Consider the following 113,792-nt stretch of genomic DNA (forward strand, 5'->3'; position numbering starts at 1 on the left):
GCGAACGCGCAAGACCCAGGACGAAGAGTCCGGGGGAGAGCGCGGGAAGACTGAAGACAACACCCATGCGCGGGTGGCGGAATAGGCAGACGCGCTGGATTCAGGTTCCAGTGCCCGAAAGGGCGTGGGGGTTCAACTCCCCCCTCGCGCACCATGAGGTACGAGACGGACCCCTCCGAGTGACATCAGTCACTGGGAGGGGTCCGTCTCGCTTTTGTGTGTGTTTTTCGGCCGGAGTGCGGTCGATCGACGGCTGATGCGCGAGAGCTTGGCCGGAACGTTGCACGCGGTAGTGGCCGTGGTGGGAACATCGTTCCGTAGTCGCGCTGGGGCGCTGTGTGAAGAGCGTCGTGTCCGGTGTCGTGGGGGAGCCTCGTCTGCAACCGGAATGGGGGACGCTGTGGCGTGGGATCAGTCGTCCGTACTGACGCAGTGGGTGCTGCCCGCGGCCGTCTGCGCGCCTGTGACGTGGGTGTGCCTGGTCTGGCGCTTCCGTGAGGACGGACGGCTGCTGGGCACGGTCCGGGCGGCGGCGTCGGCGGTCGCGGTGGTGCTGTGGACCTCCGGCATGGCGGCCCTGGCCAGCGGACTCCTCTTACCCCACGCGTCGAGCGTGCCGCCGGCCGCCGTGGGCGCGGTGGCGGGGCTCGGGCTCGTCCCCAAGCGGAAGCTGGAGCAGTCCGGTGAGCATCCCCTCATGGCGATCGTCACCCTGGGCGATTCCCTGCTGCTGAACAGCCTGGCGCTGCGTCTGCAGACCGATCGCGCCGAGTGGTCCCATCGCATGGCCAGTGGCTTTCAGGACTGCTGGGACCTCGACGCCTTCGCCGACCGGCTCCGCGCGCATCTGCTGGCGCGCGTCGACGCCCCGGGGCGTACGGGCCGGAGCCGCGGCATCCTCAAGCGGGAGATCCTGGAGCGGCACCGGGACGTGCGGACCGCGGCGCAAAAGTGGATCACCATCGAGACGAAGATCGAGAAGGCTTGCCAGCAGCAGGTCCGGGAACGGACGCGTGAGGAGCTGCGGCAGGCCCGCAGGGCGTTCGCCGAGGCGGAGCACTACTGCACGTATCTGCTCGACCTGGCGCACGCCCACGGCAAGCGCAGCGACGACAAGAGGATCCTGGAGCTGCGACGGCAGCCCGCCTGGGAGACGGTCGCGGCACCGGGGGTGGGCTGAGGGCCCTGCGCGTAGGTGGTCCGCGCGGGCGTCAGCGGTGGGAGCGCGCCAAGGGGCGTACGCACTCGGGCTGTGCGGACTCCATGGGCTCGCGGATCTCGGACGGCGTCGGTTCGCGGAAGGAGATCTCCACCTTGAGGTCGAGGGCGTCCGCCACGGCCGCGAGGGAACGCATGGTCAAATTCTCGTCCCCGGACAGGATTTGGCTGACCCTGCCGGGCGAGACGCCGATGCAGTCCGCCAATTCCTTGCGGGACATGCCCCGTTCGGCGAGAAGTCCGGCCAGGGAGGCCGTCGCATGGCGCGCCAGGCGGGCGCCGGTCAAGTCAGCCGAGCGACTGCGCTCCGTACCGTTGCGCCAAGCCATGCTTACCCCCAGAGTCGTGATGCCGCAGGACGGCTCTTGTAGAGAGGATGCCACCTTTAGGCTTAACTAAAAGCCCGCATTCGGCTAAAGATTGCGCCACTGCCGCTGTTGGTGACTCTTGACCACCTGATGACCAGGGATGACACGGCAAACGGTCGATTTCGGCCAGACTGCGGCTGAACCGGGGTTCGGTCCCCGGTTCCACCGTGCGGGGCCGGCCGTGTGACGAGCCCTGGGGGTACGGGCGTTCAGCCGGCGAGGCGTGCGGCGAGGGCCTTGCCCTTGGCGGCGGCGTCCTCGTGCGCCTGGGCGCGGGAGGCGTCCGACTTCTCGACCAGGGCGGCCATCGCGGGCACCGTACGGGCCAGCGTCAGCTCGGGGATGACGAAGTCGACCTCCAGGCCGAGCATGTCGCCGAGGGCCTTCTCCAGGTAGGTGGTCACGAAGTCGAAGCCCTCGCGGGGGGTGCCGGCCGCGTACGAACCGCCGCGGCTGGCGACGACGGTGACGGGCGTACCGGCGGCGGGGGGATTCTCGACGCCGGCCGTGCGGCCCATGATGATCACGTGGTCCAGCCACGCCTTGAGGGTGGAGGGGATCGTGAAGTTGTACATGGGGGTGCCGATCAGCACCGCGTCCGCGCTCTCGAGCTCCTCGGCCAGCCGCGTGCGCAGGGCGATGCCCGCCTTCTGGGCCTCCGTGCGGTCGGCCGGGTCGGTGAACGAGGCGGTGATGGTCGCCGCGTCGATGTGCGGCAGCGGGTCGGCGGCGAGGTCGCGGTAGACGACCGTGCCCTCCGGGTGCTGCTCCTCCCACGCCTTGCGGAAGGCGGCGGTGACGTCGCGCGAGGCGGAGCCCTGCGGCAGGGCGGAGGAGTCGAGGTGCAGAAGCGTGGCCATGGGGATCTCCAAGGGGGTGGGCGCGTCACCGCGAGAGCGGGTGCGGTGCCCTGAGGGGGGCGTACGGAATGTAGTTCTGTACGCAACTATTAATAGCATAGTAGCTTACTTTTTTGCAGCGACTGAAGGCGGCGCAGTACGCTGGAGCCATGGCGGACCACAGCGAGCGGGCGTGCAAGAGCGTCGACGTAGGCATGACGCGTGTCTTCGAGCTGTTCGGGAAGCGCTGGACGGGCCTGATCGTGGCCACCCTGTTGCCGGGCCGGGTCTACTTCTCCGAGCTGCGGCGGGCCATTCCGGGGATCAGCGAACGCATGCTGTCGGACCGGCTCACCGAGCTGGCCGCGGCCGGTCTGCTCGTACGCGAGGTGGACGCCGGACCTCCGCTGCGCGTCGCCTACCGGCTGACCGAGGCGGGCGAGGCGATGGAGCCCGCGCTGAAGGAGTTGGGGCGGTGGGCGTCGAAGTACCTGGCGAACGACCCCACGTGTCCGCGCGAGTTCAGCTGAACCGCGCCTGCGCGGCGTTGTAGCGCAGCAGATAGCCGGCGAAGCGGGAGAGGTCGGCCTCGTCCCAGTCGCCCAGGCGCTCCCGGAAGGCCGCCTTGCGGCTGGTGGTCGCCTGCGCGAGCGTCTCGGCCCCGCGGGTCGTGAGGCGCAACACCTGGACGCGGTGGTCCTCGGGGTCCGGGTGGCGCTCGACCAGGGTGAGCCGTTCCAGGGCGGCGACCTGCCGGCTGACGGTGGACTTGTCCAGCAGGTAGTGGGCCGCGAGATCGGTCGCACGGCAGCCGCGCCGGTCCTCCAGGTGTGCCAGGAGCGTGAAGGCGACCAGCGAGAGCTCGGGATGCGTCCGCGCGGCGGCGGCGCGCGCCCGGCGCGCGAAGGCGGTCATCTCGCGCTGGATGATCTCCACTGACGCGTCCTGGTGCGGCTCGGCCGACTCGTCCTGTTCCGGCACGGCCGACCCGTCCTGTTCTGACGCGGCCGACCCGTCCTGTTCCGGCACGGTGGCTCCCTTCGGCTAATGGTTGTACAGTACACCTAGAAGAGAAAGTTGTATAAGCCAAGTAGTTTCTGTGAGGTCACCCATGAGTTCCGCCCCCGCCCACGCGGCGCACGCCCCCGGCCATGGGGCCGCGCTGCGCCACGTACTGACCCATCTGCTCACCCCCTTGCTGATGTGCGTCGGCATGGGGCTGGCCTATCTGGGCGCCTTCGTCGAACCGTCGCCGCACGAGATGCCGGTCGCGATCGTGGGCACGGAGGCGAGCGCCCACACGCTGGCGCGGACGCTCGACGACAAGGCCGGAGGCGACCTCGCCGTCCGTACCGTCGCCGACCGGGACGAGGCGGTGTGGCAGCTCAAGGCGCAGGACGTCTTCGGCGCGTACGTGCCGTCGACCGGCCGGGGACACGCGCCGGAACTGCTGGTCGCCTCCGCCGGATCGGACACCAGCGCCGCGGCCGTGCAGAAGGTCTTCACCCAGGTCGCGGCCCACGACGGGGCTCCGCTGAAGGTGAGCGACGTCGTGCCGACGGCCGAGGGCGACCCGACCGGGCAGGGGCTCTTCTTCCTGCTCGTCGCGCTCAGCATCGGGTCGTACGCCTCGGTCGCGGTGATCGGCGGCGCGGGAGCGGTGCTGCCGATGCGGCTGCGCGCGCTGCTGGCGGCCGGGATGTCGCTGGTGGTGAGCCTGATCGGGGCGGCCTTCGCCGGGCCCGTCTTCCACCTGGTCGACCACGGGCTGTGGGGGCTGTGGGGCCTGGCCTGGATCTACTCCGCGGGCATCCTGCTCATCGGCACCGGCCTGCACACCTTCCTCAAGCGGTGGACGACGCTGGGCGTGATGGTGCTGTTCGTGATGCTCAACTTCACCAGCTCCGGCGGGATCTTCCGGCCCGAACTCCAGAACGGCTTCTTCGCCGGGCTGCACGGATTCTGGAACGGTGCCGGGTTCATGGAGGGGACCAGGAGCCTCGTCTACTTCGACGGTGCCGGGCTGGGCGGCTACGTGGGCAGGCTCGTGTTGTGGCTGGTGGCCGGCGCGGCGGTCGTCGGGGTCGCCTGGGCCGTGGAGGCGGGCCGGTCCCGCCGCTCCGGTTCCGCCGGAGCCGGGGAGGGCGAAGGGGAGACGGAGGAGGAGATGGAGGAAGCGGTCGGGGTCTGACCGTTGTCGGTGGCGGGCGGTAGGTTCGGAGCGGTTGGCGTGGCGTGGGCGTGATGGGGGAGGGGGCGCGCGATGGCGCGACTGCCGTACGTACCGGGGTTCGCGGGATCGGCGGAGGGCTCCGCGGTCGGCGGGGCCGGAGCCGGTGCCGGGTCGCCGAAGGCGGTGGGCAAGGCGCTGCGGACGCGGATTCCGCGTGCCGCGCACGCCGAGTGGAATGCCGACGCGGGTCGCCCGGACGCGGTCTCCGTGGTCGAGGCGTCGAACGCGGGCCGGCTGCCCGAGCTGACGCCGATACGGGCCGGCCGGATGGCCGCCTCCCCCTTCGCCTTCCTGCGCGGCTCGGCCGGGCTGATGGGGTACGACCTGGTGGGGACGGCCGTGACGGGGGTGGGCGCGCAGATCTGCGGTGACGCCCACGCTGCCAACTTCGGGCTCTATGGGGACGCCCGCGGCGGGATCGTCATGGACCTCAACGACTTCGACGAGACCCTGCGCGGGCCGTGGGAATGGGACGTGAAGCGGCTCGCCGTGTCACTGGTGCTGGCCGGCCGGGAGGCGGGCGCGGACGAGGACACCTGCCGGGCGGCGGCGCGGGACGCGGTGGGCTCGTACCGGCGCACGATGCGGCTGCTGGCCAGGATGCCGGTCGCGGACGCCTGGAACGCCATCGCCGACGAGCGGCTCGTCTCGCACGCGGACGCCCGGGAGCTGCTGGGCACCCTGGAGAAGGTGGAGGCGAAGGCCCGCCGGAACACCAGCGCCCGCTTCGCGGCGAAGGCGACGGAGGAGGTCGACGGCGGTCTGCGGTTCCTGGACGCCCCGCCGGTGCTGCGGCGGGTGCCGGACGCGGAGGCCGCGGCGGTCGCCCTGGCCCTGGGCGGCTATCTGGGGACGCTGCCGGAGGAGCTGGCGCCGCTGCTGGCCCGGTACGAGGTGCAGGACGTGGCGTTCCGGGTGGTGGGCACCGGGAGCGTGGGGCTGCGTTCGTATGTGGCGCTGCTCCTGGACCACCGGAGGGAGCCGCTGGTGCTCCAGGTGAAGGAGGCCCGTCCCTCCGTGCTGCTGGCGCACGCGGAGAGGGCCGGCTTCCCGGCGCCGGAGGCCGGTCACGAGGGACGGCGCGTGGTGCAGGGGCAGAAGCGGATGCAGGTGGTCAGCGATGTGCTGCTCGGGTGGGCGACGGTCGAGGGGCGGCCGTATCAGGTGCGCCAGTTCCGCAACCGCAAGGGGAGCGTCGACCCGGCGGCCCTGGCCCCCGACGAGCTCGACGACTACGGCCGCATGACGGGCGCCCTCCTCGCCCGAGCCCACGCCCACAGCGCGGACCCGCGGCTGGTGGCCGGGTACTGCGGGAAGTCGGAGGAGCTGGACGAGGCGATCGCGGCCTTCGCGACGATCTACGCCGACCGGGCGGAGGCGGACCACGCGGAGCTGGTGACCGCGGTGCGGGGCGGGCGGGTGGCGGCGGAGATGGGGGTTTAGGGGACGGGGGATCGGGGTTCGTAGGGTTTCGGGCGGTCCTGGCGCGCGGGGTTTTTCGGGGGGCTCGGCGGTTTCAGCGGTTTCCGCCGTCTCGTGGTGGTGGGTCCGGCGTGGCTTTGTGTGGGTTCCCTGGGGCCCATGGGGGCGGGCGGACCCGGCGGTCCCCGGGGGCGCGTGGGAGCTCGTACGCTGGGCGGGTGATGAAACCGGAAGCCGAGCACAGCCAGCACGCCGAGGAACCGGGCACCCACCGCCTTGAGCAGGCCGTACGGACGGCCGAACAGGCGTTGATCGAGTTCGAGATCGCGGTGGAGACCTTCCGGGTGGAGGTGGAGAACTTCTCCCGCCTCCACCACCAGCGTCTCGGCCCGGTGTACGCGCGGCTGGACGAGCTGGACGCGCTGATCGCGGAGGCCGTCGCGGCCCGGACCGGTGACGCCGAGGACCTGAAGCGGGCCCGGGAGGCGCGGGCGCTGGCCCAGCCGCTGCCGGGTGTGGAAGAGCTGCTCGGCGGCTGGATGGACTCGGAGGGCCTGTCGCCCGAGGCGCAGGCGATGCTCACCGACCAGCCAGTGCGCCCGCCGCAGCGGGTGCGGCCCAGCGCCGAGGCCCGCCGGGCCTTCCGCGAGCTGGTCCGCAAGGCGCATCCGGACCTGGCGCGCGACGAGGCGGAGCGGATGCGGCGCGAGGAGTTCATCGTGCGGGTCAACGCCGCGTACGCGAGCGGTGACGAGAAGCTGCTGGCGGAGCTGGCCGAGGAATGGGCCGCGGGGCCGGCGCCCGAGGAGCGGTGGCCGAGCCGGGCCGAGGAGCTGTACGCGCGGCTGGAGTGGCTGGCCCAGCGCAAGGAGCTGCTGGCGGCGCTCGCCGCCGAGCTGGAGGGCTCCGCGATCGGCGCGATGATCAAAATGGCGCCGGACGACCCGGACGGGCTGCTGGAGGAGATCGCCGAGGGGCTGCGCGTCCAGGTCGCCGAGCGCGAGGCCCATCTGGCGACGCTGACCGGATAGCGGGTCGGGTAGCGTCGTGGGTATGCACTTTGGTTCTGGGGTTCCCACGGTCGGCGTCGATGCCCTCTCGTCCGACGACTTCCTGCTCGACGTCCGTGAGGAGGACGAGTGGGCGGCCGGGCACGCCGAGGGCGCGCTCCACATCCCGATGAGCGACTTCGTCGCCCGCTTCGGCACGCTCACGGAGCAGGCGCCCGAGGGCGCCCGGATCAATGTCATCTGCCGCTCCGGTGGCCGCTCCGCGCAGGTCACCGCCTACCTCGTCCAGCAGGGGCTGGACGCGGTGAACGTCGACGGCGGGATGCAGGTGTGGGAGGCCGCCGGCCGCCCGGTCGTGGACGGCGGCGGCGCTCCCGGGACGGTCATCTAGCGAAGCGCTGAGTCAGCCGAGGGGGTGGGCGGCCAGCAGGTCGCCCAGCGCCTCCTCGTGCGCCGCCGCCGGGCCCAGGGACAGTTCGAGCTGCTTGGCCCAGGCGTGATAGCGGTGCAGGGCATAGCTGGTGTCCGCGCCGAAGCCGCCGTGCAGGTGCTGTGCGGTCTGTGCGATGCGGCGGACCCCCTCCGAGGCCCAGATCTTGGCGACGGCGATGTCGGCGGCGGCCGGGAGCGGCCCGGCGGCACCGGACTCCAGCCGCCAGGCGGCCTGCCAGAGCGTGGCCTCCATCGCGCGCAGGTCGATATAGCGGTCCGCGGCCTGGACGGCGACCGCCTGGAAGGTGGCGATCGGGAAGCCGAACTGCTCGCGCTTCCCGGTGTATTCGCTGGTCATCCGGCATACCGCCGTGCCCACGCCGAGCGCGAGCGCGCAGGTGCCCACGGCGAGGAGCCCACGGAGCCGCTCCCATGCGCCCTCGGTGGTGATCATGTCCTCGGCGCCGAGGCGTACGGAGTCGAGGCGCACCTCCGCGTACCGCTCACCGCTGGTGGAGACCTGGTCGGCCAGGGTGACGCCGGGGTGGTCCCGGGGGACGAGGGCGAGGACGGCGTGCCCTTCGGCGGTGTGGGCGGGGAGCAGTACCAGATCTGAGGTGGGCGCCCAGGGCACCGCGGTCTGCGTGCCGTCGAGGACCCATGAGCCCGGCTCGCCCGCCACCGGACGGGCGCTGACGGCGAGTTCGGCCGCGTCGTGGCCGCTGCGGCCGTTGGAGGCCACGGTGACGATCAGCTCGCCCCGGCCGATCCGGGGCAGCAGCCGGGCCGCGACGGGGCTGCTGTGAGCGCTCAGGGCGAGGGTGGCCGCACCGGATTCCAGCAGCGGCACCCGGGCCAGGACCTGCCCGGCCTCGCGCAGCACCAGGCACAGGGCGAGGGGCCCGAGGCCGGCGCCGCCGTGTTCGGGCGCGCTGAGCAGGCTCAGCAGGCCGGCGTCGGCGAGCTTGCGCCACAGTGCCCGGTCGAGGTCCTCGGCGACCGCGCCGCGCGTGAGGGCCGGGCTGGGTACGCCGTCGGGGGAGACCCCGGCGAGGACCGCCCGTGCCGCTTCGGCCGCCGCCTGCTGCTCCTCGGTGAAGGTGAAGTCCACTGCCGTCCTCCCGCATACCGCTGTCGGCCGCCCTGGAACTGACGGTGCGTCAATCTAGAACGGGTTGCAGGAATTGGGAACAGGGATGGCGGGCGGGTGAGTGGGTGAGGGTATGCAGGTGTGGGTGGGCGAGGGGGAGCGAGCGTGGATAGCCGACAGCTGTGAGCAGGTGGGCGGGCGCCCGGCGTCGTAGCGGGTGCCGGTCAGCGGTCGAAGTCCAGCTCGACCTCCTCCGTCTTCGGGTGCGACTGGCAGGCCAGCACATATCCCGCGTCCACTTCCTCCGGCTCCAGGGCGAAGTTGCGGTCCATCCGGACCTCGCCCGACACCAGATACGCCCGGCACGTCCCGCACACGCCGCCCTTGCAGGCGTACGGCGCGTCGGAGCGGTTGCGCAGCACCGCCTCCAGCAGCGACTCCCCTTCCCGCACCGGCCAGCTGCCACCGCGTCCGTCCAGCTTCGCGGTCACCGTGCTGTGGGCGGGGGCGCCCGCCGTCGCCGTGGGCTGGACGGCCGTCGAGGCGTCCTCGACATGGAAGATCTCCTGATGGACGCGGTCCCGGGCGACGCCCAGGCCGCTCAGTGCCCGCTCGGCCCCGACCACCAGGCCATGGGGGCCGCACAGATACCAGCCGTCGATCGCCTCCACCGGCAGCAGGGCCGGCAGCAGGGTGCTCAGCCGTTCCTCGTCCAGTCGCCCGGACGGCAGCCCCGCCTGCTGCTCCTCCCGGGAGAGCGCGTGCACGAGCTGGAAGCGGTCGGGGTAGCGGTCCTTGAGGTCGGCGACCTCCTCCAGGAACATCGTCGAGGCGGTGGTGCGGTCGCTGCGTATCAGGCAGAAGCGGGCGTCGGGCGTCCGTGCCAGCAGGGTGGAGACGATGGACAGCACGGGGGTGATCCCGCTTCCGCCGACGATGGCCGCGAAGTGTCCGGAGCGCGGCTGGAGGACGAACCGCCCGACCGGGGCCATCACCTCCACCGTGTCCCCCGCCACGAGCTCCTTGAGGGCGTAGGTGGAGAACACACCGCCGTCGACGAGCCGCACCCCCACCCGCAGCTCGCTCACCCCGGCGGAGCCCGGGGCCGGGGCAGGTCCGCAGAGGGAGTACGTGCGGCGTATCTCGCCGTCCTCCGTGTTCCGGCGGACGGAGATGTGCTGGCCCGGGGCGTAGCGGTAGACCTCGCGCAGCTCGGGGGGCACGGCGAACGTCAGGGCGACGGCGTCGTCGGTGAGCGGGTCGACGGCTGTCACCCGCAGCGGGTGGAAGGCGCCGTGGCGGGCCGCTGCCATCTACAACTCCTTGAAGTGGTCGAACGGTTCGCGGCACGCCTCGCACCGGCGCAGGGCCTTGCAGGCGGTGGAGGAGAACCGGCTCAGCAGCGTGGTGTCGGTGGATCCGCAGTGCGGGCAGCGGATGCCGAGCGACACGGGGACCGGGCCGCCGGGACCGCTGGGCCGGGGTGGCGCCACCCCGAACTCCGCGAGCTTGCGGCGGCCTTCGGCCGTGATGTCGTCCGTGGACCACGCCGGTGTGAGGACCGTGCGCACCTCGACCTCGGGGATGCCGTGCTCGTGCAGGATCCGCTCGATGTCCGCGGCCATGGCCTCGATGGCCGGGCAGCCGGTGTAGGTGGGGGTCAGTTCCACCTCGACCCGGCCGGGGCCGGAGAGGTGCAGGCCGCGCAGCACGCCCAGCTCGGCCAGGGTGATCACGGGGAGCTCCGGGTCGGGGACGGCTCCGGCCAGCTCGCGGAGGCGCTCCTCCAAGGGCGTCGGGGCGGCGGTCACCATGACGCCCCCGGGTGGCTGCGGTGCAGGTGCTGCATTTCCGCGAGCATCCGACCGAACGGTTCGGTGTGGAGCCCCTGGCGACCGGCGCCGGCCGTCCAGGCGCCGGCCTGCGGCCCCGTCGGAAGGGTCAGGGTGGCCTGCTGGACGGTCTTGGTGATCAGGGTCAGCCAGCCGTCGCGCAGCGCCGCCGTGTCGACGTCCAGTCCCTCCACCGGTGCGAAGAGCTCTCCCGTGTAGCGCCACAGGGTGTCCAGGGCCGTCTGCATGCGCCGGTGGCTCTCCTCGGTGCCGTCGCCGAGCCGCAGCGTCCAGTGCTCGGCGTGGTCGCGGTGGTAGGCCACTTCCTTGACGGCCTTCGCGGCGAGGGGGGCGAAGGGGCTGTCGCCGGTGGCCAACTGGCCGTAGAGCAGCTCCTGGTAGGTGGAGAAATACAGCTGCCGGGCGATGGTGTGGGCGAAGTCGCCGTTGGGCCGCTCGACCAGCTGGACGTTGCGGAAGGCGCGCTCCTCGCGGAGATAGGCCAGCTCGTCCTCGTCGCCGACGAGCTGGAGGAGGAACCGGGCCTGGCCGAGCAGGTCCAGGGCGATATTGGCGAGCGCGACCTCTTCCTCCAGGACGGGCGCGTGCCCGGCCCACTCCCCGAGCCGGTGGGAGAGCACGAGGGCGTCGTCGCCCAGCGCCAGCGCCGCACCGGCGGGGACGAGGGGCGCGGCGGCCGGAGAGGTGCTCGTGGGGGTCTGGCTCACAGGTGACGCACCCCCTCCGGGATGTCGTAGAAGGTCGGGTGGCGATAGGGTTTGTCGGCGGCGGGGTCGAAGAAGGGGTCCTTCTCGTCCGGCGAGGAGGCGGTGATCCCGGCGGAGGGCACCACCCAGATCGAGACGCCTTCGGAGCGCCGGGTGTAGAGATCCCGGGCGTTGCGCAGCGCCATTTCGGCGTCCGGTGCGTGCAGGCTGCCGGCGTGGGTGTGCGACAGTCCGCGCCGACTGCGCACGAACACCTCCCACAGCGGCCAATCAGCGCTGGTCATACCCCTGCCTCCCCCTGTGTGTCGCGGTGCTTCCCGGCATACGCGGCGGCGGCCTCGCGCACCCAGGCGCCTTCCTCATGGGCCTGCCGCCGCTGGTTGATGCGCTGTTCGTTGCACGGGCCGTTGCCGCGCAGCACCTGATGGAACTCGTCCCAGTCGATGGCGCCGAAGTCGTGGTGCCCGCGCTCCTCGTTCCACCGGAGATCCGGGTCGGGGAGGGTCAGGCCGAGCGACGCGGCCTGTGGCACACAGATGTCCACGAAGCGCTGGCGCAGCTCGTCGTTGGAGTGGCGTTTGATCTTCCAGGCCATGGACTGGGCCGAATGGGCGGACTCGTCGTCCGGTGGGCCGAACATCATCAGGGACGGCCACCACCAGCGGTCCACGGCGTCCTGCGCCATCGCGTGCTGCTCGGCGGTGCCCCGGCTCAGGCTGAGCAGCAGCTCGTAACCCTGGCGCTGGTGGAAGGACTCCTCCTTGCAGATGCGGACCATGGCGCGGGCGTAGGGCCCGTAGGAGCAGCGGCACAGCGGGACCTGGTTGGTGATCGCGGCGCCGTCCACGAGCCAGCCGATGGCTCCCACGTCCGCCCAGGTGAGCGTGGGGTAGTTGAAGATCGAGGAGTACTTCTGGCGGCCCGTGTGGAGCTTGTCGAGCAGCTCGTCCCGCCCGGTGCCCAGCGTCTCGGCGGCGCTGTAGAGATACAGGCCGTGGCCCGCCTCGTCCTGCACCTTGGCCATCAGGATGGCCTTGCGCCGGAGGGAGGGGGCCCGGGTGATCCAGTTGGCCTCGGGCTGCATGCCGATGATCTCGCTGTGGGCGTGCTGCGCTATCTGCCGGACGAGCGAGGCCCGATAGGCGTCGGGCATCCAGTCGCGCGGCTCGATGCGCTCGTCGGCGGCCACGGCGGCGTCGAACACCGCCTCATACGACCCCGCGTCCGGCGCCATCATCGTCATGGCATGCCCCCTGCCTCTCAGTTGAACTCCCGACCGACCGATCGTTCGGTTCAATGGTGTGCTGTGGGCTCGGGAGGTGTCAAGCCTGTGGATAACCTCCGCGCGCTGGGCCCTGTGGGGCGGCCTGGGTACGGTTCGGGGTGCACGACGACAGGTGGGACGACAGGTGACACGCGGGAACGGGGCGGGATATGGAGCCGGATGACGAGCACGGCGAGCGGCGGGACGACGAGGGGCCGGGCACTGTGGCCGGCCTGTCCCTTCCGGCGCGCGTCGCCATCGCCGCCGGTGTCGCGGTGGTGACCGTGGCGACGGCTGTGCACCTGACCATGGTGTTCCTGCACGTGGCGCCCTCGAACACGGTCAGTAAGCAGCACGCCGAGGCGATTGGTGACTACATCTACCCCGAGTTCGAGCAGAACTGGAAGTTCTTCGCCCCCAATCCCCTCCAGCAGAACGTCGCCGTCCAGGCACGCGCCGAACTGAGCGGCACCGGCGGCCGCTCCACGTTCACGCCCTGGAGCGACCTCTCCGCGCAGGACGGTGCCGCCATCCACCACAACCTCCTCCCCAGCCACACCCAGCAGAACGAGATACGACGGGCCTGGGACTTCTACGCCACGACGCACGACGCGCGGGAACAGCCCAGCGGCCTGCGCGGCGGGCTCTCCGAGGAGTACATACGACGCATCGCCGCGCTCCGGCTGAGTGCCGAGTACGGCGAGCGGAGAGTCCAGCGCGTCCAGGTGCGGTCCGTGACCAGCGTCGTCGCGCCACCGCCGTGGAGCGATGAGAAGGGCGGGGCCAAGCCGGCCTACCGCGTGCTGCCCTGGTGGCCGGTCACCACCGCCGACCTCCCGGAGGCGAAGAACCGGTGAGCACCTCCACGACTCCCCCGGCCCTCCTCTCCTGGCTCGCGCGCGGCGTCGCCCGCGCGACCGGCTCCTCCCTCGGCCGCTACCAGACGGCCGTGATCCGGATCGGCCTCTCCTTCACCTGGCTGTGCTTCCTGCTCCGCGAATGGCCCAACCGCCATGAGATGTACGGGCCCGACGGCCCCTGGAGCTGGGACATGGCCCGTCGGCTGATCGCCGACAACCACTCCTTCACCGCCCTGCTGTGGTCCGACAGCGACCTCTGGTTCGAGAGCGTCTACGCCTTCGCCATCGTCACGAGCGCGCTGTTGATGCTTGGCTGGCGGACCCGGACCATGTCCGTGCTGTCCATGATCGGGGTGCTGTCGCTCCAGAACCGCAGCGTCTTCCTCGGCGACGGCGGCGACAACGTCATCCACCTGATGGCCCTCTACACCGTCCTCACCCGCTGCGGCCTGGTCTGGTCCCTCGACGCCCGGCGCGCCAGGCGCCGGAAGCAGGGAGGCGCCGCCGAGTGGGACGTCACCGGCATCGTGCTGTGGACGCTCTGCGGCATCGCCCTGGTCCTGGTTACTTTCCCCGGCCGGACGGGCGTGTCCTGGACGGCCGACGGCCCGCTGCCCGGCCTCGGCTGGGCCACCGCGCTCTGGGCGCTGTGGCTCGTGCAGGGCCTGTGGTGGCTGGTCCGGCGCCACGCGCCCGGAGAGCCCCGGGCGGTCCTGGACGCGTTCGCCCATCTGCTGCACAACGCCGCGCTGTTGGTGATCATGGTGGAGGTCTGCCTGATCTACGCCACGGCGGGCTGGTACAAGATCCAGGGCTCCCGCTGGCAGGACGGCACCGCGCTGTACTACCCGCTGCACCTCGACTACTTCTCGCCCTGGCCCGAGCTCTCCCACGCCCTCGCCGGCAACGGGCTCATGGTGCTGCTGCTGAGCTACGGCACGGTCGCCGTGCAGGTGGCCTTCCCCTTCACGCTCCTGAACCGCCGGGTCAAGAACGTCCTGCTCGCGCTGATGATGGCCGAGCACCTCGGCATCGCCGTCACCCTGGGCCTGCCGTTCTTCTCGCTCGCGATGATCGTGGCGGACGCGGTCTTCCTGCCCACCGGCTTCCTGCGCCGCCTGGGCGCCCTCGCCGGCCGGGCCGGCGGCAGACTGCTCCCGACCCGTATGGACGCGGTCCCGGCCCAGCGCGAGGACGAGGTCACCTCGCGCACTCTCGTAGGCTGAGGACATGATCGAGGACGAAGCCGGGGCCGCGGTGCGGCAGTGGGGCGACATCGCCCCTGACGCCGTACTGCTCGACGGCTTCCACGCCCTGAAGCACGCCCTGCGCTTCGGCGCGGACGTGCGGCTGGCGGTCGCCGGGGACAAGGGCGCGACGCTGGAGCTCGCGGAACGGCTCGCCGACGACCTGACCGAGGTGCTCGCCGAGCGTCTCGTCGAGATCCCGGAGCGGACGCTGCGCGAACTCGTGCCCCGAATCCACACCACGGGCGTGGCCGCCCTGGCGGCCAGGCGCGACCGCCGGGCGAACCTCGACGCGCTGTCCCGCGCGCCCCGGAAGGCCCCGGTCGTCGTCCTGGACAACCCGCGCAACCTCGGCAACGTCGGCGCCGTCATCCGGCTCGCCGCCGGATTCGGTGCCACGGGCGTGGTCACCACCGGTGACATCGACCCCTGGCACCCGAACGCCGTACGCGCCGGGGCGGGCCTGCACTACGCGACGGCCGTCGAGCGGCTCCCGCTGCCCGAGCTGCCGCCCGGCCCGCTCTACGCGCTGGATCCGGAGGGCGACGACATCAGGTCCGTCACCCTCCCCGACGACGCGCTGATCGCCTTCGGCTCCGAGCGCCACGGCCTCTCGCCCGAGCTGCGGGAGAGGGCGACCCGGCTGGTCGCCCTTCCCATGCGGCCCCAGGTGTCCAGCTACAACCTGGCCACCAGCGTCGCCATGGCGCTCTTCCACTGGGGCGGCCCGGCCCCGGTCTAGCTACGCCGGGCGGCGCACCTCGACCGTACGGAAGCGGGTGGCGACGAACGCGCTGTCGCACAGGGCCGCATTGGCCGCGGGGTTGCCGCCCGAGCCGTGGAAGTCCGAGAACGCGGCCGTCTGATTGACGTACACCCCGCCGGTGAGGTTCAGGGAGAGCTGGGCGCACTCCTCCAGGCACGCCTCCTCGACCAGCCGCTCGACCTCCGGCGACGTGGTGTACGCGCCGACGGTCATCGCGCCCTTCTCGCGCACGGTGCGGCGCAGCAGCTCGACGGCGTCCGCCGAGGAGTCGACGGCCACGGCGAACGACACCGGCCCGAAGCACTCGGAGAAATAGGCCGCTTCGCTGTCCGGCTTGGCGCCGTCGAGCTTCACGATCACCGGGGTGCGCACCGTGGCGCCGGGGAAGTCGGGGTTGGCGATCGTCCGGGAGGGGAGGGCGACCTCGCCGAGCTGCGCGGCGGCGTCGAGGCGCTCCTTGACCTGGTCGTTGACGATCGCGCCCAGCAGGGCGTTGGCGCGGGCGTCGTCACCCAGCAGACCGTCGACGGCCTTGGCCAGATCGGCGACCACTTCGTCGTACGACTTGTGCCCGGCGTCGGTGGCGATGCCCTCGCGCGGGATGAGGAAGTTCTGCGGGGTGGTGCACATCTGGCCGCTGTAGAGGGACAGCGAGAAGGCGAGGTTGCTCAGCAGGCCCTTGTAGTCGTCGGTGGAGTCGATGAGGACGGTGTTGACGCCGGCCTTCTCCGTGAACACCTGCGCCTGGCGGGCGTTGGCCTCCAGCCAGTCACCGAACGCCGTGGAGCCGGTGTAGTCGATGATGCGGATCTCCGGGCGCACGGCCAGGGACTTGGCGATGCCCTCGCCGTCCCGCTCGGCGGCGAGCGCGACCAGGTCGGGGGAGAACCCCGCCTCCGCCAGCACCTCGCGCGCGATCCGCACGGTCAGCGCCAGCGGCAGCACCGCGCGCGGGTGCGGCTTGACCAGGACGGCGTTCCCGGTGGCCAGCGAGGCGAACAGGCCGGGGAAGCCGTTCCACGTGGGGAAGGTGTTGCAGCCGATCAGCAGCGAGATGCCGCGCGGCACGGGCGTGAACTCCTTGCGGAGCTCCAGCGGCTCACGCTTGCCCTGCGGCTTGGACCAGTCCGCCGCGTCCGGGGTGCGGATCTGCTCGGCGTAGGCGTAGGCGACGGCTTCGAGGCCGCGGTCCTGGGCGTGCGGCCCGCCGGCCTGGAACGCCATCATGAACGCCTGGCCACTGGTGTGCATGACCGCGTGCGCGAACTCGTGCGTACGGGCGTTGACGCGGGTCAGGATCTCCACACAGACCGCCGCCCGCGCCTCGGGACCCGCCTCGCGCCACTGCGGCATCGCGGCGCGCAGGGCGGGCAGGAGGGCGTCGATGCCGGGGTGCGGATACTCGATCCCCAGCTCCGGCCCGTACGGGGAGACCTCCGAGCCCGCCCAGCCGTCCGTGCCCGGCTGGTCCAGCTCGAAGCGCTTGCCGCGCAGCGCCTCGAAGGCGGCCTGCCCCTCGGCCGCGCCCAGGCTCCCGGAGCCCTCCGCGCCGTACGCCTTGGGGTGCTCGGGGAAGGGGGACCAGTAGGCACGCGTGCGGATGGCGTCCAGGGCCTGGTCGAGGGTCGGGCGGTGCTTCTCGATCAACTGGGCGGTGGTGAGTCCGGCGGTCACGGCTGACCAACTCCTTGTCGAGCTGGGCTCGGATGAGGCGGCAGGCTTCGGGAAACGGGGTCGGGCGACAGACTTCGGGGCCCAGGAGCACCCCCGGTAGATACAGTAACCGAACGATCGGTCGGGACAAGAGGGCCCGGCGAACCTGTGGACAACTCATCGGGGAGGATCACCGACATGACCGCAATCGAGCCGGGCCGCACCGTCTCCGTCGTCGGCACCGGCACCATGGGCCAGGGAATCGCGCAGGTCGCCCTGGTCGCCGGGCATCGCGTCCGGCTGTACGACGCCGAGGCGGGCCGCGCCGCCGAGGCCGCCCGGACGATCACCGCACGCCTCGACCGCCTCGTGGAGAAGGGCAGGCTCACCGCCGCCGACCGCGACGCGGCCCGCGCCCGGCTGCTCCCCGCCGCGCGGCAGGCCGAACTCGCCGACTCCGCCCTCGTCATCGAGGCGATTGTCGAACAACTCGGCGCCAAACAGAACCTCTTCAGCGAGCTGGAATCGGTCGTCCCCGACGACTGCCTGCTCGCCACCAACACCTCGTCCCTGTCGGTGACCGCCGTCGCGGGGGCCCTGCGCCTGCCGGGCCGCTTCGTCGGCCTGCACTTCTTCAACCCCGCACCGCTGCTGCCGCTCGTGGAGGTCGTCCGGGGCCACGCCACCGACGAGGCGGCGGCCGACCGCGCGTACGCCACCGTCGCCGCCTGGGGCAGGTCACCGGTGCGCTGCGCCGACACCCCGGGCTTCATCGTCAATCGCGTCGCCCGGCCCTTCTACGCCGAGGCGTTCCTCCTCCACGAGGAGCGGGCCGCCGACCCGGCCACCATCGACGCCGTTCTGCGCGAGTGCGGCGGCTTCGCCATGGGCCCCTTCGAGCTCACCGACCTCATCGGTCAGGATGTGAACGAAGCCGTCACCCATTCGGTCTACGAGTCGTTCTTCCATGACCCGAAGTTCCGTCCCTCACTGGCCCAGCGGCGGCTGGTGGAGTCGGGCCTGCTGGGCCGCAAGGCGGGCAGGGGCTGGTTCGACCACCGGGACGGCGCGCGGAAGCCGCGGGCGCGCACCGCGGAGCCGTGCCAGGCGCCCAAGGCCGTCGGCCTTGACGCCGAGCTGCCCGCCCCCGCCGCCGTCCTGCGGGAAATGATCGAGGACGCCGGCATCACCGTCGCACCGGAGCCCACGGCGGCCGCGCGGGACGGCTTCATCCGGCTGCCCGGGGGTGCCCGTCTCACCCTGACCGACGGCGCTCCCGCCACGGGCGCGGTGCCCGGCGAGCGCGTCATCCGCTTCGACCTGTCACTCGACTACCGGGCGGCGACCCGTATCGCCATAGCGCCGTCCGACACCGCCTCCCCTGACGACGTACGGGAGGCGGCCGGTCTGTTCCAGGCGCTCGGCAAGCAGGTCAGCGTGATCGACGACGTGCCCGGCATGGTCGTCGCGCGGACCGTCGCCATGATCGTGGACTTCGCGGTCGCCGCGGCCGCCCGCGGCGTGGCCGGGCCCGAGGACATCGACACCGCCATGCGGCTGGGCGTGAACTACCCCGGCGGCCCGCTGGAGTGGGCCGACCGGCTCGGTGCCCCGTGGCTGGCGCGCCTGCTGGAGACCTTGGACCGTCAGCTGCCCGGCGGGCGGTACGCGCCGTCCTGGGCACTGAGGCGCCGTGCGGACCGCGATCGTCAGGTGCTGTAATCATGACCATGGCCAAGCGCGACACCTACACGCCCGAATCGCTGCTCGCGGTCGCCGTCGAGGTGTTCAACGAGCGGGGCTACGACGGCACCTCCATGGAGCACCTCTCCAAGGCGGCCGGGATCTCCAAGTCCTCCATCTATCACCATGTGAAGGGCAAGGAGGAGCTCCTCCGGCTCGCGATAAGCCGTGCCCTCGACGAGCTCTTCGCCGTCCTGGACGAGCCGCGCGCCATGGAGGGACGCGCCATCGACCGCCTGGAGCACGTCACCCGGCGCACCGTCGAGGTCCTCATGGCCGAGCTGCCCTACGTGACGCTGCTGCTGCGCGTACGGGGCAACACCGACACCGAGCGCTGGGCGATGGAGCGGCGCCGGGAGTTCGACCACCAGGTCGTCGAGCTGCTCAAGCAGGCCGCCGCCGATGGTGATCTCCGTGCGGACGTGGACGCGCGACTGGCCACCCGGCTGCTCTTCGGCATGATCAATTCCGTGGTCGAGTGGTACCACCCGGGGCGCGGCGGCGCGACGAGCGACGAGGTCGCCGACGCGGTCGTCCGCACCGCCTTCGCGGGGCTGCGCACGTACAGCTAGGCGCCGAGGACCGCGCTCAGCGGTCCCCGACCGGTCCGGCGGCGCCCGGCCCCCCTTCCTGGAGGTCCGTCTCCTCGAAGACCAGCAGCGTGCGGGTGCTGAGCACCTCGTCCATGGCCTGGATGCGGGTCAGCACCAGCTCGCGCAGGGCGCGGTTGTCCTTGGTGTGCACCAGCAGCAGCACATCGAAGTCGCCGCTCACGAGCGCGATGTGGGCGGCGCCGGGCAGCGCCTGGAGCTTTTCTCGGACCGTGCGCCAGGAATTCTGGACGATCTTCAGCGTGATGTACGCCGACGCGCTCTGGCCTGCCCGCTCCTGGTCGACGCGGGCCCCGAAGCCCCGTATGACGCCGTCGTCGATGAGGCGGTTGATGCGCGCGTAGGCGTTGGCGCGCGAGACGTGTACGCGCTCGGCGACGGACCGTATCGAGGCGCGGCCGTCGCACCTGAGCATGCGCAGGATCGCGCGGTCGATCTCGTCGAGCGGTCGTGCGGGCGGTTTGCCGCCCGGAAAGGCCATCTGTTCCTCCGGCATGCCGCCCCGCCTCCCCCTCATGGACGCCCTGTCCATATCTCAGGCTGTGGAGAACCGTTTGTCCACAGGCTGAGGCCGCCTGTAGCCAAAATGTGCCGGCGACCGAACAATCGGTAGGGAGGACGCGCGACGCCATGAGCCGCGCGGCCGGTCAAGCCCGTCCCAAAAGGAGGTGCTCGTCATGACGGTTCTGGAGCAGCCCGGTTCGTACCGGCCCGCCCCGCCCCCTGCCTGGCAGCCCCGCACCGATCCTGCGCCCCTGCTGCCCGACGCGGAGCCGTACCGCCTGCTGGGCACCGACGCGGCGGCCGGCCTCGACCCGGGGCTGCTGAGGCGGATGTACGGGCAGCTCGTCCGCGGCCGGCGGTACAACACCCAGGCCACCGCGCTCACCCGGCAGGGACGGCTGGCCGTCTATCCCTCGTCCACCGGGCAGGAGGCGTGCGAGGTCGCCGCCGCGCTGGTCCTGGAGGACCGCGACTGGCTCTTCCCCAGCTACCGCGACACGCTCGCGGCCGTCGCCCGCGGGCTTGACCCGGTGCAGGCCCTGACGCTGCTGCGCGGCGACTGGCACACCGGCTACGACCCGCACGAGCACCGCGTCGCGCCTCTGTGCACCCCGCTGGCGACCCAGCTCCCGCACGCCGTCGGGCTGGCGCACGCCGCCCGGCTCAAGGGCGACGACGTCGTCGCGCTCGCCATGGTCGGCGATGGCGGCACCAGCGAGGGCGACTTCCACGAGGCCCTCAACTTCGCCGCTGTCTGGCAGGCCCCCGTCGTCTTCTTCGTGCAGAACAACGGCTTCGCCATCTCCGTCCCGCTGGCCAAGCAGACCGCCGCCCCCTCCCTCGCCCACAAGGCGGTCGGGTACGGCATGCCCGGCAGGCTGGTGGACGGCAATGACGTGGCCGCCGTCCACCACGTGCTGTCCGAGGCCGTGCGGCGGGCCCGCGGCGGTGGCGGTCCCACGCTCGTCGAGGCCGTCACCTACCGGATCGACGCCCACACCAACGCGGACGACGCCACCCGCTACCGCAGTGACGCCGAGGTCGAGACCTGGCGCGCACACGACCCGATCGACCTGCTGGAACGGGAATTGACCGGCCGCGGGCTGCTCGACGACCAGGCCGTACAGGACGAGCGGGACGCCGCCGAGCGGATGGCCGCCGATCTGCGCGAGCGCATGAACCAGGACCCCGAGCTCGACCCCATGGACCTCTTCACCCACGTCTACGCCGAACAGACCGCCCAACTGCGCGAGCAGGCGGACCGGTTGCGCGCCGAGCTCCACGCCGCCGGGGACACCGTCCCGGGCCCACAGGAAGGGACGCTGCGATGACCACCGCGGCTGTCAGGTCCGGCCCCAAGCCCGCCACGATGGCGCAGGCGCTGGGCCGGGCGCTGCGCGACGAGATGGCCGATGATCCGTCCGTCCACGTCCTCGGCGAGGACGTCGGCACGCTGGGCGGGGTCTTCCGCGTCACGGACGGGCTGGCCAAGGAGTTCGGCGAGGACCGCTGTACGGACACGCCGCTGGCCGAGGCGGGCATCCTCGGGGCGGCGGTCGGCATGGCCATGTACGGTCTGCGGCCCGTGGTCGAGATGCAGTTCGACGCCTTCGCCTATCCCGCGTTCGAGCAGCTCATCAGCCATGTGTCCCGGATGCGCAACCGCACGCGCGGGGCGATGCCCATGCCGATCACGGTGCGGGTGCCCTACGGCGGCGGGATCGGTGGCGTCGAGCACCACAGCGACTCCTCCGAGGCGTACTACATGGCCACGCCGGGTCTCCATGTCGTCGCCCCCGCGACCGTCGCCGACGCCTACGGGCTGCTGCGGGCCGCGATCGCCTCCGACGACCCGGTCATCTTCCTGGAGCCCAAGAGGCTCTACTGGTCCAAGGCCGGCTGGGACCCCGAGCGGCCGGAGGCGGTGCCCGGTATCGGCCGCGCCGTCGTCCGCCGCCGCGGCACGTCCGCGACGCTGATCACCTACGGGCCGTCGCTGCCGGTCTGCATGGAGGCCGCCGAGGCCGCCACGGCCGAGGGCTGGGACCTCGAAGTGGTCGACCTGCGCTCGCTGGTGCCGTTCGACGAGGAGACCGTCTGCGCGTCCGTACGGCGCACCGGCCGCGCCGTCGTCGTCCATGAGTCGACCGGGTTCGGCGGGCCGGGCGGGGAGATCGCGGCACGGATCACGGAGCGCTGCTTCCACCACCTGGAGGCACCGGTGCTGCGGGTCGCCGGGTTCGACATCCCGTATCCGCCGCCGATGCTGGAGCAGCACCATCTGCCCGGCGTGGACCGGGTGTTGGACGCGGTCGCCCGCTTGCAGTGGGAGTCGGAGTGGACGTCCCCGGCGGTGGCGTCGGGCATCGGCCCGGAGGGTGGGGTGCTCTGATGGCGGTGGTGCGGGAATTCACGCTGCCGGACCTGGGCGAAGGGCTCACCGAGGCGGAGGTCGTCCGCTGGCTGGTCGAGGTCGGTGACGTCGTCGTGGTCGACCAGCCCGTCGTCGAGGTCGAGACGGCCAAGGCGATGGTGGAGGTGCCGTGCCCCTATGGCGGCGTGGTGACCGCCCGCTTCGGGGAGGAGGGCGCGGAGCTGCCGGTGGGGGCCCCACTGCTGACGGTGGCGGTGGGGGAGCAGGGAGTTTCGGAGAACACCGGGGCCGCCGGGTCCGCCGGGGCGGCCGTGAGTGCGGGGAGCTCCGGGAGCGCGAGTGGCTCGACGGGCTCTGGGAGTTCGCCGGGTGCCGGGAGTCCGACGGGTTCCGGGAGTCCGACAGGCTCCGGAGGTGAGGGGTCCGGCAACGTCCTGGTCGGTTACGGCACGCAGGCGCCCGCCGCGCGGCGCCGCCGGGTCCGTACACCGGACGGCGTGTCCCGGCAGCCCGTACCGGCGTCGCCGCCGCCCGCGCCTGCGGTGGCCTCCGTCGCCGAGCCGACGACCAGGGCGGTGATATCGCCGCTCGTACGGCGGCTCGCGCGGGAGCGCGGCCTGGACCTCGCGCAGGTGCCCGGCAGCGGCCCGGACGGGCTGATCACGCGGGTGGACGTCGAGCGCGCCACCGCCTCGCGGCCGGCACCGCGGGAGGCGGAGTCCGCGCCTGCCGCGGTCCGCTCGGGGGCCGAGGCACAGCGCGTCCCGCTGCGCGGGGTGCGGGGCGTGGTCGCGGAGAAGCTCAGCAGGAGCCGGCGGGAGATCCCGGACGCGACCTGCTGGGTGGACGCCGACGCGACCGAGCTGCTGGCCGCGCGCCGGGCGATGAACGCCGCCGACGGCCCCAAGGTGTCGCTGCTCGCCGTCCTGGCACGGATCTGCACGGCGGCGCTGGCGAAGTATCCGGAGCTCAACGCCACCGTGGACACCGAGGCACGGGAGATCGTGCGGCTGCCGGGCGTCCACCTGGGGTTCGCCGCGCAGACCGACCGGGGGCTGGTCGTCCCCGTCGTACGGGACGCGCACACGCTCGACACGGTCCGCATATCGGAGGAGATCGCCCGTCTCACGGAGGCCGCGCGGGCGGGAGCGCTCAGCCCGGCGGAGCTGACCGGCGGCACGTTCACCCTCAACAACTACGGGGTGTTCGGAGTCGACGGTTCCACGCCGATCATCAACCACCCGGAAGCGGCGATGATCGGGGTCGGACGAATAGTGCCGAAGCCGTGGGTGCACGAGGGGGAGTTGGCGGTACGGCATGTCGTACAGCTGTCCTTCACCTTCGACCACCGGGTCTGCGACGGAGGCACGGCCGGAGGATTCCTGCGGTACGTGGCCGACTGCGTCGAGCAGCCCGCGGTGCTTCTGCGGTCCGTGTGACTGTAGGCGCGGGGTGCGCCTGAGTGGTCGGTGAGGTTCGCGCCGGGAGGCCTCGCCCGCCGTACGCGGGCGCGGCCATACTCGACGGGTGACTGACTATGACGCCGTAGTGCTCGCCGGAGGCGCGGCGCGCAGGCTGGGCGGGGCCGACAAGCCCGGCCTGCGCGTGGGCGGGCGCACGTTGCTGGACCGGGTGCTCGACGCGTGCGCGGACGCCGGGTCCACCGTCGTGGTGGGGCCGCGCCGCCCGACCGTACGGGCCGTGCGCTGGGCCCGTGAGCGGCCGCCCGGCGGCGGCCCGCTCGCCGGGCTCGCGGCCGGGCTGACGCACACGGCCGCGGCCACCACGCTCGTCCTCTCCGCCGACCTGCCCTTCCTGCGGGCCGACACGGTACGGGCGCTGCGCGCCGCTGCCGCCGGTGCCGGGGACGGCGTGGACGGGGTGCTGCTCGCCGACCCCGACGGGCGCGACCAGCCGCTGGTCGCCGCCTACCGCACCGAGTCCCTGCGCCGTGAGCTCGCGCTGCTCGCGACCGAGCACGGTTCCCTCGCCGGGCTCCCCCTCCGCCTCCTCACGGCCGAGCTGTCGCTCGGCCGGCTCACCCACGCCACGGCGTCCTTCGACTGTGACACCTGGGAGGACGTCGCCACGGCCCGCGCGCGCATCAGGGACGATGGGAGCGTGCTCGATGAATGGATCTCCGCTGCCAAGGCCGAACTCGGCATCGACCTCGATGTCGACACGATGGCCCTCCTCGACCTCGCACGCGACGCGGCGCACGGCGTGGCCCGCCCGGCCGCGCCCCTGACGACGTTCCTCGTGGGCTACGCGGCCGCCCAGCGCGGCGGTGGCCCGGAAGCGGTCGCGGAGGCGACCCGCAAGGCGGTGGCGCTCGCCCAGCGCTGGGCGGAGGAGTCGGCCGCCTCCGCCGCCGACGGCATCAAGGACGACCGGCTGGGCCAGCCCGGCCCGTCCGGCCCGTCCGACCGGCCCGGAGCCCCCGGAGAGCCGCGGTGACCGATCCGGAAGCGCCGTCCGCGCTCGACCGCGCCGCCGACGAGGCACTGGCGCTCCTCGCCGACGACCGGCGGGACAAGGGCCGCGGTGGCTCTGGCGGCCCGCATGGGCTCGGTGACAGCCGCGACGGGCTCGGCGGCGGTCACGGTCGCGGCGGCATCGATGGCCGCGATGGCGGTGCCGGCCACCCCACCGGCCCCGGCGACACGGAGGCCACCTGCGGGACATGCGCCTGCGGTGCCCCCACCTGCGGGACCTCCGCACGCGACGCGGCCCGCGACACATCCGCCGGCGGTCCCGGTGACCTCGGTGACCCCGGCGACTCCCCCTCCCCCCGCGATTACGAGTTCCTGTTCGTCGACGAACGACCCGCCGACAAGCCCCCTACCCCCGAACCCCCCTCCCGCTCCCCCCGAGCGACCGCTCCCGAAGCGACCACCCCCATGCCCCCTCCCGCCACCCCCTGGCCCGACGCGCGTGCCGTCGCCGCGCGTGCCGTCGCGGCCCTGCCGCCCGCTGACCGGGCCCTCGACGACGCCCTCGGTCAGGTTCTCGCCGCGTCGCTCGTCGCACTCACCGATCTGCCGTCGTTCGACTCCTCCGCCATGGACGGCTGGGCGGTCTCCGGGCCCGGGCCCTGGCGGCTCCCTCAGGACGGCCCGGCGGGCTCCGCCGGCATCCTCGCCGGCGACGGTCACACCCTCTCGGCGCCCCTGCGCGACGGGCTCGCGGTCCGCATCGCCACGGGTGCGCGCATACCGCCCGGGGCCACCGCCGTCCTGCGCAGCGAGCACGGCGAGGTGACCGAGCAGGACGAGCTCTACGCCACCCGCCACGTCACCCACGGGCAGGACATCCGCCCCCGCGGCCAGGAGTGCCGGCGTGGCGATCAACTCCTGCCCCAGGGCACCCTCGTGACCCCCGCCGTCCTCGGCCTGGCCGCCGCCGCGGGCTACGACCAGCTGTACGTCACCCGCCGCCCCCGCGCCGAAGTGCTCGTACTCGGCGACGAACTGCTGCACGAGGGCCTCCCGCGCGGCGGGCGCATCCGGGACGCGCTCGGCCCCATGCTCGGCCCCTGGCTGCGCGCCCTCGGCGTCGAGGTGACCTCGACCCGGCGCCTCGGCGACGACGCCGAAGCGCTGTACGACGCGCTCGCCGCGTCCACCGCCGACCTCGTGATCACCACCGGTGGCACCGCCTCCGGCCCCGTCGACCACGTCCACCCCACCCTGCGCCGCCTCGACGCGGAGCTGCTGGTCGACGGTGTCGCCGTCCGCCCGGGGCACCCGATGCTGCTCGCCCGCCTCGCGCCCGGGCGCCACCTGGTGGGGCTGCCCGGCAACCCCCTCGCCGCCGTCTCCGGCCTGCTGACGCTCGCCGAGCCGCTGCTCCGTACGCTCTCCGCGCGCCCCGCGCCCGCCCCTTACCGGGCCGGGCTGACGGAGTCCGTGCAGGGACACCCCGCCGACACCCGCCTCGTACCGGTGGTCCACGAGCGCCATGACCGCGTGCGGCCGCTGCGTTTCCACGGCCCCGCCATGCTGCGCGGCCTCGCGTCCGCCGACGCGCTCGCCGTCGTCCCGCCGGGCGGAGCGGCTCAGGGCGCCGGCGTCGGCATCCTCGACCTCCCCTGGAGCGCCGCCGTCGCGGGCTGACGGACAGCCGCGAGCGGCGTCAGCCCCCTGCCCCCTGCCCGGCCCCCGCCTGCTTGATCGTGATCACCCGGTCCGCGAGGTGCAGCGTCGCCGCCTCCGGATCCGTGAAGTGCAGCAGCCGGTGGCCCCGGACGACCGCGACGACGAGGTCCTCGCAGTCGCGCGGCGAGCTCCCCGCCTCCCGCTTGGTGACGGGCCGTTCGACGACGTCCAGCCCGTTCCCGTACGTCAGCAGGTCCTCCAGCACCGAGCCGACGTTCGGGCTCATCATCGACATGCCCAGCAGCCGGCCGGCCGAGCTGGAGCTCGTCACGACCGTGTTGGCACCGCTCTGCCGCAGCAGCGGCACGTTCTCGTCCTCCCGCACGGCGACGACGATCGTGGCGTGCTTGTTGAGCTGCCGCGCGGTGAGGGTGACCAGGGCGGCGGTGTCGTCCCGCTCGGTGCAGACCACGACCTGCGCGGCCCGTTGCAGCTCCGCACGCAGCAGCGTGTCGGAGCGCGTCCCGTCGCCCAGGACGCCCACCAGGCCGTCGCCCGCCGCGGCGTCCACCGCCTTCTTCTGCGGGTCGACCACGACGATCTTCTCCTTGGGCTTGCCCTGCCCGAGCAGGGTCTCGATCGCGTGCCGGCCCTTGGTGCCGTATCCGACGACGACGGTGTGCTCTCGCATCCGGGACCTCCAGCGGTGGACGCGCACTTGCTGGCGGGTCCGTTCGGTCAGCACCTCCAGGGTGGTGCCGACCAGAATGATCAGGAACAGCACGCGCAAAGGCGTGATCACGAAGATGTTCGTCAGCCGCGCCGCGTCGCTCACGGGCGTGATGTCGCCGTAGCCGGTGGTCGACAGGGTGACGGTCGCGTAGTAGGCCGAGTCGAGGAAGTCCACGGCGCCGTCGGAGTTGTCGTGGTAGCCGCCGCTGTCGAAGTGGACGAGCAGGGTCGTGGCGGCCAGGACGGACAGCGCCATGACGAGCCGGCGCAGCACCTGCCGCAGGGGGGCCGCCACCTGTTGGACGGGCATCACGATGGCGCGCCCGGCCTCCGCGTCGTCCTCGCTCTCGCTCCGGGTGCGGTGCCAGAGCGACCGGAGCAGGGAGCGTCCGGTCGCCTTGCCGGTGGGGGGCGCGGTAACCATGCGCTCCATGTTCCGCGATGTGTTCCCCGATCCGCCGCAGGACCCGGGGGTAGCCTCGCGGACATGTATGCGATCACCATTACCGAACCCGGCGGCCCCGAGGCCCTGGTGTGGACCGAGGTGCCCGACCCCGTACCCGGCGAGGGCGAGGTGCTGGTCGACATCGTCGCCAGCGCCGTCAACCGCGCCGATGTGGTGCAGCGTCAGGGCTTCTACGACCCGCCGCCCGGCGCCTCCCCGTACCCCGGCCTGGAGTGCTCCGGCCGGATCGCCGCGCTCGGCCCCGGGGTGAGCGGCTGGGCGGTCGGCGACGAGGTGTGCGCCCTGCTGGCGGGTGGCGGTTACGCGGAGAAGGTCTGTGTGCCGGCGGGGCAGTTGCTGCCCGTACCGGACGGCATGGACCTCGTCACGGCGGCCTGCCTGCCCGAGGTCACCGCGACCGTATGGTCCAACGTCTTCATGGTCGCCCACCTGAGCCCCGGCGAGACGTTCCTGGTCCACGGTGGCGGCAGCGGCATCGGCACGATGGCCGTCCAGCTGGCGAAGGCGGTCGGCGCGCGCGTGGCCGTCACGGCCGGCAGCCAGGACAAGCTGGAGCGCTGCCGCGAGCTGGGCGCGGACATCCTCATCGACTACCGCGAGCAGGACTTCGTCGAGGAGCTGCGCAAGGTGACGGGCGGCGTCGGCGCCGATGTCGTCCTCGACATCGTCGGCGCGAAGTACCTCGCCCGGAACGTCGACGCCCTCGCCGTCAGCGGCCGTCTGGTCATCATCGGCCTCCAGGGCGGCCGGACGGCCGAACTGGACCTGGGCGCGCTGCTCACCAAGCGGGCCGCGGTGCTGGGCACGTCCCTGCGGAGCCGGCCGCTCCAGGAGAAGGCGGCGATCGTGGCGGCGGTGCGGGAGCACGTCTGGCCGCTGATCGCCGGCGGGCGGGTACGGGCAGTGGTCGACCGGACGATGCCGATGCGGGACGCGGCCGAGGCGCACCGCGTCGTGGAGCAGAGCTCGCACGTGGGCAAGGTCATCCTCACCAACGGCTGACCTGAGCCCTCGAGACCGCCGAAGCCCCCGAGACCCCCGAGGCGTACGCGCCGTCGCCCCGCACGCCCCCGTCACCCTCGCACGCGCCGTCACCCGCACGGCCGCTCAGCGCGCCGCGTGGCGGGCGGCGTGTGAGGGTGAGGACGTGGTCGGAGGAGCGCGCGCGATATCCCTGGCCCGGCGGGCCGTTTCGCCGGCCGGGCCGGTCCTGGCGGCCGTCGTCCTGGTCGTCCTGGCCGCCTCCGCCACGCAGGGCGCGCAGCGCCCCGACCCGCCCGCCGCCCTTCCCTCGGCCGACACGTCGCCGCCCGCCGCCCGCGTCGCGCCCACCTCGCTCCCGGCGCCGCCGCCCCCGCCCCTGCCGCCCCCGTCGCCGGGCGCCGCCACGGACGACACGCTCGCCGGCAACACCGCGGGAGAGGGCCGTACGCACCCCGGCCGGGCCACCGAACCGGCGTCCGCGCCGGAGAGCCCACCCGCCGCGGACGGCGCGGGCACCTCCTCCGACCGGCCGTCCGACACGCCGTCCACCCCGGGCCGCCCGGCCACCGGCCCGGCCCGGCCCGAGCCCGGCCCGCACCCCCACGACCAGGCCGAAGCCGGCCGGCCGCACCCTCAGGGGCCACCTCCGAAGGCGTACGAAGCGGAGCCCGCGCCCCCCGGAGCCGGGACCCGGCGCGGAAAGCCCATGGCCGACGCGGACCACGTCATGCGCGTCCTGCCGCTGGGCACCGGGATGGCCCTCACCGGCCTGGGACTCGGCTTCTTCGCCCTGCGGCTACGGCGCGCGAGGTGAACAGGGGGCGCGCGCCGGGACGGGACGCACGGTGGATCAGGCGTGTGCGGGGGCATCACCTGGGGGAAATCACATGTGCGAGAGAATGGCGGCATGGATATGCCGAGGAATGAACGGTCGCAGGAGAGCCCGCAAGTCCTGGTCGTAGGCCCGGACGGCATGGCTCTCGGCAGCACCAACCCCGGCAACGGGGAAGGTGACGACGAGTCGCGCGAGGTCCCCGTGACGGAGATGGTCGAACAGCCCGCGAAGGTCATGCGCATCGGCAGCATGATCAAGCAGCTTCTGGAGGAAGTACGGGCAGCGCCTCTGGACGAGGCGAGCCGGGTCCGGCTCAAGGAGATCCACCACAGCTCCGTCCGTGAGCTGGAGGACGGGCTGGCGCCCGAGCTCGTCGACGAGCTGGAGCGCCTCTCCCTGCCCTTCACCGATGACACGATCCCCACCGAGGCGGAACTGCGCATCGCGCAGGCACAGTTGGTCGGCTGGCTGGAAGGGCTCTTCCACGGCATCCAGACCACGCTGTTCGCCCAGCAGATGGCGGCCCGCGCCCAGTTGGAGCAGATGCGCAGGGCCCTGCCGCCCGGCGTCCTCGGCGACGACGACGGCGAGGGCCCCCAGCACGGCGGAGCACGCTCCGGCCCGTATCTGTAAGAGCCCCCTGTAAAAGCTCTCTGTAAAGCCTCTGCGAAGGCCGTCCCCGCAAGCCCGAGGGCCGGCTTGCGCGTGTGCCCGGTACGTCCGCTCAGGACGTACCGGGCACACGCGTAAGAGCTCCCGCGGTTACGACGCCGGGTCACCCGTCGACACGGTCAGCACGAACATGTCGCTCGGCGACTTCGGGTCGAACGGGTCGCCTTCCTTGGGCGTCTGGCCGAGCACCGTGCCCTTGCCCCAAGTGTTCTCGTTCTGCTGGTCGATGCGGTACTTCCAGCCGGCCGCCTGCAGGCACTCCTTGACCGAGTCGACGTAGAAGTAGCTGAAGTCGGGCGCCGACTTCTTCGACTTGTCGTTGTAGTACTCGTAGGCCTTCGTGCACTTTTCCTTGTTGATGGCCTTGGACCGGTCGCCCTCTTTGTGCTTGCTCTGCGTGCCGCCGGTGGCGCCCGTCGTCCCGCCCGTGGAGCCGCCGGTCGTGCCGCCCGCCGGGGCGCCGGTCACCGGTGCCTGGGACGCCTTGCCGTTGTTCGCCTCGTTGCCCTTGTCGCCGTTGCCGTTGAGGGCGATCGCCGCGATCACGCCGATCACCGCGAGGACGGCGACGACGCCCGAGCCGATGATGACCGGCTTGTTGCTCTTGCCGCCGCCGGACGGCGCGGGCGCCGGAACGTACGGAGGCGGGGTGGCCGGACCGCTCTGGAAGCCCTGGGCGGGCGTCTGGTAGCCCTGCGGCCCCGGGGGCGGGGTCGAGGGCCCGTAGCCGCCGTACGGGCCCGCTGCGGGCGGCTGGTACGGCGTCTGGACGCCCTGCGGGCCGGGCGCGGCGGTCTGCTGGTCGACGGGCGGGAAGACGGCCGAGCCGACGCCCGCGCCGCTGCGCGCCGGCGGACCGCCCGCGATGATGATCGGCGAGGCCGCGGACTGCGCCGTGCCCGCCACCCGCGCGCACTCGTCCCGCATCGACTCGGCGCTGGGGAAGCGCTCGTTCGGGTTCTTCTTCAGGGCCCGGGCCACGAGCGCGTCGACGGCCGGCGGGATCGAGCGGTTGATCGAGGAGGGCGCGACCGGCTCCTCCTGGACGTGCGCGTACGCGATGGCCAGCGGCGAATCGGCGTCGAACGGCAGCCGCCCGGTCAGCAGCTCGAAGAGCATGATGCCGACCGAATACAGGTCCGAACGTGCGTCGACGCCGCGCCCCAGCGCCTGCTCCGGCGAGAGGTACTGCGGGGTGCCGACGACCATGCCGGTCTGGGTCATCGAGGTGACGCCCGACTGCATGGCGCGGGCGATGCCGAAGTCCATGACCTTGACCACGCCGCGCTTGGTCATCATCACGTTGCCGGGCTTGATGTCCCGGTGGACCAGGCCCATCTCATGGCTGACCTCGAGCGCGGCCAGCACATCGGCGGTGATCTTCAGCGCCTTCTCGGTGGGCATGGCGCCGTACTGCCGGACGTCGGTGTCGAGCACGGAGCGCAGCGGCTGGCCCTCGACGTACTCCATGACGATGTACGGCATGGTCGAGCCGTCGAGGTCGTCCTCGCCCGTATCGAATACCGAGACGATGTTGGTGTGTGTGAGCTTGGCGACGGCCTGCGCCTCGCGCCGGAACCGCTCGCGGAAGGACGCCTCGCGCCCCAGCTCGGTGTGCAGTGTCTTGATGGCGACCTGGCGGTCCAGGACGCTGTCGTACGCCAGGTGGACCGAGGCCATGCCGCCTTCGCCCAGCAGGTCGCGCAGCTGGTAGCGGCCGCCATTGACAGACCGGCCCGCGTAGCGGCCTTGTGCGCCGTCCTGGCTCATCGTTCTACTTCCCCCTTGGGCGCACTGCCTGACGTACTGGGACCGGATTGGTTCCGGCTCCGTGCGATATATCTCGGCCAAGTCTGCCCGAGGCCACGGGCACGTCAAGCCGCGTGCCCGTTCCGTGACGGGATGCGCGACAAGCCGTCACGAGATTTGCCTTGCTCAGGCCCATCCAGGTTTGATAGCGCGTCCATCCCGGACCGGCGCGCGGCCTGGAGCCTGTAGCGTGCCTTAACGGAAGACCGTTTTCCCCGCAGCGCCTCCCGCGCGAAGCGGCCAGACACGACGGCGAGGACTGATGGCACAGACGCAGAGCGCCCAGGGTCCGATGGACCCTGACGCCAACGGGGGCGGTATGCCCGATGTGCCTGAAATGTGGGGTAATGGCGGACTGGTCGGCGACGGCCGCTACCGCCTCACCCACCGCCTCGGCCGCGGCGGCATGGCAGAGGTGTTCGCCGCCGAGGACGTACGCCTCGGCCGCACGGTCGCGGTGAAGCTGCTCCGCTCCGACCTCGCCGAGGACCCGGTCTCCAAGGCGCGCTTCACGCGCGAGGCGCAGTCGGTCGCAGGCCTCAACCACCACGCGGTGGTGGCCGTCTACGACTCGGGCGAGGACACCGTCGGCCGCAACGTCGTGCCGTACATCGTCATGGAGTTGGTTGAAGGCCGCACCATCCGCGACCTGTTGCTCGATGCCGAGGCACCGCCGCCCGAGCAGGCCCTCATCATCGTCTCGGGTGTGCTGGAAGCGCTGGCCTACAGCCACCAGCACGGCATCGTCCACCGCGACATCAAGCCCGCCAACGTCATCATCACCAACGCCGGCGCCGTCAAGGTCATGGACTTCGGCATCGCCCGCGCCCTGCACGGCGCGGCGTCCACCATGACCCAGACCGGCATGGTCATGGGCACCCCGCAGTACCTGTCGCCCGAGCAGGCCCTGGGCAAGACCGTCGACGCGCGCTCGGACCTCTACGCCACCGGCTGCCTGCTCTACGAACTGCTCGCGCTGCGCCCGCCGTTCACCGGCGAGACCCCGCTTTCGGTCGTCTACCAGCACGTTCAGGACACTCCCGTACCGCCGTCGCAGGTCCTCGGCAGCCTGCCGCCCGAGCTCGACGGGCTGGTCATGCGCTCCCTCGCCAAGGACCCGGACGACCGGTTCCAGAGCGCGGAGGAGATGCGCGGGCTGGTCCAGTACGCGCTGCAGATGCTCAACGAGGGCGGCGCCCACACCGGCAGCTGGGACACCGGCCCGGTCGCGCACGCCACCGCCGCCACCCAGGCCCTCGGCATGGGCGGCATGGCCGGCACCACCGCCATGCCGCACCCGGTGCACGGCAACACCTCGCAGCAGCCGCTCATCCCGTCCCGCGGCGGTGACGACGGCGGCTACGGCGGCAACGGCGGCCGGGGTCGTGGCAACGGCGGCAGCAAGGGCAGGATGCTGCTGGTCGCGGTGCTCGCCGTGCTCGCGATCGCGGCGGGCGTGGTCTACGCCATAAATATGAGCAAGACGGGTGGCGGCGCCCAGCACGAGAAGAAGAAGCCCTCTGTCTCCTCGTCCCCTTCCAACCCCAGTCCCTCCCACAGCCCCCGCAAGGAGAGCCCCGCCCCGCAGACCGGCGGTGGCACCACGGGCAACGGCGGCGTCACCGAGCCCTCGACCGGCGACGAGGACGTGACCGACGAGCCGACCAGGCGTCACTCGAACGAGCCGACGAACGGCGCTTCGAGCGAGCCCTCGGGCCACTCCTCGGCATCCAGCGACACCACGACCGGCGGCACGACCGGCGGCGACAACAAGCCGTCGGCGAGCGCCGACCCCGGCGGGGCGACCGGCAGCACCAACGGCAATACGACCACCAGTGGCAACACCAACCAGGGCGGCGCCAACGCCGGCACCGTCCAGGGTGCCACCGGCGTCACGGGCTGACCGCCCGCCGCCGTTCAGTCGGTGAACGCGTCGCGTACGTCCTCGTACGCGTGCGTCCACCACACCGACAGCGCCGCCGACGCCGGGAAACCGGGGTCGGCGCGGTGGTCGCCCAGCTGGTAGCGCCAGCGCAGCATCCAGAAGTCGTTGAGCCGCTCCCACCACACCCGGTGCACCGCCGCCGCCAGTTCCGCCGTTCCCGCGCCGCACGCGCGCCGGTACGCGCGCGCGTAGGGGCGTATCTTCGCGAGGTCCAGCGTGCCGTCGGGGCGCAGGAAGAAGATCACGGCGGCCCGTACGGCCTCTTCGGCGCGGGGCTGGACGCCCAGGCGGTCCCAGTCGACGATCGCGGCGGGCTCGCCGCCCCGGTAGAGCAGGTTGAGCGGGTGGAAGTCGCCGTGCACCCAGCCGCGGGCGGGGGCGGCGGCAGGCCGGCGGTGGGCGTGGCGCTCCAGGAGGGCGCGGCGTTCGACGAGCCGGTGCTCGGCGAGTTCGTCGAAGGAGTCGCGGGGGCCGCGGCGAACGAGCGCGAGAAGGTCCTCGATGAGGGCGTACGTGTCCTGGGGATCCGCGGAGGCGTCATCGTCCTGTCCCACCCCTGAGAGGCCCACAGGCGGCCTCTCAGGGCGTTGCAGGGCCTCGTCGTCCCCCTCGGCCTCCAGGCAGACCTTCTCCAGGCACATGTGCACATGGCCCAGCAGCGCGCCCAGCCGGCGGGACTGGGCGTGGGTCAGCTCGCCGCCGGCGCGGTGGCGGCCCTCGATCCAGGGGTGGAGGGCGTAGCAGCGGCCGTCGAGGACGGTGACGGTGGAGCCCTCGCGGTCGGCGACGGGCGGCGCCACGGGCAGGCCGAGGGCGGCCAGGCGCAGGGTGACGTCGTGCTGGCGGGCGATGGCAGCGTGGTCGCCGTCGAGGTGGTGCTTGAGGAAGAAGTGGCCGCGGGTGGTGACGAGGCGGTAGCCGCGGTTGAGGAGGCCCTCGGTCAGCGGCACGCAGGAGACCGGCTCGCCGGCCTGTCCGTAGCGGCGCAGGAGTGCGTGCAGGGTGTCGTCGCCGGGCCCCGGGAGGCCGCCGTCCCCCTGAAGTCCCCCGGGGGGAGAGGCGAGAGAGGGGACAAGTGAGCGCGGCACGCTCCAAATGTTAGATCAGGCTGAGTGCGCGACCTGTCGTGCCGGGACGCCTTCCAGGCGGTGGAGGGTGATGAACTGCGGTTCGATGCACAGGTATTCGGGCTCGAAGGGCGCGGCGTCCGCGGTGCGCGGGGGACGGCCGAAGCGGTCGAGCTCGGCGGGGCCGGGGGTGAAGAGCCGTGCGGTGCCGACGAATTGCACGGTCCAGACGTCCTCGTCGCCCTCGGGGCGGTCGCTGAGGTTGTCGGCGCCGTACGCGACGACGTTGCCGTCGCACGCCTGGGCGTAGCCGAAACCGCCGTGGAGGCGCAGCAGGACCTGGCGGCCGGCCACGATGTGGCGGGCGACGGTGACGAAGGGCAGCGCGCGCATGCTGACCGACACCCTGCCGTAGGGGGTGCGGCCGAGCAGTTCGAGCGCGCGGTACTGGTCGCGGTCGCCGTGACCGGCGTCGTGACCGTCTGAGGGCCCGGTGGGCGCGGAGAACATGGTCACCACTGTGCCCTCTCGCCCCACGGCCCTATAGGGGCACCCGCCCCTTTACTTCAGGACGTTGGTCCCGAATCACCCTTTTAGGGGTGTCCAGGGGTGCGCTCGGGGCAGAAGTCGCAGGTCAGCGTTTTTCCGCCTGGAGGCGGGCGACGTACGCGGCCGCCTGCGAGCGCCTCTCCATGCCCAGCTTGGAGAGCAGGCTGGAGACATAGTTCTTGATCGTCTTCTCGGCGAGGTGCAGCCGCTCGCCGATGGCCCGGTTGGTCATGCCCTCGCCGATCAGGTCCAGGATCCGCCGCTCCTGGTCGGTCAGCGTCGCGAGCCGGCCGTCGCCCTTGCGGTCCTTGCCGTCGCGCAGCCGCTCCAGCACGCGGGCGGTCGCCACGGGATCCAGCAGGGATTTCCCGGCCGCGACATCCCGTACGGCCGAGAGCAGCTCATTGCCACGGATCGCTTTCAGTACGTAACCGGACGCGCCCGCCATGATCGCGTCGAACAACGCTTCGTCATCCGCGAAGGAGGTGAGCATCAGGCATTTGATGTTCTCGTCCTGGGAGCGGATTTCCCGACAGACTTCCACCCCGCTGCCATCCGGGAGACGTACGTCCAGAACAGCGACGTCCGGCCGCGTCGCCGGAATGCGCACCAAGGCGTCGGCGGCCGTTCCGGCCTCGCCGACGACCTCGATGTCGGCCTCCACGGAGAGCATCTCGTGCACGCCACGCCTGACGACTTCATGGTCGTCGAGCAGAAATACCGTGATTTTTCGTTGTTCGGGCACAGTGCCAGTCTCACACACCAAGTCTTCCCCTGCTCTTGTCCTCCGGGATAACGTGCGGTCGTTCCGGCAGCTCGCACGGGCTGTGCTCACAAGGACGTGACCAGGAGCGTTGCCCCGCTTTCTCGATTTACTTGGAAATCCAAGCAAAATTGCAGGTCAGGCGGGGTTTCGCAGGAATGCGGCCTTCTGGGTAACGTGCTTATTGCAGGCCTTTAGCCGGGGCACCTGTCACGCCCGGTTCCGGCCTCGGCACACCCACCCCGTGTGCCGTCGGGGATCGAGCGAGCCTTCCCCTGTCTCACGGCGGGGGGACCCCCTCTGGCCGCCGGCGACCCCGGGGGCCGGACAGACGGAGGAGCACACGTGACTGTGGACAGCACTGCCGCGCGCAAGCCGCGCCGTGGCAGCAGCAAGCGGGCCGGGGCCAAGACGGCCGCCGGTGCGGGCGAGCCCGAGCTCGTACAGCTGCTGACCCCGGAGGGCGAGCGGGTCGAGCACCCCGACTACTCCATCGACCTGACGCCCGAAGAACTGCGCGGCCTGTACCGGGACATGGTGCTGACCCGCCGCTTCGACGCCGAGGCGACGACGCTCCAGCGCCAGGGCGAGCTGGGCCTGTGGGCCTCGCTGCTCGGCCAGGAGGCCGCGCAGATCGGCTCCGGCCGGGCCACCCGCCCCGACGACTACGTCTTCCCCACCTACCGCGAGCACGGCGTCGCCTGGTGCCGCGGGGTCGACCCGACCAACCTGCTCGGCATGTTCCGTGGCGTGAACCACGGCGGCTGGGACCCCAACGAGAACAACTTCCACCTCTACACGATCGTCATCGGCTCGCAGGCGCTGCACGCGACCGGTTACGCCATGGGGGTGGCCAAGGACGGTGCCGACTCCGCCGTGATCGCCTACTTCGGCGACGGCGCCTCCAGCCAGGGCGACGTGGCCGAGGCGTTCACCTTCTCGGCCGTCTACAACGCCCCCGTGGTGTTCTTCTGCCAGAACAACCAGTGGGCCATCTCCGAGCCCACCGAGCGGCAGACCCGCGTCCCGCTCTACCAGCGCGCCCAGGGCTACGGCTTCCCCGGCGTGCGCGTCGACGGCAACGACGTCCTCGCCGTCCTGGCGGTCACCCGCGCCGCGCTGGAGCGCGCCCGCACCGGCCAGGGCCCGATGCTCATCGAGGCGTTCACGTACCGCATGGGCGCCCACACCACCTCCGACGACCCGACGAAGTACCGCCGGGACGAGGAGCGCGAGCTGTGGGAGGCCAAGGACCCGATCCTGCGGCTGCGCACCCACCTGGAGCGCGAGGGCCACGCCGACGAGGCGTTCTTCGCCGCGCTGGAGACCGAGTCCGACGCGCTCGCCAAGCGGGTGCGCGACGCCGTCCGCACCATGCCGGACCCCGACAACATGGCGATCTTCGAGAACATCTACGCCGACGGCCACGCCCTCGTCGACGAGGAGCGCGCACAATTCGCCGCGTACCAGGCGTCCTTCGCAGAGGAGAGCAACTGATGGCCGCCGAGAAGCTCTCCATCGTCAAGGCGATCAACGCCTCGCTGCGCACCGCGCTGGAGAACGACCCCAAGGTCCTGATCATGGGTGAGGACGTCGGCAAGCTCGGCGGCGTCTTCCGCGTCACCGACGGCCTGCAGAAGGACTTCGGCGAGGACCGGGTCATCGACACCCCGCTCGCCGAGTCCGGCATCGTCGGCACCGCGATCGGCCTGGCCCTGCGCGGCTACCGGCCGGTGGTGGAGATCCAGTTCGACGGGTTCGTCTTCCCGGCGTACGACCAGATCGTCACCCAGCTCGCCAAGATGCACGCCCGCGCGCTCGGCAAGATCAAGCTGCCGGTCGTCATCCGCATCCCCTACGGCGGCGCGATCGGCGCCGTCGAGCACCACAGCGAGTCCCCCGAGGCGCTGTTCGCGCACGTGCCGGGCCTGAAGGTGATCTCCCCGTCGAACGCCTCGGACGCCTACTGGATGCTCCAGCAGGCCATCCAGAGCGACGACCCGGTCATCTACTTCGAGCCCAAGCGCCGCTACCACGACAAGTCCGAGCTCGACCGGGACGCGATCCCCGCGCCGCTGCACGCCGCGGCCGTCGTCCGCCCCGGCACGGACCTGACCCTGGCCGCGTACGGGCCGATGGTGAAGACCTGCCTGGAGGCCGCCGCCGCGGCCGAGGAGGAGGGCAAGTCCCTGGAGGTGCTGGACCTGCGTTCGATGTCGCCCGTCGACTTCGACGCGATCCAGGCGTCGGTGGAGCGCACCCGCCGGCTGGTCGTCGTCCACGAGGCGCCGGTCTTCCTGGGCACGGGCGCGGAGATCGCCGCCCGGATCACCGAGCGCTGCTTCTACCACCTGGAGGCCCCGGTGCTGCGGGTCGGCGGTTACCACGCGCCGTATCCGCCGTCCCGGCTGGAGGACGAGTACCTGCCGGGTCTGGACCGGGTGCTCGACGCCGTCGACCGCGCGCTGGCGTACTGAGGGGGACAGGAGAGCCGTGACGATGACTGCAAGCACTGCCAACGACCAGCGCTTCCGCGAGTTCAAGATGCCCGACGTGGGCGAGGGGCTCACCGAGGCCGAGATCCTCAAGTGGTACGTGGCCGTCGGGGACACCGTCTCCGACGGGCAGGTGGTCTGCGAGGTGGAGACCGCCAAGGCGGCCGTGGAGCTGCCGATCCCGTTCGACGGCGTGGTGCACGAGCTGCGCTTCGCCGAGGGCACGACCGTGGACGTGGGCACGGCGATCATCTCCGTGGACACGAACCCGGGGGCCGGGCCCGCCGAGGCCGCCGCGCCGGCGGCGCCCGCCGCCGAGCCCGAGCCCGAGACGCAGGGCCGGCAGGCCGTGCTCGTCGGGTACGGGGCCGCGCCCTCGTCGACGAAGCGCCGGGCGCGCAAGGAACGGCCCGGGGCGGAGTCCTCGGTGGCGGCCGCGGTGCAGGCGGAGCTGAACGGGCACACGGTGCCGGCCCCTGCCGCGCCCGCCGCCCCGGCCGCTCCCGTCCCGCCCGCCGCCGGTGGCGACCGGCCGCTGGCCAAGCCGCCGGTCCGCAAGCTCGCCAAGGACCTCGGCATCGACCTCGCCACCGTCACCCCGACGGGCGCGGACGGCGTGGTGACCCGGGAGGACGTGCACGCCGCGGCCACCGCCGCCGTGGAGCGGACGGCACCCGCGCAGGCGGTCGCCGCCCCCGGTGTCGTGGCGGAGGCGGCACCGGCGGCCCAGGCGGCCCCCGGGGACCTCGCCGCCCGGGAGACCCGGATCCCCGTCAAGGGCGTCCGCAAGGCCACCGCACAGGCGATGGTGGCCAGCGCCTTCACCGCGCCGCACGTCACGGAGTTCATCACCGTCGACGTGACCCGCACGATGAAGCTCGTACAGAAGCTGAAGACCGACCCGGACATGGCCGGGCTGCGGGTCAATCCGCTGCTGCTGGTCGCCAAGGCGCTGCTCGTCGCGATCAAGCGGAATCCGGACGTCAACGCCGCCTGGGACGAGGCCAACCAGGAGATCGTCCGCAAGGACTACGTCAACCTCGGCATCGCGGCCGCCACGCCGCGCGGCCTGATCGTGCCGAACATCAAGGACGCGGGGGCGAAGACCCTCCCTGAGCTGTCGGCGGCGCTGGGCGAGCTGATCGCCACCGCGCGCGAGGGGAAGACCAGCCCGGCGCAGATGTCCGGCGGCACGGTCACGATCACCAACGTCGGCGTCTTCGGCGTCGACACCGGCACGCCCATCCTCAACCCGGGCGAGTCCGCGATCCTGGCCTTCGGCGCGGTCAAGCTCCAGCCATGGGTCCACAAGGGCAAGGTCAAGCCCCGCCAGGTGACGACCCTGGCGCTCTCCTTCGACCACCGCCTGGTCGACGGCGAGCTCGGCTCGAAGGTCCTCGCGGACATCGCGGCGGTCCTGGAGAACCCGCAGCGCCTGATCACCTGGGGCTGACGGCCGGACGGCGTTGATCACCACGGTCGGTTGAATTCAAAACGATTCTGCCGGCCGGGGTAATCGCCAAAAGGCGAACCCATGGACAAAGGGCCCGGACGCTCCCTCCTCACCCCCCTCCAGTGAGGAGAGAGCGGCGTCCGGGCCCTTCGTCGTCAAACGGAGCGGCCTCGGGAAAAACCACCCTGGCAGAAGGTGGAATGGCCCGTGCTCGGCAATTTACTTAGGATTGACCAACACTTGCAGTGTCGGATTGGGAGGACGCGTGGACGGCGTCGACCGCGTGGATGGCGAATCCATCAGCCGCCTCCTCCGCGCGTGGCGCGCCCGGGTCGACGCCCGGACCGTCCCCGAGCTGCGCGGCACGGTCCCCCGCCCCGGCAGGCGGCTCTCCCAGGCGCATGTGGCACGGCTGACGGGGGTCAGCGAGGGCTGGTACCGCGCCCTGGAGGCGGGGCGTCGCCAGGACTTCTCCGAAAGCTTTCTGCTGAGGGTCGCGGCAGCCCTCCGGCTGAGCGAGGCGGAAACCCTCACGCTCTTTCTCGCGGTCTGCGGCCGCCGCCCGCCCGAACTCGTCCGGGACCGAAAGGACCTGCCGCACGGCGTCAAGTCGCTGCTGGAACAGCAGGTTTCGTATCCCGCTTATCTCTCCGACGTGGCCTGGAATATCGTCGCGGCGAATTCCCTGATGGCCGAGTGGTTTCCGTGGACCCGGCGACCCGGCGCGAACCTCATGCGCTGGGCCCTGCTCGACCCCGAGGCCCGCGAGCAGATGCTCGACTGGGAGAACAGCTGCGCCCGCGTCTACCTCGCCATGCTCCGCGTCGCCGCCAACAGCGACCCGTCCGACGCCGAACTGCGCACCCTGGTCCGCGACATCCTCGACGCGGACGCCGACTGCCGCCGCATCTGGTCCGAGGAGCACGACGTGGTGGAGCACCGCGACGGCCATGTCTTCGGTCTCCGGCTGCCGTACCACGGCAACGCGGAGATCCATGTGACCACGCACGTCCTCCTGCCCATACAGCGCCCGGACCTGCGCTTCGTCTTCATCACGCCGATGGACGGCTGGGCGGGACAGCCCGGATAGCCGCGGCTCCGGGTCGACGCCGCGGACGGTCCGACCACCCCGAGCGGTCCGGATGGCTGACGCTCACTCGTCACGCATACATGATGTATCTAAGCTGTACGCATGCCGACCGCCCACCTCGCCGACCCCGTCCCCGGCACCAAGCAGCCCCCCGCCGCCGACCGCGTCTACGCCCACGTCAAGGACGCCGTACTCCACCGTCACTACGAAGGCGGAACGCTGCTCACCGAGGGCGACCTGGCCGAGGCGGTCGGGGTTTCCCGGACGCCGGTGCGGGAGGCGCTGCTGCGGCTGGAGGCCGAAGGGCTGATCAAGCTCTACCCCAAGAAGGGCGCGCTCGTCCTCGCCGTCTCCGCGCAGGAGATCGCGGACGTGGTCGAGACCCGCCTGCTGGTCGAGAAGTACGCCGCCGCCAAGGCCGTGCCCGCGTCCGCGCGGCTGCTCACACGGCTGGAGGAGCTGCTCGACGACATGCGCCGACAGGCCGCCGCCGGAGACCTCGCCGCGGTCTCCGTCAGCGACCGCGCCTTCCACGCCGAGATCGTCCGCAGCGCCGGCAACGAGATCCTCTCCCGCCTCTACGACCAGCTGCGCGACCGGCAGCTGCGGATGGGCGTCGCCGTCATGCACGCCCACCCCGACCGCGTCGCCAAGAACCACGCCGAGCACACCGAGATCCTCGAAGCCCTCCGCGCCGGCGATGCCCAGGCCGCCGTCGACGTCATCGACCAGCACGTCAGCTGGGTGCGCAACCTCGCCCGGGGAGAGATCCGATGACCCAGGGCGCCGCGCTGCCCGGCGACCCACCCGGCGGCCGGCGCGCGATGGCCGTGTGGGGGCTGGGCGTCGGCGTCTACTTCGTCGCGATCATCTTCCGTACGAGCCTGGGCGTGGCCGGCATCGACGCCGCCGAACGCTTCCACATCAACGCCTCCGCGCTGTCCACCTTCTCCATACTCCAGCTGCTCGTCTACGCCGGTATGCAGATACCCGTCGGCCTGATGGTCGACCGGCTCGGCACCAAGAAGGTGCTGACGCTCGGCGTCGTGCTCTTCACGGCAGGCCAGTTCGCGTTCGCCTTCTCCCACTCCTACGGCACGGCCCTGGCCAGCCGCGCCCTGCTCGGCTGCGGCGACGCCATGACGTTCATCAGCGTGCTGCGGCTCGGCGCCCGCTGGTTCCCCGCCCGCCGCGGGCCGATGATCGCGCAGGTCGCGGCGCTGTTCGGGATGGCGGGCAACCTCATCTCCACGATCGTCCTCGCCCGCCTGCTGCACAGCGCGGGCTGGACCCGGACCTTCGCCGGCAGCGCGGCCGCCGGAGTCGTCGTCCTCGTCCTGATGCTGCTCTTCCTCAAGGACCACCCCGAGGGCCACGAGCCCGCCCCGCACCCCCACACCGGCGGCGGATTCGTCCGCCGGCAGATCGTCCGGGCCTGGCAGGAGCCCGGCACCCGGCTCGGCATGTGGGTGCACTTCACGACCCAGTTCCCCGCGATGGTCTTCCTGCTGCTGTGGGGCATGCCGTTCCTCGTCGAGGCGGAGGGCCTGTCCCGGGGCACCGCCGGGATGCTGCTCACCCTCGTCGTCCTGTCCAACATGGCCATAGGGCTCGTCTACGGGCAGGTCATCGGCCGCCACCACGCCGCCCGTCTGCCGCTCGCCCTCGGCACGGTCGCCGCCACCGCGCTGCTGTGGGCCGCCACCATCTTCTGGCCCGGCGCCCACGCGCCGATGTGGCTGCTGGTCACCGAGTGCGTCGTCCTCGGCGCCTGCGGACCCGCCTCCATGATCGGCTTCGACTTCGCCCGCCCCGCGAACCCGCCCGAACGACAGGGCACGGCCTCCGGAATCGTCAACATGGGCGGCTTCGTCGCCTCGATGACCACGCTGCTGGCCGTCGGCCTCCTCCTGGACGCGACCGGCGACGACTACCGCGTCGCCTTCGCCTCCGTCTTCGTCCTGGAGGCCCTCGGCCTGTCCCAGATCCTCCGCCTGCGCACCCGGGCGCAACGCCGCGAAGAGGAACGGATCGTCGCGTCGAGAGTGGCGACGGTGCACGTACCCGTGTGATCGGGGCCGACCGGAAGGCCGACGGCGGTGCCGGACGCACGCCCGGTGACCGCCGTACGCCCCGCCCGCTCACGCCTGCTCACGGCGTGATCGAGAACTCCCGCAGGATCGCCTTCGCCAGCCCCGGCTCGCCCTCCACCTTGATCCGGTCCGCCACCGACTCCGGGTGCACCCGCCCGCACGCCAGCCGCGCGTACGTCTCCCAGCCCATGGCCAGCGTCACCGTCGGCCCCAGCGACACACTGCTGTCGATCTTCCCGCGCCCCTGCTCGTTGACCCGCACCGTCCGCAGGAACTCCTGCTCACCGTGCACGTCGAAGACCACCGCCGAACCGGGCGGCGCCCCGGCGTCCTTCGCGACGACCTTCGGCAGCGCGTCGAGCAGGAAGTCCCGGCTGATGACGGCGGCGGGGGAGTCGAGATTGCCCGGCACGCCCAGCGCCCGCCGCAGATCCTGTTCGTGCGTCCATACGTCGAACGTCCGCCGGATCAGCGTCCGTTCGAGAGACTGCTCATTGCTCGTGCCCAGCGGCCAGCGGATCGGCGTCTGCGGGCCGCGCGTCTCGTTGCGCAGCTGCCTACAGCGCCTGATGATCGTGAGGTCCAGCTCGGAGGTCATCTCCAGCGCGGTGTGGCAGCGCCGCACATCGACCTGCACCTCGATGTAGCGCGTGAACTCGTCGGTGACGTGGTAGAGATCGCGCGGCAGCGAGTGGATCGGCCGCGGCTCGCCCATCATCTCGTTCTCGACGCCGATGACATGGGAGACCACATCGCGCACGGACCAGCCAGGGCACTCGGTGGCCCGGTTCCAGTCGCTCTCGGCGAGCGGTTTCACCAACTCGTGGATCGCTTCGATGGAGTGGGTCCAGGCGTCGATGCTGGGCTGAAGGCTGGGGTGGACGGTCACGGAATCCCTCGGGCGGTGCGTGCGGTGCGCGGACAGGCGGCTCGGGTGTCGGCTGCGGGTGCGGCGGCTGCGGGGCAAGACTGTCTGGGTGCTCAGCAGTTAAGTTACGCTGCGCACGGGCAACCCGGCAGTCGTTTCGGACGCTGAGAGTGGTGGTACTGTGCGCGCCTCCTTGATCCAGGCAGCGGTCGACCCGGCCGAGACGGTCGTCGACCGCCGGGCGCGCGTGGCACGGCTCGTACGCGAACAACAGGGCAGTGACCTGGTCGTCCTGCCCGAACTGTGGCACGTCGGCGCCTTCGCCTACGAGTCCTTCGGCACCGATGCCGAGCCCCTGCACGGACCCACGGCCGAGGCGATGTCCGCCGCCGCGCGCGACGCGGGTGTCTGGCTGCACGCGGGATCCATCGTCGAACGCGACCCGGACGGGCCCCTCTTCAACACCTCCCTCGTCTTCTCCCCCTCCGGCGACCTCGTCCGCACGTACCGCAAGATCCACCGCTTCGGCTTCGACCGCGGCGAGGCCGTCCTGATGAGCGCCGGCACCGAGGTCGTCACCGTCCCGCTCCCGGACACCACGCTGGGCCTGGCCACCTGCTACGACCTGCGCTTCCCCGAGCTGTTCCGGGCCCTGACCGACGCGGGCGCGCAGCTCCTCGTCGTCCCGGCGGGCTGGCCCGAGCGCCGCCGCGACCACTGGACGCTGCTGGCCCGTGCCCGCGCGGTCGAGAACCAGTCGTACGTCCTGGCGTGCGGCACCGCGGGCACCCACGCGGGCGTCCAGCAGGCCGGCCACAGCATCGTCGTCGACCCCTGGGGCACGGTCCTCGCGGAGGCGGGCCCGGACGAGGAGATCCTCACGGTCGACCTGGACCTGGCCCGGGTGAAGAAGACGAGAGAGGAATTCCCGGCCCTGAAGGACCGGGTCCTGAAGTCCAGCCCGAGCATGTGAAATCCAGCCTGTCCGGCGCTTGAGGACACCGCCCAGGTACGCGAACCCCAGCCTGTCCGGCGCTTGAGGACAGCCCGGGCACGCGAATCCAGCCCGTCCGGCGTTTGAGGACACCGCGGCCGAAGGCCGTCCCCGGCGCCGGCCGGAATACCCGCACCGACGGTGAATGTTTGAATGGGACATGGCCCAAACCACACGCGTCCGCGCCCCCGAACTCATCGGAAAGGGCGGCTGGCTGAACACCGGCGACACCGCCCTCACCCTCGCTGAACTGCGAGGACGCATCGTGATCTTGGACTTTTGGACGTTCTGCTGCGTGAACTGTCTGCACGTCCTGGACGAGCTGCGGGAGCTGGAGGAGAAGCACCGCGACACCGTCGTGATCATCGGTGTCCACTCCCCGAAGTTCGTGCACGAGGCCGATCACCAGGCCGTCGTCGATGCCGTCGAGCGGTACGAGGTCCACCACCCCGTCCTGGACGACCCCGAGCTCGCCACCTGGAAGCAGTACGCGGTACGGGCCTGGCCGACGCTCGTCGTCATCGACCCCGAGGGCTATGTCGTCGCCCAGCACTCCGGCGAGGGCCACGCCCACGCCCTGTCGAAGCTGATCGAGGAGCTGGAGGCCACCCACGCCGCGAAGGGCACCCTCCGCCGCGGCGACGGCCCGTACGTCGCCCCCGAGCCGGTGGCCACCGACCTGCGCTTCCCCGGCAAGGCTGTCCTGCTGCCCACCGGCAACTTCCTCGTCTCCGACTCCACCCGCCACCAGCTCGTGGAACTGGAGGCCGACGGCGAGACGGTCGTACGACGCGTCGGCAGCGGCGAGCGCGGCTTCGGCGCCGACAGCTTCAGCGAGCCGCAGGGCCTGGCGCTGATGCCCGACGGGAAGGTCGTCGTCGCCGACACCGTCAACCACGCGCTGCGCGCGTACGACCCCGCCACCGGCGCCGTCACCGTCCTGGCCGGCACCGGCCGGCAGTGGATGCGGGGCGGGCGCACCTCCGGCCCCGCCCGCGAGGTCGACCTCTCCTCGCCCTGGGACGTCGCCTGGTTCGCCGGCCGGCTGTGGATCGCCATGGCCGGCGTCCACCAGCTGTGGACGTACGACCCGGAGACCGACACCGTCGAGGTGGCGGCCGGTACGACGAACGAGGGCCTGGTCGACGGGCCCGCCGAGCAGGCGTGGTTCGCGCAGTCGTCCGGACTGGCCGCGACCGGGGACCGGCTGTGGGTCGCCGACTCGGAGACCAGCGCCCTGCGCTGGGTCGAGCGCGACGGCGACGGCTTCGTCGTCCGCACGGCCGTCGGCACCGGGCTCTTCGACTTCGGGCACCGCGACGGCGACGCCGCGCAGGCCCTCTTCCAGCACCCGCTCGGGGTGACCGCCCTGCCCGACGGCTCGGTGGCCGTCTCCGACACGTACAACCACGCCCTGCGCCGCTACGACCCGGCGACGGGCGAGGTGACGACGCTGGCCACGGACCTGCGGGAGCCCTCCGGCGCGGTGCTCGCCGGCGACGACATCGTCGTCGTGGAGTCCGCCCGGCACCGGCTGACGCGGCTGCGGCTGCCCGAGGAGGCCGTACGGGTCGAGTCCGTCGCGCACCGCACGCAGCGGGCCGCGACCGACATCGCGCCCGGCCGACTGCGGCTGGACGTCGTCTTCGAGGCCCCGGCGGGCCAGAAGCTCGACACCCGCTACGGCCCCTCGACCCGTCTCCTGGTCAGCTCCACCCCGCCGGAGCTCCTCGCGGAGGGCTCGGGCGCGGGCTCGGACCTCGCCCGCGAACTGGTCCTGGCGGACGGCGTCACGGAGGGCGTCCTGCACGTCTCCGCGATGGCCGCGTCCTGCGACGACGACCCGGCGAACGAATACCCCGCCTGCCACGTCCACCAGCAGGACTGGGGTGTCCCGGTACGGGTGGTGACGGGCGGGGCCGAGCGGCTTCCGCTCGTGCTGGCGGGGCTCGACGGCTAGCGCCGCCGGGTATGCGGCCGCCGGCTTCTCATCGGATGTACCGGTGGTCCTCCTCGACCACCGGTGCGGCCGGGGGCGGCGGCTGCATCCGGCGCCGCTTGAAGATGCTGACGTACGCGCAGGTGCCGATGATGCCGACCGCCATCAGGATCAGGCCCACCAAGTGGACGTTCATGCCTTCGAGGTGCCAGTCGACCGCGAACGTGAGAATCGCGCCGACACCGATCAGACCGATGCACCAACCCATGCCCATGGGTACCGCCTCCGAACTCGATAGACCGCTCCGGTTGGCATAGACGTCCGGGTACCCCGGACCGGGGCGGCCAATCGTGGCGGCGAACCGTCCGACGGCGGGCACCACGTGCGCGACGGCGGCTACCACTTGAGGGCGGCGGCCGAATCCCCCTGCCAGTACGTCACCTTGGCCGAGTCGTCGACGGCGACACCACCACCGGGCGGTGCCACCTCCACCCGGCCGCCCACCGCGGCGTCGCCGCCCGGGCCCTGGAAGGAGACGGAGAGCTTCTTCGCGGTGCGGACCGTGCCGCCCGAACCGTCGGCGGCGGACGTCACCACGCCCGCGTAGGCCGACTTGCCCGGCGCGAGGGTCACGACGGCCCGCGGACGGCTCTCCTCGACGGCGATCGCCGTGGCCTGGTCGGCGTCGAAGCGCAGGTAGGGGAAGCCATAGGCGTCGCAGGCGGCCTTCGAGGTGTTGGTGGCCACCAGGAGCAGGTGGTTGACGGGCGTGGCGACGGCCTTCGCCTCCACCTTGACGTTCGCGGAGGAACAGACGGTCTTGCCGTTCTTGCCGGTCTGCGCCTTGTCCTGCGCCTTCCCCTGCACGCCGCCCTTGCCGGCGGTGTCCGCCGGCTTGCCGTCGCTGTCCGTGGTCCGCGAGTCGCCGGCCGGCTGGTCCTGTTCCTGGGTGTCCTGCTCCGCCCCGGACGTGTCGGCCTTGCCGCTGGTCTTGGCGCCCGTACCGTCGCTCCCACCACAGGCCGTCAGGGTGAGGGCGGCAGCGGCGGCGAGCGCGGCGGCGGCGAGCCGCAGGCTGCGGGTACGAGTCATGGTGGTTCCCCCGATGGGACGTCGACCGGTTGGTACGGCAGGGATCATTCCGCAGCCTGCTGCCGATCGGCTAACGCTCCGCTAACGTTCGTCGCTCTTTCTCTGCGCGAAGAGTTTCACCAGGTCGCTCATCACATAACGGCCGGTGGCCTCCTCGTCCACCAGATGCATCTCCGCCAGCCGATCCAGCCCGTACAGCGTCTGGTCCGGGTCCGCGCCCGCCAGCGCGGCCACGGCCGTCGCGTCCACCACGCGCGTGAACCCCGCGCCCAGCGCGCGCAGCAGCCGCGCGTCGTCCTCCGACAGCCGCGCCACCGAGGCCCGCAGCGCCGCCGCGACCCCGGTGTCCTCGGCGGACAACAGCGCCAGCCGCTGCCGCTCGTCGCGCAGGGCGGCCGCCAGCCGGGCGAGTCGCCACCGCGGCCGGGCCGTGAGCTGGGCGGCGGCCGCGCGCAGCGCGAGCGGCAGGCCGTCGCAGAGCGTGACGAGTTCGGCCGCGGCGTCCGGCTCCTCCAGCACCCGCTCGGGCCCGAGCGCCGCCCCGAGCAGGGCGACGCCGTCCTCGGTGCCCAGGGCGCGCAGCCGTACGGGCCGGGCCGAGTCGGTGGCGACGAGGCCGTCGAGGCGGCTGCGGCTGGTGACGAGCGTCGCGCACTCCGCACCGGCCGGCAGCAGCGGTCGCACCTGCGCCGAGCTGCGGGCGTTGTCGAGGACGACGAGCAGCCTGCGGCCCGCCGTGAGCGACCGGTAGAGCGCGGAGGCGGCCCGGGGCGAGTCCGGTATTCGATCGGCGGGCGTGCCCAGCGCGAGCAGGAACTCCCGCAGCACCTCACCGGGCGCCGCCTCCTCGCCCCCGCTGAATCCCCGCAGATCGGCGAACAGCCGCCCGCCGGGGAACGCCTCGCCCCGGCCGTGCCCCCAGTGCACGGCGAACGCGGTCTTCCCGACCCCGGCGGGCCCGGTGACCACCACGACACCGCCCGCGGCGGGCCCGTCCACCAGCCGGGTCAGCTCGGCCAGCTCCCGGTCCCGGCCGAGGAAACCGGCGGGCCGCCGCGGCAACAGCTCGGGCGCGTGCCACACCGGGCTCTTGGCGCGCCCCGGGGGCCGGTCCGGCGCCCCCGAGCGCAGGATCCGGTCGTACGCCGACCGCAGCCCCTCGCCCGGCTCCACGCCCAACTCGTCCGCCAGCAGCCGCCGCGTGCGGTGGAACCACTCGAACGCCTCGGACTGCCGCCCCGCCCGGTACAACGCCGGCATCAGCGCCGCCACGAGCGACTCCCGCAGCGGATGTCGGACCGCCTCCGCGTGCAGGATCGCCGCCGCGCGGTCGTGGCCGCCGAGCGCGCCGTGCGCCCGGGCCAGCGACTCCACGGCGGTCAGCCGCCGCTCCTCCAGGGCGTGCGCGGCCGCGGCGAACGGCGGCGTGGACACTGTGCCCGTCAGCGCCGGGCCGTGCCACAGCCCCAGCGCCTCCCGCAGCAGCTCCACCGCCTCGGCCGGCGCCTCCCCGGGCCGGGCCCGGGCGACCAGCTCACCGAAGCGGAACGTATCGATCAGCGCCTCCGGCAGCCGCAGCAGATACGCCGACCCGTGCGTGGCCAGCGACACCCCGTGCGCCTCCGCGCCCGCCTCCGCAAGCACCGCGCGCAGCCGTGAGACATGGCCCTGCACGACCGTACGGGCGTGGGCGGGCGGTTCGTCCTCCCAGACCGAGCCGATCAACTGTTCCAGGGACACCGTCGTGTTGGGCTGCAACAGCAGCATGGCGAGCACGCTGCGCCGTTTGGCGGGGCCCAGCGGAAGCTCACCGGCGGTGGTGGCGGCAGTGACCGGGCCCAGCAGGGAGAACCGCAAATCACCCCTCCAGGAAGGCGGTCAGCGCCGCCGCCAGCAGGTACGGGTCGTCGGCGCCGCACAGCTCGCGCGCCGAGTGCATCGACAGGCAGGCGAGGCCGATGTCGATGGTGGTGATGCCGTGCCGGGCGGCGGTGATGGGCCCGATGGTGGTGCCGCAGGGCATCGCGTTGTGCGAGACGAAGTGCTGCCAGGGCACGCCCGCCCGCTCGCACGCCTCGGCGAAGATCGCGCGGCCGTGGCCGTCCGTGGCGTAGCGCTGATTGACGTTCAGCTTGAGGATCGGACCGCCGTTGGGCATCGGGTGGTGCCCCGGCTCGTGGTGCTCGGAGTAGTTGGGGTGCACCGCGTGACCCATGTCGGAGGAGAGGCAGACGGTCCCGGCGAAGGCGCGGGCCCGCTCCTCGTACGAACCGCCGCGGGCGAAGACGGACCGCTCCAGCACATTGCCGAGCATCGGGCCCTCGGCACCGGTGTCGGACTGGCTGCCGTTCTCCTCGTGATCGAACGCGGCGAGCACCGGGATGTACGACAGCTCCCCGCCGACGGCCGCCGTCAGCGCGGCCACACCCGCGTGCACGGACATCAGGTTGTCCAGGCGCGGCGCGGCCAGCAGCTCGTTGTCACGGCCGAGGTAGGCGGGCGCCTCGACGCTGTGGACCATCAGGTCCCAGCCCCGGACGTCCTCGGCAGCCACACCCGCCTCCTGCGCCACGAAGCTGATCAGGTCGCCCTCGCGCGGCTGCCCGATACCCCAAATCGGGGTCATGTGCCGCTGCTTGTCGAGCTTGAGGCCCTCGTTGACACCGCGGTCGAGGTGGATGGCCAGCTGCGGTACGCGCAGCAGCGGGCGGTCCACGTTGACCAGCCGGTGACCGCCGTCGCGCATCGAGAGCCGGCCGGAGAGGCCGAGGTCCCGGTCGAGCCAGGTGTTGAGCAGCGTCCCGCCGTAGAGCTCGACGGCCACCTGCCGCCAGCCGTGCGCCCCGGTGTCGGGCAGCGGCTTGACGCGCAGGTTGGGGGAGTCGGTGTGCGCGCCGATGATGCGGAACGGGGTGGCGGCGGTCGCGCCCTCCGGCACGTACCAGGCGATGATCGCGCCACCGCGCGTCACGAACTGTCCGCCGGTCGACGCGTCCCACGCGTCCGTCTCCGCGATCTGCCGGAAGCCCGCTTTCTCCAGCCGCGCCGCGGTGTTGGCCACCGCGTGGTACGGGGAGGGGCTGGCGGCGAGGAAGGTCATCAGGTCGTCGGTGTGGCCGCGGTCGAAGCGGTGCGCAGGGCTCATGGCCTCAGGATAAGGACAACGGGCCCGCCGCTCCCGGGAGGGAGAAGCGGGCCCGCGTCGCAGGTGTGGCGGGACGGTCCTAGAAGACCGACTCGTCCAGCTCCATCAGGGAGTTGTCGACGGTCTCGGCGAGGCCGCGCTCGACGGAGACGCCCGGCAGGATGTTGTGGGCGAAGAACTTCGCCGCGGCGATCTTGCCCTCGTAGAAGGACTTGTCCTTGGAGGAGGCGCCGGCCAGCTTCTCGGCGGCCACCGCGGCGCCCTTGAGGAGCAGGTAGCCGACGACGACGTCGCCGGAGACCATCAGCAGGCGGGTGGTGTTCAGGCCGACCTTGTAGATGTTCTTGACGTCCTCGCCGGTGGCGGTGAGGTCCGTGATCATCTTGCCGACGATCGCCTCCAGGTCCACGGCGGCCTTGGCGAGCGCGCCGCGGGCGGCGGCCAGGTCCTCGCCGCCGGCCTCGGAGGCGAGGAACTTCTTGATCTCCTCGGCCAGGGTGTTCAGCGACTGGCCCTGGTCACGGACGATCTTCCGGAAGAAGAAGTCCTGGCCCTGGATGGCCGTCGTGCCCTCGTACAGCGTGTCGATCTTGGCGTCACGGATGTACTGCTCGATCGGGTACTCCTGGAGGTACCCGGAGCCGCCGAAGGTCTGGAGCGACTGGGCCAGCTGCTCGTAGGACTTCTCGGAGCCGTAGCCCTTGACGATCGGCAGCAGCAGGTCGTTGAGGCCGTGCAGTGCCTTGGCGTCCTCGCCCGCGTGCTCCTTGACCAGGATGTCGTCCTGGACGGCGGCGGTGTGCAGGACCAGGGCGCGCATGCCCTCGGCGTACGCCTTCTGCGTCATCAGCGAGCGGCGGACGTCGGGGTGGTGCGTGATGGTGACCTTGGGCGCGGTCTTGTCCATGAAGTTCGCCAGGTCCGGGCCCTGCACGCGCTCCTTGGCGTACTCCAGCGCGTTGAGGTAGCCGGTGGAGAGGGTGGCGATGGCCTTCGTGCCGACCATCATCCGCGCGAACTCGATGATCATGAACATCTGGCGGATGCCGTCGTGCTTCTCGCCGATGAGCCAGCCCTTGGCGGGGTGCTTGTCGCCGAAGGTCATCTCGCAGGTGTTGGAGGCCTTGAGGCCCATCTTGTGCTCGACGTTGGTGGCGTAGACGCCGTTGCGCTCGCCCAGCTCGCCGGTCTCGAAGTCGAACTCGTACTTCGGCACGAGGAAGAGCGACAGGCCCTTGGTGCCCGGGCCGTGGCCCTCGGGGCGGGCGAGCACGTAGTGAAGGATGTTGTCCGACATGTCGTGCTCACCGGAGGTGATGAAGCGCTTCACACCCTCGATGTGCCAGGAGCCGTCCTCCTGCTTGATCGCCTTGGTGCGGCCGGCGCCGACGTCCGAGCCGGCGTCCGGCTCGGTCAGCACCATGGTGGAGCCCCACTGCTTCTCCACCGCGATCTTCGCGATGTGCTTCTGCTGCTCGGTGCCCTCCTCGAACAGCACACCCGCGAAGGCGGGGCCGGAGGAGTACATCCACACCGCCGGGTTGGCACCCAGGATCGTCTCCGCGAAGCCCCAGAGGAGGGAGCGCGGGGCGGTGGTGCCGCCGATCTCCTCCGGGATGCCCAGCCGCCACCACTCGGCGTCCATGAACGCCTGGTAGCTCTTCTTGAAGGTGTCCGGCACCGGAGCCGTGTTGGTCTCGGGGTCGAAGACCGGCGGGTTGCGGTCGGCGTCGGCGTAGGACTCCGCCAGCTCGTTCTCCGAGAGGCGCGTGATCTCCGTCAGGATGTCCTTGGCGGTCTCGATGTCCATCTCCGCGAACGGGCCGGTGCCGTACAGCTTGTCGCGGCCGAGAACCTCGAAGAGGTTGAACTCGATGTCGCGGAGATTCGACTTGTAGTGGCCCATGACAACGGCTCCGTAAGGCTGGGAGGTAGACCCTCAAAATACGTACCGGGCAGTAATTTCCATGATGCTACCCACGAGTAATAAGACGCAACCCCTGATCGCCCGAGTGTGACCAGTGTCAATTCGACGGCAGTGCGGGCGCGTGGTCGCGGGCCCGGCGCGGTGTGCGGGGGCTGGGTCGGGTGCTGAGCGCAGGGGGTGAGCTGATGGCCCGCAGGTCGAGGCGGAGGGGGTCGGGCCACGGCGAGGGTGGGTGTCCTGTACGTAGGGCCCCTCCCGGTGCCTTCGGGCATCGCGAGCCGCCGCGTCCCGCCGGGCAGCCAGGGGCTTGCCCGGCTCGATTGCACTTCGGCGTTGACGTTCCGAGCGAGGGAGTGACCTCCCCGCCGACGACCGAAGGCTCGTGCGAACTTGCGAATCCACTTTCAGGGAGAGCCCGTTGACCGGCCTCCTTCCAAGGCGGTGCAATGCGTTTCACGTACTCATGTACGTGGGTGCGTATGTGCTGCCCGACGGGAGGGCTGGGGTGGGATCGCGTGTGCTGACGGCGGTGGTGCCCGTCTGGTTGAACCGGGCCGGTCACATGCGGGCTCATGCGACCTGCCATGCGTCGGCGATGTTGTGGAACCGGACCATGGCCCGGGAACCGGGCCGCCCCGCTGACCTGCCCGTCGGCGCGGGTGTTGCTGTCGTTCTCCGTCCGGAGAACACCACCGACCATGACAGCGGTGCCGCCACCCCGAGCGGGGTGCCGGCCGGACGTTCGTCCGTACCGCTGTAGGGCGCCTGTGAAGGCAGAAGCTCCGACCTTCAGGTCGGGGAGGTTCACTGAGTAGGCTTTGGGCCATGTACGGCTACGACCAGAACGCGGGCACTCAGGGCTACGCGCCGCCGCAGCAGCCCGGTGGCTATGGCGAGCAGCCGCTCTACCCCGAGCCCTCCCCGCCGTCGCTCGCCGACGCGGTACGGGCCTTCACGACGGGCTCCATGTCCGCCGAGGACTTCCAGGTGATCTTCTCGACCTCGAAGGTCTACTGCCCACGCGGCGACAACCCCGGCTTCCTCGCGCTCCACAACACCCAGCACCCGGTCATCCCGATGTTCACGTCGCTGAAGGAGCTGCGGCGGTACGCGGGCAAGGAGTCCAAGTACTTCGTGATCACGGGCGCGGAGGTCATAGACCTCCTGCCGACGGGCTACGGCTTCGTCCTGGACATGGAGGGCGACCACCGGATGGTCTTCGACGCCAAGGCGGTGGAGCAGATGGTGGACTTCGCGATGCGGCGTATGTATGGCTAGACGCCATCGCCGTGCAGATGGCTAGACGCCATCGCCGCGCGGACGGCTGGACGCCCTCCGCGTGGACGGCTCAGGCGGTGGCGCGGCGGTAGAGCGCCTCCGCCGACCTGCCGAGGTACGCGCTGTACGACGTCTCGTCGTCGCCGCCCTCGTCGTGGCCGCCCAGGACGCCGTCGATCGTGCCGAGGCCGGTCGCGGGGTCGACGTCGGTGAGGAAGGGCGCGCCGCTCGTGCCGTTGGGCAGGCCGTGGCAGGTGAAGCCGATCTGGGTCGGGCTGAAGGTGTCGGTCGCGTTCTGGCAGGCGACCGGCCGTTCGCTGCCGACGGGGTAGCCGATCACGCGCGTCGGCCGGCCGGGGGCGGGGGAGAAGCGGATCCGCTCCGCGCCGGTCAGGCGCTCGACGGGCGTGCCGTCGCCCACTCTCCGTACCCGCAGGAACGCCACGTCGTGGTCCGGATCCCGGCCGTCCGCCCACTCCGGGTCGACGTCCACGGTCGTCGGCACCCACACCCCGTACGGCGCGACGCCGTCCCGGTAGCCCGGCGCGAACGCGATGTCCGTGCGGAAGCCGTCCTGGTGGACGCAGTGCGCGGCCGTGACGACCAGGTCGCCCTTCGGGCTGTGCACGACGGCGGCGGTGCAGCCGTGGCCCGGGGTGCCCTGGCCCGTGTAGAACAGCGGCCCGACCGCGGACGAGGGCTCGGCGGCGGTCGCCTCCAGCGGGTCCGAGGGCGGCAGGTCGGCGGTCGTCGCCGACCGGGTCACGGGGGCCTCGGGTGCCCGGGCCGTAGCCGTGCGCACCACGTCCTCCATCGCCTTCGCGGCCGCGTCGCCCAGCGCCTTCGGCTGCGCGTAGTGCCCCGCGGTGTCGCCGTCCACGATGGGCGCGTCCGTCGCCACGCCCCGGTTGGCCACGACGAGGCCCACGCCGGCCAGGGCGAGGACCGTCGCTATCAGGGCGGCGAGCGCGGCCGGAGTGGGGCCGCCGACTTTCGGGCGCATTGATCCAGTGTCCATGGTCGGGCGCCGGGGGAATGCGGCGGACCTTGCAGGTTGTTCACTCTTCAACTAACTTGAGGGCAGACAACACCCAGGAGGTCGTCATGCCGGCTGTCACCGTAGAAAACCCTCTGAGCCTGCCGCGCGTCCTGGCCCCCTCCGGGGCCGTGCCCCGCCCCGTGCGGGCGGTGTCCACCGCCCCCAGCGGCTTCGAGGGGGAGGGATTCCCGGTGCGCCGGGCCTTCGCGGGAATCGACCACCGCCACCTCGATCCGTTCATCATGATGGACCAGATGGGTGAGGTGGACTACGCGGCCGGGGAACCGCGCGGCACGCCGTGGCACCCTCACCGCGGCTTCGAGACGGTGACGTACATCATCGACGGCACCTTCGTGCACCAGGACTCGCACGGAGGCGGCGGCGTCATCACGGACGGCGACACCCAGTGGATGACCGCGGGCTCCGGCCTGCTGCACATCGAGACGCCGCCCGAGGACCTGGTGACCAGCGGCGGGCTCTTCCACGGCCTCCAGCTGTGGGTGAACCTGCCCGCCCAGGACAAGATGATCGCCCCGAAGTACCAGGACATCCGTGGCAGCAACGTCAAGCTGCTCGCGTCGGAGGACGGCGGCGCCCTGATCCGGCTGATCGCCGGTGACGTCGCGGGCCACGCCGGACCGGGCGCGACCCACACCCCGATCACGATGATCCACGCGTCCGTGAGCCCGGGCGCGGAAGTGACGCTGCCCTGGCGGCCGGAGTTCAACGCCCTGGCGTACGGGCTCGCCGGACATGGTGTCGCGGGGGCCGAGGGGCGGCCCTTCCGGATGGGTCAGACGGTCGTCTTCGGACACGGCGATTCCGTGGTGATCCGCGCCGCCGAAAGCCAGGAGTCCCGCACCGAGAACTTCGAGGTCGTGCTCCTCGGCGGGCTGCCGATCCGGGAACCGGTGATGCACTACGGGCCCTTCGTCATGAACACCCGGGCCGAGTTGGCCCAGGCGCTCGACGACTTCAAGGCGGGGCGGTTGGGCACGATCCCGGCGGCGGGGGCCTGATCGGAGAGCCTCTGGCGCAGGGGAACCCAGGAGGAGACGACAGCGAGGACCGTCAGCCCTGCTCCGCGACCGGCAGCGGCGCGGCGCCGTCGGCCTCGTACAGCTCGAACCAGATGTTCTTCCCCTCCCCCCGCGGGTCCACCCCCCACGTGCTCGCGAGGAGTTCCATCAGGACCAGGCCGCGGCCGGAGGACGCCATCTCCCCCGGATGCCGGCGGTGCGGCAGCTCGTCGCTGCTGTCGGCCACGTCGACGCGGACGCGGCGCTCGCCCGCCGCGCCCGATATCTCGGCGGTCAGCAGCGCGTCCCCGTCCGTGTGCACGAGCACGTTCGTGACCATCTCGGAGACCATCAGCACCGCCGAGTCCAGCTGGTCCTCGTCCGGCCAGTCGTACATGAGGTCGCGCAGCTGCTGGCGGGCCTCGGCGATGCGTTCCGGTTCGGCCTGGGCGATGGTCAGGGCCGTGCGGCGGGTGGGGCGCAGGGGCTTCAGGGCGCCCACGGCGGTCGCGGCGGAGACCTGGCGGCACAGCAGCAGCAGGGCGATGTCGTCCTCGCGCCGGTCGACGAGCGGGCCGGTCGTGTAGTGCGAGGGCGGGCCGTGCACGGCCTGGACCAGCGCGTCGGCGAGCTTCTCCAGGTTTCCGCCGTCCGTGTCCAGCGGATAGCCCTCGACGACCTCGCGCAGCCGGGTCCAGCCGGTCTCCAGGTCGTGGCCGCCCGTCTCGATCAGCCCGTCCGTGCAAACCAGCATCGTCTCGCCGGGCTCCAGGACCAGCCGGGTGGTGGGGTAGTCCGTGTCCGGGTCGATGCCCAGCGGCAGGCCGCCCGCCGTCGCCCGTACGAGCAGCGTGCCGTCGCTCAGCCGGATCGCCGGTTCGGGGTGGCCGGCGCGGGCGATGACCAGGACGCCGCTGGAGGGGCAGACCTCGATGTAGAGGCAGGTGGCGAAGCGCGGGTCGGCGTCGCCCTCGCCGGTGTCGTTGACGCCGGCCAGGAACCGCGAGGCCCGCGAGAGGACCGCGTCCGGGTGGTGCCCCTCGGAGGCGTACGCGCGCAGCGCGATCCGCAGCTGGCCCATCAGCCCGGCCGCCCGTACGTCGTGACCCTGGACGTCCCCGATGACCAGGGCGGTCTTCCCGGACGGCAGCGGGATCATGTCGTACCAGTCGCCGCCGACCTGGAGGCCGCCGCCGGTCGGTACGTACCGTGCCGCCACCGACATCCCGACGATGTCCGGCTGCACCGTCGGCATCATCGAGCGCTGCAACCCCACGGAAAGCTCGCGCTCCGACTCGTGGACGCTGGCCCGGCTCAGCGCCTGGGCGAGCATCCGGGCCACGGTGGTCAGGACCGAGCGCTCGTCGGGTGTGAAGGAGACGGGCACGCTGAAGCCGGCCATCCACGCGCCGATGGTCTGGCCGGCGTTGATCAGCGGCAGGAACGCCCAGGACTTGCGGCCGAAGTGCTCGACGACGCGGAAGGCGTCGCGGAAGCGGCGCCGGTAGTCGTCGGGGTCCGGGAGGTAGATCGCGCGGCCGGTGCGGATGACCTCGGCCGCCGGGTACGCGGCGTTCAGGGGCAGGTCGAGGAAGGGGTCGGCCTCGCCGGGCCCGTAGCCGTGGTGGCCGATGACCTTGACCCGGTTGCCGTCGCTGCTGAAGACCGCCAGCCCCGAGGGTTCGAAGCCGGGCATCGACAGGCCGGCCGCCACCCGCAGCACCTCGGCGGTCGAGCGCGCCTCCGCGAGGGCGCGGCCCGCGTCGAGGAGGAACGCCTCTCTGTTGCGCCGCCAGTCGCCGGTGACCTGCGCGCGGACGGCGGACGTGCCGGGCTGTGCCTCCGGGACCTCCTGGACGGTGCCCACCAGCAGATAGTCGGTCGCGCCCCGGACCGGCCTGGAGCGGCTGCGTACGGTCCGCAGCACCCGGCCCTCGTCGTCGATGACGCGCAGCCGGGCCTCGGCGAGGGTGTCCTCGGCGACGGCCAGGTTGATGATGCCCATGATCTCGACCCAGTCCACGGCGTGGAACCGGGCGCGGGCCGCCGACTCGGTCAGCTCCACGCGCTCCGCCGGCAGGCCCAGGAGCCGGGCGGCCTCGGCGTCGAAGGTGGCGATGCGCGAGGCGTTGTCCCAGTGCCACAGGCCGGTCGCTACGGCCGTCAGTACGTCCTCGGTGCGCATTGCCCCACTTTATGCGGGTACGTCGGGTAGATACCACCGATGCCCTCCGTGGCAGTAGGTAGGCTTGCATACGCGCTGCTGCGACGCTGACCCAGCGCCCCCGCCTCGATCACCGGGTCCGGACACGGCCTCGGTGATCACCTCGACCACGACTTGGATGAACGATGCATCGGTACCGGTCCCACACCTGCGGCGAGCTCCGTGCGGCTGACGTCGACACCGACGTGCGACTGAGTGGCTGGCTGCACAATCGGCGCGACCTGGGCGGCATCCTCTTCATCGATCTGCGCGACCACCACGGCCTGGTCCAGCTCGTCGCCCGCCCCGGCACCCCCGCCAACGAGGCGCTGAGCCACCTCACCAAGGAGACCGTCGTCCGCGTGGACGGCAAGGTCATGAGCCGCGGCGCGGAGAACGTCAACCCCGAGCTGGCCACCGGCGAGATCGAGGTCGAGGTCACCGCGGTCGAGGTGCTGGGCACCGCCGAGCCGCTGCCCTTCACGATCAACACCGAGGACGGGGTCAACGAGGAGCGGCGCCTGGAGTACCGCTTCCTCGACCTGCGCCGCGAGCGCATGCACCGCAACATCATGCTGCGGTCCGCCGTCATCGCCTCGATGCGCCAGAAGATGACCGCGCTCGGTTTCAACGAGATGGCCACCCCGATCCTGTCCGCCACCTCCCCCGAGGGCGCGCGTGACTTCCTGGTGCCGTCCCGTCTGCACGCCGGCAAGTTCTACGCCCTGCCGCAGGCGCCGCAGCAGTTCAAGCAGCTGCTGATGATCGCGGGCTTCGACCGCTACTTCCAGATCGCCCCCTGCTTCCGTGACGAGGACGCCCGCGCGGACCGCTCGCCGGGCGAGTTCTACCAGCTCGACGTCGAGATGTCCTTCGTCGAGCAGGAGGACGTCTTCCAGGTCATCGAGAAGGTCATGACCGACCTTTTCGAGGAGTTCGGCAACGGCCGTCACGTCACCTCCCCCTTCCCGCGGATCCCGTTCCGCGAGGCCATGCTCAAGTACGGCTCCGACAAGCCGGACCTGCGCGCCAAGCTGGAGCTGGTCGACGTCTCGGCGGTCTTCGCCGACAGCGGCTTCAAGGCGTTCGCCGGCAAGCACGTCCGCGCGCTGGCCGTGCCGGACACCGCCGGTCAGTCCCGCAAGTTCTTCGACGGCCTCGGTGAGTACGCGGTCGAGCAGGGCGCCAAGGGCCTGGCCTGGATCCGGGTGAACGAGGGCGGCGAGCTCGCCGGCCCGATCGCGAAGTTCCTCTCGGAAGAGGACGTCAAGGCCCTCACCGAGGCCCTCGGCCTGGTCCCCGGCCACGCCGTCTTCTTCGGTGCCGGCGACTTCGACGAGGTCTCCAAGATCATGGGCGCGGTCCGCGTCGAGGCCGCCAAGCGCGCCGGCCACTTCGAGGAGAACGTCTTCCGCTTCTGCTGGATCGTCGACTTCCCGATGTTCGAGAAGGACGAGGAGACCGGCAAGATCGAGTTCTCGCACAACCCCTTCTCCATGCCCCAGGGCGGTCTCGAGGCCCTGGAGACGATGGACCCGCTGGACATCCTCGCCTGGCAGTACGACATCGTCTGCAACGGCACCGAGCTGTCCTCCGGCGCCATCCGCAACCACGAGCCCGACGTCATGTACAAGGCGTTCGAGATCGCCGGTTACAGCAAGGACGAGGTCGAGCGCGAGTTCGGCGGCATGCTCCGCGCGTTCAAGTTCGGCGCCCCGCCGCACGGCGGCATCGCCCCGGGCGTCGACCGCATCGTGATGCTGCTCGCCGACGAGCCGAACATCCGCGAGACGATCGCCTTCCCGCTCAACGGCAACGCCCAGGACCTCCTGATGGGCGCCCCGAGCGAGGTCGACGAGTCCCGCCTGAAGGAGCTCCACCTGTCGCTGCGCAAGCCGCCGCAGGTCAAGCCCGCCCAGTAGGACGGGCGGCACGACGCACGCGAGGGCCCGGAACCGCCGATGTGGTTCCGGGCCCTCGCGTTTCCGCTACCGGCATGGGAGCTCATGGGATGGTTCAAGAGCAACCCAATTACGCGGGGAGGCGGTCCGGGCTCCCCGGCAGGGGCACGAAACCAAGCCCGTCCGGCCTTCGAGGACAGCGCCGCGGGCGCTCAGCCGCACTCACATCAGCGCCGTCACCAAGGGCAGGCGGGGGCAGCAGCCGGCCGCCGCGTGAACAGCCCGTGAGAGCCGGCCGGGCGTGAGCCGCCGCCGCCACAGCACGGACCGCACCCCGTACTCCGCCACCGCCATCAGCTCCGTCTCGCCCAGCTCGTCCGCGACCAGCACCACCGGGCCCCCGCCGTCTCTGGTCAGCCGGCGCAGCTCGCCCGCCGCCACGGTGTCGTCCGCCCCCATGAGCAGGCAGTCGACGTCACTGTTCCCCCGGACGACCCGTACCTCGGGCATGGCCGCCCGCAGCTGGCGTACGAACCGGGCGCGGTTGAGGTCGTCGGTGGCATGGACACTTACGGTGATGCGCTTCTGGAACACTGCGGCTTCCTCGTCTTTCCCCGTCTTTCCCCCGTGAATCAACGAGCACCAGCATGCGCGGGCGGCTTCAACGAACGATTGCCGATCGATCAACGGACATAAATGAGGGCCCGGAACCTTCGCGGGTTCCGGGCCCTTCGAGCTTCGCGCGCGGCCTTACGCCTCGCTGTCGCCCGCCCCGAAGCGCTCACGGAACGACTCCAGGTCGTCCTCCGTGATCTTCGCGAAGAGCACCGGCGGCACGGTGAAGGGCGTGCCCGCCGGCACGAAGGACAGCGACTTGGCCTCGTCGGAGGTGATCCACGTGGCGGTGTCGTTCTCCAGCGCGAACGCGCCCCGCATCGCGGCGGCGGACGCCGGGATGAACGGCTCGGAGACGACCGCGTACAGGTGGATCAGGTTCATCGCCGTGCGCAGCGTCAGCGCGGCGGCGTCCGGGTCGGTCTTGATCTCCAGCCAGGGGGCCTTGGTCTCCAGGTAGGCGTTGCCCGCGCTCCACAGCGCGCGCAGGGCCTGCGCGGCCTTGCGGAACTGCAGGGCCTCCATCTGGGTCTCGTACTCCCCGAGCAGCTCCGCGATCTCGCGGCCCAGGTTGGCCTCGGCCTCGCCCGCCTCGCTGCCGCCCGGGACGTCGTCGCCGAAACGCTTCCGCGAGAACGACAGCACGCGGTTGACGAAGTTGCCGAGGACGTCGGCGAGGTCCTTGTTGACCGTGGCGGAGAACAGCTCCCAGGTGAAGGACGTGTCGTCCGACTCGGGGGCGTTCGCCATCATGAAGTAACGCCAGTAGTCGGCCGGCAGGATCTCCAGGGCGTCGCCCGTGAAGACGCCGCGCTTCTGGGAGGTGGAGAACTTGCCGCCGTAGTAGTTCAGCCAGTTGAAGGCCTTGACGTAGTCGACCTTCTTCCACGGCTCGCGGGTGCCCAGCTGGGTGGCCGGGAACATCACCGTGTGGAAGGGGACGTTGTCCTTGCCCATGAACTGGGTGTAGCGGACGTCCTCGGCCTCGTACCACCACGACTTCCAGTCGCGGTTCTCCGGGTCCTGGTCGGCCCACTCCTTCGTCGCGCCGAGGTACTCGACCGGCGCGTCGAACCATACGTAGAAGACCTTGCCCTCGGCCGCCAGCTCCGGCCAGGTGTCGGCCGGGACCGGCACGCCCCAGTCCAGGTCGCGCGTGATCGCGCGGTCGTGCAGGCCCTCGGTCAGCCACTTGCGGGCGATCGAGGAGGCCAGCACGGGCCAGTCCTCGCCGTGCTCGTCGACCCACGCCTCGACCTCGTGCGCCAGCTTCGACTGGAGGAGGAAGAGGTGCTTGGTCTCGCGGACCTCCAGGTCGCTGCTCCCGCTGATGGCCGAGCGGGCGTCGATCAGGTCCGTCGGGTCCAGCACGCGGGTGCAGTTCTCGCACTGGTCGCCACGCGCCTTGTCGTAGCCGCAGTGCGGGCACGTACCCACGATGTACCGGTCGGGCAGGAAGCGGTCGTCGGCGATCGAGAAGACCTGGCGGATCGCCCGCTCCTCGATGAAGCCGTTCTCCTGGAGCTTCCGCGCGAAGTGCTGCGTGATCTCGATGTTCTCCGGCGAGGAACTCCGGCCGAAGTGGTCGAAGGCGAGGCCGAAGCCCTCGTAGACGGCCTTCTGCGCGTCGTGCTGCTTCGCGCAGAACTCCGCCACCGGCAGGCCGGCCTCCTTGGCCCCCAGCTCGGCGGGCGTGCCGTGCTCGTCGGTGGCACAGATGTAGATCGTCTCGCGGCCGGTCTGGCGGAGGTACCTGGCGTACACGTCCGCCGGGAGCATGGACCCCACCATGTTGCCCAGGTGCTTGATCCCGTTGATGTACGGAAGGGCGCTGGTGATGAGGTGTCGAGCCATTTCCGGCTGCTCCCTGGTCGCGGTTTACAGAGGTCTTTAGCGTATCCGAGGGGTAGGGGGTGCCCGCGCGGCGATTTCGGCGTTCGCCGCGCGGACGCTGGCCCGCCTGTGGATCCGGATGCGGAGGCGCTCGCGCGCCGGTCAGGTGGCGGCGGTGGGGGGTGGCTGGGCCATCCACGCCCGCCAGGGCCTGGTGATCACCTCCCGGTAGGTGTGGTGGGACGGATTCCGTCCGGCGTGCCGGAACGTCCAGCCCTGGGCGACCGCGAAGTCCTCCACGGCCTCCGAGCTCTCCTCGCAGACCGCGCACTGCATCGCGTACGTGACCGGCTCCGCGTCCGGCTCCTCGTCCGGTTGCAGGGTCCAGGTGCCGAACAGGAACACGGTGCGCGCGGTCAAAGCCCCCACCTGCTCTCGGCGTTCAGCCGTGCCACACGGGCGCGCAGCGCCTCCGCCTCCGACGCGGGCCGGGCGTACTCGGGTGGGCAGTCCCACTCGACCCCGCCTTGGGGAGGACGTAGTTGCAGATGTCCCGCATGGCTGTCCATGACCTGACCGAGCCGGTCGGTCCGGGTGTCGACGGCGTAACTGACGTGGCCGGGTGCCGGCGGTGCGGGGAGCGCGGGGGGATTTTCTTTGCTCACACGAGGAGGATGCCCACTGAGACGCTCTCTGATCAGTTATCGGGTGGGTACGCAGGGTGACGTACGGCTCCGGGGTCGCTCGGGGGGTGGGCTCGGGGCGCTCCGGGGTGTGGGTCCTGCGCACCCGGGTGACGGGAGGTGCCCTCCCGCCACTCCCGCCACCCGGGCTCCCCTCCCCCTCCGATGGTCTGCGCTCGGAGGAAGTCCGCGAGAAGAGAGCGCGAGGCCCTCGACTTCGAAGCGTGTTCTTATGACTACCTAGCGTAGTCACTCCGTCGGGTAACCGTCACCACCGCACAGGGGCGCGCGGAGGCGTCCGGAGGGCGCTGGGGGCAAGGCCCGGGCGGTTGCGGCGCCGCTCGTCCGCCCGGTCAACCCCCGTGCGCCGCAGCGGAGATGGGCGGCGTAAAGAAGAAGAGGCCGCCCCGATCGCCGGGGCGGCCTCTTCGTACGACGACGGCTGCTAGCCGCCCACGATGCCCTTGGACCGTGCCTCGGCCAGCCATTCCGGGAACTCCACCATCAGCTCTTCATACAGGCGGGCGTCCGTCAGCGCCTTCGGTTCGCGGCCCGCGTGGAAGAAGCCCGCGTTGTCGATGACGCGCTTCTCCGGGACCGCCAGGTCGTCCAGCTTGCGCAGGAAGTCGAAGCCCTTGCCGTCCGGGTCGCCGAAGCCCACGAACTGCCAGAAGATCGGCAGCTCGGCCGCCTCGCACAGGGCGCGCTCGGCGGCGGGCTTGCTGGTGGGGGCGCCGTCGGTCTGGAAGATGACGAACGCGGGGTCGGTGGCCCCGGAGTTCTTGTAGTGCTCGACGACGGCCGCGATGGCCCAGTGGTAGTTCGTGCGGCCCATGTGGCCGAGGCCGTCGTGCAACTCCTGCACACGGCCCGCGTAGTTGGTGATGTCCAGGTCGGCGGTGCCGTCCACGTCCGTGGAGAAGAAGACGACCGGGACGGTGCCGTCGTCGTCGAGGTTCGCCGACAGTCCCAGGGCCTGCTCGGCGAGGCGCTGGACCGTGCCGTCCTTGTAGTACGGCCGCATGGAGCCGGAGCGGTCGAGCACCAGATAGACGGCCGCCCGCTGGCCGACGAGGCCCTGCTTGGCCAGCGAGACACCGGCCGCCTTGTAGAGGCTGACCAGCGCGGGCGCGGCGGCCTCCACCTTCTCCAGGCTCACGGCCGCGCCGCGCGGCGGCATCGCGGGCGCGGGCTCCGGGTTCGGCCCCGGCGCGGGCTCGGGCATGGGCACGGGCCGGGGGGTCGGCTCGGGCTCGGGCGCCGGTCCGGGCCGGGGCGTGGGCACCGGGTCCGGCTCGGGGATGGGCTTCGGCCCGGGCATCGGCGTCGGCTCGGGCTCCGGCTGCGGCTGCGGATCCGGCTGGGGAGTGGGCCCGGGGGTGGGCCCGAGCGGCCCCGGATCGGGCACCCGGTCCCCAGCGGTCTGCGCGGGGACGACCGGCGCCGCGGAATCCGGGAGGGTCTCCTCGGCGGGGGTCTGCGCGGGAACCGCCGTCACTGCGGATTCCGGACGGGTCTCCTCGGCGGGGGCTTCGGCCGGGGTCTGCGCGGGAACCGCCCGCACCGCGGATTCCGGACGAGCCTCCCCGGCGGGGGCCTCCGCGGACACCCGCGGCCCGGCGATCACGGCCTGTTCGGCCTCGGGCGAAGGCGCACCCTCCGGCGCGGCCGCGGGTCCCGGCACCGAGGCGGTGACCTGCTCGGCGTCGCCGGCCGGGGAACCTCCGCCGGACGGCGAACCCGTGGCGTCCGGCGCGACCGCCGGCCCCGGCACCGAAGCCGTGACCCGCGCGGCGCCGGACGGGGAACCCCCGCCGGACGGCGAGCCCTCCTTCTCGGGGGCGGCGACGGAACCGGGCCCCGGTTCCGTGCCGTCGACGCCCGCCGGTCCCGCGTTCTGCTGGGGAAGGCTGGGTTCGTCGCGCTCGGCTGTCGCTGTCCTGGACCGGCCGAACGCGTTCCGCAGCAGACTCCGAATGCCCATGTGGAGAAGTCCTTCACGTGTCTCGGGGAGCTATGAAATGTCCGTAGTGCGGGGAAAAGTCCCGGGTCCGGACGGCTACGTAAGGCTAGCCGTCGCAACACGCCCGGCGCGCTCAGACCCCGCACGGCGCTCCCCGCCGCCACCGTCCGGGGGACGGACCCCACACCCACTTGCACTCATGTGCCCCCGGCAAGCGGTTTCTCACACCGCGTCAGGGACCCAGTTGCCGTGGAATCCCAGTGGCACCCGCACCGGCAGACGCACCCGCGCCACCGGCCCCGCCGCGAAGTCCTGGGCGGCCAGCACCACCAGGTCACTGGCCTCGCGCTCGGGGTCGTAGGCGTAGGCCAGCACCCAGCCGTCGTCCTCCGCCGCGTCCGGCGCCGAGGGGACGAAGACGCCCTCGCCGACGTCGCCCGCCGGGTGGACCAGGAACTCCTCGCTCGTACCGCGCTCCAGGTCGTACTTGACCAGCCCCGCCCCCAGCCGGTCGACACCGGTGTCCGCCGGCTCGGTCTCCAGCATCGCGTAGCCGTAGCGGTGCCGCCCGGTCAGCCGGCGCGGGTCGGCGCGGGGGAACTCCACCGCGCGGTCGTCGAGCGGCTGCCGCCGTACGGAGCCGGCGGCCAGGTCGACCGTCCAGCGCTCCATCAGGGACCGGGAGGCGACCGCGCCCGGTCGGTGGTCGAAGAGACGGTCGTAGCGGACGAGGTGGACGGTGATGACGCCGTCGTGCTCGTAGGCGTTCATGGGGTGGAAGACGAAGCAGGGGTCGATGTCCAGCCAGCGCACATCGGCGGCGTCGCCGTCGCGCGGGAGGATCCCGAGCCGGGCGGGCCGGTCGTCGTCCCAGTAAGCGAACGGCTCCGCCTCCTGCCCTGGGGCGGAGGAGACGACGGGCAGGTCGTAGAGGAGGACGTGCCGCTCGGTGAGGGAGAAGTCGTGCATGACCGGCCGGCCCCGGACCGGGACGTCCACCCGGCGGCGTACGCAGCCGTCGGTCCCCGCGACGAGGTACTGCACATACGGCCAGGCCGGGCAGTACGCGACCGCGTGCAGTTCACCGCTGCACGGGTCGATGACCGTGTGCGCGGCCAGCCCGCCGGGCAGCGTGCCGTGGAAGTCGAACGGGCCGATCGTGTACAGCTCCTCGTCCAGCTCGTACGGCAGCGAGCCACCCTCGACCAGCGCGAGGAGGTGCCCGGCGAAGGACTGGACGTGGGTGTTCGGCGCGAAGTCCAGGTCCAGGTGGCGCGGCCCGTGCAGCAGCTTCTCGCCGAGCCGCCCGGCGACGGAGTCGGAACGCACCCAGCGGTTGCGGTACCACTCGGCGTGGCCGTCGCGCAGCCGCACACCGTGCACCATGCCCTCGCCGGCGAACCAGTGGTGCGCGGCCGGGTCCTCCACGCCCAGCGGGTTGGGGCCGTTGCGCAGATAGCGGCCGCGCAGGGAATCCGGCAGGCGGCCGGTCACCGGCAGGTCGACGGCCGTGATCTCGTCGTGTACGGGCGCGTAGAGACCGCTCAGGAAGCGGTTCCCGGCGGATCCGGCCGTCGGGCGGTCCTCGCTCATGCTGCCTCCCCTCACCGCGGCCCGCCGGCCGCGGAGCCGTTCCCCCACCATCCATCGGAAGGCGGCGTTCGGCCAGAGCGCGGGGGGTCACCTGCGCAGGGGGCGGGTGAAGACCTCCGCGCCGGAGCTCACCGCGGCGCCCGAGCCCGCCGGTCCGGCGGGCCGCAGCGCCCCCGCCGCCGTCCAGCCCCAGGAGCCCAGCGCGGCGCGGGCCGCCTCACCGTGCGCGTCGTCCGGGGCGAGGACCATGGCCGCGAGCGCGGCGCCGCTGCCCGCCAGCAGCCGGTCGTGCAGCCGCCGGCCGAGGCCCTGACGGCGGTGGCGGGGCAGCACCGTCAATTCGGCGACGGTGAAGACCCGCCCGGCGGCCGTCAGCTCCTCCAGCTCCGCGGGGACCGGCCCGGTGAAGGCGTGCCACACGCCGCTGTCCCGGGCCAGCGGGAAGCCGTACGCGCAGCCCACCGGCCCGCCGCCGTCGGCGAGCACCAGGTCGAAGCCGGGCCGTGAGGAGTCCTCGGCGAGCCGTTCCAGGAAGGCGGCGCGGTCGTGGGGCGGCCCCGGCGGGCTCCCGTACGCCGCCACGTGCAGATCCGCGAGCTGGTCGCGGTACTGCTCGGCCTGCCAGCGGCTCAACCTGCGCAAGAAGACGTCACCCATGCGCCCTTACTTGCCCAGTGCGGCTCGCGCCCACCCCCGGCCGGGGCGGGTAACCGGCCCGGTGACGGTTTCGTTGCCGGTTCCGGTGCGGCGCGCTCCGCTCACGGTCTCCCGCGGGCCCGGTTTCGCGGCCGGAAACGGCGGGCGGCGAACAGGACACCGGCAGGCCAAGAGCAGGGTAAGAAATCGGTGCAGGGCAACCCTGTCCACCCATTCCGGCCTCTTCATCGGTGAGCAGGGTCTACCGAACATGAGTACCCACCACGGGGGCAGGGAGTTGAGAGGCGCATGGGCCTGACCAGCAGGTCGCTCTTGTACACGGTGGTATTCGTCGCCGTGCTGTGTGTGGGGCTCACCATTTGGCTTTGGCCGCGGCTTTCCGGGCGCGGCACGCTTCCCGTACTCGGCCGGCTCGGCGCGATCCTGACCACTCAGCTGACGATCATGTCCGCCATCCTGCTGGCCGTGAATTCCGCCAATAGCTTCTACGGCACCTGGGGCGAGCTGATCGGGAGGTACGACCGCTCTCCGGGCCAGGTCACGCAGGGGACCGACGTCGGCGCGAACGCCGCCATCGCCGCCGGCAAGGGCGGCCTGGTGCGGCCCTCGTCGGAGAACGTGGGCAAGACCGGGCTGCCGGCCGGGCCCCGGGACAAGGTCGGCGCGGTGGATTCGGTGCGCCTGGTCGCCCGCCACGCCAATGTCGTCGAGCCGGCGCTCGTCTATCTGCCGCCGCAGTACTTCCAGAAGCAGTACGAGCGTCACCGCTTCCCCGTGATCGTGGCGATCAGTGGATACCCGGGCGGCTTCACCAACCTCTCCCAGTACCTCCAGGTGCCGAAGACGGCGAGCGAGCTGATCTCCGACCGCCGGATGCAGCCGACCGTGATCGTGATGGTCCGGCCCACCATCGCGCCGCCGCGCGACACCGAATGCGTGGACGTCCCCGACGGGCCGCAGGCCGAGAGCTACTTCACCAAGGACCTGCCGGAGGCGCTCAAGAGCGCCTACCGGGTCGGCCACGACCCCAGCGCCTGGGCGGCCATGGGCTACTCCTCGGGCGGCACCTGCGCCCTCGAACTCGCGATGCGCCAGCCCAAGACCTATCCGGTGGCCGCCGCGCTCTCCGCCGACTACAAGATCGGCAATGACCTCACCACCGGGAACCTCTTCGGCGGCGGCGAGGAGGCCAAGCAGCGCAAGCGCGAGCACGATCTGATCTGGCGCCTGAACAATCTGCCCACGCCGCAGGCCACGGTGCTCGTCACCAGCAGCAAGAAGGGCGAGAAGAACTACAAGGAGACGGAGAAATTCCTCAAGGCCGTCAAGGAGCCGATGCGCGCGGACAAAATGATCCTGCCCGAGGGAAGCCACAACTTCACCACCTGGCGGCGCGAGATCGCCCCCACGCTGGAATGGATGAGCAAGCAGATGACCTTCCCGCAGGACGTCAACAGCTGAGCAGTAGGGGCTGAGCGACCGATCGGGGCGGGGCGCCCGATACGCGGGCCGGACACGATGGCTGGTTCGCCGTCCTCCCCTGACGCGTGGTGCTGCATACGCTCGACGCCGGTGCGATGGCCACCCATCGATTCGGAGGCGGGACCGTGGCGAAGCAGGACCGGGCGATCAGGACTCGGCGGGCGATCCTGGAAGCGGCCGCGGTGGTGTTCGACGAACGGGGCTATGACGCCGCGACCATCAACGAGATCCTCGCCCGCGCCGAAGTGACCAAGGGCGCGCTGTACTTCCACTTCCCCTCCAAGGAGGAGCTGGCCCACGCCGTGGTCGACGCCCAGGTGTCGGCCGCGCCCGCCCGCCCCCGCCCGGCCGGTTCCTCCAGGATGCAGGAGCTGGTGGACATGGGGATGATCTTCACGCACCGGTTGCTGACGGACCCGGTGCTGCGCGGCAGCGTCCGGCTGACCATGGAGCACAACTCCACGGTCCGGGGCCGCAGCGGCCCGTTCACCGGCTGGGCCGAGCTGCACACCCGGATCCTGGTCGAGGGCAAGGAGCGCGGGGAGGTACTGCCGCACGTCGTCCCCGAGGAGGTCGCCGAGCTGATCGTCGCGGCGTACGGCGGGATCAACGCCCTGTCGCAGACGGTCTCCAGCCGGGCCGACCTGGAGCGCCGGGCGATCGTGCTGTACGAGCACCTCATGCCCAGCGTGGCACTGCCCGCCGTGCTGGCCCGACTCGACATCGCCCCCGGCCGCGGGGCCAGGGCGCTGGCCGAGCTGGAGCGGCAGCGCTGCCCGGCCCCCGGGCCGGAGCGGCGGGCGGCCGCTCCGGCGGGGGTGGTGTGAACCGGGCTGTCCGAACGGACCGTCGCATCAGGCGGTGCGGATCGGGCCGTGCGAACCAGGCCGTGCGGATCGGGCCGTGGGCGCCCGGCGTTGAATGTCGGCTTTGAACGCCGGGCGCCCCGGGCCCGCCCCCGGGTCGGGGGCCGGTTCGTCAGCCGGTCCCGGCCGTCTCGGCCTCGCGCTCCGTGGAATCGAGGGTCTCCAGGGCGACTTTGAGGAGGCCCTGGCGCTTCTGCTCGGCGGTGCCGCTGAGCGCGTCGAGCGTGAACGCCCCGAAGTGGACGGTCAAAAGGGCGCTGGCGACGCGGATGTGGGTGTCGAAGTCGACGTCACCGGAGTGCATCAGCCGGGAGATGACGTCCACCCGCTCCCGGAGGGTCTGGCCGATGGCCAGGTCGCGCAGGGTCGCCTGGTTCTCCTGGAGGATGTGGTAGATCGGCATGGCCGGCTTCAGCGCCGCGCTGTAGCGGCTCAGCAGCTCGCGCCGGGTCTCCAGGCCGGGTGGCTGTTCCTTGGCCCAGTCGATGAGTTCGTCGACCGGGCGCCCCAGGTCCTCGGAGATCGCGCTGAGGATGTCCTCCTTCGTCTTGAAGTGGTAGTACAGCGCGGCCTTGGTGACGCCGAGCTCCTCGGCGATCTCCCGCAGCGACGTTTTCTCGTAACCACGTGAGACGAAGAGGTCCAGGGCCGTTTTCTGGATGCGCTCACGGGTGTCGCTCCTGCGCGCCTGAGGGGTGCTGCTGCCCATGGTCTCTCCCGCTGTTGTCGTGAACCTGCCGCCCCGGCCGCCCGGCCCGTCGGCACGTACAAGTCGCCAACTCGGGCCGCCGCCGCACACGTTAGGGGGAGTGGAGATCATGCCGCAGGAAACGTCCGTGGTGGGGACCGTAAGGACGACCGCGACACCACCGGCACGCAATACGTACATTGTCGTGGGCGGGGCGGGCGTGACCCGAGTGACCGGAGCTCGGATGCCCGCCTCGCCGGGGCCGCCTCGGGGGTTCCGGCCGCCGCGGTGGGCGGGTGAGTGCCGCCATGGGCGCGTCAACGCCTCCCGGATTTCTTCGGTTCGTATTTCTTTCGGATGCGGCCGGTAATAAATGTGCCAGTCGTACGTGTTCCGTCGAGTTCCTTCGCGCAGCGCACCGCAATGGCTCGAATGAGTGAAAGTCCGGAACCTCTTTATGGGCCCGGAGTTGTTCAGAACGCTTTCCTCCCAGTGGGGGCGCTACACGATCGAAAGGCATAGACGTGCTCAAGAAGGCAATCGCCACGGCCGCCCTGACGGCTTCCGCGGTCGGCACTCTCGCCGGCCCCGCCCTGGCCATCGGCGACGAGGAAGCCGTCGCCAACGGCAACGCCGCCAAGACCGGTTACGGCAACACCAAGACCGGGGGCAAGGAAAGCCCGCAGATGAGCCTGGTCCAGGGCACGCTGAACAAGCCGTGCCTGGGCATCGGCAAGCTCGGTATCCAGTCCCTCATCGGCCTGATCAACATCGGCGTCCAGGACGTGCCGATCCTCACGTCGCAGCAGCAGCAGCAGTGCGTCGACAACTCGACGATCCAGGACGGCGACGACCCCCTGTCGCACATCCTGTCCGAGATCCCGATCCTGTCGGCCAACGGCTCCGGCAACAGGGGCTGACGGCGAACGTCGGAGGTCCGGTAGGCCCCCGGCCGCGGGTGTGCGGGTCCCGCGGCCGGGGCCTTCCGTTTCCTGTCGGCGGATTTTCGTCCGCTTCCAGGCGGCGGATTTTCGTCTGCCGACCGCAATCCCCATATTTATTCTGATCGGGCCGCGATGGTGGGCTGAAGGAGTGAAGGCCGATAACCTTCGCACCACTTGTGAGTTATCCATGGCGCCCCGTATTTCGTCGACCAGAGCGAAGGAATAGCGTGATCAAGAAAGTAGTGGCCACCACGGCACTCGTGGCTTCCGCGGCCGGCGTCTCGACCCCGGCCATGGCGGTCGGCGACGGGCAGGGCGTGGCCAATGGGAACGGCTCCAGCCAGTCGTACGGCAACACCTGGACCGGCGGCTATATGAGCCCCCAAATGGGCCTGATCAACGGCTCGTTGAACAAGCCGTGCATCGGCATCGGCAAGCTGGGCGCCCAGTCGCTCATCGGCCTGCTGAACATCGGTCTCCAGGACATCCCGATCCTGTCCTCGCAGCAGCAGCAGTCCTGCACCGAGAACTCCACGATCCAGGACGGCGACGACCCGCTGTCGCACATCCTCGACCGGATCCCGATCCTCTCGGAGAACGGCTCCGGGAACAGCACGCACCACCACCACGGACGCCACCGCGGCCGCCACGACGACGGCCCCCGCCACCACGACGGCGGCCACCGCGGCCACCACGAAGGCGGCCACCACGACGGCGGGCATCACGACGGCGGGCATCACGACGGCCACCGCGGCCACTGATCCGCGCGGTACGTACCGAAGCCGCCCCCGGCATCGCCGGGGGCGGCTTCGCCCGTCTCCGGGTCGGCGGCGTAAGAGAATTGACCCATGATTTCGCACCGGGAATGACCCCTGACGGGGGGTCATCGCACACCGTAGATTTATGGCGACGGATCAAGGGCCGACACGGCCCGCCAGGTCCATGAACGGACGGAGTGCCCCATGAACACCACGGACAACACCAACACCACCGCGTACGACCACGACGCCGTCCTCGTCCGTTCCGCCGAGGCGACCGTCCTCAGCGACGCCCCCGGCAGCCTCATCACGCTCCTCGCCGACTCCGACCGCACCGGCGGCGCCCTCACCACCAACCGCGCCACGATGGCCGAGGGCACGGCGGGCGCCCCGGCGCACTTCCACACCCGGGCGACCGAGTTCTTCTTCGTCCTCGACGGTGTGCTGGAGGTCCTCGTGAACGACAAGGTCCTCACCCTGGAGAAGAACGACTTCCTGGCCGTTCCCCCGCGCATGCCGCACGCCTTCGCCCCCGCCGCCGGCCACTCCGCCGACGCCCTGGTCGTCTTCACGCCCGGTATGGGCCGCTTCGACTACTACCGCCTGCTGGACCGGGTCAACCGCGGCGAGGCGACCGTGGAGGAGATCAAGGAGTCCTCGGAGCGCTTCGACAACCACTACGTCGACAGCCCCGTCTGGCGCGCGGCCCGCGCCGCCGCGTGACCCGTCACGCCGCCGCGGGGCCCGCTGCCGCGTAACCCGCCGCACCGCTGTCGGGACGGTCGTACCGCCGTCCGGGCCGTCCCCACGTAACACCTTCGCCGCATAGTCCCCCGCCCCAAGCCTCGAACTCATGTCTTGTCGTACAGAGGTGTTACCGTCGCAGCGATCTGAAGAGATCACATCAAGCAAGGGACGGGGGTCCACGGCGTGGCAGGCGCGCGCGAAGTGGGACGCAAGCACGAGAGCGGCGGACCCAAGGGCGAGATCGCCCTCGCCAAGGGCGCGGCGGTACTCATCGCCGTCGCCGCCAGTTGGCACCTGGCGGTGTGGGCCACGGCCGACCACATGGCCTTGTCGAACGTCCTGGCCACGGGTGCCGCCCTCGCGAAGCACAAGCCCCTGGCCGGTCTCGACGACGGCATCGAGCCGGCGTCCGCCTCCGTCACCGTCACGGTCTGGCTCGCCATCCTCCTCGGCCCGATCGCGGCCGTCGTGCTGGGCGTACGGGCCCGGCACCGCCGCACCCGCGGCGCGGGCGGCGAGGGCCTGGCCTCCGCGACCGAGGCCCGCCACATGCTCGGCGAGAAGCGCGCCCGCGCGGCCGCCAAGATGACGCGCGCCACGTCGTTCACCGACGCCGACGGCCGCTACGACGCCAAGGCCGCCGCCCGCGCGGAACTGCGCGAGGTCGGCTGGCTGCTGGGCCGGCAGCTCGGCAGCGGACAGCCGCTGGTGGCCACGCCGGAGGACTCGGTCGCGGTCATCGCCCCGTCCGGCGGCGGCAAGTCCCGCAACGTCGTCATCCCCGCCTGCCTGGACGCGCCCGGCCCGCTCGTCGTCACCTCCACCCGCGCCGACGTCCTCGACGTCATCGCCGAACCGCGCTCCCGGCTGGGCCGGGTATGGGTCTTCGACCCGCTCGACACCGTGGGCTGGCCGCACAAGATGGTGTGGGACCCGGTCGCCGGCTGCCAGGAGGGCGAGACCGCGACGTCGCGCGCCCTGTCGTTCTCCGTCGGCATGGGCGCCGACGACAGTTCGTCCTCCAACGGCAGCTTCTTCCAGCAGACCGCGTCGTCCGCGCTGACCCGGCTGCTCCACGCGGCGGCCCTCGAAGGCAAGACCATCGAGCACGTCATGCGCTGGGCCACCAACCTGGAGAAGGCCAGCGAACCGCGCGCCATCCTCACCGACCACCCCAACGCCGAACCCGGCTGGGACGTCCTGCTCCGGTCCGTGTCGACGGGCGCCGACGAGACCGTCGCCTCGACCCGGCAGACCCTCGCCGCCCAGATCGAACCCCTCGCCCTGCGCAAGGTGCTGCGCTGCGTCACCCCGCAGCCGGGCGTGCCGACCTTCGACCCGGACGTGTTCGTCGCCTCCCGCGACACCCTGGTCCTCATCAGCGACTCCAACGCGTCGACGAACGTCTCGCCGTTGACGACGATGCTGCTGGGCGAGGTCGTCGACGCGGCGAAGCGCCGGGCGCCCCGACTGCCGTCGGGCCGGCTGGACCCCTTCCTGCGCCTCGTCCTGGACGAGGTCGCGAACGTCGCACCGCTGCCGAAGCTGCCGTCGCTCGCCTCCGACGCCCGCGGCTACGGCATCCACATGGTCTACGCGCTCCAGTCCCTGGCCCAGGCCGTGCTCCGGTGGGGCCAGCACGAGGCCGACACGCTGCTCGACAACGCGGCGGCGACGCTCGTCATGGGCGGCCTGAAGGACGTCGAGGCGCTGCGCCGCTTCTCCGAGCTCGTCGGCGAGGCCGAGATCGTGGAGATCTCCACCTCGCGCGACAGCCAGCGCCTCTTCGGCCACGGCACCTCCGAGGTCGAGCGCGAACGCCGCATCCTGCGCCCCGAGGAGATCCGCCAGCTGCCGCACGGCCAGGCGCTCCTCCTCTTCCGCGGTGCGCCGGGCGTCATCGCCGAGCTGCTCCCGTGGGACCAGCGGCGCGACGGGCAGGCGCTGCGCGCGGGCGAGCACGCGACGCGGGCGGCACGGATCGGGCCGCCGCCGGTGGAGATCACGGGCGCGTAGAAGGACGGTAGGGAAGCGTGGAAGAACAACTGCGGGACGAGCTGAAGGCCCTCCGGGAGGAGGTCGAGTCCCTCCGGACGTGGCGCACCCAGTTCGAAGCGTCGGTCAAGGACTTCGCGTCGAGCATCAAGGCGAACCAGACCGAGGTCACGGAGGTCGTGGCGGAGGTCATCGACCGGCTGCACGCGGTGGAGGCGGCGACGGCCCCCGGCGCCGGCCAGGCGGCCGGCGACGGCCACCGGCCGTGGTCGGCGCGCGCCACGGAGGAGGACTGGCGGAACCTCGCCGACTGGGTCGACTGGCTCGGCAGGCACTACGCCCCGCAGCTGCACCTGCGCATCTGGCCGTGCTGGCCGCTGCACGGCGGTGTGACCGAGGAGCTCGCGGCCCTGCACGCGGCCTGGCGCGCGGCCACGGAAGCGGACGCGGACCCGGCGCGCGAGGGCAGCGACCTGGCGTACTGGCACCAGATGTGGCTGTGGCCGACGATCGAGCGCATCCGTCAGCACTACATGTTCAGCGAGTGCGAGGACGACCACTCCAAGGACCGCCCGGGCCGGCCGACGGACACGGACGCGCTGGAATCCCGCATCGCGGAGGCGGCGGCGGAGCGGCTGCGGGAGGAGAACGACCGGTACGCGTTCTTCGCGGAGGCGCCGTCGGGCGACGCGGCCGACCGGCCGGACGGGCTGTGGCGGCGCGAAGGGCAGGAATGGGAATTCCTGTCGATCCTGGACTGGGAATGGCACGCTTCCGAGGAATCCCCGACGCCTGATCTCCTGCACCCGATCACGGCCGACCGCGCCGGCGAACTCGCCGCCGACCGGCAGGGCTGGGTGACGTACTGGGCGCGCTACGCGGACGAGGAGGACTGGCGTGCGGGCGAGGGCCCCACGACGGTCGTCCGGCGCCGAAAGAGTCGTGAACGCATCTACGACGAGGCGTTCAAGCGGGACAACACCTGGGGCCCGACCGCCTCCGTCTACGAATTCTTCGACGCCCGGCCCTCCAACCCCCCGCACCTGGTCGAGATCGATGTCCAAGAGGCGGAGCGGCTTCTGCACAGCCTCCGTGGAGTGACGGGAGCCACCGAGCTGTGAGCATCACCGATACGAAGGCGTGGCAGGACGACGCCGAGCCCCACCTCTCCCTGACCGGGCAGGAGAACCGCATCGTCACCGCCCGCTGGGAACAGGCCCGGGCGGCGCACAAGCAACTCGACGAGGTCATGGACGGCCTCTACCGCGAATTGGCCGCGGCCAACGGCGCCAAACTCGAAGGAAAGCAGCACCGCATCAAGGGCCTGCTCGCCTTCCGCCGCAAGGCCGCGGCGGAACTGGACGAGGGCGTCCCCGTGGAAAAGGTCGTACAGAAGGTCAACGACCTCAATCGCTACACGCTGACCTTCGACCCCGAGCACTACACGGAGGGCGTGCGGCGCACGTACGCGCTGCTGCACGAGCAGGGCTTCGTGATTGTCCCGGGCTTCGAGCGCAACAGCTGGGAGGACCCCGTCTACAAGGGCTTCCACGCGACATGGCAACGGTCCGACGGCACCCAGAAGTTCGAGATCCAGTTCCACACGCCCGCCAGTTATTCGGCCAAGACGGAAAACCACCTGCTTTACGATCTGTACCGCTCGGCGCACCTCCGCCGCTCGCTCGACGGCGACAAGAAAACCGCGCGTCGATTCGAAGAGGCGGCAAAGGTCGTACAGAGCGAGCGGTACGGCCGGGCACCGGAGAGGGAGAGCAAGCGATGAGTGACGGGTACGAGTACTTCGTGAAGGCTGCTCCGCCTTATACCGAGGAGCGGCCGTCCAGCCTCTGGCGCCGGCTGGGCGAGGAGTGGGAGTACCTCTCGCTGCTCGACTGGGCGTGGCACGACGTCAAGGGCACCGGTGTCAAGCACCCGCCGACGCAGGAAGACCTGTATCCGGTGACGCCCGAGAAGGCCGCCGAACTGGAGGCGGACCGGCAGGGCTGGGTGCGGTACTGGGCGTACTACTTCGACGAGCGCGACTGGCGCGACGGCGAAGGACCCACGACCGTGGTCCGGCGCCGACAGAGTCCGGAGCGCGTCTACGACGAGACGTTCATGCGGTCCGACGAATGGCAGCCCGACAGCGCGATCTACGAGTACTTCCACCCCCGCGGGTCGAATGCGCCGCATTTGATCGAGATCGGCGTCGACGAGGCCGAGCGACTTCTTCAGGAACTCCGTGGCGTGACGGGGGCCACCGACCTGTGAGCGACGTGGAACCCGGTGGCTGGCAGGGCGACGCCGCCAAGTCCGAGGAACACCTGAGGCTGTCCGCCGCCGAGAACCGTCTGGTCCAGTCCCAGTGGGAGGCGGCCAAAGAGGCGCGTGGCCGGCTCGACGGCGTCATGGGCGATGTCCAGCAGCGCACGGCCGCCGCGCACGGCGGAAAGCTGGAGGGTCTCGAATACTCCCTCAAGGGCATCGACTCCTTCCGGCGCAAGGTCGCGGTCGCGGTCGGCCGTGGCAAGAAGGCGGAGCAGGTCTGCGAGAAGGTCGACGACCTCAATCGCTACACCCTGACCTTCGAGGCCGACAGCTACGCGGAGGGGGTGAACCAGACCTACGCGCAGCTCCGTGAGCAGAAGTACGAGCCGATCTGGGAAGCCAATACGTGGGAAGACCCCGTCTACAAGGGCATCAACACGTCGTGGCAGCACCGGGAGACCGGGGAGAAGTTCGAGCTCCAGTTCCATACGCCGGAGAGCTTCAAGGCCAAGTCGGACAATCACGAACTGTACGAGCTCGCCCGGTCCGGAACCTTCGAGAAGTACGACTCCGAGGAGAACCCGCGGCAGAGCGAGGCGTATCTCGAAGCGTCCGACCTGCTCCAGAACGAGCGGTACAAGAACGTCCGGATCCCCCGTGACGTGGAGGGCATGGCCAATCCGACGGTCCGGGTCACGCTCAACCCGAACGTGGACCCTGAGATCGTCGCGGAGGTCCGCCGACAGGAGGCCGACCTCAAGGCCAAACACGCCGCGGAAGCCGCCGCGCGTGAACGGGCGCAGGCGCAGGAGCGGGCGAATCAGCTGGACGCCCCCGCACGGGCCGAAGGCCCCGACCTTCGCGGCAGATTGGCCGCACAGCCCGCCCGGCAGGAGCCCGCGAAAGAGCCTGAGGCCCTCGGCGTCGAACCCGTGCCGGCGCAGTCCCGGGGCCGTGGCCCCGCGCTGAACTGAGCCATCTCAAGAATTGTGGGAGGACCATCCATGAGTGAGCAGTACGAATACTTCGTCGAAGCGGTTCCGTCGGTGGACGACCTGTACACGGCGGAGCGCCCGTCGAGCCTTTGGCGGCGTGCGGGGGAGCGGTGGGAATACCTGTCGCTGATCGACTGGACGTGGCACGACGTCAAGGACACGAACGTCAAGTTCCCGCCGCGGGTGGAGGGCCTGATCCCGGTGTCGGCGGAGCGAGCGGCCGCGCTGGAGGCCGATCGTCAGGGATGGGTGCGGTACTGGGCGCGGTACACGAGCGAGCAGCGCTACGACGAGGGCCAGCCGCCGACGACCGTGGTCAGGCGCCGACGGAGCCCGGAACACGTCCGTGACGAGGTGTTCCGGCGGAATGACACCTGGGGCCCGACCGAGGCGATCTTCGAATTCTTCGATCCTCGCCCGTCGAATCCGCCGCACCTGGTCGAAATCACCCCGGATGAAGCCGAACAGCTCCTCCAGGAGCTGCGTGGTGTGACGGGAGCCACCGAGCTGTGAGCGAACGTACGGGGGGCTGGGAGGGCGAGGGCTACGACCTCAGCCCGGAGGAAAACCGCGTCATCACCGAGCGGTGGGAGCGTGCCGCGGCGGCACGTGACCGAATGGACGACATGATGAAGGGAATCCAGCAGGAAACGGCGCAGTCGCACGGTGGAAAGCTGGAGGGTCTCGACTACTCCCTCAAGGGGCTGGACTCCTTTCGACGCAAGGCCGCCGTCGCAATCGACGCAGGCGACAGCGCCGAGATAGCGGCCGGTGAGGTCAAGGACCTCAACCGCTACACCCTGACTTTCGAGCCGGACACGTACACCTCGGGCGTGGAGCGCACGTACGCGCGGCTAGACAAAGCGGGTTACGAGCCGATACCCAAGTCGGAGAAGAACACCTGGGAAGACCCGGTGTACAAGGGGGTCAACACCTCCTGGCAGCACAGGGAGACGGGGGAGAAGTTCGAGCTCCAGTTCCACACTCCGGACAGCTTCAAGGCCAAGATGGAGAACCACGAGCTGTACGAGCTTTCCCGTGGAAAGGCTCTCAAAGCGCTCAGCAACGACGACGAGACGCTGGCTGCCTCCTATAAGGATGCCGCGAACCTTCTGCAGAACGAGCGATACCGGAACGTCAAGGTGCCGCCGGGGCAGGAGAAGATCGGTAAGCGGATGATCCGGGACAAGCTCAATCCCGATGTGGACCCGGAGCACGTGGAGCTGCTCCGGCAGGCGGAAGCGAAGCTGCGGGCCGAGAACCTCGCCAAGGCCGCGCCCAAGGTGCCGGAGCAGGAGCAGGCCACCCTTCAGACCGATGGCCTCACTCGGTTCGAAACTCCCGACCTGCGACATAAATTGACCACGAGGCCGGCCACGGAAGCGGCCAAGCGGGACGCCGAGGCCCCGAGCCTCGACCCGTTGCCGAGGCAGTCGCGCGGCCGTGGTCCGTCGCTGAGTTGATCAATTTCTCCGTACCCTCCGCGGAAGAGAGACATTGATGACTGGTCAGTACGAATACTTCGTGCAAGTGGTCCCGTGCGTGGTCGCCGAGTACACGAAGGAGCGTCCTTCCGGGCTCTGGCGCCGGCTGCGGGTGGAATGGGAGTACCTGTCGCTGATCGATTGGTCGTGGCGCACGGTGGAGGCCGCAGACACGTGGTTCCTGCCTCAGGCGGAGAGCTTGCATCCGATATCGGAGCGGCGCGCCGCCGAATTGGAGGCCGACCGGCAGGTCTGGGTGCGTTACTGGGCGCTTTACGTGGACGAGGAGGACTGGAGGGAGGGCGAGTCGCCGACCACGGTCGTCCGGCGCCGGCGCAGTCCGGAGCACGTTCTCGACGAGTCCTTCTGGTCGAACGACGTCTGGGGCCCCACGGATGCGATCGTCGACACCTACGAGGGTCGGACCTCGGACTGGCCGCATCTGTTGGAGCTGAGCGCGCATGAGGCCGATTCGCTCCTCCAGGAGCTCTTCGGGCTGAGGGACGTTACGGCGTTGTGAGTCCCTCCGCCTATCGAGCAGGTGTGGCAGGCGGCGCACATCGGTACAGGGCCGTAGGGCCGGCGGCTCGGACCATTTCGATGGCTTCAACGCGGAGGTCGGGGCATCTCCGCAACAGGTTGGCTACAAATATTCCTTTCGCGGGGCCCGGCCAATGGCCGTCGAAGGCCGAATCGGCGTCGTCCGGCCCGCGTTCCGGGGCCGTGCTGTCGTTCAGTCGTGACCTGGGGCATGGAGGTGTTGCCCGGGCACGCCGAACCGTCCGCATTGTCGTGAATTCGGGGCTTGGTCAATGGTCCGCAGCCGTTCGGGTCTGAACAGTTGCGCTCAAATGAAGTTGTTTGACGATCAGAAATAGGCCAAGTACTGTCCTGCCACTCAGGCCTAGCACGGGGGAAGGGTCACCAGGGTTGAGCACGTTCAAGACGGTCATGCGGCGGATTCTGAATCTGCCGGAACCGCGGAGCGACAAGAGCGCGGCCACCCCGCCCGCCGACAACGCACCGGCACAGCAGTCCTCGGCGGCCGCGGTTCAGCCGCATCCCAAGTCCGGACCGGTGATCCCGCCGCCCGCCGCTCTCCAGCAGTGGGCCGACGCCGCCGCCCGTCTCCAGGCGCAGACACCCGCGCCGCCTCAGGCGCAGCAGATCGCGCCCGATGCCCGGGACAAGCGGGACCGCGACGTCCCCTGGCAGATCGAGGACGAGAAGAGCGGCACCCAGTTCCTGGTCAAGGTCGGCCGCGGAGCACTGTGGGCGGTCGTCGCGCTGGCCGCGATCACGGGCATCCGCTCCTGGTTCTGGGCTCCGGCGCCCCCCAAGGACGACCCGGTTCACGTCAACAACGGGCCCACCTACCCCGTGCAGGAGGCCCAGGCCGTCGCCGCCCGTTTCGCGCGGGCCTACCTGACCTGGGACGAGGGCGCCCCCGAGGCACGCACCGATGCTCTGGCACGTGACATGGCCAAGGGGCTGGACGCCACAGCGGGCTGGAACACCAAGGGGCACCAGGAAGTCCTCGTTGCCCAGCCCGGTCCGGTCGCCGAGGAGAAGGACAAACGGGCCCGGGTACGGGTCGATGTCCTGGTGAAGGGGCCTGCTTCCACCGACGGTGAGAAGTCGGGGGACAAGGACAAGCAGGCTGACAAGTCCAAGGACGACAAGTCCAAGGACAAGAAGGACGAAGCGAAGAAGGACGACAAGGACAAGGATCCCAAGTCGGCCACCGGGCCCAAGTGGGTCGGCCTGGAGATCCCCGTCGTCTACACGTCCGGCCGCGTCGTCGTCACGGGCCAGCCCGGCTTGGTGGGCGTCCCGCAGAACGCCCCGTCCGTACCCGCGCTCGCCGGGAAGACCGGTGACAACGAGTTCAGCGGCAAGACCCGTGGCGTGGTCGAGGAGTTCTTCGGCAAGTACGCCTCGGGTGAGGCCGAGTCCGTCGCCGCGCCCGGTGCCTCCATCTCGGCCCTGCCGCCGGGAGTGACCCTCGGCTCACTCCGCAACTGGTCGGTCGAGGAGGGAAGCGGCAGCGACCGGACCGGCGTCGCCACCGTCACCTGGCTGATCTCCGGAGCCGAGCTCGAGCAGACGTACCGGGTCAAGCTGACCCGGGTCGCTTCGGCCAAGGCCGAACGTTGGCAGGTCGTCGAGATCCACGGCGGAATGTCCTCCTGACCGGTGCCGGAATCCGGGCCTGTCCGCTCTTATCTCAAGTAAAGGGAAAACGATGGAATTCGCGCTGTCCGATGGTAATGAGCTCAAGTCCTGGGTGATTGCCGTAGCCGGGAACATCTTCCTGATCGTGCTGGCGGTCAGGGCGATCGGCCACTACGCGAAGCGTGAGTGGGGTGAGCTGCTCGCCCACTTCATAGCGGGCGTCGTCGTCGCCGGTTTCGTCTACTCCTCGGACAGCGCCAAGGGCATGCTCACCGCGATCTGGACCAAAGTGGCGGGCGCATGAGGGTAGGACATACCTTCACCCGCCACTTCGACCTGGAGACACGGCAGCATGAGCTGCTCGGCATGGACCTCGGCGAGGGCCCGTCACGACGGGTCCTCGTCACGGGCGCGGTTGTCTACGCGGTCTGGATGGGCGGGCTCTTCCTGATCTTCGGCTGGCCCTCGCAGATCTTCTTCACCCTCTACTTCGCGCCGCCGGCCCTCGTCACCTTCTACGGATCGCAGCGGTCGCGGCGCAATGAGCGGCGCTGGAACCTCACCCAGTGGGCCCTTGCGATCCGCTATCTCACGGTCGGGCACCGCCCGGTCATCAACGGCGGACGGCGCGCGGCGGACCGCAGTGAGTGGCTGCCGCTGCGCGCCCGCCTGGGCGACCGGACCGAAGAATTCATGAACATGCCCGGAATGGGTGTCTTCGAGGGCGTACTCGGTGGCGAGGCGCCCCGGTCCACGGCCGGCCGGCCGGTGAAGCTGGACTCCCGGCCGCGCCTGTACGGGCCGGACCACGTCTACCGCGCCCGGATGCGCAGCCTGCCCCCCAAGGAACGCAAGGCGGCCGAGCGGCAGGCGGCGCAGCAGCGGGCCGCCCGGCGTGCTCAGCCGGTTCAGCAGGTATGGACGGGCGGCCGCACGGCGCCCATGCCCGCGCCGACGGCCGCCCAGCGGGCCAGGGTCGGCCAGGAAGGTACGTGATACGCCATGAAGTTCACCAAGGGCATCGCCCGATTCCTCGGGGTCGACGGCGACCGCTCCGCTCCGCCGCCCCGCTATGTCGCGCTGGCGGACGGCCTGATCGTCACGGAGACGCACGCCGAGGCGTGGTTCGTGCTGAGCAGCTCCAACACCGACCTGATGTCGGAGTCGGCGCGCGACGGTGAGCACGACCAGGCCAGCAGCGCGCTGGCGCGTACGCTCGCGGGCTACGACTGTCACTTGAAGGTCCTGTGGGCGCCGCTGAACGCGGAGGAGTACCGTACCGAGGCGGAGAGCCTGTTCTCGGCGGGCAACTTCGCGGACTGGGCCGACATGCGGGTCGAGCGGCTGGATCAGCTCGAACTTCCCACGCGTCTGCTGTTGCTCGGTGTGCGCATCTCCGAGCGCTCCACCCAGGCCAAGGCCCGCGGCAGCAGAGGCATGCAGGAAGCACTGGGCATCGGCTCGACGTCGGTGTCCCAGAAGGAGATGGCCCGACTGGACGCGCTCACCCGCCGCCTGGGCCGCCAACTGGAGACGACCCCGTGGAAGGCGCAGCCGGCCACCGTCGAGATGCTGGCCTGGACGATCGCGCGCGAGCTGCGCCGCGACACCGTCCTGCCCAACCCGGACGCCGACGGAATGATCACCGGCGCCAAGCTCGCCCAGCTCACGCGCGGCCGCGTGCTGCCGTACCCCGACCACCTGCGCCTGGTCGACCAGCGCGGCGAAACCACCTCCTGGACCGCCGTGCTCACCATGGACGGCTTCCCCGAGGAGATGGAGTCGCCCGGAGCGGGCGAATGGCTGCGGGCCGTCGCCGAGATCACCTACGTGCCCGAGTACCGGGACGAGGACGAGTACACACCGGAAATCCAGGTCAAGCCGGTCAACCCCGAGCCGTCCGTCCGCTTCAAGGTGCTGCACAAGCGGGACGCCCTGAAGCAGATCGACGAGGTCCGCCGACTCGCCAAGGAGCAGCGGCAGAGCGCCGCCAAGCACTCCGCCGGCGAGACCGCGCAGGAGATCGAGGAGACCGAGGAGACGATGACGGCCCTCTCGCGCGACATGAAGCGCGAGGACGTCACGCTGATGGAGGACCATCCGCGCCTGATCGTCACCAGCGACGTCTCCCTCGACGACCTGCGGGCCCGCTGCGACGCCGTCATCGGCTTCTACGGCGGTATCGGCATCGAGGTCAGCGTCGCCGCCGAGGAACAGCGCGAGCTGTGGCTGGAGGCCCAGCCCGGCGACATGCTGCGCGTGCCGGACCTGTTGCACACGCGCACGGTCGGCGCGTTCGCCGGCTCATGGTTCTGGGGCGGCGCGTCGGTCGGTGACGACACCGGCCCGATCATCGGCTACCTGACGGGCTCGACGCCGGGCGTCGTCCGCAACGACCTGACCGGCGGCTCCGAGCGCGGTGACGCGACAACCACCGCGTTCATCGGCCGAAGCGGCCGCGGCAAGACGACGGCGATGATGCTGTCGCTGATGGACTCCGCCTTCCGCGGCTCGTTCGTGCTCGCCCTGGACTTCAAGGGCGACATGGGCGGGCTGGTCTCGGCCGGCCAGCGGTACGGGCTCAACGCCCACCTCATCGAGACGGGCGCCCAGTACGCGGGCGTGGCCGACCTGTTCTCGCTGCTGTCCGGCGAGAGTGCCGAGCGCGCGCAGACCGAGGTGCCGGCCCAGCTGGGCATCGCGCTGCCGCAGCACCTGCGGATGCGCGGCGCGGAGACCCCGATCCAGAGCGCGGTCAACGAGGTCATCGCCGACGGCGACCCGGCGACGTGGAAGGTCATCGAGCGGCTGCGGCGGTCCGAGGACGAACTGGCCCGGGAGGCCGGCGACGCCCTCTTCGAGCTGTCGCTCACCGGCCTCGGCGCGCCGTTCATGGGCAAGCCCTCCGGCAGCACACTGCTCACTCCGTCGTCCGGCATGTGGGTGGTCCAGGTCCCCGGCATCAGCCTGCCGTCCCCCGACGACGGCCGTGACGACTGGTCGGTGCACCAGCGCCTGTCCGTGGCGCTCGTCCACTCGCTGCTCGCCTACGGCATCAGCATGGCCGGCCGTAAGGACCTGCGCGGCCTGCGCAAGGTCGTCGCGGTGCCGGAGGTGCACGTCCTCACGGCCACGCGTGAGGGCAGTTCGTTCCTCCAGTACATCGCCCGAGTGGGACGAGCGCTGCACACCGCCCTGGTCGTGGACACCCAGGACCCGGAGTCGCTGGCGAGCCTGACGGGTCTGGTGGAGCAGATGACGACGGTCTTCGGCTTCCAGCTGACGACGCCCGAGCAGCAGGACGCGATGGCGGCCCTGCTGGACCTGCCGAAGGACCCGCACACGCGGCAGCTCATCCAGGCCATCGGTGTGGACGTCACGCAGGAGATCCGGCACGGCCACTGCATCATGCGCGACCGCCGCTTCAGCAGCGCGACCGTGCAGTTCGACGTGCCCTCGCTGGAGATGCTGCAGCTTCTGAACACGACACCGAAGACGACCGGCGCCATAGCGGATCCGGCCTCGGCGGTCATGAGCAAGGCCGAGCCCCAGGAGGCAATCGCATGAGGCGGGTCGCGGCAGTGGCCGTGGCGGCGGCATCGGTCCTGGCGGTCGCCGGGTGCTCGTCGTCGCACGACGGCAAGGGCAAGGGCGGGGAGAGCCGCGGCAACCCGGGCGTCAGCAAGGAGGAACGCTCCCGGGCGGACGCGGAGGCACGGGAGCGGGCGAAGGACGAGGCGGCGATGAAGGATGCCGCCGTCCGGCAGGTGAAGGCGTACCTCGCCAACGACGTACGGACGATGTGTGCCCTGGAGACCCCGAACAAACAGGGCGACGGCGGACTCGACGGATGTGTGGAGCGCTACCGGGACCAGCCCGGTGAGACACCGGAGCCCAACACCACCGTGATCACCGAGGGCGCGCCCGTGACCGTACCGCCGATCGGGAACCATCCCGAGGGGGCCGGCTTGATGGTCACGAAGAAGACCACCGACGGTGCGCGGGCTTCCTCCTACCGGTGGGCCGTGCGCATGGTCAAGATCGACGGCAAGTGGTTGGTCGATCAGAAGACGCACATCCGGGACGACGCGATGTCGGACTCCAGCCCCGTCCGCAGCTCCCTGATGGGGTCTCAGGGATGAAACTTCCCCGCTTCCGGAACCTCCTGATACCGCTCCTCGGTGCGGTCACCACGTTGATGGTGACCGCAGGGGCCGCCGCGGCCGATGACAAGAAGTTCGACAAGTACGCGCCCGCGGGCGTCGGCGATCTCCTGCGCACCCCCCGCGTCGGTAAGGGCGGTGGCTCCACCCTCTACGAGCAGTACGGCGCCTCCCTCTACTACCGGCTCGACAACGAGCTGGGGTGGAAGGACATCGGCTGGAGCATGCTCAACGGCATCGCCGACCTCTTCATGGGACTGACCGTCTGGGTCACTCAGTCGGCCGTGGTCGCCGTCCAGTGGACGCTGAGTTTCACCGACGTCCAGGACATCCACGACTCGATCACCCGGGCCATCTCCAGCGCCGGCGGCACGGTCTCCGAGACCCTGCTGCCCTCGGCGCTGGCCGTGGGAGCCCTGGTGGCCTGGGGCAATCACCGGAAGGCTAGCGGCAGCGGCCTCGGCCAAATCGGCTGGGTGGTCGCCTCGGGCGTGCTGGCGGTATCACTGATCAACACCCCCGGCGTATGGGTCGACGGCATCGACAGTGTGCGCAAGGTCGGTTCCAGCATCGCCATGCAGGCCACGAGCGCCGGCATGAACAGCGAGGTGCAGGAACCCTTCGCCGTCAGCGGGAGCCCGGACCTCGACCAGAAGGACAAGAAGGAAAGCGAAGATTCGAAGAAGAACAAGCTGGTTCGCAAGTCCAGCGACGCGATCTGGCGGTCGTACGTCGTCACCCCTTGGTGCATCGCCGAATTCGGCAACATCGACACCTGCAAGGAATTCGGCGAGAACACCCTCAAGGGAACGGGCGAGCCGACCGACAACGACGACTTCGATGACAAGCGTGAGCAGTACCTGAGCGAAACGCTCAGCGACGAGAAGATCGGCAAATCGGCCATGAAGTGGCGGCAGGGCAAGAACGCCGGCCGTGTCACGGTCGCGATCGCCGCCTTCATCTGCGCCGTGCTGTTCGCCATCCTCGCCATCGCCCTGGCCTTCGCCTCCCTCGCCTCGCTGATCGGCGCGCTGATGCTGCTCCTCGCGGGAGTGGTGTTCGCCTGTCTATGGGTGATCCCGGGCAGGCCGCGGCAGTGGGGCCTGCGCTGGTTCGACGCTCTGCTGGGCTTCGCCCTGCAGTCGTTCGTGAGCACGATGGTGCTGGGCGTCGTCCTGGTGCTGAACACCGTGAGCATCTCGATGATGGGCAAGTACGGCTATTTCGCCGCCATCGGTGTCAGCATCACCAGTGCGATCGTGGCGTTCAAGTTCCGTGCCGTGATGGACAGCATCGTCGGCGTCACGGGCGCGTTGTCCCCGGGAGCCTCGGCGGCCGGCATGGCGCTGGGGCGCAGGGCGAGCAGGCTCGCCGGCAAGGCCACCGGCTGGTCGGCCAAGCAGGCGTCCCGACCGGCCAGGTGGGCCGGCAGGAAGGCCGGTGCGGCCGCGGTGAACGGCGCCAAGGCCGGTGGAAGGGCCCTCGGCGCGGGGGTCTCGAACATGGGCAGCGCCGTGGCCGCCCGTGCCGCGACCGTGGGGTCGTTGGCCACCTTGAATGCCCAGCGTCCGGCTCAGGGCGGCGGAGCGGGAGCCGGAGCGGCAGCCGGCGCCGGGTCAGGTCGGTCGGGCGGTGGCCGTGGCGGTGGCCGGGACGGCGCGCCGAACGTGGGCGCCGGTGCCGGAGGTTCTCGCGGCGCGGCGGCCGGCAGGACGGTCGCGACCCTGCCGGAGCGGCGTTCTACCGGCGTGGGCAACGTCCGGCCGCGGGGCGCGCTCCGCTCCGAGCAGGCGAATGCCGAACGTACCCAGAACAGCGCCGCTCAGGCAGGGCGCACGGGAGCCGCGGCGGCGCAGAACGGCGCCGCGCGGCGCCGCCAGGCGCCACAGACCCGCAACGCCCAGGAGGCCCCCCGTTTCCGCTCGGCCCCGCGGCCGCGCAGCGTGCCGCGTCAGCAGCGCATCGGTGAGGCCCGCAGGGCGGCCGCCACCACCAGCCGGCGCGGTGGTCCGGCACAGGCGAATCGTTCCGTCGGCGCTCCGGCTCCCACCGCCGGTCGCCGCCGCAGGAGGAACACGTGAGCAAGGAGCAGGGGCCGCAGAATCCGGCCGAGTGGCGTGAGCTGCTGAAGACCCCGTACGAGTACCCCGAGGAGATCGAGACGGCTCCGAAGCGGTCCCTGCGTCGCCGGGCCCGCAAGATCTACCGTCAGGACCAGAAGGCGGAGCTCAAGCGGCGCCTCGCGGAGGAGCGCCGCCGGGAGCCGGTCACCGCGGGTGGTGCCATCGTGGTGATCGTCGTGTTCCTCGCCCTGGGAGCGGCCGCCACCCACTGGTGGCCGGACGACAAGGGCTCGGCGAAGGTCGTCCGGGCGGGCGACAGGGCGGACACGCGGACCGAGGCGACGCCGGACCAGGGGTCCCGCACACCAGCGGCTCCGGCCACCCCGTCACCATCCTTGAAGGTCGACCTCAGCAAGCCGGAGAAGACGGCGGAGGGGTGGGCGCGCGCCTACTGGGCTCGTAATCCCCCGGTGGACCAGACCCACAAGGCGGCGGTGCGGCGCGCGGCGCCGTGGATGACCTCTGCCCTGAGCGAGAACCTGCAACAGTTCGACGACCCGTCGTGGAACGAGCTGGTCTCCAACGGCGGCGTGGCCACCGTGAACCGAGTCACCGTCGGCCCCGCCGACGACGACCGGGTGCGCACTCAGGCCGACACCCCCACGCGGGTCTGGCGCAAGGTGACGGTGGAGACGACCGTCGCGGGCTACCGCAAGTACAACGAGAACAAGGTCCTCCTCACCGAGATCATGCGCAACGGCGACACGTGGCGCGTGGGCCGGGTCCTGGGGGTCTGAGCCGGTGGACGGACGTCAGGCCCTCGCTCTCGCGGCGGGGGGAGCCCGGCGTGCCCTGATGGTCAAGGTCGGGCTCCCCCTCATGGCCGCCTTCCTGGCTGCGCTCATCGTGCTCGGCGCGGTGTCCGGCCTCGGCGGCGGCGGCTCGGCCGCCGCCGCCGGCTGCGGCGAGCGGGGACAGCCCGCCGACGACGGGCCACAGGGCAACGGACAGCAGGGCGACGCCACGGGCGGGGCCGACAAGGAGCTGCGTGCCAGGCAGGTCGCCAACGCCAAAATCATCGACCAGGTCGCGAAGGACGGGAAACTGCCCGGGCGAGCCACGCTCATCGCGCTGATGACCGCTCTCGCCGAGTCGCAGCTGGACAACATCCGCAGGGGTGACCGCGACTCGGTGGGCCTGTTCCAGCAGCGCACGTCGACCGGTTGGGGGACCGTGGACCAGATCATGGACCCCAAGTACGCGACCCATATGTTCCTCTTCGGCGGCGACAGCGGCGACCCGCCCGGGCTGACCGACGTCCCGTGGGAAAGCCTGTCGCTCAACGACGCCGCCCAGAAGGTGCAGCGGTCCGGCTTTCCCCACGCCTACGGCCCGAAGGAGACGCAGGCCCGCAGTATCGCGAAGGAGGCCGGGATCGACCTGGACCGGTCCGGCGAGGAACACCCGGCCCAGCCGGGGCAGAAGAATTCCGGGGGGACCAGCGGCGGGGACAAGGACGCGAACAAGGGCAAGGACAAGGACCCCGACGAGCCCCCGGCGGACTGCAACACCTCGGGTGGCCAGCCGGGCAAGCCCGGCGAGCCGTTCCACGACAGCAAGGCTGACTGGCCCGCCTCCGTGAAGAACCCTTACTCCACCGAGCAAGCGATCAAGTGGGCAAAGGACGAGGCCGCGAGTGGCCGCAAGAACTGGTTCGCGATGTGCCTCGCCTTCACGGCCAGAGCGTACGGGCGGCCGTCGTCCGGCACGAACTTCGCGATCGACCACTACCAGATCGAGATGCCGAAGGACATGCGGCACGACGGTGACCGCAATCCGCCTCCCGGCGCCCTGATGTTCTGGGACACCGGGCACCGGGCGGGGCACGTCGCCGTCTATGTGGGTGACGGAAAGATCGCCTCCAACGACATCGTGACCCCCGGCGCCATATCCATCGTTCCCGCCACCGACATCGAGACCAAGTGGAACGCCAAGTATCTGGGCTGGTCACCCCCCTATTACCCCAACGGGGGGTGATCCGGGTCATCATTACCGTGAGGTCCGTGGCGTCGTGCGTGCCTTGGACCTCTCGGCCTGCTGGCAGCGGCAGTAAGTAAGGATTGACCATGCCTGTTGTGACGGACCTCGACTCGGTCCCTCTGACGCCCGTCTACACCATCGTCATCAACGCAACGGGCGAAGCGACGATCGAGGGGGAGCCGGTCGAGTACCTGCCGGGTGAGGACGCCCGGACGTCGGCCCTCGCCGAGATCAGTGTCCGGGCGGCCCGGCGCGGCCATCCCATACGCATCAACGCCAAGGAGCCGGACGGGTCCGTCTGGCCGTTGATCGTCGACCACGACGGGGCGGTGACGCCGCTGTCGGCACCGCATCCGATTCCGGTCCCGGCTCCGGTCCAGGCTCCGGCTCCTGCTTCGGTCCCGGCTCCGGTCCCCGCTCCGGCGGTGGTCGAGCCCGTGCTGCGGCCGCCCGCGCAGTCGCCCGTACGAGAGCCCGTGCCGCCGCACGTACCCTCGCCGCCCGCGCCGCAGCCCGCGTTTCCGGTCGCCTCCCCGGCGGAACCCCCCGCCGGCTGGCAGTCCGCGCTTCCCGCGCATCACGCGCCCCGCTTCGCCCGCATCGTCGCCGCCGAGCTGAGTGGCGACCTCGCCGCCGCCGCGGTCGCCGCGAAGGAGCTGGAGGCGGCTGTCGACCGGGAGTACGGGCCGCTGCACCCGCACACCATCGGCGCCCTCGGCACCCGCGCCTGGCTGTCGCTGCTGCTTCAGGACGACTGGGCCGCCGCCACCCGTCTCCACCTGCGGACGGCCGAACGCCGCGACACCGCGCGGGCGCCGCTGGCGGAGACCCGGCGGACGCTGCGCAACGCCCACGCCGCGTGGCGCCGCCTCGCCGCGACCGACGCGGCGGAGGCCGAGGACATCCGGCCGGAGCTGCTGCGGGTCACCGAGCTCATCGAGGGCGAGCCGCAGGAGTAGGGGCGGGCCACCTTCCCTCGCCCTGCAACGGTGGCCTTCCGCGAGAAGGCCCCGCCTTCCGCGATAATCGCGATCATGCTGCCCGACATGCCCGCCTCCGTCACGGACGGGCCGCATCGACGGCTGCTGCCCGACGTGCTCGCCATCGGTGCGCCGTACCCGCTCCTCCTCGCCGGCACCTACGCCGTACGCGCGCACGGTCTGACCGACGAGCGTCCGGCCGACGAGGGGCCGGCCGGCGACCCCACGACCGGCGACCGCCCAACCGGCGCCCTCCCGGTCCACGACCCCGAATCCGCCGTCGCGGCCGCCGCCTATCCCGACGCCCCCCGCCCGGAAGCCACCCACCCAAGCCCCGCCGCCCCACCCCTCGCCGACCTGGACCTCGTCACCGACACCCCCACCCCCATGGCGGACCTCGCCACCGCCCTCCGCGCCGGTCTGGAAGAGCGCGGCTGGCAGGTCGAGCCCGTGGAACCCGTGGCCGCCGACCCCCTCGCCGCGCGGCTCACCGTGACCGACCCCGGGTCGGGGGAGAGCCACGCGGTCGACCTCCGCAAGGAGACGCTGTGGCGGCCGCCGGTGGAGAGCGCGTACGGGCTCGTACCCGCCGTCGAGGACGTCGTCGGCCTCGAAGTGCGCGCCCTCGCGGATCTCGGGCTCGCCCGGCACCTCGTACACGTCCGGGCCGCGGCCGCGCGCTGGTCGCACACCGAACTGGAGGAGTTGGGCCGACGGCACGCCCGCGACGGCGTCCTCGACCTCACCGACCTCCAGGCCCGCCTCGCGGGGACCGAGTGGCTCGACGACAGGGAGCTCGCCGCGTACGGGCTCGACCGCGCCCAGCGGGCCGAGCTGCACCGCTGGGCCCAGAACTGGGCCGACGACATCGCCGAACACCTCATGGAGGAGGCCCCGTTCGAGGACGGGACCTTCGACGACGCTCCCGACGCCCCACCCTTCGAGCAGCCACCGGAATAACGCATCCGTCACCTCCACCCCGCACCGATGGCCGGAAAGATCCGCTGCCGCGTCCCCGGCCGAGGACGCGGCCTTGCCCCTGGCCTCGCGGCTGCTGGAGGCTTCACCACGGCGGACGGTTGATCGCGCCCGCCGTGGACCTCCGTACGGGCAGCCCTCGACAGCCCCTCCCGCTGACAGGCGGGAGGGGCTGTTGGATCGGGCAGCCGATCCCTGGAAGGAGCACAGCGTGCCGCAGGAATCCGCCCCGGAATTACAGGTCACCGCCGAGGAAGTGGGCGATTGGTACGACCGGTTCGGCGACATCTACCACGAGACCCTCGGCGAGAGCGTCCACTGCGGCCTGTGGTTCCCGCCGGACGAGCCCCACCCCACGAGCATGGACCTGGTCGACCTGTCGTCGCGCGCCCAGGACCGCTACACCGACTACCTCATCGAAACCCTGGACCCCCACGCCGACCACCACGTCCTCGACATCGGCTGCGGCACCGGCCGCTCCGCCCTCCGGCTGACCCAGCAGCGCGGCGCCAAGGTCACCGGCGTCGCCGTCAGCAAGGACCAGATCGCCCGCGCCAACCGGCTCGCCGCCACCCACGGGCTGACCGACCGGCTCACCTTCGAGTACGCCGACGCGATGCGCCTGCCGTACGAGGACGCGTCGTTCGACCGCGCCTGGGCGGTGGAGAGCCTCTGTCACATGGACCGTGCGAAGGCCCTCCAGGAGGCGTGGCGGGTGCTGCGCCCCGGCGGGGACCTCCTGGTCCTGGAGTCGGTCCTCACCGGTGACCTGACGGAGGCCGAGACCGCCGTCTTCCAGGGGATGCTGGCCTCCAACCTTCCGCCCCGCTTACCGGAGTTCTTCGAGATGGTCGGCCGGGCCGGCTTCGAGACGCTGGAGATGAAGGACCTCTCGGCGAACCTCGCCATGACGATGAACGTCATGGCGCTGGTCTGCCACGACCGGCGGGAGGAGTTCACGGAGCGCTTCGGCGCCGAGTTCACCGACAGTGTGATCACGGGCCTCCCGGCGGCCCGCGACGTCACCGCCCGCAAGACCCGTTTCTTCCTGCTCCTCCTGCGCAAGCCGCTCGCGTAACCCCTGGGGCACGGCTGGGGCGTGGGCCGCGACCGTCGCCCCCAGCCGTTCCCTCCAGCCACCGCTGCTCCCAGCCGTTCCCTCGACGCCCGCCCGCCCATGAGGACGCGCCGCCGAGGACGCGCCGCCCCCGAACGAGAGAAATCCGCACCATGCCCCCTCTCCACCCCCGCCCCCGCCGCCCCCGCACCGTCCTGATCGTCGGCGGAGGCGTCACCGGCACCGCGCTCGCGGTCCTGCTGCGCGGAGCCGGTGTCGCCGTCGACCTCGTCGAGGCCAAGGCCGACTGGAACGCCACGACCGGCTCCGGCATCACCCTCCAGGGCAACGCCCTGCGCGTGCTGCGCGAGGTCGGCGTCTGGCGGCAGGTGCGCGAGCAGGGCCATGTCACCGACGGCGTCACCCTCATCACGCCCGGTGGCGCCGAGCTCTCCACCCAGCGGGACCTGCGCACCGGCGGCGACGACCTCCCGGCCGCCGTCGGGATCGGCCGGCCCGTGCTGCAGAAGATCCTCATCGAGGCCGTACGGGCGTCGGGCGCCCATGTCCGCCTCGGCCACACCGTCGACCGGTTGGCGCAGGACGCCACCGGCGTCGAGGTGTCCTTCACCGACGGCACCCGCGGCCGGTACGACCTGGTCGTCGCCGCCGACGGCGTCCACTCCCGCACCCGCGAACTGATCGGCATCACCGACCGGCCCACCCCCACCGGCCTGGCGATCTGGCGCACCTCCGTGCCCCGCCCGGCCGGCGTCACCCGCACCCACCTCGCGTACGGCGGCCCCGCCCTGGTCGCCGGCTTCTGTCCCACCGGCGAGAGCACGATGTACGCCTACCTCGTCGAACCGCACCGTGACCGGGGGCCCGTCGACCCCGCCTCGTACGCCGCCGAGATGCGCCGTCTCGCCGCCGGCTACGGCGGCCACTGGAACGGGATCCGGTCGTCGATCGACGATCCGGCGCACGTCAACTACACGCGGGCGCAACGGAACTTGGTGGAGGGCCCCTGGCACCGCGGCCGGATCGTCCTGGCCGGCGACTCCGCCCACACCTGCCCGCCCACCCTCGGCCAGGGCGCGGCCATGTCACTGGAGGACGCCTCGGTCCTCGCCGAGCTGCTCACTTCCCACGACACCTGGGACGACGACCTGCTCACCGCCTACCGCGACCGCCGCATGCCGCGCGTACGCGGTGTCGTCGACGCGTCCGTACAGATCGGGCAGTGGCAACTCGACGGCGTACGGGACGCGGATGTGCCGGGGTTGCTGCGCCGGACCACGAACGTACTCAAGGTGGCTCCCTGAGCTCTCGACCCCTGACCTGCTGATTTATGGGGCTCAGCCCTTGGTGGCGCCCTGAGTGACGCCACTGTGGCGCCATCGGCGCCAACTCTGTGCCATCAAGTGTTGCGATGGCGCCATCATGGTGCCATGATGGCGTCATGGACCTCACGCCGTATGTCGACAACCTCCGGCACGAGCTCGCGGTCGCCGCCGACGCCGGCGGCGACGAAGCCCGTGCGCTGGCCGAACGTCTCACCGCACCCCTCGAATCCGCCGCCCGGCTCACCCTGCTGAACGCCCTGTCCGCCGCGATGGACGAGGTCACCCGTGACCTGGCGCCGGGCTCGGTCGACGTGCGGCTGCGGGGGCTGGACCCCGAGTTCGTGGTGACGGCCCCGCCCACCAAGGAGCCGTACCCGGAGGCCGAGCAGCGCGAGATCGCGCCGCCGCCGGTGCCGGCCGCCTCCCCGGAGGGCGAGGAGGGCGCCACCGCCCGCATCAACTTCCGCCTCCCCGCCCACCTCAAGACCCGGGTCGAGGACGCCGCCGGGCAAGAGGGCCTCTCGGTCAACGCCTGGCTCGTACGGGCCGTCGCCACCGCCCTGGAACCCGGCGAGCCCGTCCGTGCCCCGGGCCGCAACAGCCACTCCCGGAGCCGGCAGGGCTTCACGGGCTGGGTGCGCTAGCCCGCCCCCCGGTACGCCCCGCCGGGCGCACCGCACCACGTCACCCTTCACCCGCTCCACCAGCGGGAACACACGCCAGAGCCATGAGGACGGGACAGCCATGCCAACTTTCGACACCACCGGACCGATCTCCGTCATCCTCGAATTCGACATGGGGACCGCCCGGATCACCGCGAGCAAGCGCACCGACACCGTCGTCGAGGTGCGGCCGCGCAACGGCGCCGAGGACATCGACGTACGGGCCGCGCAGCAGACCAAAGTCACCTTCTCCGGCGGCACGTTGGTGGTGAAGGGACCGAAGAAGCGGTCGCTGTTCGGCAAGAGCGGCGCGCTCGACGTGACCATCGAGCTGCCGGTCGGTTCGGACATCCAGGGCTCCTCGCCGATGGCGGACCTCGCCTGCGAAGGCGGCCTGGGGAAGTGCGACTTCAAGACCTCCTTCGGTGACATCCAGCTGGACGAGGCGGCGACGGTGTCCCTGAAGACCAGCTACGGCGACATCCGCGTCGACCGCGTGAGCGGGGACGCCGAGGTCACCGGAGCCGGCCGGATCGACGTCGGCGAGGTCACCGGCACGGCGACGGTCAAGAACGGCAACGGCGACACCACGATCCGCGAGGTGACCGGCCACCTGCGGGTGAACTCCGCCAACGGCCGTATCTCCGTCGGCGTCGCGCATGCCGGAGTCGACGCCAAGTCCGCCAACGGCAGCATCCGGGTCGGCGACGTGGCACGCGGCCGGATCCACCTCCAGAGCGCCGCCGGCGACCTGGAGATCGGCATCCGCGAGGCCACCGCCGCCTGGCTCGACATCAACACCGGCTACGGCAGTGTGCGCAACTCCCTCGACGCGTCCGGCGGGCCCGAGGGCGCCGCCGAGACCGTGGAGGTCCACGCCGACACCAGCGTCGGCGACATCGTGATCCGCCGCGCCTGACCCGGCCCGCGACCGAACGCGTCACAGCGCGGCCGCCACCCACCCGGCCATAGCGCGGCCGCCACGCACCGCATGCCGTAGCGCGGCCGCCACACACCAGGCCCCGGCACAGCCACCACACCCCAGGCCGCAACTCAGCCACGACCCCACACATCACCGCGCAGCAACCACAACAGAACAGAGATGGGAGAGCCATGACCGCCCTGACCGCGTCTCCACTGCCCACGCCCTCCGCCCCGACGGCGATCACAGTCACCGGCCTGTCCAAGTCCTACGGCGACAAGGTCGTCCTCGACGGCATCGACCTGCGCATCCCCGAGGGCACGGTCTTCGCCCTCCTCGGACCCAACGGCGCGGGCAAGACCACCACCGTCGAGATCCTCTCCACCCTCATCGCCGCCGACGCCGGCCAGGCGCACGTCGCGGGCCACGACCTCGCCGGTGACGCCGACGCCGTACGCGCCGCGATCGGCGTCACCGGACAGTTCTCGGCGGTGGACAACCTGCTCAACGCCGAGGAGAACCTGCTCCTCATGGCGGACCTGCACCACCTGCCCCGCCGCGAGGGCCGCCGCCGCGCCGCCGAGCTCCTGCGCCGCTTCGAGCTGACCGAGGCGGCCAGGAAGCCGGTCGCCACCTTCTCCGGCGGCATGCGCCGCAAGCTCGACCTCGCGATGACCCTCGTCGGCGACCCGCGCGTCATCTTCCTCGACGAGCCGACCACCGGACTCGACCCGCGCAGCCGCCGCACCATGTGGGAGATCATCCGCGGCCTGGTCGACGACGAAGGCGTCACCATCTTCCTGACCACGCAGTACCTGGACGAAGCCGACCAACTCGCCGACCGCATCGCCGTCCTGGACCACGGGAAGCTGATCGCCGAGGGCACCGCGGAGGAGCTGAAGCGCCGCATCCCCGGGGGCTGCATCCGGCTCCGGTTCGCCGACACCGAGCGGCTCGAATCGGCGGACGCCCTCTTCGGCTGCGCTGTGGCGCGCGACGACGAAGCGCTCACCCTCGACATCCCCGGCGACGGCGACATCCCCACCCTGCGAGCCGTCCTCGACGCCCTTGAGCACACCTCCATCGAGGCCGAGGCGCTCACCGTGCACACGCCCGACCTCGACGACGTCTTCCTCACCCTCACCAACCGGCCCGCCCCCCAGGAGAGCGCACGATGAGCACCCTGTCCTACGCGTCCCGCGATTCGCTGACGATGCTGCGGCGCAACCTCAAGCGCGCGCTGCGCTACCCCAGCATGACGGTCTCGGTCGTCGCGATGCCCCTCGTGATGCTGCTGCTCTTCAACTACGTCTTCGGCGGCGCCCTGGGCACCGGCATCGGCGGCACGGCCGGCGACGGAGGCGAGTACATCGACTACGTCGCACCCGGCATCATCCTGATGGCCGCGACCTCCGGAGCCCTGTCCACCGCGATCAGCGTGTGCGTCGACATCACCGAAGGCATCGTCAACCGGTTCCGCACGATGGCGATCTCCCGCGCGTCGTTCCTGACCGGACACGTCGTCGGTGGCGTGATCCAGACGATGGTCAGTGTCGCCCTCGTCACCGGCGTCGCGCTGCTCATGGGCTTCCGGCCCAACGCCACCCCCGTCGAGTGGATCGCGGCCGTCGGCGTCCTGGCCCTCCTCACCCTGGCGCTCACCTGGCTCTCGGCGGCCATGGGACTGGTGGCCAAGACCGTCGAGTCCGCCAGCAACATGCCCATGCCGCTGACGTTCCTGCCCTTCCTCGGCAGCGCCATCGTCCCGCCGGAGTCCATGCCCAGCGGGCTGCGGTGGTTCGCCGAGTACCAGCCCTTCACCCCCGTCATCGAGACGCTGCGCGGCCTGCTGATGGGCACCGAGATCGGCGACAGCGGTCTCCTGGCGCTCGCCTGGTGCGTCGGCCTCACCCTGGTCGGCTACGCATGGGCACGAACGGTCTTCAACCGCGGCGCGAAGCGGTAAGCGGCCGCCGGCCGCGAGGCAGCCAATCCCTCCGGCCAAGCACGTCACCGTTCACGCACGTAACTCTGCGCTCATCGGGACATACGGGCCTAACCTGGAGGAATGGGAAGCGACCCGGTAACGGTCTCCCTCTGCGGCGACGTCATGCTCGGCCGCGGCGTCGACCGGATCCTCGCGCACCCCGGTGACCCGGCCCTGCGCGAGGGGTACGTACGGGACGCCACGGCCTACGTCGAGCTGGCGGAGGCGGCGAACGGCCCCGTTCCCCGCCCGGTCGACTTCTCCTGGCCCTGGGGCGACGCGCTGCGCGCGCTCGACGAAGCCGCCCCCACCGCCCGCGTGATCAATCTGGAGACCGGCGTCACGCGCCACGGCGACTTCTCACCGGAGAAGGGGATCCACTACCGGATGAACCCCGCCAACCTCCCCTGCCTGACCGCCGCCCGTCCCGACGTCTGCGTCCTGGCCAACAACCACGTCCTGGACTTCGGCCGCCGCGGACTCGAAGAGACGCTCGACACCCTGGCGGGCGGGGGACTGCGGACGGCGGGAGCGGGGCGCGACGCCGACGAGGCGTGGCGCCCCGCGCTCGTCCCCGGCGGCGGGGGCCGCCGGGTCCTGGTCCTCTCCTTCGGGATGCCGTCCAGCGGCATCCCGGGCTCATGGGCCGCGACCGGGGACCGGAGCGGCGTCGCGTACGTGGCCGGGCCGTCGGACGCCGCCGCGGCCGAGGTGATCGGCCGGGTACGGCGGGTGAAGCGCCCCGGCGACGTCGCGGTGGCCTCGGTCCACTGGGGTTCCAACTGGGGCTACGCCGTCCCCCGCGACCAGGTCGCCTTCGCGCACGCCCTGATCGACGGCGGCGTGGACCTCGTACACGGCCACTCCTCGCACCACCCCCGCCCGCTGGAGGTCTACAGAGGCAAGCTCGTCCTCTACGGGTGCGGCGATTTCATCGACGACTACGAGGGCATCACCGGCTACGAGCACTACCGCGACGACCTGCGGCCGCTCTACCTCGCCACCCTGGAACCGGACACCGGCACCCTCACCGACCTGCGGATCATCCCCTTCCAGGCCCACCGCATGCGCCTGCGCCCCGCCTCCCGCGAGGACACCGAGTGGCTGCGGAACACCCTCGACCGAATCGGCCGCGGCTTCCACTGCCGCATCGACTCCGGACCGGAGGGCACGCTGACGCTACGGCTGTGAGGTCGGGCAGGGGGATGGGCGAGGCTAGCAGTGGACCGGCTGGCCGCTCTGGCGGGTGAGGTTGTCGCCGGACATCCAGCCCGAGGTGGTGGTGCCCTCCACGCGGACGTAAATCCACTTGTTGCCGTGGGCGTTGACGACGGAGCAGTGGTACCAGAGCTTCGTGCCGGACTTGGCCAGGGACACGGCCGGGCATGTCTGGTACGGGCCCGTCGTGAGGTGGTAACTGCCGGACAGATAGCCGTAGGCGCCCGGTTTCGGGTCCTGGTGGCTCCAGCCGCCGCAACTCGTCGACACCGGACTCGGCTTCGCCGTCGCACTGGGCTTGGCCTTCGGAGACGCCGAGCGCGAGGGTGCGCCGGACGGCTTCCCGCGGGAGCCCGGGGACGCCGAGGCGCTCGGGGGGCGCACGCCGGTGACCACTCCGCCCCCGTCCGGCTGACCGCCGCCCGTCGGGGAGCCTCCCCCCTGCGGCACCGCCTGTGCCCGGTCATCGCTCGTGCCGCCGTCCTTGCCGGTCAGGGCGTACGTCACGCCGCCCCCGGCGAGCACGACGGCGGCGGCCGCCGCCGCGATGAGGGTCCGGCCGCGACGCCGTCCGCGGCCGGTGCCGGTGCCGGGAGCGTCGCTGGGCTGCGGAAGCGTGTGCGGCACACCAGGCGGCGGGAAGCCGCTGTGCGGGGGCGGCGGGGCAGGCTGGTGGAACGGCGCCGCGGCACCGAATCCGGGCGGCGGCGCCGGGGCGGTGACCTGCGTCGGCGTCGGGGCGACGGCCTGCGCGGGGGGCGGCGGCGCGAGGTTCGTCGTCCTGCCCGCGGCCACTCGCTCCAGCATCTCGCGCGCCTGGTCGGCGGTCGGCCGGCTCTCCGGCTCCTTGGCCATCAGCGCCCGCAGCACCGGCGCGAGCGGTCCCGCCCGCCGGGGCTCCGGCAGGGGCTCGGTGACGATCGCCGACAAGGTGGACCACACGGACGTGCGGCGGAACGGCGACGTGCCTTCCACCGCCGCGTACAGCGTCATGCCGAGCGACCAGATGTCCGACGCGGGGCCGGGCTCCGTGCCCTGCGCGCGCTCCGGCGGCAGGTAGTCGAGGGAGCCGACGAGTTGACCGCTGCGGGTCAGCTTGTCCATGGCGTCGTCGCCGGAGGCTTCCATGCTGGCGATGCCGAAATCGGTGAGCACGACCCTCCCCCAGCCTCCGGCCGGGGGGACCCCCGTCTCGCTTCGCTCGCCGTGCTCCAGCAGCACGTTTCCCGGCTTGACGTCCCGGTGCAGTACGCCGACCCGGTGCGCGGCGTCGAGCGCGTCCATCAGCTTGGCACCGATCGCCGCGGCCTCGTGCGGCTCCAGCATGCCGCGCTCCATCAGGACATCGTCGAGCGAGGGCCCGTTGACGAGTTCCATGACGATGACCGGCAGGCCGTCCTCCTCGGTCACGTCGTGCACGGTGACCACGCCGCCGTGCCGGATACGGGCGGCGGCCTGCGCCTCCCGCCGCATCCGGGTCCGCAGATCGGCCAGTTCGGGCCCGGAGGCGTCGGTGAAGGCCCGCAGGACCTTGACGGCGACCTCTCGGTTCAGCAGCTCGTCGATCGCCCGGGCGACCACTCCCATGCCGCCGCGCCCGATCATCGCGGTCACCCGGTAACGCCCCCCGAGCACCTTGCCTATCAGCTCGTCGCCGTTCGCTTCCCCCGCCGTCACCGCATGCTCCGATCCGCCGTTGTCCGTCTGTTCGCCCGTTCGTGATCGGGCGGCCCCAAGACTAAAGGCAGGAGTGCCGGGGCGGCTTGGCGGTCGTGGGCACGCGCGGGACAAGCGTGGCGAAAGCGGCCGGAGGGCACCATGAAGGCCCAGGGCATCGGCCTGGGCCTTCATGGATGGCGCGGGGACGGGAGCCCGGGGGATGCCGCCGTCACCACACCAGGGCGTCGGAGACGTCCGCCTGCCAGTAGGTGACCGCCGCGCTGTCGTCGATCCACGTGCCCTCCGGGAGCGCGATCGAGTCGGGCCCGCCCTCGGAGCCCTCGCCGCTGTCGAGGAAGGCGTGCAGGGTACGGACATGACGCCCGTTCTCCCCGGAGCCGTCGGCGGACGACAGCCGGACGCCCGCGTAGGCGGACTCGCCCGGCTTGAGCGTCACGACCACCTGCGGCGCGGACTCCTCGATCGCCCGGGCGCCGACGTACGTGTCGTCGTCGAAGGCCAGGAGCGGGGCCTTGAGGAGGGTGCAGGACCCGGAGCCGGTGTTGGTGACGGTCAGCAGCTGGTGATTGATCGGGCGGCTCACGTTCCGCACGGTGAAGTCGGCGGTCGTGGTGGAGCAGAGCGCCCGGGCCGGGCCGGCTTCCGCCCGCGGTGCGGCCTGGGCGGGCACGGCCGCCGTGGCCAGAAGGGCGGCGCCGGACAGGGCGGCGGAGGCGATGAGGCGTGCGAAGCGCATGAGGATCTCCTGAGGGGCTGTCAGTGAGTGGTGGTCGCCCCGGAGTTCCCCGAGGCATGAGCAGCCTGCGGCGTCGCCCGTCCCGGCTTCAAGGCCCGCCCGGCCGTTCGGGACGCCGGGACGGTCGTACACGGTCTGGCCTGAGGAAACGCCGGACCGTGGAACGCTTCGGTGGAACGTGGAAGGTCAGTCCGTGGGTGCCGGTTCCCACCGTGTGCTCCCCGGCGGCTGCTGGTACGAGGGCCTGCCCGCGGAACCGCTGGTGTGGAAGGGCCTCCCCTGGTCGTCGATCCGGAGGGTCCCGCGCCGGCCGCCGCCGGACCACTGGAGTTCGAGGTGCCACCGCACGTCGCGCTGCTTGGCGTCGGCCTTGACGTAGAAGACCTCGGGGTCGGTGCGGCTCACCTTGTACGGGAAGTCGCGCTGACCGGCCACCGGGGTGAGGGAGGGCGACCCGGCGTCGAGGTCGACGCCGAAGGCCCGCGTCGCCACGTCACCGCCGCATCCGACACCCGTGGCGTACGCGTTCCAGGCGAGCGGGGCGTTCGTGCCGTCCACCCGGACGTGAAGCTCCTCGAGTACGACCGTGTCCTTGCCGGCGCCCTGCAAAGTGATCTTGATGAACTGGTTGTCGGCGGAGACGGCGCCGAGCTCGGACGCCCAGGCGGGCGCGTCCTGCTCGATGGGGGGCTTCGGCATCTCGCCGGGGTTCCGGTTGACCAGGAAGCGCTGGGAGCAGGGGCTCTCGTAGGCGTAGGGCCGGGTGTGGGCGGTCAGGGGAGCGTCGCCCCCGTCCTCGCCGGCCTTGTCGTCGCGTGCGCCGTCGCCCTTGCCTCCGCCGCTCTCCCGTTTGCCGGGGGAGGAAGGTGACGCGGAGCCGTCCGGTCCTGCGGACGGGGCGGGATCCCCTTCCCGCGGGGAGGCGGACGGCGGGCCGGACGGGCTTTGTCCGGGCTTCCCGGGCACGGCTGGGCCGCCCTTCCTCGACGAGGGCGCCGCGGCGGTCTCCTTCTTCCCGCCGTCGCCGGAATCGCCGCCGACGAGGCCGACGGCGAGCGCGGCGGAGCCGATCACGCCCATGACGCAGGCGACGGCCAGGGCGGCCATGGCGCCCTTCCGGGGTCGCCGCTCCCGCTTCGGGCGGCCGACCGGTACGGCCGGCTCCCGCGGTGCCGAAGCCTCCTCGGGCGAAGTCGTGGTCTCCGCCGGAGGCGTGGCGGTCGTCCCCTCCGGAAGTGCCACGGGTTCCGGCCGAGGAGCGGCAGTCGTCCCCTCGGGAGGATCCACGGCTCCCGGCCCCGGCCGAGCGGCGTCGGCTGACGCTCCGTCGGCCTCCGTCCTGCGGCCGCGCGCCGCGTCCGCGATGATCCACTGCCGGTGGACCTGCATCATCTCTTCCGGAGTGGCCTTGCACAGGCGGGCCAGCCGCTCCACCGGAGCGAACTCCGTCGGCACGGTGGTCCCGTTGCAGTACCGGTGCAAGGTCGACGTACTGACGTGCAGCCGCTTGGCCAGCACCCCGTAACTCAGGCCCGACCGCTCCTTCAGCGCCCGCAGCAGATCCGCGAGACCGCTTGCCCCCACGACACCCCTCCGTCCCATGTCCCCGTTTCAGGGAACACCTATTCCCCCAGGTCAGAGCCCGTGCGAGCGTTCCGGCGTCCCTAACCGGCCGGTTGTGCTGGCGCCCGGGACGCGGCGTCGCACAAGCTTTCGTCATCCAAGCACGCCGCTCCCGGATCCGGTCGAACGGCGCCCCGCTGCCCTCCCCATGAAGAGAGATCCGCCATGCGCGCCTCCGTCCGCCACCCCCGTCTGCTCGCTGCCTCCGTCGCGCTCGCCGCACTCGCCCTGGCGGGGTGCGAGAGCGGAGGGGGAACCCGCGAGGAGGGCGCCGCCTCCCAGCCCGTCGAGGCGGCCCAGCCTTCGGGGTCGGCGGCCGACAGCGAGCCGGCCCGGAAGCCCGGCCGACCGGCCGGTTCCGCGGCCCCCGGAGAGAAGGGGGCGAACGGCAAGGGCACTCCCGGCCGGGCCGGCCAGGGCGAGGGCCACGGTTCCCCGACCGGCGACCCGTACGCCCCGCGGAAGCGCGTGCCCTGCACCGCCGACAACACCGAGATCATCGCCACGCCGGTCTCCCGCCCCCTCAACCACATGCTGCTCACGATCACCAACACGGGATCCAAGATGTGTGACCTGACGGGCTATCCGATCGTCAAGTTCGAGGGCGCCCAGTCCGTCCCGCCGGTCATGGAGACGACCAAGCCGCAGGCGGTCACCTCCCTCGCCCCGGGCGGGAAGGGCTACGCGGGTGTGATCCTCTCCGCGGGCGACGGCAGCGGCGGCGAGGGCCGCACTGTCCAGAGCCTGGAGATCGGCTTCGAGGGCAGCGACAAGATGGCGGAGGCCGCCCTCCAGGCCAAGGGGGTGCACGTCGACGACTCGCTGCGTGTCACGTACTGGCTGACGACGGCGGCGGACGCGCTCACCTGACCGCGCGCGGGCGCTCAGGACCCGCGCACAACACCCGCACGCGGCTCGCCCAACAAGAAAGCCCCGGGCCGGCGGCCTGGGGCTTCGAGAGAAGTGCGTGGAGCGGGTGACGAGAATCGAACTCGCGCTCTGAGCTTGGGAAGCTCATGTTCTACCATTAAACTACACCCGCGAAGGCGCCCGCTCGGAGCGTCGCATCGTCGCACACTCTACCCCATCGCAGACCCCCGACGCATTCATCGCGGGGGTCTTCTTGCTGTGGGTGGGGTCGATGGGGCCGGTGGGGATGCGGCCCGGGTGGGCGGGAGTTGGGGCGTACCGTGGGGGCGGGCAAGACGCCGGGGAGCTTCCGGGAGTGCCGCCTTCGAGCGAGTCCCATGCATCCCCTAATGTGGCTTTTGTCCGTCGTGCCGGAGGCACTCATTCAGTACCGCCATGGGGAAAGGGAGCTCGATGGAGCGCACCGTCGTTCGTTGTGCCGAAGGGCACGTGTTCAGCACCGCTTCGTTCCCGATGCAGAATCTCGGACCCGGCCGGATCGGCCCCGGGCGGCTCCTGCGCTGCCCGCGCTGCGCCCGGCTGCGGCATTCCGTACCGGTGGCGCCCGAGAAGCGCTGACAGGGACCTGACGAGAGACGGGCGCGGGCCCGGTCCGATCGGACCGGGCCCGCGTTGTCCCACTTCTCCGCGTATCCTCGACCCGTGCTTCTCTCAGACAAGGACATCCGGACCGAGATCGACGCCGGCCGCGTGCGCATCGACCCGTTCGACGAATCGATGGTGCAGCCCTCGAGCATCGATGTGCGGCTGGACCGCTACTTCCGGGTGTTCGAGAACCACCGGTACCCGCACATCGACCCCGCGGTCGAGCAGGCGGACCTCACGCGTGAGGTGGTGCCGGAGGGCGACGAGGCGTTCATCCTGCACCCCGGTGAGTTCGTGCTCGCCTCGACATACGAGGTCATCACGCTCCCCGACGACGTGGCCTCCCGCCTGGAGGGCAAGTCCAGCCTGGGCCGGCTCGGCCTGCTGACGCACTCCACGGCCGGCTTCATCGACCCCGGCTTCTCCGGGCACGTGACGCTGGAGCTGTCGAACATGGCCACGCTGCCGATCAAGCTGTGGCCGGGGATGAAGATCGGGCAGCTGTGCATGTTCCGGCTGACCTCGCCCGTCGAGCACCCCTACGGGTCCGCCAAGCACGGCTCCCGCTACCAGGGCCAGCGCGGGCCGACGCCCTCCCGGTCCTTCCAGAATTTCCACCGCACGCAGGTCTGAGCGACCAGGGACAAGGCGAAGAGCAACAGTGAGTGACATCCGCGAGAACCTGACCTACCCGATCTTCGGGCAGGCCATCCGTGAGCTGGCGCAGACCATCGCGGACGACGGCTACGAGCCGGACATCATCCTCTCCATCGCGCGCGGCGGCGTCTTCGTCGCGGGCGGCCTGGCGTACGCGCTGGACTGCAAGAACATCCACCTGGTGAACGTCGAGTTCTACACCGGCGTCGGCACCACGCTGGAGATGCCGGTCATGCTCTCCCCCGTCCCGAACGCGATCGACTTCTCCAACAAGAAGGTCCTGATCGCCGACGACGTCGCGGACACCGGCAAGACGCTCAAGCTCGTCCACGACTTCTGCCTCGACCACGTCGCCGAGGTGCGCAGCGCCGTGATCTACGAGAAGAGCCACTCGCTCGTGAAGTGCGAGTACGTCTGGAAGAAGACCGACGAGTGGATCAACTTCCCGTGGTCCGTCGAGCCCCCGGTCGTGCGCCGTGAGGGCCAGGTGCTGGACGCCTGAGCGGCGTCGAAGCGAACGAAGGGCGGGCCGCGTCGTGCGTCCCGCCCTTCGCCGTTCGTGAGTGTTCTTTACGCCAAGGCGGTGGCGGCGCTGCTGGCGGCGGGCGCCGACCCCGACACCGTCGACGGGCACGGCACTCCGGCACTGTGCCTGGCCGTGGACGCCTTCGATCTTCCCGTCATCGCGGAACTGAGGATGGCGGACCGGCCGGTCCGGCTGAACCGCTCCGCCGCAGACGGCCGGACGCCTCTGCTGCGAGCGATCGACCGTGGCGCCTGTGAGATCACGTCCGAGCTCATCAGCGGCGGAGCTGATCTGTGGCGCACCGACGCCGAGGGGCGCAAGGCCCTGGAGCTGGCGCGGCACTGGCATCTCATGGGTACGGAGGCCGAGCTGCGCCGCAGGAGCGGTGCCTCGGGGCCGGTCGTCCGCAGGGCGGTCCTGGACGGGTGGGGGAACGTCTGTGAAGAACTGTCACTCGGTGGCCTGACGGTCCGCAACGGGCACACCGCGATCCTCACCGAGCTCGAGCCCATGTACGGGATCACGCCGAGCTTCCAGGAGTTGATGGGCCGCGCCCTGGCCGAGCAGGACGTCGAGCAGCCGGTGTGGACGGCGACGACGCTCACGCTCCAGGCGCGCCACGCCCCCGCCGTCTGGGCGGAGGCCGCCGCCCTGCGGCAGCGATCGAGCTGTTCGTGCGCGATGACCCACGCGGCGACGAGACCCTGCGCGACCTCGGTCCCGTCGATGAGGACTCGCCCTGCAACACGGCTTTCCACGCCGTCCGGTATCACCATCGGATGCTGCCCCCGCCGATTGAACCGCTCGCCCTCGCCGACCCGACCGGGTGCATGCGAGAGGGCCCCCGCGGCGTTCAGCGCGGCGGGGGCCCTCTCGCATGTCCCTCGCTACAGCGTGCCGAGCTTGATGATCGACAGCAGCGCGATCAGCTGGATCGCGGAGGCCGCCAGCGCCTTCGGCCACGGCAGGTCGTGCGACTTGCTCACCATCGACGTGAACAGCGCGCCCGCCACCAGCCAGGTCGCCCAGCCCAGCACCTGGACGAACGTGCTGTCGCCGCCCAGGAACATCGCGAACAGCAGCCGGGGCGCGTCCGTGATCGACATGATCAGCATGGAGAGGCCGACCGTCGGCTGCCAGAGGCCGTCGCCGCCGAGCTGGCGGGCCAGCGTGTGGGTTACCGCGCCGAGGATCAGGCCGGAGATCACCACGACGACACCGGTGATCAGCACCGACGGCAGGCTGTTGGAGAGCGAGGCGTTCAGCACGTCCTCGCGGGCCTTGTCGAAGCCGAAGACGGCGAGCAGGCCGTAGACGAAGGTGACGACCAGGGCCGGTACCCAGACCGCGTGGTCGCGCATCTGCCAGAAGGTGGCGGACGGGCGCATCACGATGCCCGTCAGCAGCTCCTTCCACGGCAGGCGCGGGCCGGCGGGCGGGGCGTAGGAGTCGGGGCCGCCGGCGTACGGGTCCTGGTGGCCGTACGCGTCCGGGGCCTCGCCGAGGCTGAACTGCTGGGTGCGGCCGGGGTCGCCGGCCGGCGGCTGCCCGTAGTACGGGTCCTGGGGGGCGTGGCCGTTGCCCGGCGGCGGGTAACCCTGCTGGGGGTAGCCCTGCTGACCGTAGCCCTGCCGGTTGCCGCCGTCGCCGCCGAAGTACTCCGGCTCGTCGTACGCCGACGGCTGCTGCCACTGCCGGCCGCCGTCCTGCCCGCCCTGACCACCGCTCTGACCGCCGTACGGAGCGTGCCCCTGCGGAGCCTGTCCGTACGGAGCCTGGTACTGCCCCGGGCGCTGTCCTTGCCGCGCGGGACCGGGGTCGTGAGAGTCCCGTCCGCGTCCCATCCTGAATCCAGCCACGGTTCGAACGTACCCGCTCCCGGAGAGTGCCGAGCCGGGCCCGGGGAAACGGGCCCGGCTTTGCGGCCGAGCTGTGACATCCCTTAGGGGAAAGGTCAGGGGCGGGTGCGCCGCCCGTGGTCAGCGGAGCGTCGTCTTCCCGGTGGGGCGGTCGTGGCCCGTCACCCCGCCGACGTTGCTGATCATGCGCTGGAGGACGGAGAGGGTGGCCGCGTACTCCTCGTCGGTGATGCCCTGGTGGATCTCCGAGCGCAGCCGGCCGACGAGGTCCTTGGTCCGGTGCTTGGCCTCCCGGCCGGCGTCGGTGAGGTGGAGGCGGCCCTCGGCGTCGGCGGTGAGCCAGCCCCGGGCGACGAGGCTGTCGGCGGCCTGCCCCATCAACTCGGGCCCGAGGTCCAGGAACGGCCGCAGGCGGCCGCAGACCTCCTCGCGGGTGAGGCCGTCCTCGGCGCCGTCGACGTGGTTGAGCGTCCACCACTGCGGCTGCGTGATGTCCGTACGGGCCATCGCGCTCTGGATGTGCCGGATGACGGCCTTGTTGGCGACCCAGCTCCAGTAACCGATGGGCTGGGAGGCGAGGGCCGCGCGGTCCGTGCTGCCGGTGAGGTCGGTGAACGCGGGGGCGGGAGTGGTGCCGGGGAGCTCGCGAGGTGTCGTCGTCATGTGGACGACGCTATGACCTCAACCATTGTTGAGGTCAAGGGGTGACGGGGTGGCGGGGCTGGATCCGTCAGCGAGGTGAGGGTGTGTCAGGAGCGGTAGAGGGAGAACTCCGAGCTGTCGACGGTCCACGGGCCGACGGAGACCTTGTCGCCGAACGCGTAGTTGTGGCGGGCGCGGTAGCAGCGTTGCCCGTCGCTGTCGACGCCCTGAGGGTCGGACATGACCGACAGTGTCCCCTTGCGAGGATCGACCAGCAGATACAGCGGAATCCCCATGACGGGGTAGTCGTGCATCTTCTGGGCGTAGTCGTTGACGTGGTTGGACGGGGACACGACTTCGGCGACGAGAGCCACGTCCCGAGGGTGGAAACGGCCTGGAGTGTCCATCGCGGCTTCCGGCATGACGATCAGGTCAGGCGCGCGCAGGATGCCGAGCGACGGGTCTTCCACCTCTCCGCCGGTGTGAGCCACGAGGCCGCCCGTGACCTGGCGGTCGAGCTGGCGGCGCAGCCGCATGGCAACGAGCTCGTGCGTGCCCGACGGGCTCATCGTCATGGTGATCGTTCCACCGGAGATCTCGACCTTGTTCGCCTCGGGCAGCTCGGCGAGATCCTCGGCGATAGCGCGCATACGGGCGTAGTCCATGACCTGGCTCCTGAGGAAGGCGGGCTGTGAGCGCGTACGACGTCATGGTCCCACGCCGCTATGACAACGGCCGGTCCCCGCGATTCCTCGCGGGGACCGGCCGTCACGGCGTGCTCGTACCGGCTACTTCACCGGCTCGGGCTCCGGGGCGACCGCGCCCTCGCCGTCCTCCTCCGGCTGGGCCGGGGTCCGGACCGAGTCGAGGAGCAGCTGGGCCACGTCCACGACCTGGATGGACTCCTTGGCCTTGCCGTCGTTCTTCTTGCCGTTGACCGAGTCGGTCAGCATGACGAGGCAGAAGGGGCAGGCGGTGGAGACGATGTCCGGGTTGAGGGACAGGGCCTCGTCGACGCGCTCGTTGTTGATGCGCTTGCCGATCCGCTCCTCCATCCACATGCGCGCGCCGCCCGCGCCACAGCAGAAGCCGCGCTCCTTGTGGCGGTGCATCTCCTCGTTGCGCAGCCCCGGCACCTTCGCGATGATCTCGCGCGGCGGCGTGTAGACCTTGTTGTGCCGGCCCAGGTAGCAGGGGTCGTGGTAGGTGATCAGACCCTCGACCGGGGTGACCGGGACCAGCTTGCCCTCGTCGATGAGGTGCTGGAGCAGCTGCGTGTGGTGGATGACCTCGTACTCGCCGCCGAGCTGCGGGTACTCGTTGGCGATGGTGTTGAAGCAGTGCGGGCAGGTCGCGACGATCTTCTTCTTCGCCTTCTCGACCTTGACGCCCTCCTCGGCATCCTCGCCGAACGCCATGTTCAGCATCTCGACGTTCTGCTGGCCGAGCTGCTGGAAGAGGAACTCGTTGCCCAGACGGCGGGCCGAGTCACCGGTGCAGTTCTCCTCGCCGCCCATGATCGCGAACTTCACGCCCGCGATGTGCAGCAGCTCGGCGAACGCCTTCGTCGTCTTCTTGGCGCGGTCCTCCAGGGCGCCGGCGCAGCCGACCCAGTAGAGGTAGTCGACCTCGGTGAGGTCCTCGATGTCCTTGCCGACGACCGGGACCTCGAAGTCGACCTCCTTGGTCCACGCCAGACGCTGCTTCTTGGCGAGGCCCCAGGGGTTGCCCTTCTTCTCCAGGTTCTTGAGCATCGTGCCCGCCTCGGACGGGAAGGAGCTCTCGATCATCACCTGGTAGCGGCGCATGTCGACGATGTGGTCGACGTGCTCGATGTCGACCGGGCACTGCTCGACGCACGCGCCGCACGTGGTGCAGGACCACAGCACGTCGGGGTCGATGACGCCGTTCTCCTCCAGGGTGCCGATCAGCGGGCGCTCGGCCTCGGCGATCGCCGCCGCCGGAACGTCCTTGAGCTGCTCCTCGGTGGCCTTCTCCTCGCCCTCGGCGTTCTTGCCGCCGCCCGCGAGCAGGTAGGGCGCCTTGGCGTGCGCGTGGTCGCGCAGCGCCATGATCAGCAGCTTCGGCGACAGCGGCTTGCCGGTGTTCCAGGCGGGGCACTGCGACTGGCAGCGGCCGCACTCGGTGCAGGTGGAGAAGTCGAGCAGGCCCTTCCAGGAGAAGTGCTCGATCTGGGAGACACCGAACTGGTCGTCCTCGCCCGGGTCCTCGAAGTCGATCGGCTTGCCCTCGCTGACCATCGGCGGGAGCGCGCCGAGGGCGACGTCGCCGCTCGCCTCGCGCTTGAACCAGATGTTCGGGAAGGCGAGGAAGCGGTGCCAGGCGACGCCCATGTCCGTCTTCAGCGCGACCGTGATCATCCAGATGAAGGACGTCGCGATCTTCAGGCCCGCGAAGAAGTACGTGAGGTTCTGGAGCGTTGCGACGTCCATCCCCTCCAGCCACGAGACGACCGGGTACGAGACGAAGAACGAGGCCTCGTAGCCGTCCACGTGGTGCTGGGCGCCTTCGAGCGCGTGCAGCATGAAGATGCAGACGCCGACGATGAGGATGACGGCCTCGACGAAGTACGCCTGGCCGGTGTTGGAGCCGGCGAAGCGGGACTTGCGGCCCGGGTCGCCCGGCCGGTTCAGCTGCCGGATGACGATCAGGGTCAGGATGCCGAGCGCGGTCATCGTGCCGAGGAACTCGACGAAGACGTTGTACGGGGCCCATTCGCCGATGATCGGCAGGAGCCAGTCGGCCTTGAAGAGCTGACCGATGGCGTTGACGATCGTCAGCAGCAGCGAGAAGAAGCCCACCGCCACGAACCAGTGCGCGACGCCGACGATGCCCCAGCGGTTCATCCGCGTGTGGCCGAGGAACTCCTTGGCCACGGTGACGGTGCGCCGCGCGGGGTCATCGGTGCGGCTACCGGCGGGCACGGGCTGGCCGAGCCGCATGAAGCGGTAGATCTGCACGATGGCGCGGCCGAACAGCGCTACGCCGACCGCGATTAGGACCAGCGACACAATGATCGCGGCGAGTTGCATGGGAACGGCTCCTCGAACCTGCGAGAGCGGGATTACTGTCTAGTAACTTATCCAGTCCGTACGAGACTACTCACTCCCGCGCACGCGATATAGCCGCACCGCCGGTGATCTGTATCGCTCAGGCAAGCCTCACCGCTGCGCTCGGCTGTCGGTGTCTTGGCGGAGCTCCGGGAGGAGCAGGCGGCGGACGGGGTGGGTGCTGAGACGGATCTTCTCCTCCCTATGTTCCCTCCGCAGCCCCAGTACGAGGGCCCCCATCGTGAGTGTGGGAATGCCGACGGCCGTGAAGAGGCCCTGCGCCGGTGCCAGGAGGAAGGCCGCCACCAGGCCGTACACGATCGCGGCGGCGGGCAGCCCCAGGAAGACCGTTCGCACCAGCCATCGCCGTAGTGGGCTCGCGCTGTGGAGGTGGGCGCGCTCGGCTTCGTCGTCGGCGTGGGCCCAGACGTCGGCCTGGGCGGGGCCGCTCTGGGCGAGGCAGATCACGGCCCTGAGGCGGAGGCTCGGGGGAAGAGCCGCCAGGAAGGCCGCCCGCCGCTCGGAGATGCCTGCCGCACGGAGCAGCCGCATGCCCCGGTCGAGAAGCACTTCCTCTTCCTCTGTGCCTTCCTGGAGCGCGTTCCACAGGAACGAGCCGGCCTGACTCCGGAAGATGGGATATTCGCTCGATGCGTCGGGGTGGGCGTTGTTCGGTTGCGGGGGATACCTCATCAGCGATCCGGCCAGCTCCACGCTGATGCGCGGCATCGGATCAAGGTGGTCGGTCGGTCCGGCCGCTGCGGGGTACGCCACGACACTCAGGGCGGCCATGATTCTGGGGTCGAGGGAGGACGGCACCCAGGCGCCCTCCCTCTGGAGGCGTGGGCGCTGCTGGAGAACCCAGGCGACGCGCTCCGCGACCGCCGCCAGGTTCCCGTCGTCCCCATGGGCGAACGGCCGCCACACCCACCACAGCCGGCCGTTCGGCCCGGACCCCACGGGTGCGGTCCGCAACTCCTCCTCGATCTCCGGAACGCTGATCAGCTCGCCCAGATACGCGGCGTACAGGTGGAGCTCGTCGACGGGCCGCTCCGACCACAGCAGCTCGTTCAGGGCCAGCGCCGCCTTCGGTGTGCGGATCCTCCACAGCCCTGTGGACGCCTGTTGGTTCCCCTCCGCCGCCAGCCGCTTCAGGACGGGCACCGCGATGTCCCCCATCGAGGCCAGGGCCTCGTGCGCGGCGAACCCCGGCATCTCGGCGAGCGCCTCCGCCGCCCTCGGCAGATTGGTCGCGGCCAGTGCCCGGCAGGCCGCGAGAGCGCGTGACGAGAGTCCCGCCGCCCTCGCGGTCTCCCGCAGGAATGCGAACACCCGCGCCCCGTGGGGCCTCCGGTCCGCCGCCACCAGCCCGAAGGCCGCCGTCACCGCGGCGTTCGGCAACAGCCCCAGCAGCCCGCGAAAGTGACCGATGATCTCCTCGGCCAGCCCCTCATCCACCACCAGCGCATCCGCGAGGCACTGGAACGCCAGCAGCGCATCCTCCGCGTACACCGTCCGCACGACCTCCGTGCAGTCGCGCGCCTCCACCCCGCACCACAGCCGCACCGCCTCCCGCCAGGCCGCCGGGTCCGCGCGGTAGCGGCGCAGCAGTCCCTCCGGGTCGGCCGCCAGGGCACAGGCGGCCGCGTACTCCTGGAGTGTCAGGTGGGCG

At 71.3% G+C, this 113,792-nt stretch carries 104 protein-coding genes, 2 tRNA genes and 1 pseudogene (1 of these 107 only partly in view); 66 read left to right on the forward strand and 41 right to left on the reverse strand.

From position 1 onward, the window contains the following. Positions 1 to 67 precede the first annotated feature (67 nt). Together ACZ303_RS02440 and ACZ303_RS02445 are read left to right on the forward strand one after the other, a co-directional pair. Positions 68 to 154: transfer RNA gene (locus ACZ303_RS02440), tRNA-Leu, on the forward strand. Positions 155 to 400: 246 nt separating this feature from the next. After that, positions 401 to 1,180, forward strand: coding sequence for a hypothetical protein (locus ACZ303_RS02445; RefSeq protein WP_467334231.1), 780 nt, complete (start codon positions 401 to 403; stop codon positions 1,178 to 1,180). A 31-nt stretch (positions 1,181 to 1,211) separates the two neighbouring features. Here the strand turns inward: ACZ303_RS02445 and ACZ303_RS02450 are convergent, their stop codons facing one another. Then, positions 1,212 to 1,547 carry a helix-turn-helix domain-containing protein gene (locus ACZ303_RS02450; protein WP_467334233.1) on the reverse strand — a complete coding sequence of 112 codons (336 nt, stop codon included), beginning with the start codon at positions 1,545 to 1,547 and terminating at the stop codon, positions 1,212 to 1,214. A gap of 248 nt (positions 1,548 to 1,795) precedes the next feature. Further along, a complete protein-coding gene (locus tag ACZ303_RS02455) occupies positions 1,796 to 2,446 on the reverse strand; it encodes an FMN-dependent NADH-azoreductase (protein ID WP_467334235.1) in 651 nt (216 codons plus the stop codon). 149 nt (positions 2,447 to 2,595) lie between these two features. Between ACZ303_RS02455 and ACZ303_RS02460 the strand changes: the two genes are divergently transcribed. Continuing rightward, positions 2,596 to 2,955: a winged helix-turn-helix transcriptional regulator gene (locus ACZ303_RS02460; RefSeq protein WP_467334237.1), complete on the forward strand. Its 360-nt coding sequence runs from the start codon at positions 2,596 to 2,598 to the stop codon at positions 2,953 to 2,955. Here the strand turns inward: ACZ303_RS02460 and ACZ303_RS02465 are convergent. Then, positions 2,948 to 3,340 carry a MarR family winged helix-turn-helix transcriptional regulator gene (locus ACZ303_RS02465; RefSeq protein ID WP_467334606.1) on the reverse strand — a complete coding sequence of 131 codons (393 nt, stop codon included), beginning with the start codon at positions 3,338 to 3,340 and terminating at the stop codon, positions 2,948 to 2,950. The genes ACZ303_RS02460 and ACZ303_RS02465 overlap by 8 nt on opposite strands. Positions 3,341 to 3,536: 196 nt before the next feature. Between ACZ303_RS02465 and ACZ303_RS02470 the strand changes: the two genes are divergently transcribed. From ACZ303_RS02470 to ACZ303_RS02485, 4 genes are all read left to right on the forward strand, one after another. After that, positions 3,537 to 4,616, forward strand: coding sequence for an ABC-2 transporter permease (locus ACZ303_RS02470; RefSeq protein ID WP_467334239.1), 1,080 nt, complete (start codon positions 3,537 to 3,539; stop codon positions 4,614 to 4,616). 72 nt (positions 4,617 to 4,688) lie between these two features. Continuing rightward, positions 4,689 to 6,101, forward strand: coding sequence for a DUF2252 domain-containing protein (locus ACZ303_RS02475; RefSeq protein WP_467334241.1), 1,413 nt, complete (start codon positions 4,689 to 4,691; stop codon positions 6,099 to 6,101). Positions 6,102 to 6,301: 200 nt separating this feature from the next. Further along, positions 6,302 to 7,111, forward strand: coding sequence for a J domain-containing protein (locus ACZ303_RS02480; protein ID WP_467334608.1), 810 nt, complete (start codon positions 6,302 to 6,304; stop codon positions 7,109 to 7,111). Between the two features lie 22 nt (positions 7,112 to 7,133). Continuing rightward, entirely contained in the window at positions 7,134 to 7,481 is a 348-nt protein-coding gene (locus ACZ303_RS02485; RefSeq protein WP_467334243.1) for a rhodanese-like domain-containing protein, read from the forward strand. Positions 7,482 to 7,493: 12 nt separating this feature from the next. On the opposite strand, the gene ACZ303_RS02490 is transcribed toward ACZ303_RS02485, so the two are convergent. The 6 genes from ACZ303_RS02490 to paaA form a co-directional block, all read right to left on the reverse strand. Further along, a complete protein-coding gene (locus ACZ303_RS02490) occupies positions 7,494 to 8,633 on the reverse strand; it encodes an acyl-CoA dehydrogenase family protein (RefSeq protein ID WP_467334245.1) in 1,140 nt (379 codons plus the stop codon). A gap of 203 nt (positions 8,634 to 8,836) precedes the next feature. Next, positions 8,837 to 9,925, reverse strand: coding sequence for a 2Fe-2S iron-sulfur cluster-binding protein (locus ACZ303_RS02495; RefSeq protein ID WP_467334247.1), 1,089 nt, complete (start codon positions 9,923 to 9,925; stop codon positions 8,837 to 8,839). Next, the gene (gene paaD, locus ACZ303_RS02500; RefSeq protein WP_467334248.1) at positions 9,926 to 10,426 is read right to left on the reverse strand and encodes a 1,2-phenylacetyl-CoA epoxidase subunit PaaD; all 501 of its coding nucleotides are present in this window, start codon (positions 10,424 to 10,426) and stop codon (positions 9,926 to 9,928) included. Beyond that, positions 10,420 to 11,172 carry a 1,2-phenylacetyl-CoA epoxidase subunit PaaC gene (paaC, locus tag ACZ303_RS02505; RefSeq protein WP_467334250.1) on the reverse strand — a complete coding sequence of 251 codons (753 nt, stop codon included), beginning with the start codon at positions 11,170 to 11,172 and terminating at the stop codon, positions 10,420 to 10,422. Before paaC ends, paaD begins: the two co-directional genes overlap by 7 nt. Further along, positions 11,169 to 11,456, reverse strand: a complete 288-nt coding sequence (gene paaB / locus ACZ303_RS02510) for a 1,2-phenylacetyl-CoA epoxidase subunit PaaB (RefSeq protein WP_467334252.1) — start codon at positions 11,454 to 11,456, stop codon at positions 11,169 to 11,171. Before paaB ends, paaC begins: the two co-directional genes overlap by 4 nt. Further along, positions 11,453 to 12,415, reverse strand: a complete 963-nt coding sequence (gene paaA, locus ACZ303_RS02515) for a 1,2-phenylacetyl-CoA epoxidase subunit PaaA (protein WP_467334254.1) — start codon at positions 12,413 to 12,415, stop codon at positions 11,453 to 11,455. Before paaA ends, paaB begins: the two co-directional genes overlap by 4 nt. A 191-nt stretch (positions 12,416 to 12,606) precedes the next feature. Here paaA and ACZ303_RS02520 point away from each other — a divergent pair, with 191 nt between their 5' ends. Genes ACZ303_RS02520 through ACZ303_RS02530 form a run of 3 tightly spaced genes read left to right on the forward strand, consistent with a single transcriptional unit; the run spans position 12,607 to position 15,285 of the window. Next, complete coding sequence (locus ACZ303_RS02520; RefSeq protein ID WP_467334256.1) at positions 12,607 to 13,293, forward strand: DUF5819 family protein; 687 nt, start codon at positions 12,607 to 12,609, stop codon at positions 13,291 to 13,293. After that, positions 13,290 to 14,522 (forward strand): HTTM domain-containing protein, encoded by a 1,233-nt coding sequence (locus ACZ303_RS02525; RefSeq protein ID WP_467334258.1) that lies wholly within the window; start codon positions 13,290 to 13,292, stop codon positions 14,520 to 14,522. The genes ACZ303_RS02520 and ACZ303_RS02525 overlap by 4 nt, the downstream gene beginning before the upstream one ends. A 4-nt stretch (positions 14,523 to 14,526) precedes the next feature. Continuing rightward, the gene (locus ACZ303_RS02530; RefSeq protein ID WP_467334259.1) at positions 14,527 to 15,285 is read left to right on the forward strand and encodes a TrmH family RNA methyltransferase; all 759 of its coding nucleotides are present in this window, start codon (positions 14,527 to 14,529) and stop codon (positions 15,283 to 15,285) included. Here the strand turns inward: ACZ303_RS02530 and paaN are convergent, their stop codons facing one another. Then, a complete protein-coding gene (gene paaN / locus ACZ303_RS02535; RefSeq protein ID WP_467334261.1) occupies positions 15,286 to 16,983 on the reverse strand; it encodes a phenylacetic acid degradation protein PaaN in 1,698 nt (565 codons plus the stop codon). A gap of 177 nt (positions 16,984 to 17,160) precedes the next feature. Between paaN and ACZ303_RS02540 the strand changes: the two genes are divergently transcribed. Both ACZ303_RS02540 and ACZ303_RS02545 read left to right on the forward strand, forming a co-directional pair. Beyond that, a complete protein-coding gene (locus tag ACZ303_RS02540; protein WP_467334263.1) occupies positions 17,161 to 18,684 on the forward strand; it encodes a 3-hydroxyacyl-CoA dehydrogenase in 1,524 nt (507 codons plus the stop codon). A gap of 2 nt (positions 18,685 to 18,686) precedes the next feature. Next, positions 18,687 to 19,277, forward strand: coding sequence for a TetR/AcrR family transcriptional regulator (locus tag ACZ303_RS02545; protein WP_467334264.1), 591 nt, complete (start codon positions 18,687 to 18,689; stop codon positions 19,275 to 19,277). 16 nt (positions 19,278 to 19,293) lie between these two features. Here the strand turns inward: ACZ303_RS02545 and ACZ303_RS02550 are convergent, their stop codons facing one another. After that, on the reverse strand, positions 19,294 to 19,812 hold the full coding sequence (locus ACZ303_RS02550; protein ID WP_467334266.1) for an Lrp/AsnC family transcriptional regulator: 519 nt from the start codon (positions 19,810 to 19,812) through the stop codon (positions 19,294 to 19,296). 181 nt (positions 19,813 to 19,993) lie between these two features. Between ACZ303_RS02550 and pdhA (ACZ303_RS02555) the strand changes: the two genes are divergently transcribed. The 5 genes from pdhA (ACZ303_RS02555) (at position 19,994) to ACZ303_RS02575 (ending at position 26,309) form a co-directional block, all read left to right on the forward strand. Further along, positions 19,994 to 21,151, forward strand: coding sequence for a pyruvate dehydrogenase (acetyl-transferring) E1 component subunit alpha (gene pdhA, locus ACZ303_RS02555; RefSeq protein WP_467334268.1), 1,158 nt, complete (start codon positions 19,994 to 19,996; stop codon positions 21,149 to 21,151). Then, the gene (locus ACZ303_RS02560) at positions 21,148 to 22,212 is read left to right on the forward strand and encodes an alpha-ketoacid dehydrogenase subunit beta (protein ID WP_467334270.1); all 1,065 of its coding nucleotides are present in this window, start codon (positions 21,148 to 21,150) and stop codon (positions 22,210 to 22,212) included. Before pdhA (ACZ303_RS02555) ends, ACZ303_RS02560 begins: the two co-directional genes overlap by 4 nt. Continuing rightward, on the forward strand, positions 22,212 to 23,633 hold the full coding sequence (locus ACZ303_RS02565; RefSeq protein WP_467334272.1) for a dihydrolipoamide acetyltransferase family protein: 1,422 nt from the start codon (positions 22,212 to 22,214) through the stop codon (positions 23,631 to 23,633). Before ACZ303_RS02560 ends, ACZ303_RS02565 begins: the two co-directional genes overlap by 1 nt. Positions 23,634 to 23,721: 88 nt before the next feature. Continuing rightward, on the forward strand, positions 23,722 to 24,651 hold the full coding sequence (locus ACZ303_RS02570) for an NTP transferase domain-containing protein (RefSeq protein WP_467334274.1): 930 nt from the start codon (positions 23,722 to 23,724) through the stop codon (positions 24,649 to 24,651). Continuing rightward, positions 24,648 to 26,309 (forward strand): molybdopterin molybdotransferase MoeA, encoded by a 1,662-nt coding sequence (locus ACZ303_RS02575; RefSeq protein WP_467334276.1) that lies wholly within the window; start codon positions 24,648 to 24,650, stop codon positions 26,307 to 26,309. Before ACZ303_RS02570 ends, ACZ303_RS02575 begins: the two co-directional genes overlap by 4 nt. Before the next feature lie 19 nt (positions 26,310 to 26,328). Here ACZ303_RS02575 and ACZ303_RS02580 read toward each other — a convergent pair whose 3' ends face one another. Further along, positions 26,329 to 27,447, reverse strand: coding sequence for a potassium channel family protein (locus ACZ303_RS02580; protein WP_467334277.1), 1,119 nt, complete (start codon positions 27,445 to 27,447; stop codon positions 26,329 to 26,331). Between the two features lie 63 nt (positions 27,448 to 27,510). On the opposite strand from ACZ303_RS02580, the gene ACZ303_RS02585 reads away from it, so the two are divergent. The 3 genes from ACZ303_RS02585 (at position 27,511) to ACZ303_RS02595 (ending at position 29,941) form a co-directional block, all read left to right on the forward strand. Beyond that, entirely contained in the window at positions 27,511 to 28,491 is a 981-nt protein-coding gene (locus ACZ303_RS02585) for an NAD(P)H-quinone oxidoreductase (protein ID WP_467334279.1), read from the forward strand. Between the two features lie 145 nt (positions 28,492 to 28,636). Then, positions 28,637 to 29,287: a hypothetical protein gene (locus ACZ303_RS02590; RefSeq protein WP_467334280.1), complete on the forward strand. Its 651-nt coding sequence runs from the start codon at positions 28,637 to 28,639 to the stop codon at positions 29,285 to 29,287. 93 nt (positions 29,288 to 29,380) lie between these two features. Then, complete coding sequence (locus ACZ303_RS02595; RefSeq protein WP_467334282.1) at positions 29,381 to 29,941, forward strand: bacterial proteasome activator family protein; 561 nt, start codon at positions 29,381 to 29,383, stop codon at positions 29,939 to 29,941. A 129-nt stretch (positions 29,942 to 30,070) separates the two neighbouring features. Here the strand turns inward: ACZ303_RS02595 and ACZ303_RS02600 are convergent, their stop codons facing one another. Beyond that, positions 30,071 to 31,750, reverse strand: a complete 1,680-nt coding sequence (locus ACZ303_RS02600; RefSeq protein WP_467334284.1) for a protein kinase domain-containing protein — start codon at positions 31,748 to 31,750, stop codon at positions 30,071 to 30,073. A gap of 301 nt (positions 31,751 to 32,051) precedes the next feature. Between ACZ303_RS02600 and ACZ303_RS02605 the strand changes: the two genes are divergently transcribed. Continuing rightward, positions 32,052 to 33,692 (forward strand): protein kinase domain-containing protein, encoded by a 1,641-nt coding sequence (locus ACZ303_RS02605; RefSeq protein WP_467334286.1) that lies wholly within the window; start codon positions 32,052 to 32,054, stop codon positions 33,690 to 33,692. A gap of 14 nt (positions 33,693 to 33,706) precedes the next feature. Here the strand turns inward: ACZ303_RS02605 and ACZ303_RS02610 are convergent, their stop codons facing one another. From ACZ303_RS02610 to ACZ303_RS02620, 3 genes are all read right to left on the reverse strand, one after another. Next, positions 33,707 to 34,822 (reverse strand): phosphotransferase, encoded by a 1,116-nt coding sequence (locus tag ACZ303_RS02610; protein WP_467334287.1) that lies wholly within the window; start codon positions 34,820 to 34,822, stop codon positions 33,707 to 33,709. A 15-nt stretch (positions 34,823 to 34,837) separates the two neighbouring features. Beyond that, positions 34,838 to 35,311 carry a pyridoxamine 5'-phosphate oxidase family protein gene (locus ACZ303_RS02615; protein ID WP_467334289.1) on the reverse strand — a complete coding sequence of 158 codons (474 nt, stop codon included), beginning with the start codon at positions 35,309 to 35,311 and terminating at the stop codon, positions 34,838 to 34,840. Between the two features lie 124 nt (positions 35,312 to 35,435). Beyond that, positions 35,436 to 36,095 carry a response regulator gene (locus ACZ303_RS02620; RefSeq protein ID WP_215083341.1) on the reverse strand — a complete coding sequence of 220 codons (660 nt, stop codon included), beginning with the start codon at positions 36,093 to 36,095 and terminating at the stop codon, positions 35,436 to 35,438. 363 nt (positions 36,096 to 36,458) lie between these two features. Between ACZ303_RS02620 and pdhA (ACZ303_RS02625) the strand changes: the two genes are divergently transcribed. From pdhA (ACZ303_RS02625) to ACZ303_RS02650, 6 genes are all read left to right on the forward strand, one after another. Beyond that, positions 36,459 to 37,610, forward strand: coding sequence for a pyruvate dehydrogenase (acetyl-transferring) E1 component subunit alpha (gene pdhA, locus ACZ303_RS02625; protein WP_467334293.1), 1,152 nt, complete (start codon positions 36,459 to 36,461; stop codon positions 37,608 to 37,610). Beyond that, a complete protein-coding gene (locus ACZ303_RS02630) occupies positions 37,610 to 38,590 on the forward strand; it encodes an alpha-ketoacid dehydrogenase subunit beta (RefSeq protein WP_467334295.1) in 981 nt (326 codons plus the stop codon). Before pdhA (ACZ303_RS02625) ends, ACZ303_RS02630 begins: the two co-directional genes overlap by 1 nt. Positions 38,591 to 38,612: 22 nt before the next feature. Continuing rightward, complete coding sequence (locus ACZ303_RS02635; protein ID WP_467334297.1) at positions 38,613 to 40,061, forward strand: dihydrolipoamide acetyltransferase family protein; 1,449 nt, start codon at positions 38,613 to 38,615, stop codon at positions 40,059 to 40,061. Between the two features lie 265 nt (positions 40,062 to 40,326). Further along, a complete protein-coding gene (locus ACZ303_RS02640; protein ID WP_467334299.1) occupies positions 40,327 to 41,151 on the forward strand; it encodes a helix-turn-helix transcriptional regulator in 825 nt (274 codons plus the stop codon). Between the two features lie 102 nt (positions 41,152 to 41,253). Next, on the forward strand, positions 41,254 to 41,928 hold the full coding sequence (locus ACZ303_RS02645; protein WP_467334301.1) for a GntR family transcriptional regulator: 675 nt from the start codon (positions 41,254 to 41,256) through the stop codon (positions 41,926 to 41,928). Further along, entirely contained in the window at positions 41,925 to 43,223 is a 1,299-nt protein-coding gene (locus ACZ303_RS02650; protein ID WP_467334302.1) for an MFS transporter, read from the forward strand. Before ACZ303_RS02645 ends, ACZ303_RS02650 begins: the two co-directional genes overlap by 4 nt. Positions 43,224 to 43,302: 79 nt before the next feature. Here ACZ303_RS02650 and ACZ303_RS02655 read toward each other — a convergent pair whose 3' ends face one another. Further along, positions 43,303 to 44,133, reverse strand: a complete 831-nt coding sequence (locus ACZ303_RS02655) for a maleylpyruvate isomerase family mycothiol-dependent enzyme (protein ID WP_467334304.1) — start codon at positions 44,131 to 44,133, stop codon at positions 43,303 to 43,305. A gap of 160 nt (positions 44,134 to 44,293) precedes the next feature. Between ACZ303_RS02655 and ACZ303_RS02660 the strand changes: the two genes are divergently transcribed. Together ACZ303_RS02660 and ACZ303_RS02665 are read left to right on the forward strand one after the other, a co-directional pair. Next, positions 44,294 to 45,085: a carbon-nitrogen family hydrolase gene (locus ACZ303_RS02660; RefSeq protein WP_467334306.1), complete on the forward strand. Its 792-nt coding sequence runs from the start codon at positions 44,294 to 44,296 to the stop codon at positions 45,083 to 45,085. A gap of 181 nt (positions 45,086 to 45,266) precedes the next feature. Next, positions 45,267 to 47,066, forward strand: a complete 1,800-nt coding sequence (locus ACZ303_RS02665; RefSeq protein WP_467334308.1) for an NHL domain-containing thioredoxin family protein — start codon at positions 45,267 to 45,269, stop codon at positions 47,064 to 47,066. A gap of 28 nt (positions 47,067 to 47,094) precedes the next feature. Here the strand turns inward: ACZ303_RS02665 and ACZ303_RS02670 are convergent, their stop codons facing one another. The 5 genes from ACZ303_RS02670 to ACZ303_RS02690 form a co-directional block, all read right to left on the reverse strand. Continuing rightward, positions 47,095 to 47,319, reverse strand: coding sequence for a hypothetical protein (locus ACZ303_RS02670; RefSeq protein ID WP_467334310.1), 225 nt, complete (start codon positions 47,317 to 47,319; stop codon positions 47,095 to 47,097). A gap of 122 nt (positions 47,320 to 47,441) precedes the next feature. Next, on the reverse strand, positions 47,442 to 48,137 hold the full coding sequence (locus tag ACZ303_RS02675) for a DUF4232 domain-containing protein (RefSeq protein ID WP_467334311.1): 696 nt from the start codon (positions 48,135 to 48,137) through the stop codon (positions 47,442 to 47,444). An 81-nt stretch (positions 48,138 to 48,218) separates the two neighbouring features. After that, complete coding sequence (locus ACZ303_RS02680) at positions 48,219 to 49,994, reverse strand: AfsR/SARP family transcriptional regulator (RefSeq protein WP_467334312.1); 1,776 nt, start codon at positions 49,992 to 49,994, stop codon at positions 48,219 to 48,221. A gap of 1 nt (position 49,995) precedes the next feature. Further along, positions 49,996 to 51,282, reverse strand: a complete 1,287-nt coding sequence (locus ACZ303_RS02685) for a M18 family aminopeptidase (protein ID WP_467334313.1) — start codon at positions 51,280 to 51,282, stop codon at positions 49,996 to 49,998. A 79-nt stretch (positions 51,283 to 51,361) separates the two neighbouring features. Next, positions 51,362 to 53,188: an acyl-CoA dehydrogenase gene (locus tag ACZ303_RS02690; protein WP_467334315.1), complete on the reverse strand. Its 1,827-nt coding sequence runs from the start codon at positions 53,186 to 53,188 to the stop codon at positions 51,362 to 51,364. A gap of 846 nt (positions 53,189 to 54,034) precedes the next feature. Here ACZ303_RS02690 and ACZ303_RS02695 point away from each other — a divergent pair. Then, positions 54,035 to 54,487, forward strand: coding sequence for an SseB family protein (locus ACZ303_RS02695; protein WP_215081643.1), 453 nt, complete (start codon positions 54,035 to 54,037; stop codon positions 54,485 to 54,487). A gap of 70 nt (positions 54,488 to 54,557) precedes the next feature. Here the strand turns inward: ACZ303_RS02695 and ACZ303_RS02700 are convergent, their stop codons facing one another. Further along, complete coding sequence (locus tag ACZ303_RS02700) at positions 54,558 to 55,490, reverse strand: trypsin-like serine peptidase (RefSeq protein WP_467334320.1); 933 nt, start codon at positions 55,488 to 55,490, stop codon at positions 54,558 to 54,560. 101 nt (positions 55,491 to 55,591) lie between these two features. Here ACZ303_RS02700 and ACZ303_RS02705 point away from each other — a divergent pair, with 101 nt between their 5' ends. Further along, positions 55,592 to 56,545: a pirin family protein gene (locus tag ACZ303_RS02705; protein ID WP_467334321.1), complete on the forward strand. Its 954-nt coding sequence runs from the start codon at positions 55,592 to 55,594 to the stop codon at positions 56,543 to 56,545. A 52-nt stretch (positions 56,546 to 56,597) separates the two neighbouring features. Here ACZ303_RS02705 and ACZ303_RS02710 read toward each other — a convergent pair whose 3' ends face one another. After that, positions 56,598 to 58,730 carry an ATP-binding SpoIIE family protein phosphatase gene (locus ACZ303_RS02710; RefSeq protein ID WP_467334323.1) on the reverse strand — a complete coding sequence of 711 codons (2,133 nt, stop codon included), beginning with the start codon at positions 58,728 to 58,730 and terminating at the stop codon, positions 56,598 to 56,600. 164 nt (positions 58,731 to 58,894) lie between these two features. Here ACZ303_RS02710 and aspS point away from each other — a divergent pair, with 164 nt between their 5' ends. Beyond that, positions 58,895 to 60,670, forward strand: coding sequence for an aspartate--tRNA ligase (gene aspS / locus ACZ303_RS02715; RefSeq protein ID WP_467334325.1), 1,776 nt, complete (start codon positions 58,895 to 58,897; stop codon positions 60,668 to 60,670). A 201-nt stretch (positions 60,671 to 60,871) separates the two neighbouring features. On the opposite strand, the gene ACZ303_RS02720 is transcribed toward aspS, so the two are convergent. The 7 genes from ACZ303_RS02720 to ACZ303_RS02750 form a co-directional block, all read right to left on the reverse strand. Then, on the reverse strand, positions 60,872 to 61,243 hold the full coding sequence (locus ACZ303_RS02720) for a DNA-binding response regulator (RefSeq protein ID WP_467334327.1): 372 nt from the start codon (positions 61,241 to 61,243) through the stop codon (positions 60,872 to 60,874). A 156-nt stretch (positions 61,244 to 61,399) separates the two neighbouring features. Continuing rightward, positions 61,400 to 63,118, reverse strand: coding sequence for a methionine--tRNA ligase (gene metG, locus ACZ303_RS02725; RefSeq protein ID WP_467334329.1), 1,719 nt, complete (start codon positions 63,116 to 63,118; stop codon positions 61,400 to 61,402). A 141-nt stretch (positions 63,119 to 63,259) separates the two neighbouring features. Next, positions 63,260 to 63,526, reverse strand: a complete 267-nt coding sequence (locus tag ACZ303_RS02730) for a DUF7848 domain-containing protein (RefSeq protein ID WP_467334330.1) — start codon at positions 63,524 to 63,526, stop codon at positions 63,260 to 63,262. Next, complete coding sequence (locus ACZ303_RS02735) at positions 63,514 to 63,762, reverse strand: hypothetical protein (RefSeq protein WP_467334331.1); 249 nt, start codon at positions 63,760 to 63,762, stop codon at positions 63,514 to 63,516. Before ACZ303_RS02735 ends, ACZ303_RS02730 begins: the two co-directional genes overlap by 13 nt. 463 nt (positions 63,763 to 64,225) lie before the next feature. Then, positions 64,226 to 65,764: a vWA domain-containing protein gene (locus tag ACZ303_RS02740; protein ID WP_467334333.1), complete on the reverse strand. Its 1,539-nt coding sequence runs from the start codon at positions 65,762 to 65,764 to the stop codon at positions 64,226 to 64,228. 201 nt (positions 65,765 to 65,965) lie between these two features. Next, positions 65,966 to 67,336, reverse strand: coding sequence for a carotenoid oxygenase family protein (locus ACZ303_RS02745; protein WP_467334335.1), 1,371 nt, complete (start codon positions 67,334 to 67,336; stop codon positions 65,966 to 65,968). 87 nt (positions 67,337 to 67,423) lie between these two features. Further along, positions 67,424 to 67,993 (reverse strand): GNAT family N-acetyltransferase, encoded by a 570-nt coding sequence (locus ACZ303_RS02750; protein ID WP_467334337.1) that lies wholly within the window; start codon positions 67,991 to 67,993, stop codon positions 67,424 to 67,426. 288 nt (positions 67,994 to 68,281) lie between these two features. Between ACZ303_RS02750 and ACZ303_RS02755 the strand changes: the two genes are divergently transcribed. Both ACZ303_RS02755 and ACZ303_RS02760 read left to right on the forward strand, forming a co-directional pair. After that, on the forward strand, positions 68,282 to 69,454 hold the full coding sequence (locus tag ACZ303_RS02755; RefSeq protein ID WP_467334339.1) for an alpha/beta hydrolase: 1,173 nt from the start codon (positions 68,282 to 68,284) through the stop codon (positions 69,452 to 69,454). A 146-nt stretch (positions 69,455 to 69,600) separates the two neighbouring features. Next, complete coding sequence (locus ACZ303_RS02760; protein WP_467334341.1) at positions 69,601 to 70,302, forward strand: ScbR family autoregulator-binding transcription factor; 702 nt, start codon at positions 69,601 to 69,603, stop codon at positions 70,300 to 70,302. Between the two features lie 151 nt (positions 70,303 to 70,453). Here the strand turns inward: ACZ303_RS02760 and ACZ303_RS02765 are convergent, their stop codons facing one another. After that, positions 70,454 to 71,050 carry a TetR/AcrR family transcriptional regulator gene (locus tag ACZ303_RS02765; RefSeq protein WP_467334343.1) on the reverse strand — a complete coding sequence of 199 codons (597 nt, stop codon included), beginning with the start codon at positions 71,048 to 71,050 and terminating at the stop codon, positions 70,454 to 70,456. A 503-nt stretch (positions 71,051 to 71,553) separates the two neighbouring features. Between ACZ303_RS02765 and ACZ303_RS02770 the strand changes: the two genes are divergently transcribed. The 28 genes and pseudogenes from ACZ303_RS02770 (at position 71,554) to ACZ303_RS02905 (ending at position 99,784) form a co-directional block, all read left to right on the forward strand. After that, on the forward strand, positions 71,554 to 71,949 hold the full coding sequence (locus tag ACZ303_RS02770) for a rodlin (protein WP_467334344.1): 396 nt from the start codon (positions 71,554 to 71,556) through the stop codon (positions 71,947 to 71,949). 251 nt (positions 71,950 to 72,200) lie between these two features. After that, positions 72,201 to 72,587: pseudogene (locus tag ACZ303_RS02775) on the forward strand (rodlin); the annotation flags it as partial. A 348-nt stretch (positions 72,588 to 72,935) separates the two neighbouring features. Beyond that, on the forward strand, positions 72,936 to 73,454 hold the full coding sequence (locus ACZ303_RS02780; protein ID WP_467334346.1) for a cupin domain-containing protein: 519 nt from the start codon (positions 72,936 to 72,938) through the stop codon (positions 73,452 to 73,454). Between the two features lie 225 nt (positions 73,455 to 73,679). After that, complete coding sequence (locus ACZ303_RS02785) at positions 73,680 to 75,494, forward strand: type IV secretory system conjugative DNA transfer family protein (RefSeq protein WP_467334348.1); 1,815 nt, start codon at positions 73,680 to 73,682, stop codon at positions 75,492 to 75,494. A gap of 17 nt (positions 75,495 to 75,511) precedes the next feature. Continuing rightward, positions 75,512 to 76,594, forward strand: coding sequence for a hypothetical protein (locus tag ACZ303_RS02790; protein ID WP_467334349.1), 1,083 nt, complete (start codon positions 75,512 to 75,514; stop codon positions 76,592 to 76,594). Beyond that, on the forward strand, positions 76,591 to 77,256 hold the full coding sequence (locus ACZ303_RS02795; RefSeq protein WP_467334351.1) for a hypothetical protein: 666 nt from the start codon (positions 76,591 to 76,593) through the stop codon (positions 77,254 to 77,256). The genes ACZ303_RS02790 and ACZ303_RS02795 overlap by 4 nt, the downstream gene beginning before the upstream one ends. Next, entirely contained in the window at positions 77,253 to 77,744 is a 492-nt protein-coding gene (locus ACZ303_RS02800) for a hypothetical protein (RefSeq protein ID WP_467334353.1), read from the forward strand. Before ACZ303_RS02795 ends, ACZ303_RS02800 begins: the two co-directional genes overlap by 4 nt. After that, on the forward strand, positions 77,741 to 78,715 hold the full coding sequence (locus ACZ303_RS02805) for a hypothetical protein (protein WP_467334355.1): 975 nt from the start codon (positions 77,741 to 77,743) through the stop codon (positions 78,713 to 78,715). Before ACZ303_RS02800 ends, ACZ303_RS02805 begins: the two co-directional genes overlap by 4 nt. 30 nt (positions 78,716 to 78,745) lie before the next feature. Next, on the forward strand, positions 78,746 to 79,249 hold the full coding sequence (locus ACZ303_RS02810) for a hypothetical protein (protein WP_467334357.1): 504 nt from the start codon (positions 78,746 to 78,748) through the stop codon (positions 79,247 to 79,249). Further along, entirely contained in the window at positions 79,246 to 80,199 is a 954-nt protein-coding gene (locus ACZ303_RS02815) for a hypothetical protein (RefSeq protein WP_467334359.1), read from the forward strand. The genes ACZ303_RS02810 and ACZ303_RS02815 overlap by 4 nt, the downstream gene beginning before the upstream one ends. A gap of 37 nt (positions 80,200 to 80,236) precedes the next feature. Further along, a complete protein-coding gene (locus ACZ303_RS02820) occupies positions 80,237 to 80,740 on the forward strand; it encodes a hypothetical protein (protein ID WP_467334360.1) in 504 nt (167 codons plus the stop codon). Positions 80,741 to 81,150: 410 nt separating this feature from the next. Continuing rightward, complete coding sequence (locus ACZ303_RS02825) at positions 81,151 to 82,413, forward strand: conjugal transfer protein (RefSeq protein ID WP_467334362.1); 1,263 nt, start codon at positions 81,151 to 81,153, stop codon at positions 82,411 to 82,413. Between the two features lie 52 nt (positions 82,414 to 82,465). Continuing rightward, entirely contained in the window at positions 82,466 to 82,699 is a 234-nt protein-coding gene (locus tag ACZ303_RS02830) for a hypothetical protein (RefSeq protein ID WP_215081347.1), read from the forward strand. Next, positions 82,696 to 83,391, forward strand: a complete 696-nt coding sequence (locus ACZ303_RS02835; RefSeq protein ID WP_467334367.1) for a hypothetical protein — start codon at positions 82,696 to 82,698, stop codon at positions 83,389 to 83,391. Before ACZ303_RS02830 ends, ACZ303_RS02835 begins: the two co-directional genes overlap by 4 nt. 6 nt (positions 83,392 to 83,397) lie before the next feature. Beyond that, positions 83,398 to 85,962, forward strand: a complete 2,565-nt coding sequence (locus ACZ303_RS02840; protein ID WP_467334368.1) for an ATP-binding protein — start codon at positions 83,398 to 83,400, stop codon at positions 85,960 to 85,962. Beyond that, positions 85,959 to 86,537 (forward strand): hypothetical protein, encoded by a 579-nt coding sequence (locus ACZ303_RS02845; protein ID WP_467334370.1) that lies wholly within the window; start codon positions 85,959 to 85,961, stop codon positions 86,535 to 86,537. The genes ACZ303_RS02840 and ACZ303_RS02845 overlap by 4 nt, the downstream gene beginning before the upstream one ends. Then, the gene (locus tag ACZ303_RS02850; RefSeq protein WP_467334372.1) at positions 86,534 to 88,639 is read left to right on the forward strand and encodes a hypothetical protein; all 2,106 of its coding nucleotides are present in this window, start codon (positions 86,534 to 86,536) and stop codon (positions 88,637 to 88,639) included. The genes ACZ303_RS02845 and ACZ303_RS02850 overlap by 4 nt, the downstream gene beginning before the upstream one ends. Continuing rightward, positions 88,636 to 89,418, forward strand: coding sequence for a hypothetical protein (locus tag ACZ303_RS02855; protein WP_467334374.1), 783 nt, complete (start codon positions 88,636 to 88,638; stop codon positions 89,416 to 89,418). The genes ACZ303_RS02850 and ACZ303_RS02855 overlap by 4 nt, the downstream gene beginning before the upstream one ends. 4 nt (positions 89,419 to 89,422) lie before the next feature. Then, positions 89,423 to 90,658, forward strand: coding sequence for a peptidase M23 (locus ACZ303_RS02860; protein WP_467334376.1), 1,236 nt, complete (start codon positions 89,423 to 89,425; stop codon positions 90,656 to 90,658). 89 nt (positions 90,659 to 90,747) lie between these two features. Next, positions 90,748 to 91,620, forward strand: coding sequence for a hypothetical protein (locus ACZ303_RS02865; RefSeq protein ID WP_467334378.1), 873 nt, complete (start codon positions 90,748 to 90,750; stop codon positions 91,618 to 91,620). 75 nt (positions 91,621 to 91,695) lie between these two features. After that, positions 91,696 to 92,601 (forward strand): hypothetical protein, encoded by a 906-nt coding sequence (locus ACZ303_RS02870; RefSeq protein ID WP_467334379.1) that lies wholly within the window; start codon positions 91,696 to 91,698, stop codon positions 92,599 to 92,601. 229 nt (positions 92,602 to 92,830) lie between these two features. Further along, a complete protein-coding gene (locus ACZ303_RS02875; RefSeq protein WP_467334381.1) occupies positions 92,831 to 93,697 on the forward strand; it encodes a methyltransferase domain-containing protein in 867 nt (288 codons plus the stop codon). A 152-nt stretch (positions 93,698 to 93,849) separates the two neighbouring features. Beyond that, positions 93,850 to 95,001, forward strand: a complete 1,152-nt coding sequence (locus ACZ303_RS02880; protein WP_467334383.1) for an FAD-dependent oxidoreductase — start codon at positions 93,850 to 93,852, stop codon at positions 94,999 to 95,001. Positions 95,002 to 95,138: 137 nt separating this feature from the next. Then, on the forward strand, positions 95,139 to 95,666 hold the full coding sequence (locus ACZ303_RS02885; protein WP_467334385.1) for a hypothetical protein: 528 nt from the start codon (positions 95,139 to 95,141) through the stop codon (positions 95,664 to 95,666). Positions 95,667 to 95,766: 100 nt separating this feature from the next. Next, positions 95,767 to 96,603: a DUF4097 family beta strand repeat-containing protein gene (locus ACZ303_RS02890; RefSeq protein ID WP_467334387.1), complete on the forward strand. Its 837-nt coding sequence runs from the start codon at positions 95,767 to 95,769 to the stop codon at positions 96,601 to 96,603. 194 nt (positions 96,604 to 96,797) lie between these two features. Continuing rightward, entirely contained in the window at positions 96,798 to 97,784 is a 987-nt protein-coding gene (locus ACZ303_RS02895; RefSeq protein WP_467334389.1) for an ATP-binding cassette domain-containing protein, read from the forward strand. Further along, entirely contained in the window at positions 97,781 to 98,572 is a 792-nt protein-coding gene (locus ACZ303_RS02900; protein ID WP_467334391.1) for an ABC transporter permease, read from the forward strand. The genes ACZ303_RS02895 and ACZ303_RS02900 overlap by 4 nt, the downstream gene beginning before the upstream one ends. A gap of 102 nt (positions 98,573 to 98,674) precedes the next feature. Further along, positions 98,675 to 99,784, forward strand: coding sequence for a CapA family protein (locus tag ACZ303_RS02905; protein ID WP_467334393.1), 1,110 nt, complete (start codon positions 98,675 to 98,677; stop codon positions 99,782 to 99,784). A gap of 24 nt (positions 99,785 to 99,808) precedes the next feature. Here the strand turns inward: ACZ303_RS02905 and ACZ303_RS02910 are convergent, their stop codons facing one another. The 3 genes from ACZ303_RS02910 to ACZ303_RS02920 form a co-directional block, all read right to left on the reverse strand. Continuing rightward, on the reverse strand, positions 99,809 to 101,488 hold the full coding sequence (locus tag ACZ303_RS02910; protein WP_467334395.1) for a serine/threonine-protein kinase: 1,680 nt from the start codon (positions 101,486 to 101,488) through the stop codon (positions 99,809 to 99,811). Positions 101,489 to 101,699: 211 nt separating this feature from the next. Continuing rightward, entirely contained in the window at positions 101,700 to 102,227 is a 528-nt protein-coding gene (locus ACZ303_RS02915; RefSeq protein WP_467334397.1) for a DUF4232 domain-containing protein, read from the reverse strand. A gap of 186 nt (positions 102,228 to 102,413) precedes the next feature. Continuing rightward, positions 102,414 to 103,811, reverse strand: coding sequence for a helix-turn-helix domain-containing protein (locus ACZ303_RS02920; RefSeq protein WP_467334399.1), 1,398 nt, complete (start codon positions 103,809 to 103,811; stop codon positions 102,414 to 102,416). 204 nt (positions 103,812 to 104,015) lie between these two features. On the opposite strand from ACZ303_RS02920, the gene ACZ303_RS02925 reads away from it, so the two are divergent. Further along, positions 104,016 to 104,720, forward strand: coding sequence for a DUF4232 domain-containing protein (locus ACZ303_RS02925; RefSeq protein ID WP_467334401.1), 705 nt, complete (start codon positions 104,016 to 104,018; stop codon positions 104,718 to 104,720). Positions 104,721 to 104,818: 98 nt separating this feature from the next. Here ACZ303_RS02925 and ACZ303_RS02930 read toward each other — a convergent pair. Beyond that, positions 104,819 to 104,892: transfer RNA gene (locus ACZ303_RS02930), tRNA-Gly, on the reverse strand. 281 nt (positions 104,893 to 105,173) lie between these two features. Here ACZ303_RS02930 and ACZ303_RS02935 point away from each other — a divergent pair. The 3 genes from ACZ303_RS02935 (at position 105,174) to ACZ303_RS02945 (ending at position 106,524) form a co-directional block, all read left to right on the forward strand. Then, positions 105,174 to 105,338, forward strand: coding sequence for a hypothetical protein (locus ACZ303_RS02935; RefSeq protein ID WP_467334403.1), 165 nt, complete (start codon positions 105,174 to 105,176; stop codon positions 105,336 to 105,338). 84 nt (positions 105,339 to 105,422) lie between these two features. Further along, positions 105,423 to 105,998: a dCTP deaminase gene (gene dcd / locus ACZ303_RS02940; RefSeq protein WP_030366976.1), complete on the forward strand. Its 576-nt coding sequence runs from the start codon at positions 105,423 to 105,425 to the stop codon at positions 105,996 to 105,998. A 28-nt stretch (positions 105,999 to 106,026) separates the two neighbouring features. Beyond that, positions 106,027 to 106,524 carry a phosphoribosyltransferase gene (locus ACZ303_RS02945; RefSeq protein WP_361886735.1) on the forward strand — a complete coding sequence of 166 codons (498 nt, stop codon included), beginning with the start codon at positions 106,027 to 106,029 and terminating at the stop codon, positions 106,522 to 106,524. Between the two features lie 911 nt (positions 106,525 to 107,435). On the opposite strand, the gene ACZ303_RS02950 is transcribed toward ACZ303_RS02945, so the two are convergent. The 5 genes from ACZ303_RS02950 to ACZ303_RS02970 all read right to left on the reverse strand — a co-directional run. Continuing rightward, positions 107,436 to 108,392 carry a Yip1 family protein gene (locus ACZ303_RS02950; protein WP_467334610.1) on the reverse strand — a complete coding sequence of 319 codons (957 nt, stop codon included), beginning with the start codon at positions 108,390 to 108,392 and terminating at the stop codon, positions 107,436 to 107,438. A gap of 135 nt (positions 108,393 to 108,527) precedes the next feature. Then, the gene (locus tag ACZ303_RS02955; RefSeq protein ID WP_467334407.1) at positions 108,528 to 109,070 is read right to left on the reverse strand and encodes a MarR family winged helix-turn-helix transcriptional regulator; all 543 of its coding nucleotides are present in this window, start codon (positions 109,068 to 109,070) and stop codon (positions 108,528 to 108,530) included. A gap of 86 nt (positions 109,071 to 109,156) precedes the next feature. Beyond that, positions 109,157 to 109,714: a Uma2 family endonuclease gene (locus ACZ303_RS02960; protein WP_467334409.1), complete on the reverse strand. Its 558-nt coding sequence runs from the start codon at positions 109,712 to 109,714 to the stop codon at positions 109,157 to 109,159. Between the two features lie 123 nt (positions 109,715 to 109,837). Beyond that, complete coding sequence (locus ACZ303_RS02965; protein ID WP_467334411.1) at positions 109,838 to 112,102, reverse strand: (Fe-S)-binding protein; 2,265 nt, start codon at positions 112,100 to 112,102, stop codon at positions 109,838 to 109,840. Positions 112,103 to 112,231: 129 nt separating this feature from the next. Continuing rightward, on the reverse strand, positions 112,232 to 113,792 hold the 3' portion of the coding sequence (locus ACZ303_RS02970; protein ID WP_467334413.1) for an NACHT domain-containing protein. It continues 1,286 nt past the right edge of the window; only the last 1,561 of its 2,847 coding nucleotides appear in the window; its start codon lies off the right edge, out of view — the gene reads right to left on this strand; its stop codon occupies positions 112,232 to 112,234.

It is taken from the genome of Streptomyces sp. NPDC023527, assembly GCF_055560115.1.

Bases quoted from the DNA above. Each gene is read 5' to 3' on its own strand.
- ACZ303_RS02685 (WP_467334313.1), bottom strand. From the start codon at position 51,282: ATGAGCCCTGCGCACCGCTTCGACCGCGGCCACACCGACGACCTGATG.
- ACZ303_RS02480 (WP_467334608.1), top strand. From the start codon at position 6,302: ATGAAACCGGAAGCCGAGCACAGCCAGCACGCCGAGGAACCGGGCACC.
- ACZ303_RS02960 (WP_467334409.1), bottom strand. From the start codon at position 109,714: ATGGACTACGCCCGTATGCGCGCTATCGCCGAGGATCTCGCCGAGCTG.
- ACZ303_RS02595 (WP_467334282.1), top strand. From the start codon at position 29,381: ATGGATATGCCGAGGAATGAACGGTCGCAGGAGAGCCCGCAAGTCCTG.
- ACZ303_RS02520 (WP_467334256.1), top strand. From the start codon at position 12,607: ATGGAGCCGGATGACGAGCACGGCGAGCGGCGGGACGACGAGGGGCCG.
- ACZ303_RS02615 (WP_467334289.1), bottom strand. From the start codon at position 35,311: ATGTTCTCCGCGCCCACCGGGCCCTCAGACGGTCACGACGCCGGTCAC.
- ACZ303_RS02870 (WP_467334379.1), top strand. From the start codon at position 91,696: ATGCTGCCCGACATGCCCGCCTCCGTCACGGACGGGCCGCATCGACGG.
- ACZ303_RS02885 (WP_467334385.1), top strand. From the start codon at position 95,139: ATGGACCTCACGCCGTATGTCGACAACCTCCGGCACGAGCTCGCGGTC.
- ACZ303_RS02600 (WP_467334284.1), bottom strand. From the start codon at position 31,750: ATGAGCCAGGACGGCGCACAAGGCCGCTACGCGGGCCGGTCTGTCAAT.
- ACZ303_RS02585 (WP_467334279.1), top strand. From the start codon at position 27,511: ATGTATGCGATCACCATTACCGAACCCGGCGGCCCCGAGGCCCTGGTG.
- ACZ303_RS02695 (WP_215081643.1), top strand. From the start codon at position 54,035: ATGTACGGCTACGACCAGAACGCGGGCACTCAGGGCTACGCGCCGCCG.
- ACZ303_RS02635 (WP_467334297.1), top strand. From the start codon at position 38,613: ATGACTGCAAGCACTGCCAACGACCAGCGCTTCCGCGAGTTCAAGATG.
- ACZ303_RS02630 (WP_467334295.1), top strand. From the start codon at position 37,610: ATGGCCGCCGAGAAGCTCTCCATCGTCAAGGCGATCAACGCCTCGCTG.
- ACZ303_RS02880 (WP_467334383.1), top strand. From the start codon at position 93,850: ATGCCCCCTCTCCACCCCCGCCCCCGCCGCCCCCGCACCGTCCTGATC.
- ACZ303_RS02470 (WP_467334239.1), top strand. From the start codon at position 3,537: ATGAGTTCCGCCCCCGCCCACGCGGCGCACGCCCCCGGCCATGGGGCC.
- ACZ303_RS02560 (WP_467334270.1), top strand. From the start codon at position 21,148: ATGACCACCGCGGCTGTCAGGTCCGGCCCCAAGCCCGCCACGATGGCG.
- ACZ303_RS02605 (WP_467334286.1), top strand. From the start codon at position 32,052: ATGGCACAGACGCAGAGCGCCCAGGGTCCGATGGACCCTGACGCCAAC.
- ACZ303_RS02765 (WP_467334343.1), bottom strand. From the start codon at position 71,050: ATGGGCAGCAGCACCCCTCAGGCGCGCAGGAGCGACACCCGTGAGCGC.
- ACZ303_RS02800 (WP_467334353.1), top strand. From the start codon at position 77,253: ATGAGTGACGGGTACGAGTACTTCGTGAAGGCTGCTCCGCCTTATACC.
- ACZ303_RS02530 (WP_467334259.1), top strand. From the start codon at position 14,527: ATGATCGAGGACGAAGCCGGGGCCGCGGTGCGGCAGTGGGGCGACATC.
- ACZ303_RS02965 (WP_467334411.1), bottom strand. From the start codon at position 112,102: ATGCAACTCGCCGCGATCATTGTGTCGCTGGTCCTAATCGCGGTCGGC.
- pdhA (WP_467334268.1), top strand. From the start codon at position 19,994: ATGACGGTTCTGGAGCAGCCCGGTTCGTACCGGCCCGCCCCGCCCCCT.
- ACZ303_RS02450 (WP_467334233.1), bottom strand. From the start codon at position 1,547: ATGGCTTGGCGCAACGGTACGGAGCGCAGTCGCTCGGCTGACTTGACC.
- ACZ303_RS02710 (WP_467334323.1), bottom strand. From the start codon at position 58,730: ATGCGCACCGAGGACGTACTGACGGCCGTAGCGACCGGCCTGTGGCAC.
- ACZ303_RS02650 (WP_467334302.1), top strand. From the start codon at position 41,925: ATGACCCAGGGCGCCGCGCTGCCCGGCGACCCACCCGGCGGCCGGCGC.
- ACZ303_RS02670 (WP_467334310.1), bottom strand. From the start codon at position 47,319: ATGGGCATGGGTTGGTGCATCGGTCTGATCGGTGTCGGCGCGATTCTC.
- ACZ303_RS02475 (WP_467334241.1), top strand. From the start codon at position 4,689: ATGGCGCGACTGCCGTACGTACCGGGGTTCGCGGGATCGGCGGAGGGC.
- ACZ303_RS02850 (WP_467334372.1), top strand. From the start codon at position 86,534: ATGAAACTTCCCCGCTTCCGGAACCTCCTGATACCGCTCCTCGGTGCG.
- paaD (WP_467334248.1), bottom strand. From the start codon at position 10,426: ATGGTGACCGCCGCCCCGACGCCCTTGGAGGAGCGCCTCCGCGAGCTG.
- ACZ303_RS02900 (WP_467334391.1), top strand. From the start codon at position 97,781: ATGAGCACCCTGTCCTACGCGTCCCGCGATTCGCTGACGATGCTGCGG.
- ACZ303_RS02845 (WP_467334370.1), top strand. From the start codon at position 85,959: ATGAGGCGGGTCGCGGCAGTGGCCGTGGCGGCGGCATCGGTCCTGGCG.
- ACZ303_RS02745 (WP_467334335.1), bottom strand. From the start codon at position 67,336: ATGAGCGAGGACCGCCCGACGGCCGGATCCGCCGGGAACCGCTTCCTG.
- ACZ303_RS02645 (WP_467334301.1), top strand. From the start codon at position 41,254: ATGCCGACCGCCCACCTCGCCGACCCCGTCCCCGGCACCAAGCAGCCC.
- ACZ303_RS02740 (WP_467334333.1), bottom strand. From the start codon at position 65,764: ATGGGCATTCGGAGTCTGCTGCGGAACGCGTTCGGCCGGTCCAGGACA.
- ACZ303_RS02865 (WP_467334378.1), top strand. From the start codon at position 90,748: ATGCCTGTTGTGACGGACCTCGACTCGGTCCCTCTGACGCCCGTCTAC.
- metG (WP_467334329.1), bottom strand. From the start codon at position 63,118: ATGGCTCGACACCTCATCACCAGCGCCCTTCCGTACATCAACGGGATC.
- ACZ303_RS02465 (WP_467334606.1), bottom strand. From the start codon at position 3,340: ATGACCGCCTTCGCGCGCCGGGCGCGCGCCGCCGCCGCGCGGACGCAT.
- ACZ303_RS02550 (WP_467334266.1), bottom strand. From the start codon at position 19,812: ATGCCGGAGGAACAGATGGCCTTTCCGGGCGGCAAACCGCCCGCACGA.
- ACZ303_RS02455 (WP_467334235.1), bottom strand. From the start codon at position 2,446: ATGGCCACGCTTCTGCACCTCGACTCCTCCGCCCTGCCGCAGGGCTCC.
- ACZ303_RS02540 (WP_467334263.1), top strand. From the start codon at position 17,161: ATGACCGCAATCGAGCCGGGCCGCACCGTCTCCGTCGTCGGCACCGGC.
- ACZ303_RS02955 (WP_467334407.1), bottom strand. From the start codon at position 109,070: ATGACGACGACACCTCGCGAGCTCCCCGGCACCACTCCCGCCCCCGCG.
- paaB (WP_467334252.1), bottom strand. From the start codon at position 11,456: ATGACCAGCGCTGATTGGCCGCTGTGGGAGGTGTTCGTGCGCAGTCGG.
- ACZ303_RS02810 (WP_467334357.1), top strand. From the start codon at position 78,746: ATGAGTGAGCAGTACGAATACTTCGTCGAAGCGGTTCCGTCGGTGGAC.
- ACZ303_RS02675 (WP_467334311.1), bottom strand. From the start codon at position 48,137: ATGACTCGTACCCGCAGCCTGCGGCTCGCCGCCGCCGCGCTCGCCGCC.
- paaA (WP_467334254.1), bottom strand. From the start codon at position 12,415: ATGACGATGATGGCGCCGGACGCGGGGTCGTATGAGGCGGTGTTCGAC.
- ACZ303_RS02705 (WP_467334321.1), top strand. From the start codon at position 55,592: ATGCCGGCTGTCACCGTAGAAAACCCTCTGAGCCTGCCGCGCGTCCTG.
- ACZ303_RS02830 (WP_215081347.1), top strand. From the start codon at position 82,466: ATGGAATTCGCGCTGTCCGATGGTAATGAGCTCAAGTCCTGGGTGATT.
- ACZ303_RS02950 (WP_467334610.1), bottom strand. From the start codon at position 108,392: ATGGGACGCGGACGGGACTCTCACGACCCCGGTCCCGCGCGGCAAGGA.
- ACZ303_RS02780 (WP_467334346.1), top strand. From the start codon at position 72,936: ATGAACACCACGGACAACACCAACACCACCGCGTACGACCACGACGCC.
- ACZ303_RS02495 (WP_467334247.1), bottom strand. From the start codon at position 9,925: ATGGCAGCGGCCCGCCACGGCGCCTTCCACCCGCTGCGGGTGACAGCC.
- ACZ303_RS02905 (WP_467334393.1), top strand. From the start codon at position 98,675: ATGGGAAGCGACCCGGTAACGGTCTCCCTCTGCGGCGACGTCATGCTC.
- ACZ303_RS02835 (WP_467334367.1), top strand. From the start codon at position 82,696: ATGAGGGTAGGACATACCTTCACCCGCCACTTCGACCTGGAGACACGG.
- ACZ303_RS02750 (WP_467334337.1), bottom strand. From the start codon at position 67,993: ATGGGTGACGTCTTCTTGCGCAGGTTGAGCCGCTGGCAGGCCGAGCAG.
- ACZ303_RS02840 (WP_467334368.1), top strand. From the start codon at position 83,398: ATGAAGTTCACCAAGGGCATCGCCCGATTCCTCGGGGTCGACGGCGAC.
- aspS (WP_467334325.1), top strand. From the start codon at position 58,895: ATGCATCGGTACCGGTCCCACACCTGCGGCGAGCTCCGTGCGGCTGAC.
- ACZ303_RS02690 (WP_467334315.1), bottom strand. From the start codon at position 53,188: ATGGGCCACTACAAGTCGAATCTCCGCGACATCGAGTTCAACCTCTTC.
- ACZ303_RS02545 (WP_467334264.1), top strand. From the start codon at position 18,687: ATGACCATGGCCAAGCGCGACACCTACACGCCCGAATCGCTGCTCGCG.
- ACZ303_RS02895 (WP_467334389.1), top strand. From the start codon at position 96,798: ATGACCGCCCTGACCGCGTCTCCACTGCCCACGCCCTCCGCCCCGACG.
- ACZ303_RS02565 (WP_467334272.1), top strand. From the start codon at position 22,212: ATGGCGGTGGTGCGGGAATTCACGCTGCCGGACCTGGGCGAAGGGCTC.
- ACZ303_RS02755 (WP_467334339.1), top strand. From the start codon at position 68,282: ATGGGCCTGACCAGCAGGTCGCTCTTGTACACGGTGGTATTCGTCGCC.
- ACZ303_RS02700 (WP_467334320.1), bottom strand. From the start codon at position 55,490: ATGCGCCCGAAAGTCGGCGGCCCCACTCCGGCCGCGCTCGCCGCCCTG.
- ACZ303_RS02580 (WP_467334277.1), bottom strand. From the start codon at position 27,447: ATGGTTACCGCGCCCCCCACCGGCAAGGCGACCGGACGCTCCCTGCTC.
- ACZ303_RS02820 (WP_467334360.1), top strand. From the start codon at position 80,237: ATGACTGGTCAGTACGAATACTTCGTGCAAGTGGTCCCGTGCGTGGTC.
- ACZ303_RS02915 (WP_467334397.1), bottom strand. From the start codon at position 102,227: ATGCGCTTCGCACGCCTCATCGCCTCCGCCGCCCTGTCCGGCGCCGCC.
- ACZ303_RS02925 (WP_467334401.1), top strand. From the start codon at position 104,016: ATGCGCGCCTCCGTCCGCCACCCCCGTCTGCTCGCTGCCTCCGTCGCG.
- ACZ303_RS02890 (WP_467334387.1), top strand. From the start codon at position 95,767: ATGCCAACTTTCGACACCACCGGACCGATCTCCGTCATCCTCGAATTC.
- ACZ303_RS02460 (WP_467334237.1), top strand. From the start codon at position 2,596: ATGGCGGACCACAGCGAGCGGGCGTGCAAGAGCGTCGACGTAGGCATG.
- ACZ303_RS02485 (WP_467334243.1), top strand. From the start codon at position 7,134: ATGCACTTTGGTTCTGGGGTTCCCACGGTCGGCGTCGATGCCCTCTCG.
- ACZ303_RS02935 (WP_467334403.1), top strand. From the start codon at position 105,174: ATGGAGCGCACCGTCGTTCGTTGTGCCGAAGGGCACGTGTTCAGCACC.
- ACZ303_RS02665 (WP_467334308.1), top strand. From the start codon at position 45,267: ATGGCCCAAACCACACGCGTCCGCGCCCCCGAACTCATCGGAAAGGGC.